The 86,287-nt window shown below is 74.5% G+C and carries 51 protein-coding genes and 1 pseudogene; 27 read left to right on the top strand and 25 right to left on the bottom strand.

All coding sequences use genetic code 11. The annotated features are described in order from the left end of the window. Nucleotides 1–170: 170 nt before the first annotated feature. Entirely contained in the window at nt 171–1,952 is a 1,782-nt protein-coding gene (locus ACH4SE_RS23060; RefSeq protein ID WP_398545318.1) for an FG-GAP repeat domain-containing protein, read from the bottom strand. A gap of 322 nt (nt 1,953–2,274) precedes the next feature. Here ACH4SE_RS23060 and ACH4SE_RS23055 point away from each other — a divergent pair, with 322 nt between their 5' ends. Beyond that, the gene (locus tag ACH4SE_RS23055) at nt 2,275–3,660 is read left to right on the top strand and encodes a histidine-type phosphatase (protein WP_398545317.1); all 1,386 of its coding nucleotides are present in this window, start codon (nt 2,275–2,277) and stop codon (nt 3,658–3,660) included. Between the two features lie 63 nt (nt 3,661–3,723). Here ACH4SE_RS23055 and ACH4SE_RS23050 read toward each other — a convergent pair whose 3' ends face one another. Continuing rightward, the gene (locus ACH4SE_RS23050) at nt 3,724–4,965 is read right to left on the bottom strand and encodes a hypothetical protein (RefSeq protein ID WP_398545316.1); all 1,242 of its coding nucleotides are present in this window, start codon (nt 4,963–4,965) and stop codon (nt 3,724–3,726) included. 87 nt (nt 4,966–5,052) lie between these two features. Further along, complete coding sequence (locus ACH4SE_RS23045; protein WP_398545315.1) at nt 5,053–5,823, bottom strand: MBL fold metallo-hydrolase; 771 nt, start codon at nt 5,821–5,823, stop codon at nt 5,053–5,055. Nucleotides 5,824–5,920: 97 nt separating this feature from the next. On the opposite strand from ACH4SE_RS23045, the gene ACH4SE_RS23040 reads away from it, so the two are divergent. The 4 genes from ACH4SE_RS23040 (at nt 5,921) to ACH4SE_RS23025 (ending at nt 9,757) form a co-directional block, all read left to right on the top strand. Further along, nucleotides 5,921–7,540, top strand: coding sequence for a CocE/NonD family hydrolase (locus ACH4SE_RS23040; protein WP_398545314.1), 1,620 nt, complete (start codon nt 5,921–5,923; stop codon nt 7,538–7,540). A gap of 9 nt (nt 7,541–7,549) precedes the next feature. Next, nucleotides 7,550–8,098, top strand: a complete 549-nt coding sequence (locus ACH4SE_RS23035; RefSeq protein ID WP_398545313.1) for a GNAT family N-acetyltransferase — start codon at nt 7,550–7,552, stop codon at nt 8,096–8,098. A 77-nt stretch (nt 8,099–8,175) separates the two neighbouring features. Continuing rightward, nucleotides 8,176–8,940, top strand: coding sequence for a GNAT family N-acetyltransferase (locus ACH4SE_RS23030; RefSeq protein WP_398545312.1), 765 nt, complete (start codon nt 8,176–8,178; stop codon nt 8,938–8,940). A gap of 172 nt (nt 8,941–9,112) precedes the next feature. Beyond that, nucleotides 9,113–9,757 carry an SAM-dependent methyltransferase gene (locus ACH4SE_RS23025; protein ID WP_398545311.1) on the top strand — a complete coding sequence of 215 codons (645 nt, stop codon included), beginning with the start codon at nt 9,113–9,115 and terminating at the stop codon, nt 9,755–9,757. A gap of 10 nt (nt 9,758–9,767) precedes the next feature. On the opposite strand, the gene ACH4SE_RS23020 is transcribed toward ACH4SE_RS23025, so the two are convergent. After that, nucleotides 9,768–10,544, bottom strand: a complete 777-nt coding sequence (locus tag ACH4SE_RS23020) for a hypothetical protein (RefSeq protein ID WP_398545310.1) — start codon at nt 10,542–10,544, stop codon at nt 9,768–9,770. Between the two features lie 115 nt (nt 10,545–10,659). Here ACH4SE_RS23020 and ACH4SE_RS23015 point away from each other — a divergent pair, with 115 nt between their 5' ends. Together ACH4SE_RS23015 and ACH4SE_RS23010 are read left to right on the top strand one after the other, a co-directional pair. After that, complete coding sequence (locus tag ACH4SE_RS23015) at nt 10,660–12,255, top strand: MFS transporter (RefSeq protein WP_398545309.1); 1,596 nt, start codon at nt 10,660–10,662, stop codon at nt 12,253–12,255. A gap of 131 nt (nt 12,256–12,386) precedes the next feature. Beyond that, a complete protein-coding gene (locus ACH4SE_RS23010; protein WP_398545308.1) occupies nt 12,387–12,956 on the top strand; it encodes a TetR/AcrR family transcriptional regulator in 570 nt (189 codons plus the stop codon). A gap of 42 nt (nt 12,957–12,998) precedes the next feature. Here the strand turns inward: ACH4SE_RS23010 and ACH4SE_RS23005 are convergent, their stop codons facing one another. From ACH4SE_RS23005 to ACH4SE_RS22970, 8 genes and pseudogenes are all read right to left on the bottom strand, one after another. Further along, a complete protein-coding gene (locus tag ACH4SE_RS23005; protein ID WP_398545307.1) occupies nt 12,999–14,132 on the bottom strand; it encodes an alpha/beta fold hydrolase in 1,134 nt (377 codons plus the stop codon). Further along, nucleotides 14,129–16,507: a thioester reductase domain-containing protein gene (locus tag ACH4SE_RS23000; protein ID WP_398545306.1), complete on the bottom strand. Its 2,379-nt coding sequence runs from the start codon at nt 16,505–16,507 to the stop codon at nt 14,129–14,131. Before ACH4SE_RS23000 ends, ACH4SE_RS23005 begins: the two co-directional genes overlap by 4 nt. Beyond that, nucleotides 16,500–24,662: pseudogene (locus tag ACH4SE_RS22995) on the bottom strand (HAD-IIIC family phosphatase); the annotation flags it as partial. The gene ACH4SE_RS23000 and the pseudogene ACH4SE_RS22995, both read right to left, overlap by 8 nt. A gap of 10 nt (nt 24,663–24,672) precedes the next feature. Continuing rightward, nucleotides 24,673–44,127 carry an SDR family NAD(P)-dependent oxidoreductase gene (locus ACH4SE_RS22990; protein WP_398545305.1) on the bottom strand — a complete coding sequence of 6,485 codons (19,455 nt, stop codon included), beginning with the start codon at nt 44,125–44,127 and terminating at the stop codon, nt 24,673–24,675. Nucleotides 44,128–44,318: 191 nt separating this feature from the next. Then, nucleotides 44,319–44,930 (bottom strand): LuxR C-terminal-related transcriptional regulator, encoded by a 612-nt coding sequence (locus ACH4SE_RS22985; RefSeq protein ID WP_398545304.1) that lies wholly within the window; start codon nt 44,928–44,930, stop codon nt 44,319–44,321. Nucleotides 44,931–45,230: 300 nt separating this feature from the next. Further along, nucleotides 45,231–45,443 (bottom strand): ferredoxin, encoded by a 213-nt coding sequence (locus ACH4SE_RS22980; protein WP_398545303.1) that lies wholly within the window; start codon nt 45,441–45,443, stop codon nt 45,231–45,233. Then, nucleotides 45,443–46,552: a cytochrome P450 gene (locus ACH4SE_RS22975; RefSeq protein WP_398545302.1), complete on the bottom strand. Its 1,110-nt coding sequence runs from the start codon at nt 46,550–46,552 to the stop codon at nt 45,443–45,445. Before ACH4SE_RS22975 ends, ACH4SE_RS22980 begins: the two co-directional genes overlap by 1 nt. A gap of 296 nt (nt 46,553–46,848) precedes the next feature. Then, a complete protein-coding gene (locus ACH4SE_RS22970; RefSeq protein WP_398545301.1) occupies nt 46,849–47,784 on the bottom strand; it encodes an oxidoreductase in 936 nt (311 codons plus the stop codon). 82 nt (nt 47,785–47,866) lie between these two features. On the opposite strand from ACH4SE_RS22970, the gene ACH4SE_RS22965 reads away from it, so the two are divergent. The 6 genes from ACH4SE_RS22965 (at nt 47,867) to ACH4SE_RS22940 (ending at nt 53,027) form a co-directional block, all read left to right on the top strand. Further along, the gene (locus ACH4SE_RS22965; protein WP_398545300.1) at nt 47,867–48,487 is read left to right on the top strand and encodes a TetR family transcriptional regulator; all 621 of its coding nucleotides are present in this window, start codon (nt 47,867–47,869) and stop codon (nt 48,485–48,487) included. 132 nt (nt 48,488–48,619) lie between these two features. After that, nucleotides 48,620–49,492: a 3-methyl-2-oxobutanoate hydroxymethyltransferase gene (gene panB, locus ACH4SE_RS22960; protein WP_398545299.1), complete on the top strand. Its 873-nt coding sequence runs from the start codon at nt 48,620–48,622 to the stop codon at nt 49,490–49,492. Between the two features lie 259 nt (nt 49,493–49,751). Continuing rightward, nucleotides 49,752–50,303 (top strand): sigma-70 family RNA polymerase sigma factor, encoded by a 552-nt coding sequence (locus ACH4SE_RS22955; RefSeq protein WP_398545298.1) that lies wholly within the window; start codon nt 49,752–49,754, stop codon nt 50,301–50,303. Beyond that, a complete protein-coding gene (locus ACH4SE_RS22950) occupies nt 50,300–50,980 on the top strand; it encodes an anti-sigma factor family protein (RefSeq protein WP_398545297.1) in 681 nt (226 codons plus the stop codon). The genes ACH4SE_RS22955 and ACH4SE_RS22950 overlap by 4 nt, the downstream gene beginning before the upstream one ends. A gap of 143 nt (nt 50,981–51,123) precedes the next feature. Then, nucleotides 51,124–52,194: an ATP-binding cassette domain-containing protein gene (locus ACH4SE_RS22945; RefSeq protein WP_398545296.1), complete on the top strand. Its 1,071-nt coding sequence runs from the start codon at nt 51,124–51,126 to the stop codon at nt 52,192–52,194. Further along, nucleotides 52,191–53,027 carry an ABC transporter permease gene (locus ACH4SE_RS22940; RefSeq protein ID WP_398545295.1) on the top strand — a complete coding sequence of 279 codons (837 nt, stop codon included), beginning with the start codon at nt 52,191–52,193 and terminating at the stop codon, nt 53,025–53,027. Before ACH4SE_RS22945 ends, ACH4SE_RS22940 begins: the two co-directional genes overlap by 4 nt. A 12-nt stretch (nt 53,028–53,039) precedes the next feature. Here the strand turns inward: ACH4SE_RS22940 and ACH4SE_RS22935 are convergent, their stop codons facing one another. Continuing rightward, nucleotides 53,040–56,429 (bottom strand): BTAD domain-containing putative transcriptional regulator, encoded by a 3,390-nt coding sequence (locus ACH4SE_RS22935; RefSeq protein ID WP_398545294.1) that lies wholly within the window; start codon nt 56,427–56,429, stop codon nt 53,040–53,042. Nucleotides 56,430–56,598: 169 nt separating this feature from the next. Between ACH4SE_RS22935 and ACH4SE_RS22930 the strand changes: the two genes are divergently transcribed. After that, on the top strand, nt 56,599–57,384 hold the full coding sequence (locus ACH4SE_RS22930) for a site-2 protease family protein (RefSeq protein WP_398545293.1): 786 nt from the start codon (nt 56,599–56,601) through the stop codon (nt 57,382–57,384). Nucleotides 57,385–57,408: 24 nt separating this feature from the next. Here the strand turns inward: ACH4SE_RS22930 and ACH4SE_RS22925 are convergent, their stop codons facing one another. Continuing rightward, complete coding sequence (locus tag ACH4SE_RS22925; protein ID WP_398545292.1) at nt 57,409–57,603, bottom strand: hypothetical protein; 195 nt, start codon at nt 57,601–57,603, stop codon at nt 57,409–57,411. 127 nt (nt 57,604–57,730) lie between these two features. Here ACH4SE_RS22925 and ACH4SE_RS22920 point away from each other — a divergent pair, with 127 nt between their 5' ends. Both ACH4SE_RS22920 and ACH4SE_RS22915 read left to right on the top strand, forming a co-directional pair. Next, on the top strand, nt 57,731–59,440 hold the full coding sequence (locus ACH4SE_RS22920; RefSeq protein ID WP_398545291.1) for an FUSC family protein: 1,710 nt from the start codon (nt 57,731–57,733) through the stop codon (nt 59,438–59,440). Further along, nucleotides 59,437–59,940 (top strand): MarR family winged helix-turn-helix transcriptional regulator, encoded by a 504-nt coding sequence (locus ACH4SE_RS22915; RefSeq protein WP_398545290.1) that lies wholly within the window; start codon nt 59,437–59,439, stop codon nt 59,938–59,940. Before ACH4SE_RS22920 ends, ACH4SE_RS22915 begins: the two co-directional genes overlap by 4 nt. Before the next feature lie 141 nt (nt 59,941–60,081). On the opposite strand, the gene npdG is transcribed toward ACH4SE_RS22915, so the two are convergent. Further along, nucleotides 60,082–60,804, bottom strand: coding sequence for an NADPH-dependent F420 reductase (npdG, locus tag ACH4SE_RS22910; protein WP_398545289.1), 723 nt, complete (start codon nt 60,802–60,804; stop codon nt 60,082–60,084). Nucleotides 60,805–60,884: 80 nt separating this feature from the next. Further along, a complete protein-coding gene (gene ddaH, locus ACH4SE_RS22905; protein WP_398545288.1) occupies nt 60,885–61,718 on the bottom strand; it encodes a dimethylargininase in 834 nt (277 codons plus the stop codon). Between the two features lie 423 nt (nt 61,719–62,141). On the opposite strand from ddaH, the gene ACH4SE_RS22900 reads away from it, so the two are divergent. Next, nucleotides 62,142–62,858 (top strand): bifunctional DNA primase/polymerase, encoded by a 717-nt coding sequence (locus tag ACH4SE_RS22900; protein WP_398545287.1) that lies wholly within the window; start codon nt 62,142–62,144, stop codon nt 62,856–62,858. Between the two features lie 21 nt (nt 62,859–62,879). Here the strand turns inward: ACH4SE_RS22900 and ACH4SE_RS22895 are convergent, their stop codons facing one another. Together ACH4SE_RS22895 and map are read right to left on the bottom strand one after the other, a co-directional pair. Next, nucleotides 62,880–63,848: a hypothetical protein gene (locus tag ACH4SE_RS22895; RefSeq protein WP_398545286.1), complete on the bottom strand. Its 969-nt coding sequence runs from the start codon at nt 63,846–63,848 to the stop codon at nt 62,880–62,882. A gap of 97 nt (nt 63,849–63,945) precedes the next feature. Then, on the bottom strand, nt 63,946–64,806 hold the full coding sequence (map, locus tag ACH4SE_RS22890; protein WP_398545285.1) for a type I methionyl aminopeptidase: 861 nt from the start codon (nt 64,804–64,806) through the stop codon (nt 63,946–63,948). Nucleotides 64,807–64,893: 87 nt separating this feature from the next. Here map and ACH4SE_RS22885 point away from each other — a divergent pair, with 87 nt between their 5' ends. From ACH4SE_RS22885 to ACH4SE_RS22875, 3 genes are all read left to right on the top strand, one after another. Further along, on the top strand, nt 64,894–65,106 hold the full coding sequence (locus ACH4SE_RS22885) for a hypothetical protein (RefSeq protein ID WP_398545284.1): 213 nt from the start codon (nt 64,894–64,896) through the stop codon (nt 65,104–65,106). A 108-nt stretch (nt 65,107–65,214) separates the two neighbouring features. Beyond that, a complete protein-coding gene (locus tag ACH4SE_RS22880) occupies nt 65,215–66,747 on the top strand; it encodes a phytoene desaturase family protein (protein ID WP_398545283.1) in 1,533 nt (510 codons plus the stop codon). Continuing rightward, on the top strand, nt 66,744–67,859 hold the full coding sequence (locus ACH4SE_RS22875) for a magnesium and cobalt transport protein CorA (RefSeq protein WP_398545282.1): 1,116 nt from the start codon (nt 66,744–66,746) through the stop codon (nt 67,857–67,859). The genes ACH4SE_RS22880 and ACH4SE_RS22875 overlap by 4 nt, the downstream gene beginning before the upstream one ends. A 228-nt stretch (nt 67,860–68,087) precedes the next feature. On the opposite strand, the gene ACH4SE_RS22870 is transcribed toward ACH4SE_RS22875, so the two are convergent. After that, entirely contained in the window at nt 68,088–69,080 is a 993-nt protein-coding gene (locus ACH4SE_RS22870; RefSeq protein WP_398545281.1) for a small ribosomal subunit Rsm22 family protein, read from the bottom strand. A 343-nt stretch (nt 69,081–69,423) separates the two neighbouring features. Here ACH4SE_RS22870 and ACH4SE_RS22865 point away from each other — a divergent pair, with 343 nt between their 5' ends. Further along, nucleotides 69,424–70,917 carry a sugar transferase gene (locus ACH4SE_RS22865; RefSeq protein ID WP_398545280.1) on the top strand — a complete coding sequence of 498 codons (1,494 nt, stop codon included), beginning with the start codon at nt 69,424–69,426 and terminating at the stop codon, nt 70,915–70,917. Here ACH4SE_RS22865 and ACH4SE_RS22860 read toward each other — a convergent pair. After that, nucleotides 70,914–71,981, bottom strand: coding sequence for a GDP-L-fucose synthase family protein (locus ACH4SE_RS22860; RefSeq protein WP_398545279.1), 1,068 nt, complete (start codon nt 71,979–71,981; stop codon nt 70,914–70,916). The genes ACH4SE_RS22865 and ACH4SE_RS22860 overlap by 4 nt on opposite strands. A 105-nt stretch (nt 71,982–72,086) precedes the next feature. On the opposite strand from ACH4SE_RS22860, the gene gmd reads away from it, so the two are divergent. The 4 genes from gmd (at nt 72,087) to ACH4SE_RS22840 (ending at nt 77,138) form a co-directional block, all read left to right on the top strand. Next, nucleotides 72,087–73,100 (top strand): GDP-mannose 4,6-dehydratase, encoded by a 1,014-nt coding sequence (gene gmd, locus ACH4SE_RS22855; protein WP_398545278.1) that lies wholly within the window; start codon nt 72,087–72,089, stop codon nt 73,098–73,100. A 197-nt stretch (nt 73,101–73,297) separates the two neighbouring features. Next, a complete protein-coding gene (locus ACH4SE_RS22850; protein WP_398545277.1) occupies nt 73,298–75,520 on the top strand; it encodes a LamG-like jellyroll fold domain-containing protein in 2,223 nt (740 codons plus the stop codon). After that, nucleotides 75,517–76,272, top strand: a complete 756-nt coding sequence (locus ACH4SE_RS22845) for a hypothetical protein (RefSeq protein ID WP_398545276.1) — start codon at nt 75,517–75,519, stop codon at nt 76,270–76,272. Before ACH4SE_RS22850 ends, ACH4SE_RS22845 begins: the two co-directional genes overlap by 4 nt. Nucleotides 76,273–76,289: 17 nt before the next feature. Further along, on the top strand, nt 76,290–77,138 hold the full coding sequence (locus ACH4SE_RS22840; protein WP_398545544.1) for a glycosyltransferase family 2 protein: 849 nt from the start codon (nt 76,290–76,292) through the stop codon (nt 77,136–77,138). Here ACH4SE_RS22840 and ACH4SE_RS22835 read toward each other — a convergent pair. Beyond that, nucleotides 77,086–78,270, bottom strand: a complete 1,185-nt coding sequence (locus ACH4SE_RS22835; RefSeq protein ID WP_398545275.1) for a glycosyltransferase — start codon at nt 78,268–78,270, stop codon at nt 77,086–77,088. The two genes, ACH4SE_RS22840 and ACH4SE_RS22835, sit on opposite strands and share 53 nt — an antisense overlap. 182 nt (nt 78,271–78,452) lie before the next feature. Between ACH4SE_RS22835 and ACH4SE_RS22830 the strand changes: the two genes are divergently transcribed. Further along, entirely contained in the window at nt 78,453–79,931 is a 1,479-nt protein-coding gene (locus ACH4SE_RS22830) for a hypothetical protein (protein ID WP_398545274.1), read from the top strand. Here ACH4SE_RS22830 and ACH4SE_RS22825 read toward each other — a convergent pair. From ACH4SE_RS22825 to ACH4SE_RS22815, 3 genes are all read right to left on the bottom strand, one after another. Continuing rightward, entirely contained in the window at nt 79,900–81,159 is a 1,260-nt protein-coding gene (locus ACH4SE_RS22825) for a hypothetical protein (RefSeq protein WP_398545543.1), read from the bottom strand. The two genes, ACH4SE_RS22830 and ACH4SE_RS22825, sit on opposite strands and share 32 nt — an antisense overlap. Before the next feature lie 293 nt (nt 81,160–81,452). Continuing rightward, nucleotides 81,453–83,126 carry a lipopolysaccharide biosynthesis protein gene (locus ACH4SE_RS22820; RefSeq protein WP_398545273.1) on the bottom strand — a complete coding sequence of 558 codons (1,674 nt, stop codon included), beginning with the start codon at nt 83,124–83,126 and terminating at the stop codon, nt 81,453–81,455. Then, nucleotides 83,123–84,478, bottom strand: a complete 1,356-nt coding sequence (locus ACH4SE_RS22815; protein WP_398545542.1) for a glycosyltransferase — start codon at nt 84,476–84,478, stop codon at nt 83,123–83,125. The genes ACH4SE_RS22820 and ACH4SE_RS22815 overlap by 4 nt, the downstream gene beginning before the upstream one ends. 251 nt (nt 84,479–84,729) lie before the next feature. Here ACH4SE_RS22815 and ACH4SE_RS22810 point away from each other — a divergent pair, with 251 nt between their 5' ends. Beyond that, nucleotides 84,730–85,173 (top strand): adenylyltransferase/cytidyltransferase family protein, encoded by a 444-nt coding sequence (locus ACH4SE_RS22810; protein ID WP_398545272.1) that lies wholly within the window; start codon nt 84,730–84,732, stop codon nt 85,171–85,173. On the opposite strand, the gene ACH4SE_RS22805 is transcribed toward ACH4SE_RS22810, so the two are convergent. After that, nucleotides 85,148–85,876 carry a CDP-alcohol phosphatidyltransferase family protein gene (locus ACH4SE_RS22805; RefSeq protein ID WP_398545271.1) on the bottom strand — a complete coding sequence of 243 codons (729 nt, stop codon included), beginning with the start codon at nt 85,874–85,876 and terminating at the stop codon, nt 85,148–85,150. The two genes, ACH4SE_RS22810 and ACH4SE_RS22805, sit on opposite strands and share 26 nt — an antisense overlap. Nucleotides 85,877–86,287: the final 411 nt, after the last annotated feature.

Here is an 86,287-nt window from a genome sequence, read left to right as displayed (position 1 = left end):
CCGGGCCAGGGGCGCTAACACCCTCACCCCCGTGGCCAACCGCCTTACGACGGCGGTCTGACCCGCGCCCGGCCCGCCGGGGGCCCCCCCCTTTCCGGGGGGGGCCCCCCGGCCGCGGCCGGGCGGTGACCCGCAGCGCACGCGCGCGGGTCACCGCCCGGCAACACCGGCTACTGCAGCCAGGTGTAGGCGTACCAGCCGCTGTTGCCGATCTTCACCCTGGCCCTGAAGGTGGCGGAGGCGCTGGGGCTGCCGGTGGCGCCGAAGAGGTAGAGCTCCCCGGCGGTGCTGACGCCGACGATGTCCGCCTTGCCGTCGCTGTCGAGGTCGCCGGGGGCGGCGAGCTTGGTGTAGGCGTTCCAGCCGGTGCTGATCGCCACCCGGGCCTGGAAGGGGGCGGAGGCGGTGCCCGTGCCCCGGTACAGGTAGAGGGTGCCGCCGCTGTCGCGGGCGGCGATGTCCGCGATGCCGTCGCCGGTGAGGTCGCCGTTGCCGGTGATCTGGTTGTACGCGCCCCAGCCGCTGCCGACCTTCACGCGGGCGCCGAACGTGCTGTCGCCCTTGCCCGGGTACAGCCACAGCACGCCGCTGCTGTCGCGGGCGAGCAGGTCGCTGCGCCCGTCGCCGCTCAGGTCGCCGGGGCCGAGTACCAGGTTGTAGTCGCCGAAGCCGGTGGCCAGCGCGTTGGCGCCGCCGGCGACGGTGTCGTCGTACAGCGTGCCGTTGTAGACCTCCATCAGCGCCACTTCGCCCTTGTCGGTGAGGGAGGCGGAACTGACGATCCTGGCGCCCTGCAGTCCGCTGCCGATCAGGGAGCGTGCGCTCAGCGTGCTGTCGCCGTTCGGCAGGTAGACGTACAGGTCGCCCGCGGACGTCATGGCCAGGAGGCTCGCCTTGTCCCAGGAGGGGTTGCCGCCCATGCCGGCCACGCGGACGTGGTCGGTCTCGTACCCCTGGGGCAGGTCCGTGCCGGTGGTGTCCTGACGGGCGGTGAGCTGGGTGAGCCCCGAGCCGCCGGGGTCGCCCTCGTAGGAGTAGACCTCGTCGGACGGGGTGCGGGCCAGGATGCCGCCGTGCGCGCCCGGGTGGGCGCCCGGGAAGCCGATGAGCTGGGTGTACGCGTTCCAGCCCTTGCCGATCTGGACCCGGGCGGCCATCGGCGTCGCGGCGTTGCCGTCGATCTCGTAGTACCAGAGGTCGCCGGCGAGGTCGCGGGCGACGAGCGAGCCGTGCCCGGAACCGGTGATGTCGCCGGCACCGACCATCTGGTCGTAGATGCCGAAGCCGTGGCCTATCTGGACGCGGGCGGTGAACGGGTCGGCCACGTTCCCGGTGCCCCGGTAGAAGTACAGGTCACCGGTGGGCGTGCGCGCGACCAGGTCGCCCAGGCCGTCCCCCGTGACGTCGCCGACGGCGACGACCTTGTTGTACGCCTGCCAGCCGGTGCCCGTCCACAGCGGGGTGCCCTGCGGGAAGGACGTGTGGTCCCAGAGCGACAGCCGGCCCGACGCGGTGAGCGACAGCGCCTCGGGGCCGGCGGCGGAGGAGATCTCCTCACCCGGCGTGAGGATGTCGAGGTATTCGGTGTCGCCGTTCCTCTCCACCGTGAGGCCGAAGCTGCGCCACTCCGAGACCGTCCCGGTCGACCAGCGCATGAGCAGGTCCGCGTAGCCGTCGCCGTTGACGTCGTAGAGCGGTGCGTCGGGACCGGACGCCGGGGCGGCCGCGGCCGTGCCGGGGAGCTTCCCGGCGGTGCGCGGCGCGGCGGCCGCGGACGGCTGCGCGGCTTCCATGCGCGGGACGGCGATGCCGCGGTGCGGTGCTCCGGCGTCGGCCTGAGCGGTGGCGGCCGGGCCGAGGACGAGCACGCTCGCGGCCAGGGCGGTGAAGGTGCTGATCACCGGCAGGCGGCCGCGGCGGCCGGTGGGCGGGCGCGTCGAGGTGATGGACAAGAAGGAACCCCCCATGAGTTCGGCCACCGCCGTGGGCGGTGGCGAGTTGCCGGGCGGCGTACGGGGGCGACCGCGGCAGACCGGGCCGGGCCCGATGCCGCTCATACGTCCGGCTCGAACCTCGTGAGTCTAACGAGTGTCACAGGCCAAGATCCTTCGTTTCGCCGTTCGGCGTTGCCCACGACCCCTGACCTGCGGGGAGTGTTCACGTGTGGATCACCTGGGTGACGTCGTGCGGTGGGCGGAGGTTCGGCCGCGGTTGTGAGGGTGCGGGCGTCGCGCCCACCGGGCGACGCTCCCATGCCCTCCCAAGGACCTGACCATGAAGCCCAGAGTCGTCTGCGGCGCCGCCCTGGCCGTGGCGGTGGTGATCGCCGCGGTCGCCCTGCCCGGCGCCACCGCCTCGGCGCAGGACAGCCCCGCCACCCCGCACTACTACACGACCAAGACGCCGTACGCCCCGCAGGAGGAACTCGGCGCCTACCAGTCCGCGCCGCGGGGCTTCACGCCGGTCTTCACCGAGAACGTCGCCCGGCACGGCTCGCGCGCCATGACGGACAGCGATGACGGCGACGCCGTGCTCGCGGTGCTGGGCAGGGCACAGGCGGCCGGTCAGCTGACCCCGCTCGGCGCCCGGCTGGCCCCGCAGGTGCAGGCGCTTCTCGCGGGCGCGTCCGCCATCGGCTACGGCAACCTCTCGGGCCGCGGGGCGCAGGAGCAGCGGCAGACCGCGGCGCGGCTGGAGAAGCGGCTGCCGTCGCTGTTCTCCGCCATCAAGGCCGGGCAGGAGCCGATCGAGGTCGAGACGTCCGGCGTCGCGCGCGCGGTGGCGAGCGCCGGCGCCTTCACCTCGGGCCTGACCGCCGGCGACCCGGGGCTGGCCCCGCTGGTCCAGGCGCCGGTCACGGACAAGGACCTGCTGTACTTCCACAAGCAGCCGCAGAACGCCGGCTACCAGGCGTACGTGGCCGGCGACCCGGACCTGGCCGCCGTGATCGCGACGATCGACGGCGGCCCGGACACGGCGAGGTCCGCCGATCACGTCGTGTCCCGCCTGGTCACCGCCCGGTTCGCCGGGTCGATGTCCGGTGACGACCGGATCGCCTTCGCCCGCTCGCTGTTCGAGCTCTACAGCGCCGCACCCGACCTGCGCGCCGAGGCGCCGGGGGTCGACCTCGACGTCTTCCTCCCGGCGAAGGACGCGCGGTGGTTCGCCTACCTCGACGACGCGGAGGAGTTCTACGAGAAGGGGCCCGCCTTCAGCGGCCGCACCATCACCTACGCCATGGCGGACGTCCTGCTGGACGACCTGTTCGCGCAGGCCGAGGCCAAGGCCGACGGCACCAGCGACAAGGGCGCCGTGCTGCGCTTCACCCACGCAGAGGAGATCGAGCCGCTCGCCGTGCTGTTGCAGCTGCCCGGCAGCACGCAGGCCGCGGACGCCGACCCGGCCCACCCGTACACGTACCGGAACAACACCTGGCGCGGTGCGGACGTCGCCCCGATGGCGGCGAACGTGCAGTGGGACCTCTACGCGGGAACTCCCGCCGGCGGCAAGGGCCACCAGGGCCGCGGGGGCACGGAGTACCTGGTGCGGATGCTCTACAACGAGAAGGAGACCGCCTTCAAGCCCTCCTGCGAGCCGGTCGCCAAGGGCAGTTACTTCTACGACCTGGACGAGTTGAAGCGCTGCTACGGCCAGGGCTGACGGCCTCCGGCCCGGCGCGCACCGCGAGCGCGGCGCCGGGGCCGGCGCCGGGGCGACGACGCTCTACTCGCCGCGCTCCTCGCCGCGCTCCTCGAACCACCGCCGCGCGTCCGGGTTCAGCCGGGCGCGCGGTCCGGGTTTCGGGTCGTGGTAGGCGGCGTAGGCCTCCGCGAACCACTCGTCCGGCGTGGAGAACTGGTAGTTGGACACGGCGTGCTGCTCCCGCTCGGCCCGCAGGTAGCTGACCCACTGGCCGTAGTGGTCCACGTGGTAGGTCCGGCCGGCGATCGTGAGGGTGTCGGCGCCGCCGTCGTTCAGTGTCCACGGCTGGGCGAGGGCGAGCCGGCCGAACCGCACCACGCGGGCGAGCCGGTCGTGGAAGTCCTGCTCCTGGCCGGGGAAGGTGTCGGCGATGTCCGTCAGCCGCTCCGGGCTGCTACGGGCGGTCTCCGGGTCCAGTGCGATCGCCACCGCGTCGCGCAGGCGCAGGCGGAAGCGGTCCCGGACGTCCAGCCGGTCGCCGAGTCCGGCCTCGGTCAGGATCGCGACCGCCACCGGCGCCGCGTCGTCGTAGGCCTCCCAGCCCCCGAACCGGGCCTCGCCCTTGAGCCGCACCGCCCAGCCGGCCTGCCGGTCCACGGAGTGGCCGATCTCGTGCCGCAGCGTCCACTTCACGAGGTTGCCGTTGGCCAGCACGTCCGACGTGCCGCCCATGACCTCGCGGCGCTCGCCGCCGAGGCCCAGGGCCCGGTCCTCGTCCTCGCTGATCCCGTCGTAGCCGGCCATCGCGCCCTTGTCCATCAGGGAGCGCTGCCAGCCGACACCGCGGTTCAGCTCCGTGTAGAGCCAGGAGGGCATGCCGAAGGGGCTGACCATGGTGATGCTCCGGTCGTCGGCGTCGTAGAGGCTGGCCGCGCCCGTCGTGTCGGCTCCGGCGGGCTGGATGGCCTGGAGTTCCGGGTTGTCCCGGACGTCCCGGGCCGGGAGGCTGCCGAGTACGCCGTCGATCCGGTTGAGCATGGAGTGGCTGAAGTGGTCGTCCGGCCGGTTTGCGGGCGGCCCGATGCGGACGCCGTACGTGAGGCTGAGCGCCGCCTCGCGCTGCGCGGCGCCCCGGTTCAGCAGCAGCCCGCCGATGCCGTGCCCGCCGGCGCCGCGCATCATCTGGACCACCACGGCGTTCCCCGCGCCGCGCTGCAGCGCCACGGGTGCGCTCTCGCGCCGCCCCGCCCGCCCGCGCGCGGCCGCCCCGGCGCCGTCCTGTTCCACTTCCCGCCGTCCGTGCATCGCCCTCCCGTCGCGCATCCCCCGAGCTTGCCGCTCCCCGGGCCCCCGGGGGAAGGGACGCGAGGGCAGACCGTCCGGCATCCGGGGGCAGCGGCCACTGCCGGCTCAGCCGACGGTGAAGGACCCACCCGGGGCCGCGTAGGCGACGGGGCCCGCGAAACGGGCGGCGGCGCGGGTGACCGCGGCCTGCGGGGTGAGGGTGTGGCCGACGTGGGTGACGAGCAGGCGGGCGGCGCCCGCGGCGGTGGCGGTCGCGGCGGCGTCCTCCGGGGTGTGGTGGACCTGCTCCTCGCCGGTGGGCGGGCGCGTGCTCTCCGCCTCGCACAGCAACGTGTCGCAGCCGGAGGCGAGTTGGACGAGGGCGGGGCAGGGGGCGGTGTCCCCGGAGTAGGCGAGCGCGCTGCCGCCGGCTTCGATCCGTACGCCGAAGGCCGGGACGCCGTGTCTCACCGCGCGGCTGGTCAGGGTGAGTCCGCCGACCTCCGCACGGTGGCCGTCCGCCAACTCGTGGACGGCGAAGGCGGATTCGACGGGGCTGCGGGCCGGGCCGTTGGTCAGGAAGCCGGCGAGCCGGTCGGCGGTGCCGGGCGGGGCGAAGAGCGGGACGGGCGCGGCGAGCCGGATGTCGGCGTGGAGCAGCGCGTAGTAGGCGGTGAGCAGGTCGGCGCTGTGGTCGGCGTGCAGGTGCGAGATCCAGACGGCGTCCAGATCCTCCAGCCTCGTGTGGCGCTGGAGCTGGGCCAGCGTGCCGCTGCCCGCGTCCATCCACACGCGGGCGCCGCCACCAGTCACGAGGTAGCCGGAGCAGGGGTTGTCCACGCTCGCGTAGGGCGTCGCGGATCCCAGGACGGTGAGCTGGAGGTGGTCGTCGGCCATCGGGCGAGTGTACGGGTGGGCGGGAATCCCGCCGTGGGGTGCGGTGTTGCCGCGTTCACGACCGGGGCCGGGGAGAGGACGGAGCAGGGTGCTGCACTTGACGATCGAGGTTCCCACGCGGGAGGGCGCGTTCCTGCGCGGGATGCGGTGGTCGCCCGAGGGGGCGGGCCGGGCGCCGGTGGTGCTCGTCCTCACGCCCTACGGCGCCGACGCGTACCACCCCGACGGCACCGCCTTCGCCGCCGCGGGCTTCCACTTCGTGAGCCTCGACGTACGCGGCCGCGGCGACTCGGACGGCACCTTCCGCCCCTTCGTCCACGACGGCGCGGACGGCCACGACGCGGTGCGCCGGCTCGCCGCGCAGGAGTGGTCCAGCGGGGACGTGCTCCTGTACGGCGGCTCGTACAGCGGCTTCGCGCAGTGGGCGGTGGCCGCGACCCGCCCGCCGGGGCTGCGGGCGATCGCGCCGGTCGCCTCGGTCTTCCCGGGCGTGGACTTCCCGATGGCGCACGGCATCCCGAAATCCTTCGCCGCACGGTGGCTGACGCTCGTCGACGGCCGCCGGATGAACAACGGCCCCTTCGCGGACGACGCCCTCTGGGCGGAAGCGGGCGAGCGGCTGATCGCCACCGGGCGGCCCTTCCGCGATCTGGACCTCGTGGCGGTCGGCAGGCGACTGCCCGCCTTCCAGGAGTGGCTCGACCACCCCACCCTCGACGCGTACTGGGACGCGCTCGTGCCCACGCCCGAGCAGTACGCGGGCATCAGCGTGCCCGTCCTGACGATCACCGGGCAGTACGACGACGACCAGCTCGGCGCGCTCACCCACCACGACCGGCACGTACGGGCGGTGCCCGGCGCCCGCCACGACGTGGTGATCGGCCCGTGGGACCACGCCGCCACCCGCTCCGGCGGCCGCCGCTTCGGCGGCCTCACCTTCGCCGAGGCCTCCTCGATCGACCTGCGGGAGCTGCACATCGGCTGGTACCGCTGGGTGCTGGGGCTCGGCGAGCGGCCCGCGTTCCTCGCGGACCGGGTGACGTACTTCCACGTCGGCGAGGACCGCTGGCGCGCGGCGCCGGACCTGCCCGGCGGTACGGGCCTGCGCCTCCACCCTGTGGCGGACCACGGCCTCACCCCGGAGGCCCCCACGGAGCACCGGCGGCTGACCCTCCTGCTCGACCCCGCGACCGCCGGGGCGCCCGAACGGGCCCAGCCGCCCGCGCACCGCGTCTTCACCGACGACCGCCCCTTCGCGCTTCCCGCGGGCCCGGGCACCGCCGTCCACGTCACCGCGCCCTTCACCTCACCGGTGGACGTGACCGGCCGCCCCGCCGCGAGCCTCACGCTCTCCAGCGCACTCCCCGACTTCGACCTCCTGGCAGGCATTCACGTCCTCCCCGCGGAGGGCTCCCCCCGCCTGCTGGCCGAAGCGGCCCTCCGCGCCCGCCACCACGCCGGCACCCCCTGGCCCGCGGACCACCCCGTACGGGTCGAGCTGCGCGACTTCCCGTTCGTCTCCCAGCGCCTGGAGCCCGGCGACCGTCTGGCCCTCGTCCTGCGCGCCCCGCACCGCCGCTGGCAACCCAACTTCCAGTCCGGCGCCCCCGTCTCGGCCGAGACCCTCGCGGACGCGACCGCGGGCGAGGTCCACATACTCCAGGGCCCGTCCCACACGTCGTACCTCACCCTGCCGGCCGCCGGCGGCATGCCCTAGCGTTGGATCATGCTCACGACACCGCCGCGGGTGGAACTCACCCCGCTCACCCTCGCCGACCAGGACGAATTCTGCACGCTCGTGGCGGCCAGCACCGAGCTGTACGGGCCGTACATGCAACTGCCCAGGACCGCGCGGGCCTTCGAGACCTGGATGCACCGCTTCGACGACGGCACCAACCGCGGCTTCCTCGTCCGCGTCCGCGAGACGGGCGTGGCCGCGGGCACCGTCAACATCAACTCGATCATCCGCGGGCGCTACCAGGGCGCGTCCCTCGGCTACGCGGCCTTCGGCCCCTCGGCGGGCCGCGGCTACATGACCGAGGGCCTGGCCCTCGTCCTGGAGCACGCCTTCACCGAACTGCGCCTGCACCGCCTGGAGGCGAACATCCAGCCCGCCAACAAGCCGTCGCTGGCGCTGGTCCAGCGCCTGGGCTTCCGCTTCGAGGGCATCTCCCCCGACTACCTCTACATCAACGGCGCCTGGCGCGACCACGAACGCTGGGCGATCACCGCCCCCGCCCCCTGGACCCCGGACGCGTCACTCCCGGCGGTCTGAGCGCGGACACGGCGCCGGGCCTCCCGCCTGTGGTCCCGGCCACGGCGGGGGCGGGAACGACCTGGTAGGACGGGGACATGGAAGAATTTGTATGTTACACGGATATTTCCCGGGCCGCCCCCGGACAGGCGCACCTGCTCTGGGCCGCCCAGGCACCGGCCACCGGCGGCCTCGGCCCGGGCGTACGGGCGTGGCGCCACGGCACGGCCGTCGCGGTGGCCAGCCCCGGTCTCTCCCGGCGCGACCGCCTGGCCGTCGCGGGAGGCGAGGCGGACGCGGCCCTTCTGGCCCGGCACGCCCTGGAGGAGGCCGGCCCTTCCTACCGGCTCTTCGGAGAGGCCGCCCTGGTCGAGTCGCTCACGGGCCGGGTGCCCGGCCTCGAGCCGGTCCACACGTACTTCTGGATGGACACGGCGGCCCCACCCCGCGGCGGCACCGCGGACGTGCGGTGGCTGGAGGCCCACGAGGAGAAGGAGGCAGCCGTCCTGTTCGACCGCTTCTTCCCCGACTCCTCCGCCCAGCCGGGCTTCGAGGGGGTCCACCGCTGGGCCGGCACCTCCGGGGAGGCGCCCGGCGACGCCGGCCCGCCGCCGCTGGCGGTCGCAGCCGACGCCTGGTCGGCGCCCGGATGCGGATTCATGGCCGGGGTCGTGACCCATCCCGCCGCCCGCGGACGCGGCCTGGCGACGTCCGTGTGCGCCTTCGTCCTGGACGGACTCATCCGGCGCCACGGCCGTGCGGCCCTCATGGTGCGCGGCCACAACGCGCCGGCCGTCACCACCTACGAACGCCTCGGCATGGCCAAGCGCCTGTTCGGATCGGCCCACCTCGTGTCCCGGTGACGGCCGGGACCCGCTTCCTCCCGTCGCCGGCCCGGTGGCCCGCGCGCGGCTGTGGGAGTCCCGCCGGGCCCCCGTCCCCGCCGCGGTGCGGCCCGGCCGGCGGGGCCCTCACGGCCGGCGGCCGCGGAAAATGGGGCGCGGCCCGGCTCGCGCGCTCCCTACAGTGCCGCCCATGGACTGGCACGCATGGCACGAGAACTACACCCGCACCGGCAGCACCTACCCCCTGCGGCTGGCGGCCGTGCAGGCCCGTATCCGCGAGGAGCTGGACCGGATGCCGCCCGGTCCGCTGAGCATCGTGAGCCTGTGCGGCGGGCAGGGCCACGACGTCGTCGGGGCCCTCGCCGGGCACCCGCGGGCCGCGGACACCCGGGTGCGGCTCGTCGAGCTGGACCCGCGCAACGTGGAGGCCGCCCGTGAGGCGGTGCGGGCCGCGGGGCTGGAGCACTTCGAGGCGATCGTCGGGGACGCCGCCGACACCGCGCACCACGCCGGTGCCGTACCGGCCGACATCGCCCTGGTCTGCGGGCTGTTCGGCAACATCTCGCACGGCGACATCGAGCGCACCGTCGACCACTGCACCGAGCTGGTACGCCAAGGCGGCACGGTCATCTGGACCCGGCACCGCGAGGACCCCGACGCCTTCCCCCTCATCTGCGCGTGGTTCGAGCAGCGCGGTTTCACCCGGCAGTGGGTGTCGGAGCCCGACGCGGGCTACGGCGTGGGCGTCCACCGCTCCACCACGGCGGCCCGCCCGCTGACACCGGGTGTGCGGCTCTTCACCTTCGTCGGCTACGACGTCCTGCGGGCGGGCTGACGCGGGCTCGTCAGGCGTTCCGGACGGAGAGGGAGCCGGAGGTCACGGCCAGGGACACCCGGTGCCCGGCGGCGGGGTTGCGGGGGACGGCGATCCGGACGTCGGCGGAGGTCTCGTCCGTCGTCACGGCGTAGCCGCCCTCCGTCCTCGGCAGGCGGACGGCGACGGAGGCGGAGGTCGCGTGCACCCCGAGATCGGCGGGCGCGGCGGTGAAGCCGAGGTCGGCGCTGCCCGACACCACCGTCACGTCGGCGTGCGCGGGGTGCAGGCGCCGGGTGGTGAGGCGGATCGAGGCGGCGTCGAGAGCGAGGTCGCCGCCGAGGCCGTCGAGGGTGGCCTCGCCCGACGTCTGGCGCAGCCGCAGGCCGGTGTGCGCGGGGAGTACGAGGGTCAGGTCGCCCGCGCAGGGCTGCGGGTGGCCGTGGCCGTCCGGGCAGGTGAGGGTCAGGACGTCGTCGCCGGACGTACTGCCGCGCAGGGCGGCCGGGTGGCCGTCGGGGCGGTGGAAGTCGCCGGTGACGGCGTGGGCGCCGGGGTCGGCGGTCACCCGGACGGTGCCCGAGACCCCGTCGAGCACGACGGTGTCGGCGTGCGCCGCCCGGAAGCCGGGGAAGGCACGGAGGGCGTGCCCGGAGGGGCCGTCGTCGCCGTCGCCGTTCAGGGTCACGGCGAGGACGACGCCGAGCACGGCGGCCGCCGCCACGGCGACGAGGGCGACGCGGCGCCCGCGGCGCGGGGGGATACGCGGTGGGTCCGCCGGTCGCGGCGGCACGCGGGCTGTGTCCATGACCGGCATCTTCCCCCGCCGCGCCGTCGCACGCCCACCGGATGGTGGCCGACGTTTTGCCGGGACTTTGCGATACGGGACGGGTCCGTATCGTAAAGCGACCTACGCTGGTCGTATGGCCGTCAACGCAACTCCCGGCGTCCCGGAGGCGGTTCACCGCCGCCGCTGGGCGATCCTCACCGTTCTCCTGTTCAGCCTGCTCGTCGTCGTGCTGGACAACTCGATCCTCAACGTGGCGATGAAGACCATCGCCCAGCCCCGGCCCACCGGCCTCGGCGCCAAGCAGAGCCAGCTCGAATGGGCCATCAACTCCTACACGCTGGTCTTCGCCGGGCTGCTGTTCACCGCGGGGCTGCTGGGCGACCGCATCGGGCGCAAGAAGGTGCTGCTCTTCGGCATGCTCGTCTTCGGGGCCGGGTCGGCGCTGTCGGCCACCGCCGGGTCCGCGGGTGAACTCATCGCCTACCGCGGGGTGATGGGCTTCGGCGGCGCCTTCATCATGCCCGCCACCCTCGCCATCATCATGAACGTCTTCGAGCGCGAGGAGCAGCCCAAGGCCATCGGCATATGGGCCGGTGTCGTGGGCCTGGCCATCGCGATAGGGCCGATCACCGGCGGCCTGCTGCTCCAGCACTTCTGGTGGGGCTCGGTCTTCCTGGTCAACGTGCCGATCGTCATCGCCGGGCTCGTCGCGATGTTCCTGCTCGTCCCGGATTCCAAGGACCCGCGGCCCGGCCGGCTCGACCCGGTCGGCGTCGTCCTCTCCATGGCCGGCCTCGTCCTGCTCATCTACGGCATCATCAAGGGCGGCCAGCTCGGCGACTTCACCGACCCCGAGGTGTGGCTCACCTCGCTCGGCGGCCTCGTCGTCCTCGTCGGCTTCGTCCTCTACGAGCGCCGTGTCGAGCACCCGGCCCTGGACGTCTCGTACTTCACCAAGCGGCAGTTCTCCGCGTCCGTGGCCGCCATCGGGCTCATCTTCTTCGCCCTCATGGGCGTGACCTTCTTCGTCGTCTTCTACACCCAGTCCGTCCGCGGCTACAGCGCCCTCCAGTCCGGCCTGCTGCTGCTCCCGCTCGCGGCCGCGCAGATGGTCTTCGCGCCCCGCGCCCGGCTGCTGGTCGACAAGTTCGGCCCGCGGGCCGTCTGCGCGGTCGGCATGGCCGTCACCGGCCTCGCCTTCATCGGCTTCCTGCTGCTCGACGCGGACAGCCCGATCTGGGTGCTCGAAGTGCTGTTCTTCGCGATGGGTACGGCGATGGCGCACGTGATGCCGCCCGCCACCGTCATGATCATGTCCTCGCTGCCGCGCGAGAAGGCGGGCTCCGGCTCCGCGGTCAACAACGTCTTCCGGCAGGTCGGCGGCGCGCTCGGGGTCGCCGTCCTCGGCTCGCTCATGTCCACCGTCTACCGGAACGGCATCGACAGCCACCTCGCGGGCCTGCCGCCCGCGCAGCGGCACGCCGCCGGCGAGTCCGTCGAGGCGACGCTCGGCGCCGCCGACCACATGGGCGCGAAGGGGGCCGGGCTCGTCCGGCCCGCCCACGACGCCTTCATCCACGCCATGCACGTCACCGCGGTGGCCTCCGGCCTCGTCGCCCTCTTCGGCGCACTCGTCGTCGTGGTGTTCCTGCCCGCGAAGCCGCCCGCCGCCCCCGCGGCGGCCGGCGGCGGGGCGGAGGAGCCGGCGAAGGCCGGGGCCGGACGGTGAGCGAGGGCGCGGGCCCAGGCCCCGCCGCCGCCCGGGCCACGCACCCCGCGGACGCGGCAGGCGCCGCGGGTCCGTGCGGCGGCGGTGCCGGTACGCGCACCGCGCCGCGCGGGCGGCCGCGGGACGCGGCGGTGGGGCGGAAGGTCGTCGAGACCGTGCTGCGGCTCATCGGCGACGGGGCCACCTTCGGCGACCTCTCCATCGAGGGCATCGCCCGCGAGGCGGGCGTCGGGAAGACCACGGTCTACCGGCGGTGGCCCGGCAAGGACGCGCTGCTCCTCGACGTCCTCGCCGAGATCGACGTCCCCGCCCACCGCGACACCCGCCCGCTGGGCTTCCGCGGCGCGAGCTTCCGCGACGACCTGTACGTGGCCGTCGAGGCCATGCGGCGGCGCGCGCTCGCCAAGCGCGACTCGGCGATGCTGCGGAACATGCTCGGGCAGATGCAGAACAACCCCGTGCTGTGGCGCAAGTACCACGACACGGTGATCGCCAAGCGGCGGGCGGCGCTGCGCCGCGTGCTGGAGCACGGCATCGCCGTCGGGGCGGTCAGGCCCGAGCTGGGCGAGGACCTGGACCTGCTCGTCGACTTCGTCGCCGGGACGATGATGACCCGCGGCGCCTTCCGGCAGGGCGCCGCGCTCGACGCGGACCTGTCCGAGCGGGTGGTCGACCTGATCCTGCACGGCATCGCCCCCTGAGCCCCGCAGGCGCCGCCCGGTGGCACCGGGCGGCGCCGGGGCTCACCGGACCGCGGCGCCGGGACGGGTGGCCGGGGTGCGGCCGGCGGGCGGCCGGTGCTCGTCGAGGAAGTCCACGATGTGCCCGAACACGTCGAGGGCGGCGCTGCGGCCGATGAACGTGTCGAGGTGGCCGTAGCCGGGGACCTCCACGTAGCGGACGTCCAGCTGGGGGTGCCTGCTGGTGAGGATCTCGTGGCACACCTTGTTGGAGTCGTACCAGAAGCGGTTGTCGTCCCCGGAGAGCAGCATCAGCGGGGCCTCGATGCGGCCGGCGTCGTCCAGCGCGTTCTTCGGCAGCACCGCGTAGCGGTCGTCGCTGTCGTTGTGGCGCATCATGGTGTGCGCCAGCTCCACGCTGCGCAGGTGCGGCAGGACCCACATCGGCACGGTGCCGTACAGGTCGGCCAGCCGGTCGTGGGTGCGCGGGTCGAGGTTGTCGTGCACGAACAGCGAGCCGCCGACCCCCCAGGAGTCGTTGTGCAGGATCTGGCAGTTGGGGTCCTTGCACTCGGCGCCGAGCGAGACCTCGGCGAACAGCAGGGCGTACTTGGAGCGCAGCCCCACCTTCCTGATGTCCGTCGGGATGTGGGCGAAGCGCGAGCGCAGGAGCTCACCGCCGAAGTGCAGGCGCGCCCGCGTCTTCCAGGACATCTTCGGGGTGAGGAAGACGCCCTGGGCGACCACGCCGGCCAGGCCCGGTACCAGGCCCGCGGCCATGCTCAGCGACAGGCACAGCGCGCCGATGCAGTGCGCGACGACCAGCAGGGGGCGGCCGTCGGTGTGCTGCCGGACCAGGGAGACGGCCTCGGGGATGTCGTAGAGCGCGACGTCGTCGAAGGTGTAGCGGGTGCGGCCCTCGTTGTAGGGGAGCCGGCAGCTGCCGCGCCAGTCCAGCAGCCAGGGCTCGTACCCGGCGTCCAGCAGCACCTCGACGAGGTTGCGGGTCTCCGGCAGCACGAACATGTCGGCCGAGGCGGTCAGGCCGTGCAGGACGAGCACCGCCGGACGTTCGGCGGTGTCACCGGCGGTGTCGGCGACGACCCGGGTCAGCCCCAGGCGGGTGCCGTCGGAGGCGGTGAACGGGATGTCCTCGACCCGCGCGGACAGGGCGTGGTGCAGGGGCCTCGGCGTCATCGGATCTGCTCCTTCTCGATCATCAGCTTCCGCAGCTTGCGCCGCAGCTTGTCGCGGTCCCGGTCGATGGCGTCCCGCCGCAGGTCCAGCAGTTCGGCGGCGGCGCGCATCGACGGTTCCGCCAGCCCCATGCCGACCTGGAGGAAGAACCACGACAGCCAGGTGAGCTTGGCCAGCCGCTGCTCCTGGGAGGACAGCCGCGGGTCGACGCGGATGCCGTCGATCTGGTCGGGTACGTAGCTCTTCCCGGGCACCTGCACGACACCGGCGAAGCTCGCGGGCTCGCCCTCGCGCCCGATGGTGATCTCCACCGTGCGCGTCTGCTTCCAGAAGTCGTGCCGGGCGCGGGCGGTCTTCCAGCCCTCCAGCCACCAGCGGCCGCCGTCCTCGTCCTGGAGGGTCAGCCGGTAGCGCAGCAGCGGGTGGTCGTTGCCGTGCCGGTGCGGGATGCCCTCGTCGGGGCGGACCAGGATCTCGCCCTCCAGCACGGTCAGCGGCCGGGGGTGCAGCCGCGCGCAGGCGACCTCGCCCCGTACGTCGATCCTGCGGTGCCGCACCACCTGGTACATGCTGGCGACGGACAGCGTGAAGGCGGTCCGGCACGCGGTGTCGGGCTCCTGGCCGACCGGTCCGACGCGGCCCCGGGTCCGCTCCCGGAAGGACAGGTAGGGCGGGTCCTCGCGGCTGGGCAGCCGGGCCACGCCGTCCTCGGCCATCCGCTCGAAGGCCTTCAGCTGGGCCTCGGAGCCGTAGCGTTCGGGCAGCGGCAGCCGGTGCCGGGCCAGGAACTCCTCGGTGCGGTCCATACCGGCCGCCGGGCCGAACATCAGGGCCTCGAAGAGCTTGACGGCGGTGGGGCTGCTCAGGATCCGTACGAGGAAGTCCAGTTCGGGGACCGGCTCCTTCTCGTGCCGGCGCATCAGGTCCTCGCGCCATTCCCGCCAGCCGGTCGGGCGGACGTTCATCCCGGCCAGCTTCATGTCCTTGACGAGTTCCGGCAGGGTCTCGGCGCGGCCTGTCAGGTTGTAGTTGCGGCCCCACGCCTGCGGGTCGAAGACGATCGCGGCGGCGACCCTGCTGATCCAGTCGACCGGCGCCAGGTTCATGTAGCGGAAGGCCGGGACGGTGCGGAACCGCGAGATGGCGCCGATCAGGCCGGTGCTCAGGTCCCGCGGGTTGTACACCCCGGTACGGGTGTGGCCGCCGATGGCGCCCGGCCGCATGAACGTGGCGGTCAGCCCGTGCTCCCGGGCCCGCCGCAGCACCGCCTCGGCGGCCCACTTGGACTTGTCGTAGCCCGCGAACAGCCGGTCGACGTGCGCCACCGGGTCGTCCTCGCCCATGGTGGCGATGCCGACCTCGTTGAAGACGGCCACCGAGGAGATGTGGTGCAGCGGCTTGGGCCGTACCGCCATCGCCAGCTCGGCCAGGTTCAGCGGGCCGACGACGTTGGTCTGCCGCAGGGAGGGGTAGCCGCGCAGGAAGTCCACGGCGGCGGCCACGTTGACGATCGAGTCGACCTCGTGGGCCAGCCGGTCCCAGCGCTCCTGGGACAGGCCGAGCCGGGGCCGGCGCAGATCCGCGGCGAGCGCCCGGACGCGGCGCCGGACCTCGGCGGACCACGGCTGGCCGAAGCTCACCAGTGCCTCGCCCAGCCGCCGTTCGGCGGACGCGTCGTCCTCGGCCCGGACCAGGCACACCACGTCGGCGTCGCCCCGCCGCAGGAGGTCCAGCAGCAGGTGGCTGCCGAGGAAGCCGGTGGCGCCCGTGAGCAGGATCAGCCGCGGCGCGATCCGCTCGGCCTGGCGGCTGAAGGGCAGCCGGTCGGCGAGGGCGAGGTCGGCGAGGATCATCTCCAGGTCCTCGCTGCCGGCTCCCGCGCCCGGTGACGTGTCCGGGCCCTCGGGCAGGACCGCCGCCCGCACGGCGGGCAGGGTGTCCGCGGCGCCCGTCCCGTCCGTCTCCGGCGCAGGGCCCGGGGCGTGCCTGCGGGCCAGGCGCGCGGGCCGGGCGTCGGCGAAGACGTCGTCCAGGCTCATCCTGACGTCCAGCTCGCGCGCCATCAGGGAGACGAGTTCGACCGCGTCCACGGAGGACAGGCCGGCGTCGAACAGGTCCGTGTCGACGTCGGCGGTGTCGCCGGGCAGGAAACGGGCGGCCAGGCCCGCGATGGAGGCCGCGAGCTGGTCGGCGCCGCCCGGCCGGGCGCCGCCGGGGGCCTGCCGCGGTGCGGGCGGCGCCGCGGCCTTGCGGAAGCGGGCCAGCAGATCGGCCGCCTGCGTGCGGCGCGTCCCGCCCCGTTCCAGCGCCTCGGCCTCCGCCTCCCGCTGGGTGTCGCTGCTCTCGCGGCTCGCGCCGCCGTCCGCCTCATGCATTGCCGACCTCCGCTGCCGATTCCGATCCGAGGCCCCAGGAACGGAACTCCCGGAGTTGCGCCGGTGCCATCTCCGTCTCCAGCCGCTGCGCCTCGACCTCGCCGCCGCCCAGGCGGGAGACCAGGCGCCGGGCCGGGATGTTGCGCGGTGTGTGCTCGGCGACCAGGCGCACCGCCGTGCAGCCCAGCGCCTCGGCCCGGTCGGCCAGCCAGGCCAGCAGCCGGTCCTCCACACCCCGGCCCAGCACGCGGCAGCTCATCATCCAGGCGGTCACCTCCAGCACCTCGCCGTCCCTGCGGAGGGCGAGCACGCCGATCTGCCCGTAGGCGCCGAACCGGTCGCGCGCGGTGGCCGTCCACACCTCGCCGTCCCGCAGGAGCCGTTCCAGCCCGGCGTCGTCCAGCGGCTGCGGCCGGAGGTTGAACTGGTTGGTGCGGCGGCTGAGCTGGACGGTGCGTTCGGCCGTCTCGGCGGACACCGGCTCGATGTCCAGCTCCAGCCGCAGGTTCTCCAGGAACTCCGCGAAGCCCAGCTCCGCCCGGGCGGCGTCGCGTACCCGCTCCTGCTGGTAGAACTCGGCGCGGGCGGCGTCCTCGGTGGTCGCCGCGCGGGGCACCATCGGCCACAGCCGGGTGACGAAGCCGGCGAGCCGGTCGGCGGGCGGGCAGGTGAGGCAGAGCACCCCGGGGAGCTGGGCGCGCACGGCGGCGATCTCCACCGGGTTGTCGTCCAGGAAGAGGAAGCTGTCCACGCCCAGGTTGAGCTGGTCGGCGATCCGCGCGATCCGGGTCCACTTGGGCTCCCATGCGGCGGAGACCGCCGCGAAGTGCTCGCGGCGCAGGAGGCTGTCGGGCCGGTCGAGGACGGCGTGCACGGTCTCCTCGTCGTTGTTCGAGACGAGCGCGAGCAGCACCCCGGCGGCGCGCCACTGGAGCAGCCGCCGCGCGAGCAGTTCCCGGGGGCCGGTCAGGTCGACGTTCTCCGGGCCGGCCTCGCCCGCGACGCCGCTCCACAGCGTCTCGTCGCCGTCGACCACGATGACCTTCGGCGCCCTGCGGCGCACCTGCGCCAGCACGTCGGCCAGGCGCAGCGCGACGACGGCCTGGAACTCCTCCTGGAAGGGCAGATGGGCCATCTCGTCGGTGTGCTCGTCGAAGATCTGGTCGAGCCCGCCGTCGGGGTACTCGTCCGCCCAGCACCCGGACGGCAGCACGGCGACACCCGGCTGCTCGGCGAGCCGGCGCGTCACCTGCTCCTCCCAGTCGCGCAGCCGCCCGTCGGGCGCCCGCTCGGGGAGGAACGCCACCACGACCGGGGTGCGGGTGCGCTCGGCCAGGGCACGCAGCGCGTCCGGGTACTCCGTGGCCAGCTGGGCGGGCAGGTCGTCGTCGCCGGGGGCGAAGCGGACGAGGTCGCCGGGGCGGAGCAGGACCAGCGCGGCGGCGGTGCCCGGTGCGGCCAGGACGCTGCCCGGGTCGTGCAGGCTCGCGAGGACCTGGTGGTAGGGGGCCTCGGCGACCTCGAAGGCGCCGCCGACGGCGTCCTCCAGCGCGACGCCGACCAGGGCGGGGAGGTTGCCGAGGGCGAAGGTGGCCGCGACCGCGACCCGGGCAGGGGGCCCGGCGGCGGGGCCGTCCTCCCGCGCCGGCGCCTCCTGCACGGCTGCGGGCGCCGGCAGGGACGCGGGGGCGGCGGGGTCGTCGGCGATCTCCGCGGCGACGGCCAGAACGCCCTCGGCGAGGGCGGCGCACGCTTCCTCGTCGAGGATGTCGGTGTTGTACTCCAGCACCATCGTGTCCAGGCCCGGCATCACCGTGATCATCAGGTCCAGGTCGGAGTAGCCGGTGCCGGCCGGCAGGACGGACAGCGCCCCGGCCGCCCCGGCCTGCGGCGGCATGTAGTTGAAGTACACCTCGACCAGGGGGGCGTTCCTGCGGTACAGCCCCTCCTCGACCAGGGCCGGCATGGCGTCGAAGAAGCTGATGCCCCGTTCCAGCAGGCGGCTCAGCCCCTGGTCGGTGCGCCGCAGCACGTCGGCGCCGGTGTCGCCTGCCGCGAGCCGGGCGGCGAACGGGATGGGCAGGCCGAAGTAGCCGATCGCGTCCAGCGCGCCCACGTGCATGCGGGTGTCCACGGGTACCGCCAGCACGAAGCGGTCGCGGCGGCGCAGCCGGGCCAGGTGCACGGTGAGCGCGCCGAGCCAGAAGGCGGCGGGTGTCACGCTCAGGCGGGTGGCGGCGTCCGCGACCCGCCGGGCCAGTTCGGGCGGCAGCTCCGTCAGGTGCGTCGCGGACCGGAAGCTCCGCTCGGCGGGGCGGGGCCGGGCCAGTTCCAGGTCGAGCCGGTGGGCGCCCGCGAAGTCCGCCCGCGCGTCGGCCGCGGCCTGCTGCCCCGCGGCCGGGGAGTCGGCCGCGGACGGCTGGGAGCGCAGCAGCAGCTCGACGTCGCGGTTGGTCACGGTCGCGGGCGGTGCCTGACCGGCGAGCTCGGCGTCGAGTTCGTGCGCGACGAGCATCAGCGACGCCAGGTCGGAGACGGCGTGGTGCGCCCCGAACACGAGCACCTGGTCGCCCGCCGGGCCGGCGACCAGCTCGAACCGCCACAGCGGGGGGCGGGTGATGTCGAACGGCGGCTCCATCAGCGCGCACAGCCGCTCGGCCGGGTCGACGGCGCCGGCCGTCTCCGACCACCGCAGCAGGTCGCCGGCCGCGGCCCGGTGCACCTCCAGCCGCCGGCCGCCGTCGTCGTCCGGGACGACGGCGGTGCGCAGCGCCGCGTGCCGCCCGGCCAGCCGGTCGAGCGCCCCGGCCAGCAGTTCGCGTGTGGTCGGCTCGGCGAGGCGTACGGCCAGTCCGACGTGATGGGTCGCGCCGGGGGTGTCGCTCCGCTCGGTCCGCAGCAGCCGCACGACGTCCCGCGTGGCGGGGTAGTGCTCGATCTCCGCGACGGCGGTGGCCGGTCCGGCGCCGTCGCCGGGGGCGGAGCTGCCGCCGGCGGCGCCGTCCGCTGCGGCGAGGACGGCGTCGGCGACGCTCTCGACGGTGGCCGCGTTGAACATCGTCGCGATCGGCAGGCTCCGGCCGAAGTCGGTCTCGACGAGGCTGCGGATCTGCATCGCCATCACCGAGTCCAGGCCCTGCCCCACCAGTGGTGCGGAGACGTCGAGTTCGTCGGTCCCGAAGCCCATCGTGGCGGCGAACCGGTAGCGCAGGCGGGCGACGACCTCCTCGCGTGAGGCCGGTACCGCCGGTCCACCGGCGCGTGCGGCCGGACGGCGGGCGGCGCGCAGGCGCGGCGGGTACAGCCCGGTCAGGAGCGGCGGCAGCATGCCAGGGTCGGTCGCGCGCAGGACGGGCTGGTTGAGCGCCGCGGCCACCAGCACGGCCTGGTCGGCTCCCTCCGCCGCGGGGTCGGCGGCCAGTGCCGCGTCCAGCAGGGCGAGTCCCTGCTCGGTGCCGAGCGCGGCGATCCCGCCGCGGTTGATCCGTTCGATGTCCGCCTCGGCGAGGTGCCCGGTCATCCCGGTGGCCTCGGACCACAGGCCCCAGGCCAGGGAGAGCGCGGCGGCGCCGGTGCGCCGGCGGTCCTGCGCCAGTGCGTCGAGGAAGGCGTTGGCGGCCGCGTAGCCGGCCTGCCCGGCCGCGCCGAGGACCCCGGCGGCGGAGGAGAAGACGACGAAGGCGGACAGCGGCGCACCGGCCGTCAGCTCGTGCAGGTTCCAGGCGGCGTCCACCTTGGGCCGCAGCACGGCGTCCAGGGCGTCGGCGTCGATGGAGTCGACGATGCCGTCGCGCAGCACTCCGGCGGAGTGGATGACGGCGGTCAGCGGACGGTCCTCCGGTATCGCGCGCAGCACCTGCTCCAGCCGGCCGCGGTCGGCCGCGTCACAGGCCAGGACCGTCACCTCCGCACCGGCCGCGGCGAGTTCCTCGCGCAGGGCGGGCACTCCCTCGGCGTCGGGCCCGCGCCGGGACAGCAGCAGCAGGTGGCGGACACCGAGCCGGGCGGCGTGGCGGGCCGCCTGCGCGCCGATCCCGCTCGTTCCCCCGGTGATCAGCACGGTTCCGGTGCCGAGGGCGTCGAGCGGCGTGCGGGACGGCCGCGGGGACCGGCGGCGCAGCAGCGGGACGTGGGCACGGCCCGCCCGGAGCGCCAGTTCGGGGGCGCCGGAGCGCGCGGCGGCCAGCAGCGCGTCCTCGCCGGTGCCGCCGGTGTCCTCCGCGCCCTCGGTGTCGATCAGGACGATCCGGCCCGGGTTCTCCGCGCGGGCCGCGCGTACCAGGCCCCACACGGCGGCGTGGGCGAGGTCCACCGGTACGCCGTCCCGCTCCGCTCCGGTCAGCACGGCCCGGCTGGTCACGACGGCCAGCCGGGCGCCGGCGGGCCGCGGCTGCGCCAGCCACTCCCGCAGCCCGCCGAGCGTCTCCCGGAGGACGCGGCGGACGCGCTCCGGGGGGCTGCCCGCGTCCGCGCCGGGCCCGGGGACCTGCAGCAGCACCGGCTCGGGTGCCTGCGGACCGTCCCCGGCGTCCGCGGGCGGCAGGTCGGCCGCGGTCCACTCCAGGGAGAGCAGCGTCCGTTCACCGCTCTCCGGCACGGCGAGGTCCGCGGCCGTCACGGAACGGACGAGCAGGTCGTCGATGCGTACGACCGGCGCTCCGGCGGCGTCCGTGGCCTCCACCGTGTAGGTGTCGGGCCCGGTCGCGGTGACGCGGACCCGGATACCGCCCGAGCCGCGGCCGTGCAGGGTGACGGCGCCGAAGGAGAAGGGCAGCGGCGTCCGGCCGTCCGCGCGGCCGGCGGCGTCCGCGGCGGCCGCCTGGAGCGCGGTGTCGAGCAGCGCGGGGTGCACGCCGAACGCGGTCGCCTCCTCGGCCTGCCGCCCGGGGAGGGCGGCCTGGGCGAGAACGGCGCCGTCCGAGCGCCACAGGTCGGACAGCCCCTGGAAGGCGGGGCCGTACTCCAGTCCGGCCGCGGCCAGGGCCTCGTAGTGCGCGTCCACGTCGAGCGGACGCGCCCCGGCGGGCGGCCAGTCGGCGCCGAGCAGCCTCCCGGTGTCCTCGGACAGCGCGGTGGACCGCTCGACGACGAACCCGCCGGCGTGCTGGGTCCACTCCCCCGTGCCGTGGCGCCGGGAGTGGATCTCCACCGTCCGTCCCGTGCCGTCCGGGGGGCCCACCTGCACCTGGAGATCGACGTCCCCGCGTTCGGGCAGGGACAGCGGCGCGTTCAGGGTCAGGTCGCGCAGACCGGGGCAGCCCGCCAGTTCACCGGCGTGCAGGGCGAGTTCGACGAAGGCGGTGCCGGGCAGGATGACGGTGCCGTGGACGGCGTGGTCGGCCAGCCACGGGTGGGTGGCCCGGGAGACCCGGCCGGTCAGGACGACCTCGCCCGTGCCCGCGAGGTCCACGGCGGCACTGAGCAGGGGATGACGCACGGGGTCGAGCCCGTTGGAGCGGACGTCGGTGCCCGTGACGGGCGCCTGCCAGTAGCGCCGACGCTGGAAGGGGTACGTCGGCAGGTCGACGAGGTGTCCGCCGGAGAGCCACGACGACCAGTCGACGTCCACACCGGCCGTGAACAACTCGGCCGCATTGCGCAGGAGCTGGTCGCGGCCGCCCTCGTCCCGCCGCAGGGTGCCGACCGCGGTGAGACCGGTGATCCCGGCCCCCGTGGCGCCCTGGGCGACCGCGCCGAGGAGGACGGGGTGCGGGCTGACCTCCACGAACGCACGATGCCCACCCGCCAGAAGAGCCGACAGGGCCTTGTCGAAACGCACCGGCCGACGCAGGTTCTCGAACCAGTACCCCGCATCCATCACCGCGGTGTCGATCACCTCACCGGTCACCGTCGACACCAGCGGAACATCCGAACTGCGAGGCTCGATCCCGCCCAGGACATCGAGGAGTTCGGCACGCAACTCCTCGACCTGCGGCGAGTGCGAGGCATAGTCCACCGCGATCCGCCGCGCCTGCACCCCCTCCCGCTCACACCGCTCCACAAAAACATCCAGCTCATCCACCACCCCCGACACCACCACCTGTTCGGGCCCGTTGACCACCCCCACCGCAAGCCCACCGGTCAACCACTCCCCCACCCGCTCCGCAGGAGCAAGAACCGACACCATCCCCCCACGACCGGCCAGCACCCCGATCGCCCGCGACCGCAACACCACCACCCGCGCCGCATCCTCCAACGACAACCCACCCGCCACACACACAGCCGCGATCTCACCCTGCGAATGACCCACCACCGCAGCAGGCCGCACCCCCAACGAACCCCACACCGCCGCCAACGACACCATCACCGCGAACAACACCGGCTGCACCACATCCACCCGATCCAGCCCCACACCCTCCCCCCGCACCACATCCAGCAACGACCACCCCGTCAACCCGTCCATGACCGCCGCACACTCACCCAACCGCGCAGCAAACACCCCCGACGACTCCAACAACTCACGAGCCATCCCCACCCACTGCGACCCCTGACCCGGAAACACCCACACCAACCCACCCACACCCACCCCACCCACCACAACACCCGCACAGTCCTCACCAGCAGCCAAAGCCGCCAGCCCCGAGCACAGCGCCCCACCATCCGCACCCAGCACAACAGCCCGGTGATCCAGCAGAGCCCGCCCCGACGCCAGCGTCAGCCCCACATCCCGCAACCCCAGCCCCGGAGCATCATCAAGACGCGCCAAAAGCCGCGCCGCCTGCCGCCGCACACCCTCCACGGACCGCGCCGACAACACCCACGGCAGGAGAGCCCCGGTGGGTTCGTCCGCCGGCGTCTCCGGCCGGGGGGCGGGGGCCGCCTCCAGGATGACGTGGGCGTTGGTGCCGCTGTAGCCGAAGGAGGACACCGCGGAGCGACGCGGCCGGTCCACCTCGGGCCACGACCGGTTCTCGGTCAGCAACCGGACCTGACCCTGCTCCCAGTCCACATGGTGCGACGGCTCCTCCACGTGCAAGGTGCGCGGCAAAACCCCGTGCCGCATCGCCTCGACCATCTTGATGACACCCGCCACGCCCGCCGCGGCCTGGGTGTGACCGATGTTCGACTTCAGCGACCCCAGCCACAACGGGCGGTCCTCGGGCCGCTCCTGGCCGTACGTCGCCAGCAACGCCTGCGCCTCAATCGGGTCGCCCAGCGCCGTACCCGTACCGTGCGCCTCCACCACATCCACATCCGCAACACCGAGCCCCGCACCCGCCAGCGCGTCACGGATCACCCGCTGCTGCGACGGACCGTTCGGCGCCGTCAACCCGTTCGACGCACCGTCCTGGTTCACCGCCGAACCCCGCACCACCGCCAGCACCCGGTGACCGTTGCGCTCCGCGTCCGACAACCGCTCCACCACCAGCACACCGACACCCTCGGCCCACCCCGTACCGTCCGCGGCATCCGAGAACGCCTTGCACCGCCCGTCAGGCGCCAGCCCCCGCTGCCGCGAGAACTCCACGAACGTCACCGGGGACGACATCACCGTCACCCCGCCCGCCAGCGCCAGCGAGCACTCCCCGCTGCGCAGCGCCCGGGCCGCCATGTGCAGGGCGACCAGCGACGACGAGCAGGCCGTGTCCACCGTGACGGCGGGGCCCTGGAGGCCCAGGGTGTAGGCGACGCGGCCGGACACGAGGCTGCCGACGCTGCCGCCGCCCGGGTCGTAGTCGTGGTGGAAGGATCCGGCGAAGACCCCGGCGCGGGTGCCCTTGAGGGTCTGCGGGTTGATCCCGGCGTTCTCCAGCGCCTCCCAGGACGCCTCCAGCATGAGGCGCTGCTGCGGGTCCATGGACAGCGCCTCGCGGGGGGCTATCCCGAAGAACGCCGGGTCGAAGTCCGCCGCGTCGCGCAGGAAACCGCCGGAGCGGGTGTAGGTCGCGCCCGCTCGGCCCGGTTCCGGGTCGTAGAGCGCCTCGACGTCCCAGTCGCGGTCGTCGGGGAAGTCGCCGACGGCGTCCTCTCCCTTGACGACGAGGTCCCACAGCTGTTCCGGGGAGGACACGCCGCCGGGCAGCCGGCAGGCCATGCCGACGATCGCCACGGGCTCGTCACGGCGGCTCTCCAGCTCCTGCAACCGGCCGCGGGTGGCGTGCAGTTCCTCGGAGACCGCCTTGAGGTACTTCAGCAGCTCTTCTTCGGTGGCCATGAGCTCACTCTCAACTCGGGTCGGTGGGCGGTTCGTCGCCGGAGACGGAGATGCCGAGGCTGTTCGTGACGAAGGCGAGGACCTCCGCCGCGCTCGCGGATCCGAGGTCGGCGGGCGGGTTCTCCTCGGCCTGCGCCGGGGAGGCCGGTGCCGTCCACGGCACCGACATGCTGCGGACGGTCTCGGCCAGTGCGGTGCGCTGGGCGCCGGTCAGGTTCAGTGCCGACATGTGGCCGCGCAGCCGGGTGAGGTCGGCCATGACCTGCTCGTAGGTGGGTTCGCCGCCGCCCTTTTCGGCGGGGCGGGGGGCGATCCCTTCGAGCAGGTGGTCGACGAGGGCGCCGGGGCTGGGGTGGTCGAACACCGCGGTGGAGCTGAGCCGGAGGCCGGTCCGGGCGCTGACCCGGTTGCGGAGTTCGACGGCGGTGAGGGAGTCGAAGCCGAGGTCGCGGAAGGCGCCGTCCTCGGGGATGCGGCGCGGGTCGCCGTAGCCGAGCACCTCGGCCGCCTCGGCGCGCAGGATGTCGAGCAGCGCCTCGCGCCGCCGCTCGGCGGGCAGTTCGAGCAGCCGGTCGCGCAGCGGCTCGGACGCGGCCGGGGCGGCCCCGGCGGCGGCACGCCGCGAGGGGGCGGGTGCCAGGTCGCGCAGGAGCACCGGTGCGTCCGGCGTGCGCAGGGCCGCGGTGTCGACCCGCGCCGGGACGAGGAACGGCACGGCCGACGTCAGCGCCCGGTCGAAGGCGGCGAGCCCCTCCTCGGTGCCGGTCGGCAGCAGTCCGCTGCGGGCGATCCGGCCGCGGTCGGCGTCGCCGAGGCCGGACGTCATGCCACTGGCCTCGCTCCACATGCCCCAGGCGAGGGAGACGGCGGGCCGCCCCTCCCCGTGCCTGCGGGTGGCAAAGGCGTCCAGGTAGGCGTTGGCGGCGGCGTAGTTGGCCTGGCCGGGCGAGCCGAGCACGCCGGCCGCGGAGGAGAAGACCACGAAGGCCGCCAGGTCGGCGTCGGCGGTCAGCTCGTCCAGGTGCCGGATCGCGTCCGCCTTCGGCCGCAGCACGGTGCCGAGCCGCTCGGGGGTGAGGGCTTCCAGGACTCCGTCGTCGAGGACGCCCGCGGTGTGCACCACGGCGGTCGGCGGGTGCCCGGCGGGGACGCGGGCCAGGGCGCGGGCGAGCGCGTCGCGGTCGCCGACGTCGCAGGCGACCGCCAGCGCGGTCACCCGCCCGTCGCGCAGGTCCTCGGGCAGCCCGGCGCCGCTGCGGCTGAGCAGCAGCAGGTGCCGGACGCCGTGTTCGCCGACCAGCCGGCGTACGACGTGCTGCGCCAGGGTGCCGCTCGCGCCGGTCACGACGACCGTGCCGTCCGGGTCGAGGGGGCGGGGGAAGGTCAGGACCTCCGCGGCCTCAAGGCCGGGCGCGGTGCCGGACGGCTCGGCCGGGAGGCCGCCGCCCGCGGCGGCCCGCACGTCGAGGGCGCGCACCGGCGGCGGTAGGGCCCCGGCCGGCAGCAGCGCCGCCAGGCCCGCCAGGATCTCCCGCTGTCGGGCGGGTCCGGCGTCCGCCACGCCGACGGGGGCCGAGTCCGGGCAGGCGGCACCGCCTGGGGCCTCGTACCGCCCGGCGACGGCCAGGTAGCGGCCCCCGGTGGCGAGGAGCGCGGCCGACGCCTCGGCGGTGTCCGCGCCCACCGGGTCGAGGATCACGTCGATGCCGGCCGGGAGCGTCTTGGGGAAGGCGTCGGCCTCCGGCTCGGCCAGATGCGCCGCGTCCAGCCCGAGGCTTTCCAGGACGTCGCGGGCACCGGACGGGGCGGTGGCGTACACCTCCGCGCCGAGGTGCGAGGCGACCTGCACGGCGGCCAGGCCGACCGCGGTTCCGGCGCCGTGGACGAGCACCTGGTCCCCGGGTCCGGTACGGGCCAGGTCGGCCAGGGCGTGCCAGGCGGTCAGGAACGCCGGCGCGGCCGCGGCGGCCTGCGCGAAGCTCCAGCCGTCGGGGACCGGCGCCAGGTCGCGGTGATCGGTCACCGCGAACCGCCCCGGGGACCCGCCTTCCGGCAGCATGCCGAACACGCGGTCCCCGACGGCGGGAGAGGTGACGGCCGCTCCGGTCTCCACGACCACCCCGGCGGCGGCCCAGGCCGTCCCGGCACCGGCCGGGTGTCCGGGGCCGGCCGCGGCGGCCCGCAGCGAGACGCGGACCTCCCCTGCGCCCAGCGGTCCGTCCGGATCCGGGACGGCGACGGGCTCCGGCGCGCCGGGCCCCTCGGTGCGCAGCCGCCAGCCGGGGGCGTCCGGCAGCGGCAGCACGGCCGGGGCGGTGCGCGTGAGCCGGGGGGCGAACGCACGGCCGCCGCGCACGGCGACCTGCGGTTCGGCGGTGGCCGCGGCCGTCGCCAGGGCCTCGTCCGACCGGCTGTCCACGTCGACCAGCAGGAGCCGTCCGGGATGCTCGGCCTGGGCGGAGCGCAGCATGCCCCACACCGCGGCGCTGACCGGGTCGGGCCGGTCCATGAGCGTGCCCCGGGTGACGACGGCGAGCCGCGCGCCGTCGGGTGCCGGGCCGGCGAGGAAGCGCTGGACCGACTCCAGCACCTCGGCCAGCCGGGTCCGCGGGTCGCCGCCCGGTTCGACGGGGAGGACCGCGAGATCCGCCGGGGGCGTCGCGCCGCCCGCGGCGGGCAGCGGCCGCCAGCGCAGATGCAGGCCCGCGTCCCGCTCGGCGGCCGTTCCCGCCGCCATCGGCCGCAGCGCGAGGGCGTCGACGGTGACGACGGGCCGGCCGGCGGTGTCGGCGGCGCTCAGGGAGACGGCCCCGTCACCGGTCGCCGCGAGCCGCACCCGCAGCACGGAGGCCCGGGTGGCCTCCAGGGTCACGCCGGACCAGGAGAACGGCAGCAGGGGCCGGTCGGCGCCGCTCCCGGCCAGCTCCGGGAGGCCGAGCGTGACGGTGTGCAGGGCGGCGTCCAGGAGTGCGGGGTGCAGGCCGAACCCGCCGGGCTCCACGGGGAGTTCGACCTCCGCGTAGAGCTCGTCCGCGGTACGCCAGGCCGCGCGCAGCCCGCGGAAGGCCGGACCGTAGTCGTAGCCGCGGCCGGCCAGCCCGGCGTAGAAGCCGTCCAGGGGCACGGGTGTCGCCCCGACCGGCGGCCAGGTCCACTCCGCGGGCGGCTGCGGGGCGGCGGGGCTGAGCACGCCCGTCGCGTGGCGGACGGAGGCCCCGGCGTCGGCCGGTGCCGACGGCGAGTCCGTGGAATACAGGGCGACCGTCCGGCGGCCCTCCTCGTCCGCGGCGCCCACGACCGCCCGGAAGTACACCGCTGCGCCGGAGGGCAGGGCGAGGGGCGTGTGCAGGGTCAGCTCCTCGACGACCGGGCAGCCGGTCTCGGCCCCGGCGTGCAGGGCCAGTTCGAGGAAGGCGGTGCCCGGCAGCAGCGGCGTGCCGTCCACGGCGTGGTCGGCGAGCCAGGGCTGCGCCCCCGGCAGCAGCCGTCCGGTGAGCACGGTCTGCCCGTCGGGCAGGTGCACGGCGGCGCCGAGCAGCGGGTGCCGGGAGGCGCTGAGGCCGGCGGCGCGCAGCCCGGTGACCGTCTCGTCGGCCGCCTGCCAGTAGCGCTGCCGCGCGAACGGGTAGCCGGGCAGCTCCACCCGGCGGCCGCCCGGCAGCGTCCGCTCCCACGCCACGGGCAGGCCGCTCGTGAACGGCAGGGCCAGCGCACCGGCCAGCGCCTGCGCCTCGGGCCGCCCGGGGGTGAGCGTGGCCACGGCGGCGTAACGGCCGTCCGGCAGCACGGAGTCGAGGGTGGCGTGCGCCATCGGGGTGAGCACGGCCGCCGGGCCGACCTCCAGGAAGGTGGTGACCCCCCGGCCGGCCAGGCAGCGCACCCCGTCGGCGAACCGCACGGCCCGGCGGACGTGCTCGACCCAGTACGCGGGCGTGCACAGCTGCGCGGGATCGGCGACCTCGCCGGTGAGGTTGGAGACGACGGGGATGTGCGGCGGCTCGAAGGCCAGGCCGGACAGCACCTCGGCGAATTCCGCGAGCATCGGCTCGGTGCGGTACGAGTGGAAGGCGTGGGAGACCGGCAGCCGGCGCACCCGCCGCCCGGCGGACCGGAAGTGGCCGGCGACGGCGGTCACGGCGGAGTCGTCCCCCGAGACCACCACCGCCCGCGGCCCGTTGACGGCCGCGATGCCCGCCGCCTCCGTCAGTCCGGCCGCCTCCAGGTGGGAGCCGACCTCCTGCTCGTCCGCCTCCACCGCGACCATCCCGCCGCCCTCCGGCAGCGCCTGCATCAGCCGCCCGCGGGCCGCGACCAGGGCGCACGCGTCGGGCAGGGACAGCACGCCCGCCGCGCAGGCCGCGGTGATCTCGCCCAGCGAGTGCCCCATCACGTAGTCGGGCGCGACGCCCCAGGACCGCAGCAGCTCCCACAGCGCCGTCTCCAGCGCGAACAGCGCGGTCTGCGTGTACACGCTCTGATCGAGCAGCGCCGCCAGGGGCGACCCCGCCGGCGCGAACGCGACGTCGCGGAGGGGGTGTTCGACGTACCCGTCGAGATGCGCGTCGACGGCCGCGCACACGGCGTCGAACGTCCCGGCGAAGACCGGGTACCGCTCGTACAGCTCCCTGCCCGCCCCGGCACGCTGCGCCCCCTGGCCGGAGAACACCAGCGCCGAGCCGCCGGTTCCCGCGGCACCCACCGCGCCGAGCACGGCGTCCGGCGTGTCCTCACCGGCGGCCACCGCGGCCAGCGCCGAGACCGTGGCGTCGCGGTCGGCGCCGAGGACGACGGCCCGGTGGTCGAGCAGTGCGCGCCCGGACGCGAGGGTGAGCCCGATGTCGGCCGCGTCGAGCCCGGGGTGGGCGTCGAGGTGGGCGAGCAGCCGGACGGCCTGCCGCCGTACACCGTCCCGGGTCCGTGCCGACAGGACCCAGGGGGTGAGGGGTGCCGGCCGGTCCGGCGCGGGCGGTTCGGCGGCAGGCTCCTCCGTGACCTCGGCGGGCGGGGCTTCGAGGATGACGTGGGCGTTGGTGCCGCTGATCCCGAAGGAGGACACCGCGGAGCGACGGGGCCGGTCCACGTCGGGCCAGGGCCGGTTCTCGGTCAGCAGCCGGACCTGGCCCTGCTCCCAGTCGACGTGGTGGGTCGGCTCGTCCGCGTGCAGGGTGCGCGGGAGGACGCCGTGCCGCATCGCCTCGATCATCTTGATGATGCCCGCGACGCCCGCCGCGGCCTGCGTGTGACCGATGTTCGACTTGACCGAGCCCAGCCACAACGGCCGGTCCTCGGGCCGCTGCCGGCCGTAGGTCGCCAGCAGCGCCTGTGCCTCGATCGGGTCGCCCAGTGCGGTGCCGGTGCCGTGCGCCTCCACCGCGTCCACGTCGGCGCCGTTCAGGCCCGCGCCGGCGAGGGCGTCACGGATCACCCGCTGCTGGGAGGGGCCGTTCGGCGCCGTCAACCCGTTCGAGGCACCGTCCTGGTTCACCGCCGAGCCCCGCACGACGGCCAGCACCTGGTGGCCGTTGCGCCGGGCGTCCGACAGCCGCTCCACCACCAGCAGACCGACGCCCTCGGCCCACCCGGCACCGTCCGCGGCATCCGAGAACGCCTTGCACCGCCCGTCGGGGGACATCGCCCGCTGCCGCGAGAACTCCACGAACGTCGTCGGCGTCGACATCACCGTCACCCCGCCCGCCAGCGCCAGCGAGCACTCCCCGTTCCGCAGGGCCTGGGCAGCGAGGTGCAGGGCGACGAGCGACGACGAGCACGCCGTGTCCACCGTCATCGCCGGACCCTCAAGACCCAGCAGATACGAGATCCGGCCCGACGCCACGCTCGACGCGTTGCCGAGCATGCGGAACCCCTCCATACCGTCGACGGGTTCGTGCAGGGGCGGCCCGTACTCGCCGGCCATCAGGCCGGTGAAGACGCCGGTGCGGGTGCCGCGCAGGGAGGTCGGGTCGATCGCCGAGCGTTCCAGGGCCTCCCAGGCCGTCTCCAGCAGCAGCCGCTGCTGCGGATCCATCGCGGCCGCCTCACGCGGGCTGATCCCGAAGAAATCGGCGTCGAAGTCACCCGCCCCCGTCAGGAAACCACCGTGCCGCGCATAACTCGTCCCCGGATGATCCGGATCGGGGTCGTACAGCCCCGCCAGATCCCACCCCCGGTCGGCCGGGAACTCCGACACCGCGTCCAGGCCGTCCACCACCGCCTGCCACAGCTCCCCGGGCGAATCGATCCCGCCCGGCAGACGGCACGCCATCCCCACGATCACCACCGGATCGGCGTCCACGCCGGCACCGGTGGGCGGCTGCGGCACGGCCGGGACCGCGGAGGTGCCGCGGATCTGCTCGTCGAGGAAACCGCTCAGCGCGGTGAGCGTCGGGTAGTCGAAGACCAGTGTGGACGGCAGCCGCAGCCCTGTGACGGCCTGGAGCCGCTGGCGCAGTTCGAGGCCGGTGAGGGAGTCGAAGCCCATCTCCCGGAAGGCCCGTTGCGGGTCCACCGACGCGCCCGATCCGTGCCCCAGGACGAGCGAGACCTGCGCCCCGACCAGATCGGCCAGCGCCGCCGAACGCTCCGCCTCCCCCAACGCCGCCATGTCCGCGAGCCACGACGGCGCCCCCGCGCCTCCGGCTTCGGCGACAGGACGCCGGACCGGCGTGCGGACGAGGGAGGAGAACAGCGGCGGCAGGCTGTCCTGGGCCGCGCGGTTGCGGAGGGCGGGCAGGTCGAGCAGGGCGGTGACGAGGGCCGCGCGGTCGGAGGTCAGGGCGGCGTCGAAGAGGGCGAGCCCGTCCTCGGTGGAGATCGGCGCCAGACCCGTACGCGCCAGCCGCGCCAGATCCGCACCACCCAGATGACCGGTCATGGCACTGGTCTCGGCCCACAACCCCCACGCCATCGAGGTCCCGGCAAGACCATCCGCACGACGCACCCGCACCAACGCGTCCAGATACGCGTTCGCCGCAGCATAGTTACCCTGCCCCGCCGTACCCACCACACCAGCAGCCGACGAGAACACCACGAACGCCGACAACCGCATCCCCCGCGCCCGCGTCAACTCGTCCAGCCAGCGCGCACCATCCACCTTCGGCGCCACCACCGCATCCACCCGCTCCGGCGTCAACGCCGTGACCACACCGTCGTCCAGCACCCCCGCCGTGTGCACCACACCCGTCAGCGGACGCCCGGCCCCCACACCGTCCAGCACACCCGCGACCGCATCACGATCAGCGACATCACACACCACGAACCGCGCCGACACACCCGCCGCCGACACCTCCGCCACCAACCGCTCGACCCGCTCACCCCCACGACGCCCCACCAGCAGCAGATGCCGCACCCCATGACGCGCCACCAGATGCCGCACCACATGCCCCGCCAGCACACCACCCGCCCCCGTCACCAGCACCGTCCCCTCAGAAGCAAAGGAAACGGCCCGGCCCTCGTCCTCCACGGGGGACACGGCCAGCCGGGGGACGAGGAACTGCCCGTCGTGCAGGACGACCTGGGGCTCGTTCGTCGCGAGGGCGGCCGTCACCGCGCTCGGGACGTCCGCGTCCGCGGGTGTGTCGAGCACGACGACACGACCGGGGTGCTCCGCCTGCGCCGACCGCAGCAGGCCCCACACCGCAGCCGTCACCGGATCGGCGACGCCCGCCATCCCCCCGTGCGTCACCACCACCAGCCGGCCGTCCTCCGGCGCCCCGCCCAGGAAGTCCTGCACCACCGCCAGCACTTCACCCAGCCGCCCACGTACGTCACCACCCGGCGCGACCTCCTCCACACGCACCCCGGACATGTCCCGCCCCGGCATCGCTTCCGGAACCGGCGCGGCAGTCCAGCGCAGCTCGTACAGGCCGTTCGTCCGGCCCGCGGCGACCTGGCGGAGCTGGTCCTGCGACATCGGGTGGATGCGCAGCTCGTCCACCGTCACGACGGGTCGGCCCGCACCGTCGAACGCCGCCACCCGCACCACACCGTCGGCCCCGGGCGTCAACCGCACCCGCAGCACCGTGGCCCCCACCGCGTGCAGCCTGACCCCGCTCCATGAGAAGGGCACCCGCAAGTCGTCCGTCGGCAGGGGGTGCAGGGCGGCGTCCAGCAGGGCGGGATGCACCCCGAACCCCCCGGGCTCGACGGGCAGCCGCACCTCCGCGAACAGCTCCTCACCGACCCGCCACATCTCCCGCAGCCCCCGGAACACCGGCCCGTATCCGTAACCGAGCCCGGCCAGACGCTCATAGACCTCCGCGCCCGGCACGGGCTGCGCACCGGACGGCGGCCAGGCGATGTCCAGCCGCTCCTGCGGCAGGGACGTACCGGGTGCCACCACACCGGCGGCGTGCCGTACCCAGTCGGACCCCGCGTCGTGGGGGCGGGAGTGCACGGTGAGCGAGCGGCGGCCGGACGCGTCCGGAGCACCCACCGACACCTGCACCACCACCGCCGCACCCTCCGCCAGCAGCAGCGGACGCTCCAGCGTCAGCTCCTCCACCACCTCGCACCCCGCCTGCCCACCCGCGTGCAGCGCGAGCTCGACGAAGGCCGTTCCCGGGAGCAGCGCCGCGCCGAAGACGGCGTGGTCGGCCAGCCAGGGCTGGGTGTCGAGGGATATCCGTCCCGTGAGCACGATGTCGCCGCGGTCCGCCAGGGGGACGGCGGCGTGGAGGAGGGGGTGATCGGCCGGGTCCAGACCCAGCCCCGCCGCATCCACCGGCGACCGCCCCGCCGACAACCAGAACCGCCGACGCTCGAAAGCGAAGGTCGGCAGATCGACGAGACGTCCCCCGGACACCCACGACGACCAGTCGACATCCACACCGGCCGTGAACAACTCCGCCGCATTGCGCAGGAGCTGATCACGCCCGCCCTCGTCCCGCCGCAGCGTGCCGACCGCGGTCACACCCTCCACCCCTGCCGCCTCAGCCGCCTGCACCACCGCACCCAGCAGCACCGGATGCGGGCTGACCTCCACGAACGCGCGGTGCCCGCCCGCCAGAAGAGCCGACAGGGCCTTGTCGAAACGCACCGGCCGGCGCAGGTTCTCGAACCAGTACCCCGCATCCATCACCGCGGTGTCGATCACCTCACCGGTCACCGTCGACACCAGCGGAACATCCGAACTGCGAGGCTCGATCCCGCCCAGGACATCGAGGAGTTCGGCACGCAACTCCTCGACCTGCGGCGAGTGCGAGGCGTAGTCCACCGCGATCCGCCGCGCCTGCACCCCCTCCCGCTCACACCGCTCCACGAAAACATCCAGCTCGTCCACCACCCCCGACACCACCACCTGCCCGGGCCCGTTGACCACCCCCACCGCAAGCCCACCGGTCAACCACTCCCCCACCCGCTCCGCAGGAGCAAGAACCGACACCATCCCCCCACGACCGGCCAGCACCCCGATCGCACGCGACCGCAACACCACCACCCGCGCCGCATCCTCCAACGACAACCCACCCGCCACACACACAGCCGCGATCTCACCCTGCGAATGACCCACCACCGCAGCAGGCCGCACCCCCAACGAACCCCACACCGCCGCCAACGACACCATCACCGCAAACAACACCGGCTGCACCACATCCACCCGATCCAGCCCCACACCCTCCCCCCGCACCACATCCAGCAACGACCACCCCGTCAACCCGTCCATGACCGCCGCACACTCACCCAACCGCGCAGCAAACACCCCCGACGACTCCAGCAACTCACGAGCCATCCCCACCCACTGCGACCCCTGACCCGGAAACACCCACACCACCCCACCCGCACCCACCCCACCCACCACAACACCCGCACAGTCCTCACCAGCAGCCAGAGCCGCCAGCCCCGAGCACAGCGCCCCACCATCCGCACCCAGCACAACAGCCCGGTGATCCAGCAGAGCCCGCCCCGACGCCAGCGTCAGCCCCACATCCCGCAACCCGAGCCCCGGAGCATCATCCAGACGCGCCAAAAGCCGCGCCGCCTGCCGCCGCACACCCTCCACGGACCGCGCCGACAACACCCACGGGACCAGAGCCGGGTCGGCGGCCGGCGCGCTCTCCGGGGTGGCGGAGTCGGCGGGCGGCTCGGCGGCGGGCTCCGCCGTCACCTCGGCGGGCGGGGCTTCGAGGATGACGTGGGCGTTCGTACCGCCGATCCCGAAGGAGGACACCGCGGAGCGACGGGGCCGGTCCACCTCGGGCCAGAGCCGGTTCTCGGTCAGCAACCGGACCTGACCCTGCTCCCAGTCCACATGGTGCGACGGCTCCTCCACGTGCAAGGTGCGCGGGAGAACCCCGTGCCGCATCGCCTCGACCATCTTGATGACACCCGCGACGCCCGCCGCGGCCTGCGTGTGACCGATGTTCGACTTGACCGAGCCCAGCCACAACGGCTCGCTGCCGGAACGCTCCTGGCCGTAGGTCGCCAGCAGTGCCTGCGCCTCGATCGGGTCGCCCAGTGCGGTGCCGGTGCCGTGCGCCTCCACCGCGTCCACATCCGCAGCACCCAGCCCCGCGCCGGCGAGGGCGTCACGGATCACCCGCTGCTGGGAGGGGCCGTTCGGCGCCGTCAACCCGTTCGAGGCACCGTCCTGGTTCACCGCCGAGCCCCGCACGACGGCGAGGACCTGGTGGCCGTTGCGCTGCGCGTCCGACAGCCGCTCCACCACCAGGAGACCGACGCCCTCGGCCCACCCGGCACCGTCGGCGGCGTCCGAGAACGCCTTGCACCGCCCGTCGGGGGACATCGCCCGCTGCCGCGAGAACTCCACGAATGTCGTCGGTGTCGACATCACCGTCACCCCGCCCGCCAGCGCCAGCGAGCACTCCCCGCTGCGCAGGGCCTGGGCAGCGAGGTGCAGGGCGACCAGGGAGGACGAGCACGCCGTGTCCACCGTCATCGCCGGACCCTCAAGACCCAGCAGATACGAGATCCGGCCCGAGGCGACACCGCCGCTGTTGCCGGTGATCAGCATTCCCTCGACGTCCTCGGCGGTCCCGCCCTGCGTGAAGCCGTAGTCGTGGTACATGAGGCCGGTGAAGACGCCGGTGCGGGTGCCGCGCAGGGAGGTCGGGTCGATCGCCGAGCGTTCCAGGGCCTCCCAGGCCGTCTCCAGCAGCAGCCGCTGCTGCGGATCCATCGCGGCCGCCTCACGCGGGCTGATCCCGAAGAAGTCGGCGTCGAAGTCACCCGCCCCGGTCAGGAAGCCGCCGTGCCGCGCATAACTCGTCCCCGGATGGTCCGGGTCGGGGTCGTACAGCCCCGCCAGATCCCACCCCCGGTCGGCCGGGAACTCCGACACCGCGTCCAGGCCGTCCACCACCGCCTGCCACAGCTCCCCGGGCGAATCGATCCCGCCCGGCAGACGGCACGCCATCCCCACGATCACCACCGGATCGGAGGCCGTCTCCGTGAACGAGACGGCTGAGGGAGGCGAGACGGCCGAGGTCGCGGACGTACCCCGGACCTGCTCGTCCAGGTAGGCGGCCAGCGCTGTGAGCGTCGGGTAGTCGAAGACCAGTGTGGACGGCAGCCGCAGTCCTGTGACGGCCTGGAGCCGCTGGCGCAGTTCGAGGCCGGTGAGGGAGTCGAAGCCCATCTCCCGGAAGGCCCGTTGCGGGTCCACCGACGCGCCCGATCCGTGCCCCAGGACGAGCGAGACCTGCGCCCCGACCAGATCGGCCAGCGCCGCCGAACGCTCCGCCTCCCCCAACGCCGCCATCCCGGCGGTCCAGGACCGGGACTCCCCGGCAACGGGCGCTGCCGCCTGCCGCAGCGGAAGCCGCACCAGGGAACCGAAGACGGCGGGCAGGCTGCCCTGGGCCGCACGGTTGCGGAGGGCGGGCAGGTCGAGACGCACGGGTACGACCGTCGCGCGGTCGGAGGTCAGGGCGGCGTCGAAGAGGGCGAGCCCGTCCTCGGTGGAGATCGGCGCCAGACCCGTACGCGCCAGCCGCGCCAGATCCGCACCACCCAGATGACCGGTCATGGCACTGGTCTCGGCCCACAACCCCCATGCCATCGAGGTCCCGGCAAGACCGTCCTCACGACGCACCCGCACCAACGCGTCCAGATACGCGTTCGCCGCAGCATAGTTACCCTGCCCCGCCGTACCCACCACACCGGCAGCCGACGAGAACACCACGAACGCCGACAACCGCATCCCCCGCGCCCGCGTCAACTCGTCCAGCCAGCGCGCACCATCCACCTTCGGCGCCACCACCGCATCCACCCGCTCCGGCGTCAACGCCGTGACCACACCGTCGTCCAGCACCCCCGCCGTGTGCACCACACCCGTCAGCGGACGCCCGGCCCCCACACCGTCCAGCACACCCGCGACCGCATCACGATCAGCGACATCACACACCACGAACCGCGCCGACACACCCGCCGCCGACACCTCCGCCACCAACCGCTCGACCCGCTCACCCCCACGACGCCCCACCAACAGCAGATGCCGCACCCCATGACGCGCCACCAGATGCCGCACCACATGCCCCGCCAGCACACCACCCGCCCCCGTCACCAGCACCGTCCCCTCAGAAGCAAAGGAAACGGCCCGGTCTTCCCCGGCGGTCAGCGCCGCAAGGCGAGGCACGAGGAAACGGCCCTCCTCAAGAACGATTTGGGGCTCGTTCGTCGCGAGGGCGGCCGTCACCGCGCTCGCGGTGTCGGCATCCGCGGGTGTGTCGAGCACGACGACACGACCGGGGTGCTCCGCCTGCGCCGACCGCAGCAGGCCCCACACCGCAGCCGTCACCGGATCGGCGACGCCCGCCATCCCCCCGTGCGTCACCACCACCAGCCGGCCGTCCTCCGGCGCCCCGCCCAGGAAGTCCTGCACCACCGCCAGCACTTCACCCAGCCGCCCACGTACGTCACCACCCGGCGCGACCTCCTCCACACGCACCCCGGACGGCTCCCCCACTTCCGTCTCCGGCACCGGGACAGCCGTCCACCGGAGTTCGAAGAGGCCACCGGCGCCCTGCCCCGCCACTTCCCGGAGCTGGTCCTGCGACATCGGGTGGAGTCGCAGTCCGTCCACCGTCACGACCGGCAGCCCCGCACCGTCGAACGCCGCCACCCGCACCACACCGTCGGCCACCGGCGTCAACCGCACCCGCAGCACCGAGGCGCCCACCGAGGCCAGACGGACCGTGCTCCAGGCGAACGGCACGCGGAGTTCGTCGCCGAGCAGGGGGTGCAGGGCGGCGTCCAGCAGGGCGGGATGCACCCCGAACCCCCCGGGCTCGACGGGCAGCCGCACCTCCGCGAACAGCTCCTCACCGACCCGCCACACCTCGCGCAGCCCCCGGAACACCGGCCCGTATCCGTAACCGAGCCCGGCCAGACGCTCGTAGGTCCCGGAGATGCTGTCGGGACCGTCGACCCGCCGGGCGCCCGGGGGCGGCCATGCGGCACCCAGGCGCTCCTGCGGCGCCAGGTGTCCCGGCGTGAGGGTCCCCGTGGCGTGCCGGGCCCATTCCTCGCTGCTGCCGTGGGGGCGGGAGTGCACGGTGAGCGAACGGCGGCCGGACCCGTCCGGAGCACCCACCGACACCTGCACCACCACCGCCGCACCCTCCGCCAGCAGCAGCGGACGCTCCAGCGTCAGCTCCTCCACCACCTCGCACCCCGCCTGCCCACCCGCGTGCAGCGCGAGCTCGACGAAGGCGGTGCCGGGCAGGATGACGGTGCCGTGGACGGCGTGGTCGCTCAGCCACGGGTGGTCCTGCAGGGACAGCTGCCCGGTCAGTACCCACCCGTCCTGTGAGGCCAGGGGGACGGCGGCGTGGAGGAGGGGGTGATCGGCCGGGTCCAGACCCAGCCCCGCCGCATCCACCGGCGACCGCCCCGCCGGCAACCAGAACCGCCGACGCTCGAAAGCGTACGTCGGCAGATCGACGAGACGTCCCCCGGACACCCACGACGACCAGTCGACATCCACACCGGCCGTGAACAACTCCGCCGCATTGCGCAGGAGCTGATCACGCCCGCCCTCGTCCCGCCGCAGCGTGCCGACCGCGGTCACACCCTCCACCCCTGCCGCCTCAGCCGCCTGCACCACCGCACCGAGGAGCACGGGGTGCGGGCTGACCTCCACGAACGCGCGGTGCCCGCCCGCCAGAAGAGCCGACAGGGCCTTGTCGAAACGCACCGGCCGGCGCAGATTCTCGAACCAGTACCCCGCATCCATCACCGCGGTGTCGATCACCTCACCCGTCACCGTCGACACCAGCGGAACATCCGAACCGCGAGGCTCGATCCCGCCCAGAACCTCCAGCAACTCCGCCTTCAGCTCCTCGACCTGCGGCGAGTGCGAGGCGTAGTCCACCGCGATCCGCCGCGCCTGCACCCCCTCCCGCTCACACCGCTCCACAAAAACATCCAGCTCATCCACCACCCCCGACACCACCACCTGCCCGGGCCCGTTGACCACCCCCACCGCAAGCCCACCGGTCAACCACTCACCCACCCGCTCCGCAGGAGCAAGAACCGACACCATCCCCCCACGACCGGCCAGCACCCCGATCGCCCGCGACCGCAACACCACCACCCGCGCCGCATCCTCCAACGACAACCCACCCGCCACACACACAGCCGCGATCTCACCCTGCGAATGACCCACCACCGCAGCAGGCCGCACCCCCAACGAACCCCACACCGCCGCCAACGACACCATCACCGCAAACAACACCGGCTGCACCACATCCACCCGATCCAGCCCCACACCCTCCCCCCGCACCACATCCAGCAACGACCACCCCGTCAACCCGTCCATGACCGCCGCACACTCACCCAACCGCGCAGCAAACACCCCCGACGACTCCAGCAACTCACGAGCCATCCCCACCCACTGCGACCCCTGACCCGGAAACACCCACACCAACCCACCCACACCCACCCCACCCACCACAACACCCGGCGACTCGACCCCCGCCGCCAGATCACGCAGCCCCGAGCACAGCGCCCCACCATCCGCACCCCACGCCACCGCACGGCACTCCAGCCGTGCGCGTCCCGTCACCAGGCTCAACGCCACGTCGTGCGGGTCGAGTTCGGGACGCTCGTCGAGGTGCGCGAGCAGCCGTGCGGCCTGCCGGCGTATGCCGTCGCCGGACCGCGCCGACAGCACCCACGGGACCAGGGCCGCGGGCCGGTCCTGCGCGGGCGGCTCGGCGGCGGGCTCCTCCGTGACACCGGCGGGCGGGGCTTCGAGGATGACGTGGGCGTTGGTGCCGCTGATGCCGAAGGAGGACACCGCGGAGCGGCGCGGCCGGTCCACCTCGGGCCACGACCGGTTCTCGGTCAGCAGCCGGACCTGACCCTGCTCCCAGTCCACATGGCGCGACGGCTCCTCCACGTGCAAGGTGCGGGGGAGAACTCCGTGCCGCATCGCCTCGACCATCTTGATGACACCCGCCACCCCCGCCGCGGCCTGCGTGTGACCGATGTTCGACTTCAGCGACCCCAGCCACAACGGACGGTCCTCGGGCCGCTCCTGGCCGTACGTCGCCAGCAGCGCCTGCGCCTCAATCGGATCACCCAGCGCCGTACCCGTACCGTGCGCCTCCACCACATCCACATCCGCAGCACCCAGACCCGCACCCGCCAGCGCATCACGGATCACCCGCTGCTGCGACGGACCGTTCGGCGCCGTCAACCCGTTCGACGCACCGTCCTGGTTCACCGCCGAACCCCGCACCACCGCCAGCACCCGATGGCCGTTGCGCTCCGCGTCCGACAACCGCTCCACCACCAGCACACCGACACCCTCGGCCCACCCCGTACCGTCCGCGGCATCCGAGAACGCCTTGCACCGCCCGTCAGGCGCCAGCCCCCGCTGCCGCGAGAACTCCACGAACATCCCGGGCGTGGACAGCACGGTCACGCCGCCCGCCAGCGCCAGCGAGCACTCCCCGCTGCGTACGGCCTGCGCGGCCAGGTGCAGGGCGACGAGCGACGACGAGCACGCCGTGTCCACCGTCATCGCCGGACCCTCAAGACCCAGCAGATACGAGATCCGGCCCGACGCCACGCTCGTGGTGTTGCCGGTGAGGCGGAAGCCCTCGGTGCCGTCGACCGGCGCGTGCAGGTGCGGGCCGTACTCCATGTTCATGGCGCCGACGAAGACGCCGGTGCGGCTGCCGCGCAGCGAGGTCGGGTCGATGACCGAGCGTTCCAGGGCCTCCCAGGCCGTCTCCAGCAGCAACCGCTGCTGCGGATCCATCGCGGCCGCCTCACGCGGGCTGATCCCGAAGAAATCGGCGTCGAAGTCACCCGCCCCCGTCAGGAAACCACCGTGCCGCGCATAACTCGTCCCCGGATGATCCGGATCGGGGTCGTACAGCCCCGCCAGATCCCACCCCCGGTCGGCCGGGAACTCCGACACCGCGTCCACGCCCTGCGACACCGCCCGCCACAACCCGTCGGGCGAATCGATCCCGCCCGGCAGACGGCACGCCATCCCCACGATCACCACCGGATCGGCGTCCACGCCGGCCCCGGTGGGGACGGCGGGCGTGCGGGGGCCGTCCGCCGTGCCGGGGGTGTCCAGGGCGCCGGTGATCCGGTCGTGCAGGTGGGCGGCGAGCGCCTGGGGGGTGGGGTGGTCGAAGAGCACGCTGGTGGGCAGGCGCAGCCCGGTGGCGGAGACGAGCCGGTTGCGCAGCTGCACCGAGAGCGCGGAGTCGAAGCCGAGGTCGCGGAAGGCGGTGTCGGGGTCCGCCGGGTGGTCGCCGACGAGTTCGGCGACGTGCCCGGCCAGCCAGCGCTGGAGGAAGCCGTCGGGGGAGGTGCGGATCGTGTCGCGCAGGGCGAGCGTGGTGGAGCTGATGTGCTGCTCGGCGGCGGGCGCGGCGGGGAGTTCGTCGAGCCAGTAGCGCTCCCGCTGGAAGGCGTAGGTCGGCAGGGCGACGAGCCGGGCGTCGCCGACGGCCTCGGCCCAGTCGACGGACAGGCCGGAGACCCAGGCCGCGCCGAGTCCGGCGAGCAGGGCCTCGGGTTCGGGGACGTCCCGGTGCTGCAGGGCCACCGCGACCTCGGTCTCGGCGGGGTGGACCAGCGGGGTGAGGACGGAGTCCGGGGCGAGTTCGACGAACCGGGTGACGCCCAGTTCGCGGCAGGCGGTGACGGCGTCGTGGAAGCGCACGGTGGCGCCGACGTGGGCGGTCCAGTAGGACTCCGTCATCGGGGTGCCGGCGCGCCCGGTGACGGTGGAGACGATCGGGATGCGCGGTTCGGCGGCGGTGAGCCCGCTGATCCTGCGGGCGAATTCGCCGAGCATGGGCTCGGTGAGGGGTGAGTGGGCGGCGTTCTGCACCCGCAGGCGGGTGGTGCGGCGGCCGCGGGCGTGGAACGCGGCGGCGATGCGGGTGACGGAGGCGTCCGCGCCGGAGAGCACGACGGACCGCGGCCCGTTGATGACGCCGATGGACACGTCGCCGGTGTCCCGGAGCGCTTCGGCCGCCTCCTCCTCGGTGGCCTCGACGGCGATCATGGCGCCGCCGGGCGGCAGGGCCTCCATGAGTTCACCGCGGGCCGCGGCGAGGGCCGCGGCGTCGGCCAGGGAGAGGGAGCCGGAGACGTGGGCGGCGACGATCTCGCCGAAGGAGTGGCCCACGAGCAGGTCGGGTTCGACGCCCCACGAGGTGACCAGGCGGTACATGGCGACCTGGAAGGCGAACAGGGCGGGCTGCATGAGGCGCATGCCGTCGAGCGCGGCCGCCGCGTCCGCGCCGTCGTCGACGAGGAGCACCTCGCGCAGGCCGAGCGCGGGGTCGAAGTGGGCGAGCACCTCGTCGAGGGCCCGGGCGAAGACGGGGTGTGCCGCGTACAGTTCGCGCCCCATGCCGAGGCGGTGCGCGCCGCCGCCCGCGAACAGGAAGGCGGTACGGCCGCCCGCCGCGCAGACACCGGTGACGGCCGCGGTGTGCAGGTCGCCGAGCCGGGCGGTGAGTTCGGCCCGGTCGGTGCCGATGACGACGGCGCGGTGGTCGAGGGCGGAGCGGGTCACGGCCAGCGAGCGGGCGATGTCGGCCGCGCCGTCGCCGCTGTCCCGGAGGTGGTCGAGCAGCCGTGCGGCCTGGGCGTCCAGGGCGCGTCCGGTGCGGGCGGAGATGACCCAGGGCAGGGGGCGGGGGGTGGCGGGCCGGGCAGCCGGGCGGTCCGGGCGTCCGGTGTAGGGGCCTTCGGCGAGCACGACGTGGCAGTTGGTGCCGCCGATGCCGAACGAGCTGACGCCCGCGACGAGCGGCGCGTCGGGCTGCGGCCAGACGTCGAGCGCGGTCTGGACGCGCAGGTTGAGCGCGTCCAGCGGGATCGCCGGGTGCGGGGTGCGGAAGTGCAGGGTGGGCGGCAGTTGCCGGTGCCGCACGCTGAGCGCGGCTTTGAGCAGCCCGGCGATGCCGGCGGCGGCCTCCAGGTGGCCGATGTTGGTCTTGACGGAACCGACGCGCAGCGGCGGTCGGTCGGCGCCGCGCCCGACGACGGCGGACAGGGCGGCCGCCTCGACGGGGTCGCCGACCGGTGTGCCGGTGCCGTGGAGCTCCACGTACTGGACGGCTTCGGGGCTGGTGCGCGCGTCGGCGTAGGCGCGGGCCAGGACGTCCCGCTGGCCTTCCGTGTCCGGGTCGGTGAGCCGTTCGCCGCCGCCGTCGTTGTTGACGGCGCTGCCCCGGATGACGCAGTAGAGGGGGTCCCCGTCGGCGACGGCGCGGGCGAGCGGCTTGAGCAGGACCATGCCGCCGCCCTCGCCGCGCACGAACCCGTCGGCGCTCTCGTCGAAGACGGCGCTGCGGCCGCGTACGGACAGGGCGCCCAGGCCGGCGGTGGCCGTCATGCTCTCCGGCGAGAGGATCAGGCTGACACCGCCGGCGAGGGCGAGGTCGCACTCGCCGCGGCGGATGCTCTCGCAGGCCAGGTGGACGGCCACCAGCGACGACGCCTGGGCCGCGTCGACGGCCAGGCTGGGGCCGCGCAGGCCGAGCGTCCAGGAGATCCGGTTGGCGACGACGGCGCGGTGCCGGCCCACGAAGTCGTCGAGGTCGCCGCCGCCGGGCCGGCCGGCGCGGGTGGCGAGGGTGGTGTAGTCGTCGGAGGCGACGCCGACGAACATCCCGGTGCGCGAGCCGCGGAGCCGGTCGGCGGGCACCCCGGCGTCCTCCGTCGCCTCCCAGGCGAGCTCCAGCGCGAGGCGCTGCTGGGGGTCCATGGCGGCGGCCTCCTCGGGCCGCACGCCGAAGAAGGCGGCGTCGAAGGAGCCGACGTCGGCGAGGAAGCCGCCGCGCCAGGACGGGGAGCCGGGCCCCCTGTCCTGCGGCCACGGGGAGACCGCGTCGGTTCCTTCGGACAGCAGACGCCACAGCTCGGCCGGGTTCGACGCCGACGGGACGCGGCAGGAGAGGCCGATCACTGCGACGGCGTCGTCGTGGGAGCCGTCGGTCACCTGGTCACCGGGCATGGAGGGCTTCATACTCGGAGTATCCGTAGCGACCCCAAGATCGGCTTCCGTCCGAGGAACGGCCAGGGCCTGGGGCTTCGGTAGGGGATTTCCGGACGCGCGCTGGACTTTCGTCCAGGTTGTCGGGCGGCCGGGCCTGTGCTGCAATCAGCTGGGCCGGCGCCGTCGGTGCCGCCCGGGGCGGGGCGGTCGGGCGTCCGCGCTCACATGGTTCTGGCGGACGCGATGAGCTGGGCCCGGGAGGCCATGTGCGCCTTGGCGAGCACGTTGGACACGTGGAACTTGACGGTCTTCTCGCTCAGTCCGAGCCGGCGGGCGATCTCCTTGTTCGCCATGCCACGCCGTACGAGCTCCAGCACTTCGGACTCGCGCGAGGTCAGGGGCGCGTGGGTGGGGACGACGGACAGGCGCCGCGGCAGCGAGGCGCGTACGTACCCGAGCAGTGGGCCGCTGAGGCCGGGTGAGACGTATCCGGAGCCGTCGGCCGTTCTGCGGACCGCGGTGACCAGTTCTTCCTCGGGGTCGTCGGAGTGGACGAGGGCCTTGATCTCGGCCCGGGTGCAGGCGACCCAGCCGAGGGCCGCGTCGGCGTCGGTCACGACGACCACCAGGTCGGCGTCGACACCGACCATCGCGTCCGTGTCGGCGTACGACGCGGAGGGCGGGTCGACCAGCACCACGACGTCGGGGCGGCAGAGGTCGACGACCGGGACCAGCTCGTCGAGACCGGGCGCCTCCCCGACCACGCACAGCGCGGGGTCCCGGCCTAATGCCTCGCGCATACCGAGACGCCCGTACGGATGCTGGTCGCACACGACAATTCGTATTCTCGGGTCATTATTCATCATCATCGCTCCCCTGCCGGGCGTGAAATGCACGCAGTGAGGACGCGCAGCGACACACCGTTTCCGGACCCGGACACACACGGGTTCTGCCCGTGCACCAGAGAGGCGGGCACGCCGAAGAAGCACCGGAGGGCGACGACGATCCGTCCGGTGCTCGCGACAGAGTTCACCACGGTCCCGGAACCTGGTCCGGCGGGCCGGTGAAATTCATCGGAACCCCGCCGGACGGCCCACGGGCAACGGCGCACTCACCCCCGCGTCATGACGTCGTCAATTCGTCGGAGCAGCCTGCGGACTGACACTTATCGCGCCCACCGGACACATGTGCGCGGCTCTTTCCACCTGCGCCCGGAGACTTTCGGGCGCTTCTTCCACCAGCAGTTCCACGAGTCCTTCGGTGTCGTCCTGGTCGAACGCCTCCGGGGCGTTCGCGACGCAGTTGCCGGACCCGCAGCAGAGTTCCCTGTCGACCGTGATCCGCATTACCACGTCACCGGAAGCTCGCCGATCCCGAACGTCACGGCCATGTGGCGTTTGGGGACGTCCGCGAGGGTGGTGAGGGAGCGCAGGCCGGGGAAGCGGCGGGCCAGTTCCACCAGCGCGATGCGCAGCTCGGCGCGGGCCAGCGGCTGCCCGACGCACTGGTGCAGGCCGAAGCCGAACGCCATGTGGCGGTGCGCCTCCTGCCGCGCGGGGTCGAAGACCTCGGGGTCGGGGAAGGTCAGGGCGTCCCGGTTGGCCAGGGACAGCATGGCGACGACGCCCTCGCCGGCCCGGATGAGGTGGCCGTCGATCTCCACGTCCTCCATGGCGAGCCGGGGCAGTCCGGTCCGGACGACCGTGAGGTACCGCAGGAGTTCCTCGACCACGTTGGGGGCGAGGGCGGGGTCCTTGCGCAGGGCGTCCAGGGTCTCCGGGTGCTCCAGGAGCGCCAGGGCGGACAGCCCGATCATGTTGGCGGTGGTCTCGTGGCCGGCGACGAGCAGCAGCTGCGCCATGCTCAGCAGCTCGTCCTCGCGCAGCTCGCCGGGAACGACGCGGTCGGCGACGAGCCTGCTCAGCAGGTCGTCACCGGGCGAGGTGCGCTTGTGCCTGATCAGCTCGCCGAGGAGCTGGCTCAGGGCGCCGAGCGCGGCCTGGACCTCGGCGGGACCGGAGTTGCGGTCCATGATCGCGCGGCTGTGCTCCTGGAAGAACTCGTGGTCCGAGTAGGGCACACCCAGCAGGTGGCTGATCGTCATGGACGGCACGGGGAGGGCGAAATCGCTCATCAGGTCCGCGGGCGGCCCACCGGCGCGCATGCGCTCCAGGGTGTCGACGACGGTCTCCTCGATCAGCGGCTCGATCCGCCGGATGTTCTTGATCATGAACTCGGCGGTGAGCATGCGCCGCAGGCGGCTGTGCGCCTCGCCGTCCATGAAGATGAAGAGCCCGGTGGCGTCCTCCTGCTGGGGCGGCAGCGGATTCAGCACCGGAAATCCCGGGCGGTACTGGTCGGAGCTGAATCCCGGGTGCCGCAGCAGTTGCTTGACCTGAGCGTGCCGGGTCGCCAGCCAGGCCCATCCCCCGAACGGGAGCCGGACCTTGCCCATCGGCCCGTCTAACCGCGCCAGATCGTCATCGCGGACCGGAATGAATGGATTGCTTTCCGGGCCTATGAATGGGAAAGCGGGGAGATTTACGACATCAACGTCCGGAACCTTATTTGTCACAGTGGACCCCCGAACAACTTGCCGTCAATAAGGGGTCATCATCGTAACAGCCCCCGCACCAAAGGACCGCCAAAGAGTGATCTGACTCACACCCGGCCCGCAGGCAACGGAATACATTGTTCCGGCGTTTGGGCGGCTTATATGGCGCGAACGCCCGAAAATTCTCGACCGGTGCGTCAGGCCGCGGCGGGGAGGGCGAAACTCACGCCCGTCATCTGCTCGGACAGCTGCCACAGCCGCCCGGCGGCCTCCGGGTCGGTGGCACGCGGGGCCAGCTCCACCCGCTTGGGCGCGCCGCGCAACTCGCCCATGCCGTCGGGCCCGTAGAGCTCGCCGCCGCGGGCCTGCGGGTCGGTGGCCGCGTAGAGCTGCGGCAGCGCTCCCTGGTCTGGCGCCTGCGCGAGCGGCAGCAGCAGCCGGCCGAAGACGAACTTCACCCGGCCCACGGGGGCGCTCGTCTGGAGGCCGGTGGAGGTGTAGCCGGGGTGCGCGAGCACGCTGCGGACCCGGCTGCCCGCCGCGCTCAGCCTCCGGTGCAGCTCCCAGCCGAACAGCGCGTTGGCGAGCTTGGACTGGTTGTAGTACCCCATCGGCGAGTACTTCCGCTCACCCGTCAGATCGTCGAAGAAGATCCGCGCCTGGCGGTGGTTGGCGGACGTCACGGTGACCACGCGGGGGTCGTCGCTGCCGGCCATGAGGTCGAGCAGCAGCGCGGTGAGCGCGAAGTGCCCGAGGTGGTTGGCGGCGAACTGCACCTCCTGACCCCCCGCGGTGAGCGTGCGGGGCGGTGCCATGAGGCCCGCGTTGTTGACGAGGACGTCGGGGTGCACCCCGTCGGACTTCAGCCCGTCGGCGAAAGCGTGCACCGACGCCATGTCCGACAGGTCGAGCGGGCGCACCTCCAGGCGGGCCCGGGCCTGCTCGGACGTCAGCTGCGCGACGGCCCGGCGGCCCTTCTCCTCGTCACGGACGGCGAGGACCACCCGCGCGCCCCTGCGGGCGAGCGCCCTGGTGGTCGCCAGGCCGAGGCCGCTGTTGGCCCCCGTGACGACGAACACCCGTCCGTCCTGGTCCGGCATCTGGTCGGCTCGCCAACGGCTCTCACGCGTCATGCGCCTCATCGTGCCCTCCGTGGCATTGAGTGTCAAGCATGACATCTAGAGGCGGAACTGACGCGGCACCTACGATGGGTGGATGACTTCCCGACCCGCTGGCACCCTGGCCGAGCGCAAGCGCGCGCTCGTCGCGGACGCGCTGACCCAGGCCGCGCTGAACCTGCTCGTGCGCCAGGGGTTCGACGCGGTGACGGTGGACGAGATCACCGCGGCGGCGGGCGTGTCCAAGCGGACCTTCTTCCGCTACTTCTCCTCGAAGGAGGACGTGGTCGTCCGGTTCCTGGCGGAGATGGGCGCCGGCATGCGGGACGAGCTGGCCGCCCGGCCGCCGCAGGAACCGCCGTCCGTCGCCCTGCGGCGCGCGGTGCAGTCCTCCGTCGACGCCTGCGCGGGGCACGCGGACCGGGCGCTCAGCGTGGTGCGGCTGATCCTGCGCACGCCGCCGCTGCTCGCCCGCTTCCTGGAGCGCCAGGCGCAGTGGCGCGGCGAGCTCGCGGCGGAACTGGCCCGCCGGCTGGACATGGACCCGGTGGCGGAGCTGTATCCGGAGCTGGCCGCCGGGATGGCGCTCACGGCCTTCCACACCATCCTCCAGCGGTGGAGCGACGACGGCACCGCCGACCCCGCGGAGCTGACCGGCCGCGCCTTCGCCGTCCTCGCCCCCGCGCTGGACTCCGTCGTGGACCGGGCCGGGGCCTGAGCGGCGCCCGTCCGGGCGGGAGGAGCCCGGGCGGGGAGCCCCCTTTGCCGCGGGCGCGCCGCGTGTCAGCATGGGAGGTGGTCCGGGGACACCGTCAGGGTGCCTCGAGATGACGTGAAGGAGCCGTCGGGAATGACGTCACTTTCTGCTGCCCGGGAACAGGGCAAGGGGCTCGACAATCCCAAGGCGCTGTACGGCGGGAGCCGCAACCGCCGGGTCAGCGTGCGCGACCTGGCGCTCGCCAAGGAGCGCGGGGAGCGGTGGCCGATGCTCACCGCCTACGACGCGATGACCGCGTCCGTCTTCGACGAGGCCGGGATCCCGGTGCTGCTGGTCGGGGACTCGATGGGGAACTGCCACCTCGGCTACGAGAGCACCGTGCCGGTCACGCTGGACGAGATGGCGGTGCTGGCCGCGGCCGTCGTGCGCGGTACGAGCCGTGCGCTGGTCGTCGCGGACCTGACGTTCGGGTCCTACCAGGAGGGCCCGGTGCAGGCGCTGCGGAGCGCGACGCGGCTGGTCAAGGAGGCCGGGGTCGGGGCGGTCAAGCTGGAGGGCGGGGAGCGCTCGCTCGCGGCCACCCGGACGATCGTCGAGGCGGGCATCCCCGTCATGGCGCACCTGGGGCTGACCCCGCAGTCGGTCAACACGCTCGGGCACCGGGTGCAGGGCCGCGGCGAGGAGGCGGCGCAGCAGCTCGTCCGGGACGCGAAGGCCGCGCAGGACGCCGGCGCCTTCGCCGTCGTACTGGAGCTGGTGCCCGCCGAGCTCGCCGCGGAGGTCACCCGCTCGCTGCACATCCCGGTCGTCGGGATCGGCGCCGGGGCGGACACGGACGCGCAGGTGCTGGTGTGGACGGACATGGCCGGCCTCACCGGCGGCAAGGTGCCGCGCTTCACCAAGCAGTACCTGGACCTGCGGCAGTCCCTGGGCGACGCGGCCAGGGCCTACGCCGAGGAGGTCGTCGGCGGGGTCTTCCCGGCCGAGGAGCACACCTTCCACTGATTCCACTGATTCCGCTGGTCCGCTGACTCCGCGGGATCGCCCGGGACGTCCGAAAAGGCCCTCCGCGCGAAATCCGCACGGGCTCTTTTGAGACATTCCGGCCCCGCGCCCGTATGTGCCGGTGAGCGCTCCACCAGGGGCGCCCACCGGCACCGACGGGACGGACGGGACCTGCTCGATGAACCTCACTCCGCGCCGCGGTGCACTCACCGTGGGAGGCGACCTCGACCGCGCGGGCCGGGTAGGGCAGGATGCGCCCGTGGAAGGACCACCCCACGGGCCCCCGGAACCGGCCGGCGCCACTCCGGAGGAGGAGCTGATACGGGCCCTGTACCGCGAGCACGCCGGGGCGCTGTACGCGTACGTCCTGCGGCTCGTGGCCGGTGACCGCTTCCTGGCCGAGGACATCGTGCAGGAGACCCTGCTGCGGGCCTGGAAGAGCGCCTCGAAGCTGGACCCCGCGGCCCGCTCGCTGCGGCCGTGGCTGGTGACCGTCGCCCGCCGGCTGGTCATCGACGGGCACCGGAGCCGTCAGGCGCGCCCGCCGGAGATCTCCCCCGCCGCCCTGGAGCAGCTGCCCGCGAGCGACGAGCTGGAACGCTCGCTGCGCCTGATGACCATTTCCGACGCCTTGCAGGACCTGTCCGAGGCACATCGCGAAGCGCTCGTCGAAACGTACTTCCGGGGCCGTACCGTCAATGAGGCCGCCACGGAGCTGGGGCTGCCCCCGGGCACCGTACGCTCGCGGGTGTTCTACGCGCTGCGCGCGCTGCGCAACGCGCTCGAGGAGAGGGGGGTGACGACCTCGTGAACCCGCACCTGGACGTGGGTGCCTACCTGCTCGGCGCCCTCGACGACGACGAGATGGCCCGCTTCGAGGAGCACCTGGCGGAGTGCGAGCTGTGCGGTGCCGAGCTGGACCAGCTCGGCGGGGTCGTGCCGGTGCTCGCCGAGCTGCGCGCGGACGGGGTCGGCCTCTCCGGGCCGCCGAGCGGCGACGGGCTGCTGGACCGGCTGCTCGCGCAGGTCGCGGGGGCGCGCAGGTCGCGCCGGCGGCGGCTGGCGGTCGCGGTCGCCGCCGCGGCGGCGCTGGTCGTGGGCGGCCCGGTGATCGCCGTGGTGGCCGTGCAGCACCGTGGCGACTCGTCCGCGGCGGCGGAGGCCCCCGGCGCCCAGCAGCACACCGGCACGGACCCGGCGACGGGCGTCTCGGCGGTCGTCGCCGTGACGGACAAGGGCTGGGGCAGCATGATCGACCTGCGGCTGACGGGCATCCGCGGTCCGCTGACGTGCCGGCTGCTGGTCTACGCGATGGACGGCGACCAGCAGACCGTGGCCACCTGGTCCGTCCCCGTGGACGGCTACGGCACCGACACGCAGCCCGCCCCGCTCACCGTGCACGGCGCCGCCGGGCTGCACCCGGGCGACATCACCCACTTCGAGATCCGCAACGAGCGCGGCGACCTGCTCGTCAGCGTCCCCGCCTGACACCGCCGCGGCGACCGTTCCCGCAGGTCAGCGGCGTACCGACGGCCTGCCGGCCTGCCGTGTCGGCAGGCCGTCGGTACGCCGGCGCCGCGTGTCGGCGCCGTGTCGGTGCCGTGTCGGGGGCGCCCGGCACAGTGGTGGACATGACGACGCGACCGAGCAGGAGCAACGAGTCCGCCGTCGAGGTGCGGGGGCTGGTCAAACACTTCGGCCAGACCAAGGCACTCGACGGCGTTGACCTTGACGTGAAGCAGGGCACCGTCCTCGGGGTCCTCGGGCCGAACGGGGCGGGCAAGACCACGCTGGTGCGGGTGCTGTCCACGCTGCTGCGGCAGGACGCCGGCACGGCCAGGGTGGCCGGCTACGACGTGCTGCGGCAGCCCCGGCAGCTGCGCCGGGTCATCGGCCTCACGGGGCAGTACGCCTCGGTGGACGAGAAGCTGTCCGGCCGGGAGAACCTCTACATGATCGGGCGGCTGCTCGACCTGTCGAGCCGGCAGGCCAAGGCGCGGGCCGACGAGCTGCTGGAGCGGTTCTCGCTGACCGAGGCCGCCAGGCGCCCCGCGATGCACTACTCCGGCGGCATGCGCCGCCGCCTGGACCTGGCGGCGAGCATGACGGGCCGCCCCGCGGTGCTCTACCTGGACGAGCCGACGACCGGTCTCGACCCGCGCACCCGCAACGAGGTCTGGGAAGAGGTCCAGCGCATGGTCGCCGAGGGCGCGACGGTGCTGCTGACCACGCAGTACATGGAGGAGGCCGAGCAGCTCGCGAACGAGCTGACGGTCATCGACCGCGGCCGGGTGATCGCCAGCGGCCGGGTGGCGGAGCTGAAGGCGAAGGTCGGCGGCCGCACGCTGGTGATCCGCCCGTCCGACCCGGCGCAGCTGCACGCGGTGGCCGGAGCCGTCCGCGACGCGGGCCTGGCCGGGCTCGGCGAGGTGCAGACCTCGGCGGCCAAGGGCGAGGTGTCGGTGCCGATCCTCACCGACGAGCAGCTCACGGCCGTGGTCGGCCTGCTGGCCGCACGCGGCTTCGGCCTCGCGCACATCGGCACGCACCTGCCCAGCCTGGACGAGGTCTTCCTCGCCGTCACCGGCAAGAAGGCCGACGACGGCACGCACGACACGCACGACCACTCCGCGGCGCCCACCGGCACCGCGGCCGCCGCCACCGCGGCGGACCACGGGGAGAAGAAGAAGGTGACGGTATGACCACGGCCACGGCCACCCTCGACCGGCCGGCCACGACCGCCGCGGTCCCCCACGAGGGGCGGATAGGCCTGCGGGCCAACCTGCGGCACATCGGGGCGCTCTCGCGCCGCAACCTGCTCCAGATCAAGCAGGACCCGGAGTCGATGTTCGACGCCGTCCTGATGCCGGTCATCTTCACGCTGCTGTTCGTGTACGTCTTCGGCGGCGCGGTCTCCGGCAAGGGGCACCAGCACGAGTACGTCGACTACGTGGTGCCCGGCCTGATGGCGATGATGGGCATGAACATCGCGCAGGCCGTCGGCACCGGTATCAACGACGACTTCAAGAAGGGGGTCATGGACCGCTTCCGCACGATGCCGATCGCGCGGTCCTCGGTCCTGATCGCCAAGATCGTCGTCGAGCTCGGCCGCATGATGATCGCGACGCTCATCCTCCTCGGCATGGGCTTCGCGCTGGGGATGAGCATCGGCACGGACGTGCTGCACCTGCTCGCCGCGATCGCGCTGTCCGCGGTGTTCGGGGCGTCGCTGATGTGGATCTTCATCCTGCTGGGCCTGACCATGAAGACGCCGCAGGCCGTTCAGGGGGTCGCCATGCTCGTGCTGATGCCGCTCCAGTTCGGCAGTTCGATCTTCGCCAAGCCGACCACGATGCCCGGCTGGCTGGAGGGCTTCACCGAGGTCAACCCGCTGTCCACGCTCGCCGACGCCTCCCGCAACCTGATCAACGGCGGGGCCGTCGCCCACTCGGTGTGGATCACGCTCGCCTGGACCGCGGGCATCACCCTGGTGACCGCGCCGCTCGCGGTGGCCCGCTTCCGCAAGAAGACCTGACGGCACGCCGGTTCAGCCGGCCGGCTCCGCCACGTCGCTCATCAGGGCGACGGCCTCGTCCACCCCGAGGCCGTCGCCCTCGGCGTACGCGGCGGCGTACCGCTGCGGGCCGAGCAGCACGAGCAGCCGTTCGGTGGTGGCGGTCACGCGCAGGGCCTCGGCGGGCGGCAGCACGGTGGGGCGCAGCCGGCGGTGGGCGTTGAGCAGGGCCGCTGCGCGGGTGGCGCGGCGGTCGGCGAGGCCGCCGGCCGGCACGCGGGCCGGCCCCGGCTCCGGCTCGGCGAGCACCGAGAGGAGCTCGGCCGCGCCGGGGGCGAGGATCATGCCGATCCGCGGGGTGATGACATGGGCGATCGGATGGTCGGAGAGCACCTTGAGGCCGTCGCGGATGAGGCCGAGGCCTTCGCGCGGGTCACCGAGCAGGCCGACGAGGTAGCCCTTCATCGCCACCAGCATGCCGACGATGAAGCCGGGCTGGCCGGTGGTGTGCCGGCTGTCGTGCCGCGTCTCCTCGATGAGCTCCAGCGCCTCCGCGGGCCTGCCGATGTGCGTGAGGGCGCCCGCGAGCAGCACCCGGCCGTAGAAGCGGGCGCCGTCCTGTTCGGCGCCGTACTCGGAGGCCTCCTCGACGCCGCGCCGCAGGATCTCCATGCCCTCGTCGATCCGGCCCGTGTTGACCAGGGCGTCGCCCAGCCGGACGGTGAGGACGGGAACGTGCTGCTCGGAGCCGATCTTGTGGGCGAGCGCGATGCCCTTGCGGCAGCACTCGGCGGCGTGCGCCCATTCCCCGGCGTTGCCGGCCGCCTCCGCCTCGGCCGACAGCGTCTCGGCCATGCCCCACTCGTCGCCGAGCCGCTCGAAGATCCGCCGGCTCTCGGCGATGTCGCGGATCGAACCCTCGACGTACTCGCTGACGTCGTTGTTGACCTTGGCGCGCAGCTGGAGCGAGAAGGCCAGCTCCCAGTCCCGGTGGTGGCGGCGGCAGGACTCCACCGTCTCGTCCATCAGGACGCGCAGCCGGTCGAAGTCGCCGGTGAAGAAGGCCGCGTAGGGGCGCAGCAGGCCCGGGAAGCGGGCGGACTGCGGCAGGTGGGGCGGGTACTCGGCGATCATCCGCTCGCCGAGCCGGGCGACGTCCGGCATCGTCCACCACTCCGTGTCGCCCTCGGAGGCGGCCATCTGCACCACCCGCACCCAGCGCCGGGCCTCGACGCGCTGCTGCTCGCCGAGCGGCGGCGGGTCGTCCAGCGGGCCGCGCTCGACCGGCTCCAGGTACGGCCGCGCGTCGAACGGGTCCGGGCCCATCGCGGCGACCAGGCCGGGCCAGTGGCGGCGCTCGGACGTGTAGTTGCGCACCTCCCAGAACCAGGAGCAGGCCAGGACGAGGACGAGCGCCTCGTCCTCGTCGCCGGTGTCGACGGCGCGGCGCAGTGCCGCCCGCAGGTTCTCGTGCTCGCGCTCCAGCCGCTCGAACCAGACCAGCTGGCCGGCCCCGCGCATCTTCGGGTAGGCGGTACGGGCCAGCTCCCGGAAGTGGGTGAGGTGCCGGCCGGCGACGGCCTCCCGCTCGCCGGACTCGTCCAGCCGCTCGCCGGCGTATTCGGCGATCGTCTCCAGCATGCGGTAGCGCTCGCTGCCGCCGGTGAACTCGGCGAGGACGAGGGACTTGTCGACGAGGGAGGCGAGGAGGGGCGCCGCGTCGCCGGCGTCGATGCGCGTCCCCCCGGGGGCGGGGGTGCCGGGCGGCGGGTCGGCGCAGACGGCCTCGGCCGCCTCCAGCGTCCAGCCGCCGCGGAAGACGGCGAGGCGGCGCAGGAGGGTGCGCTCGGCCGGGTCGAGCAGGTCCCAGGACCAGTCGACGACCGCGCGCAGCGTCTGCTGGCGCGGCAGCAGCGTACGGCTGCCGCCGGTGAGCAGCCGGAAGCGGTCGTCCAGCCGGTCGGCGAGGCCGCGCGGCGACATGCCGCGCAGCCGGGCCGCGGCCAGCTCGATCGCCAGCGGCAGCCCGTCCAGCCGGCGGCACAGCTCCGCGCACGCGAGCGGGTCGTCGTCGACGGAGAAGCCGGGGCGGGCCGCGGCGCCGCGGTCGGCGAGCAGCCGCAGTGCGGTCGGGTCCGGCAGCGGGTCCAGCGGGCGGACGAGCTCTCCCGGCACGCCGAGCGGTTCGCGGCTCGTCGCGAGCACGGCCAGGCCCGGGCACTCCGCGAGCAGCCGCTCGGTGAGGGTGGCGGCCGCGTCGATGACGTGCTCGCAGTTGTCGAGCACGAGGAGCAGCTCGCGGCCCGCGAGGAGGTCGGTGAGGCGGCGCACCGGATCCTTCGTCTTGTTCTCGACCGCCGCCATCGCCTCGCTGGTCAGGCCGTGCAGCTGGGTGTCGCGCAGCCCGAGCGAGCTGATCACGGCCTCGGGGAGGCTGCGCGGGTCGCTGACGGGGGCGAGCTCGGCGTACCAGACGCCGTCCGGCCAGCGGTCGGCGACGAGGTCGCCGGCCTCCTGCGACAGCCGGGTCTTGCCGGTGCCGCCGGGGCCGGTCAGCGTCACGAGCCGGGCGCGGGCCAGGTCGTCGGCGACGGCGCCGAGTTCCGCCTCGCGGCCGACGAAGCTCGTGAGCCGCGCGCGGGAGTTGCCCTGGCGGGCGGGCCGCCGCCGCTCGGCCGCGGGCCGCGGTGCCGGTACGGCCCCGGGGCTCAGCAGCTCCGCGTGCAGGGCCCGCAGCTCGGGACTGGGGTCGGCGCCGAGCTGGTCGGCGAGGGCGCGCCGCACTCCCTCGTACGCCGCGAGCGCGTCCGCGGTGCGGCCCGCGGCGCGCAGGGCGCGGATGTGCAGGGCGTGCAGCGGCTCGTCCAGCGGGTGGTCGGCGGCCAGCCCCGCGAGTTCCGGCAGCACGCCCGCCGCCCGGCCCAGCTGGACCTCCGCCGCGAGCCGCAGCCGCCGGGCGTCCAGCCGCAGCGCCTCGGCCCGCACCGCCGCGCTGCCCCGGTCGGGCAGGTCGGCGAGGGCGGGGCCGCGCCACAGGGCGAGGGCGTCCGCGAGCAGGCCCGCGGCCTTGACGGCGTCGCCGTCCGCCAGGGCGCGGGACCCCTCGTCCGCGAGCCGCTCGAAGCGGAAGAGGTCGACGTCGTCCTTGTCCGCGACGAGGCGGTAGCCGCCCTCGGCGGAGTCGACGGCGTCGTGCCCGATCGCCCTGCGCAGCCGCCCCACGAGGGCCTGGAGCGCGCCGTTCGCCGCGGCGGGCGGCTCGCCGTCCCAGACGTCCTCGATCAGCGCGTCCGTCCCCACGACGCGGCCGGGCCGCAGCGCCAGCGCCGTCAGCAGTGCCCGGAGCCGCCCCCCGGCGAGCGGGCCCACTGCCTCGCCGCCGTCCCCCCACGCCTCGGCGCCCCCGAGAATCCCGTATCGCACTCCCCCATTCTTGCGGACGCCCCGCGGGGGCCGGCCCCGCAGGCCGCGCCTCCGTGCCGGGCGGGGCGCCCCGGTGGGGGCGGGCGCGGTGCTCCCGGCGGGCTCCGGCATGCGATGATGCACGCCACGCCGGGGCGGCCTGAGCCCCGGGAAGGGGAAAGGCCCGATCATGAGCGTCACACCCATTCGTCAGGCCCGCGGGAGCGGGGACCGGTGGGTGAGCCCGGTGTTCCTGGGGATCGCCGCCGTCATGGGGGTGTCCGGCTGGGCCCTGTGGACGGACTTCGCCTCGGACCCGGGCTTCGCCGTCTTCCTCTTCGTCGTGTCCGGCTGGGTGGTCTCGCTGTGCCTGCACGAGTACGCCCACGCCCGCACCGCCCTGCACAGCGGTGACATCAGCATCGGGGCGAAGGGCTATCTGACCCTCAACCCGCTGAAGTACGTGAACGCCGGGCTGTCGATCGTCCTGCCGGTGATCTTCGTGATCCTGGGCGGCATCGGCCTGCCGGGCGGCGCGGTCTTCATCGAGCGGGGCCGGATCCGGGGCCGCTGGAAGCACACCGCGATCTCGGCGGCGGGCCCGCTCGCGAACATCCTCTTCGCCCTCGTGCTCATGCTGCCGTTCACCACGGGGCTGGCCGACGGCTGGCCGCTGGTCTTCTGCTACGCGCTCGGCTTCCTGGCGTTCTTGCAGGTCAGCGCGGCTTTTCTGAACCTGCTGCCGGTGCCGGGACTGGACGGCTACGGCATCTGGGAGCCCTGGCTGTCGTACAACGTCCGCCGCCAGGCGGAGGCCTTCGCGCCCTTCGGCCTGCTCGCGACCTTCGGCGTGCTCTACATCCCGGCGGTCAACGACAAGTTCTTCGAGGGCGTCTACCACGTCCTGGAGTGGTTCGACGTGCCGCCGCTGCTGGCCGCGTACGGCCACTACTACTTCCAGTTCTGGAAGCACTGAGCCCGGCGGCCCCGGGCGGCGGGCTCAGCCCTCGTCGGGGCCGGCGGCTCCGGCCGCGGTGAGCCGCGCCTTGCGGTGGTAGTACCACCACATGTTGCTGGAGACCCCGGCGACGAGCACCCACGCGATGCCGATCCAGTTGCCCTTCACGAAGGACACGACGGCGGCGGCTACGGCGAGCACGCACACCACGAGGGCGTAGACGGCGAGGCGGGGCATGGGCGTACGGCTCCTGTCCTGAGCGGCGCGGGGTGGCGTCGCGCCCATTGTCCCCCACCGCGGGCGGCGGGCCGTCCGTGCCCGGCGCTCATCTTTTACGAGTAAAACACCTGTTAAGCTTGTGGGCATGCCCCGCACGTCCGCCTCCCCCGCGCGTCCCCGTCTCCCCCGCCTCCCGCTGTCCGGCCTGCTGCGGCTCGGCGTGCCGTCCGAGACGTGGTTCAAGCCCGCGCTGAGCGTCGTCGTGTCCGTCGCGCCGCCCAATCTGCTGCTGCTCGCGCTCGGGCGGCTCGACCTGGCCCTTTACACCATGGCCGGGTCGCTGTGCGCCCTCTACGCGCACAACCGGCCGTACGCCGCCCGCGCCCGCGTGCTCGGCTGGGTCGTGCTCGGGATGCTCACGGGCCTCGCGGCCGCGCTCGTGACGGCGTCGCTGACCGGCAGCGCGGTGGTGCTGGTGACGGTCGGCGCGCTGCTGGCCGCCGGCCAGAAGGCGGTGTGCGACGCGACCCGGATCGGGCCCCCGGGCCACGTGATCTTCACCTTCATCAGCTCGGCGGCGCTCTTCGCGCCGCAGCAGCCGGGGCAGGTCCCGGCGCACGTGGGGCTGGCGGCGCTCGCGGGCCTGTGGTCGTGGGCCGTCGGCATGGCGCCCGGCCTCGTCCGGCCGTACGGCCCGGAGCGCCGGGCCACCGCCCACGCGCTGCGCGCCACCGCCGGGCACGCGCAGTCCCGCGACGCCGCCGCCCGTACGGCCGCGGCCGCAGCCCTGCACGCCGCCTGGCAGACCCTCGCCGCCTCCGGCCGCCGCTCCACCGCGCGCGCCCCCCTCGCCCGGCTGCTGAGCCACGCGGAGGCCGCCCTCGCCTCCCCCGCCGACGCGGACCCCGCCCGCCTGCGGACGTGGGCGGCGGCGCTGCGCGGCAACGGCGCCCTCCCGGCGCCGGGGGGCGCGGCCCCCGCACGGGCGGGGCGGCGGCTGCCGCGGACGCACACGGCCGAAGGCCGCGTACGGCGCGCGGTGCGGGCACCCGGAAACGCCCCGGGCCGCGCCGGCCGGGCCCGGGCCCTCGGCGCGCTCGTACGGGAACGGCTCGCCGGGGTCGCACCCCTCGCCGTGCGGACGGCGGTCGGGTGCGCGCTCGCCGGGTACGCGTCACTCGCGCTCGGGGTCGGACGGCCGTACTGGGCGCTCGTCACCGCCGCCTCGCTCTACCAGGCGAACGTGACGCTCACCTGGAACCGCGGGGTCCAGCGCGTGGTGGGCAACCTGCTCGGCGTCCTCTTCTTCGCCGCACTGGCACCGCTCAGCCGTGTCAGCCAGCTGGCGCTCGTGCTGTGCTGCGTCGCCCTCAACTTCGGCGCCGAGGCCCTCATCACCCGCAACTACTGGCTCGGCAGCGTGTGCGTCACGCCCATGGCGCTGCTCGTCACCGACTTCGCCCGCTACCAGGAGCCCGGCGCGCTCATGGCCGACCGCGTGCTCGACACCGTCGTCGGGGCGCTCGTCGGCTTCGCCGCGGCCGTGGCCGTCACCAACCGGCGGGCCGGCGAGCGTATCGAGCACGCGCTCGCCGCCGTCCACCGCGCCCGGGAGCACTCCGCCGGGCTGCTCGCCGCGCCCGAGCCCGACCCGCACGCCCTCACCGCCGCGCACCGCGACCTCACCGGCGCGCTCGTCGCCCTGCGCACCGCGGCCGACACCGCCGCCGGCGAGTGGTGGCAGCGCGACCTCCCGCAGGAGCGGGTGCTGCACGCCGAGCAGGCCGGGCACCGTACCCTCGCGGTGGCGATACGGCGGCAGGCGCCGCGGCCCGCGGAGGACGTACACGTATGACGGCAGACGACACGGTGGCCGGGGTCGTACGGCAGTGGTACGCCGTACGGCCCGACCTCGACACCGCGCCCATGGAGATCATCGGGCGCGTCAACCGCTGCGCCGCCCTGCTCCAGCAGGCGGAGGACGCGCCGCTGCGGCGCGCCGGGCTCACCCGGCCCGAGTTCGACGTCCTCGGCACGCTGCGCCGCACCGGCCACGAGCTCACACCGGGCGAGCTGGCCCGGGAGACCTTCTCCTCCGGGGCGGCCGTCACCAAGCGCCTCAAGTCCCTCACCGAGCGCGGCCTCGTCGAGCGCCGCCCCGACACCCGCGACCGCCGGGTGGCCCTCGTCCGCCTCACCGGCGCCGGGCGCGACCTCGTGGACGGGCTGCTGCCGGAACAGCTGTCGTACGAGGCCGCGGTGCTGGCCGGTGTCGCCGGGGACGCGCGGGAGGAGCTGGCGGCACGGCTGAGCGAACTGCTCGTCCAGCTGGAGGGGCGGCTCGGCCGGCCGTAGGGCCTGCCCTGCGCGGTGAGCCGTCCACCGGCCGGCGGTGCCACCGGGCCTGGGGCGGACTGTCGTCCTGGGCGGAGCACCGGGCGCGCGCGGGCGGGCCGTTCGGGGCCGGGCACCCGCCGCGCCCCCCGGTGCCGCCGGTCAGACGTCCGTCAGGCGCAGGCCCGCGTGCGCCTTGTAGCGGCGGTTGGTGGAGATGAGGTTGGCCACCAGGGACTCGACCTGGTGGGCGTTGCGGAGGCGGCCCGCGAAGACGCCGCGCATACCGGGGATGCGGGCGGCGAGGGCCTGGACCGTGTCCGTGTCGGCGCGGGAGTCGCCGAGGACCATGACGTCGGTGTCGATGGACTCGACCTCCGGGTTCTGGAGCAGCACCGCGGACAGGTGGTGGAAGGCCGCGGTGACGCGGGAGTCCGGGAGCAGGGCCGCGGCCTGCTGGGCCGCGCTGCCCTCCTCGGGGACGAGCGCGTACGCGCCCTGCTTGTCGAAGCCCAGCGGGTTGACGCAGTCGACCACGAGCTTGCCGGCGAGTTCGTCGCGCAGGGCCTCCAGGGTCTTGGCGTGGCCCTCCCACGGCACCGCCACGATCACGATGTCGCTGCGCCGCGCGCACTCCGCGTTCTCCGCGCCCGCGACGCCGTAGCCGAGTTCGTCGGCGGCGACCGTCGCGCGGTCCGCGCTGCGCGAGCCGATGATCACCCGCTGGCCGGACCTGGCGAGCCGGTACGCGAGGCCGCGGCCCTGGTCCCCGGTGCCGCCGAGCACTCCGACGACCAGGCCCGAGACGTCGGGCAGCGCCCAGGGGTCCTTCGCGGGGGCCTTGGGACGGGCGGCGGCGGTGTTGCTGTCGTCAGCGTTAGTCATGACGGCGATCCTGCCAGGTGGCCCCCGGCGCGGGGTGCTCCGGGGGCCAGCGTGCCGCCCGGACGGCGGCCGGTGGCGGGTCAGGCCGCCGCCGGGGCCGGGCGCAGCTCCATCGTGCAGCACTTCACGCTGCCGCCGGCCTTGCGGAGCTCGCTCATGTCGACGCCCACCGGGGCGAAGCCGCGGCGGCGCAGGGCCGCGGCGAGCCCGCCCGCCTCGCGCGGGAGGAGGACGTTGCGGCCGTCGCTCACCGCGTTGAGGCCGAGGACGGCGGCGTCCTCGGCGGTGGCGAGGAGGGCGTCCGGGAAGAGGCGGGCGAGGACGGCCCGCGAGCCGGGCGAGAAGGCGCCGGGGTAGTACATGATCTCGTCGGCGGTGTCGTCGAGGACGGCGAGCGCGGTGTCGAGGTGGTAGTAGCGCGGGTCGGTCAGCTCCAGGCTGATCACCGGGCGGCCGAAGAACTCCTGCGCTTCGTCGTGCGCGAGCGGGCTGCTGCGGAAGCCCTGGCCGGCGAGCAGCCAGCCGGAGGTGACGGCGAAGTCGCCCTCCGCCTCGTTGACGTGCTCGGGCTCGCGTATGCCGGCGAAGCCCGCGGCGCGCTCGCGGAACCACGCGAGGTGCGCGGGCGCCTCGCCCGCGCGCTCGGGGTTGGCGAAGCGCGCGCCGAGCACACGCCCGTCGACGACGGTCGCGCCGTTCGCGGCGAACACCATGTCCGGCAGGCCCGGTACCGGTTCGAGTGTCTCCACGGTGTGGCCGAGGCCGCGGTAGCGGTCGCGCAGGTCCTCCCACTGGAAGAGGGCGAGCGCGGGGTCGACGGGCTTGCGGGGGTCCATCCACGGGTTGATGGAGTACGCGACCCTGAAGTGCACGGGTGGGCACATCAGGTAGCGGCGGGGCGTGGGTGTGCGCAATGCGGGCTCCTCGGGGTGTGAGTTCCCTGTAGGGGCCGGGCCGGTGGGCCCGCGCCCCTGGCAGGATTGTGCGCCCGATCCGGACGGCGGGAGCCATGTCGTCCGCACGCGGCGGCAGTTGGCGCGGGGGCCCGCTCACCCCTCACCGGGCGGACGCCTCCGGGCGCCGCTTCCGCGCCCCGCCGGGGGCGCGGCCGGCCCGCCGCCGGGGAGCCTGGGGGCGGGCGGACCGGGAGGCGGGCCGGTACCGCCGGGGCGGCCCCCGGCCGCCGGTTTGCCGACGTCGTGTCGGAAAAAATCGCCGGTGGAAGTGGCGGGAACACGATGACCCCGGGTGGGTGTTCAATCCCGGCAAGAGGGAGGATGTCCTCCACCAGCCGCGTACCGTGGACACTGCGGGACGGGGGCGAGGGAAGGAGCTCGATGGCAGGCAAAGGCAGGTTGTCCGGGTGGGTGCGCCGCCGCGCGGAGGGCGCCTCGGGCGCCGCCGGGGCCGATGTGCCCGACCTCCGCCGCGACCAGCTGGTCAGGGCCGCCACCGCCGCCGGATTCCCCGTCGTGCCCGCCGCCCACCCCGCGAACTACGGATGTTCGTGCGAGCGCATCGGCTGTCCCATCCCCGGCGTCCACCCGGTCTCCCCCGCCTGGCAGACCCAGGCCAGCACCGATCCGGACACCCTGGAGCGCTGGCTCAACCGCGACCCGCAGGCCAATTTCGTCACCGCCACCGGGGTCGGCCACGACGTCCTGGACGTACCCGCCGAGGCGGGCCGGCTCGCCATCGAGCGGCTGATCGCGGACGGCGCCACGCTCGGTCCCGCCGCCCTCGCCGGCGACCGGCTGCTGTTCTTCACCGCGACCCGCGGCAACCCCGCCGACGAGGACGAGTGGTGGCCCTGCGAGCTGGACTGCCATCCCGAGACCCGCGACGAGCACCCCGGCATCCGCTGGCACTCGCGCGGCAGCTACGTCCTGCTGCCGCCCTCCCGGCTGCCCTCCGGCGAGACCGTCGAATGGCTCCCCGGACACGGCCTGGACCTGCCGCTGCCCGACCCGCTGCCCGTCCTCGACGTCCTCGCGGACGCGTGCGCGCAGTTCTCGTACGAGCCGGAGCGCGAGCCCGCGACCTGGCTGCGCTGAGCGCCCCGCCGGGGGCCCGGGCTACTCGCCCTTCGCGGAGACCAGGCCCACCACGCGGCTGAGGAAGGTCACCTTGCCGCCGCCGCCCGCCTTCGGCACCGCGACCAGCTCGTCGGCGAGCGTCGACCGGGTGATCGACGTGCGCGGGGTGCCGGTCGTCAGCGCCCTGGTGTTCTCGTCGAGCGAGAGCTTGAAGCCCGCCCGGAAGGTCGAGCGCGACTGGTGGCGGTTGGCGAAGAAGACCACCGCGCCGCCGTCCGCCGTCCGCAGCGCGACGGGGGCGAAGTCGCCGCCGCCGGCCGGCTGGTCGGCGTACTGGGCCACGGAGTTGGCCGTCCTGCTCTGCGCGGCCCGGCCGGAGCGCAGCTGCGAGGTGGAGGGGCCGTCGGCGAAGACGCCGCCCTCGCCGCTGCCGAGGTAGGTGGCGTACGCCTGGCTCACCTGCCCCGGCTGGACCAGCAGGTCCGTCCCGCCCAGGCCCAGGTCGACGGCGTGGCCGTCCTTGTCCTTCGCGAAGTGCGGCATCCGCGCGGTGGCGACGCCCGCGACGTAGACCGCCTTCCACGGCTGCTCCGGGCCCGCGTGCCGGAAGACCAGCAGCCAGCGGTTGCCGCTGCCGCGGTTGGTGGCCACGTCGGCGACGAAGAACTTGGGCCAGCCCACCTGCTTCGGTATGAGGTAGTGGGCGTCGGAGAACACCAGCGGCGTGAAGTCCGGGTTGCCCCCGGGGTGGTTGGTGTGCCGGGCGCGCAGCCCCGCCTCGTCCGTCGCCCCGAGCGCCCCGGCCTCCACGGTGAGGATGTCCTCGGGCGAATACGCCTTGTTCGCGCTGTTGTTGACCGTCAGGAAGTGCGCCACCACGGCGGCGGCCTTCTTCTCCTGCACCGACGGTATGTTCTCGCGCTCGCCGTGCACCGTCATGCACCCGGCCAGCGGCAGCAGGGCGAGCGCGGTGACGGCGGCCCCGGGGCCCACCCTGCGGCGGTTCATGGCGCGTGGCTCCTCGACTCGTGCCCTCGGGCTCCGGCTGAACATGTGCGCGAACGGGCGCGCGACCGCCGCCACATTACCGGCCGCAGGCCCGCGGTCACGGCAGGGTCAGGATCTCCGCGCCCTCCGCCGTGACGACCAGCGTGTGCTCGAACTGCGCCGTGCGCCTGCGGTCCTTGGTCACGACCGTCCAGCCGTCGTCCCAGATCTCGTACTCGTGCGTGCCGAGCGTCAGCATCGGCTCGATCGTGAAGGTCATGCCCGGCTTGATCACCGTCGTCGCCCGCGGGTCGTCGTAGTGCGGGATGATCAGCCCGGAGTGGAAGGACGTGTTGATGCCGTGGCCGGTGAAGTCCCGCACCACCCCGTAGCCGAAGCGCTTGGCGTAGGACTCGATGACGCGCCCGATCACGTTGATCTGCCGGCCGGGCCGCACCGCCCTGATCGCCCGCGCGAGCGACTCGTGCGTGCGCTCGACGAGCAGCCGGGACTCCTCGTCGACCTCGCCGACCAGGTAGGTGGCGTTGCAGTCGCCGTGCACCCCGTGGACGAACGCCGTCACGTCGATGTTCACGATGTCGCCGTCGCGCAGCACGGTGGAGTCCGGGATGCCGTGGCAGATCACCTCGTTGACCGAGGTGCACACGGACTTGGGGAAACCGCGGTAGCCGAGGTCGGACGGGTACGCGCCCTGCCCGACCATGTACTCGTGCGCGATCGCGTCCAGCTCGTCCGTGGTCACCCCGGGGGCCACCGCCGCGGCCGCGGCCGCCATCGCCTGGGCGGCGATGCGCGAGGCGATCCGCATCCGGCCGACCGTCTCCTCGTCCTGCACCTCCGGCCCGGTGTACGGCGCCGGCGCCGGCTTGCCCACGTACTCCGGACGCGGGATCGACGCGGGTACCTGCCGGGTGGGCGAGAGCTTGCCGGGAACGAGCGGCGACGACTGACCAGACATGCTGGGGAGTGTATCGGCGCGCATGATGGGGCTGTGCGCCGCAGGGCTGGGTAGGTGGTCCCCGGTGGGTCGAGCGAGGAGGAGCTGATGGCGGTCTTCCGGACGAAGAAGCCGGCCGGCAAGCCGGGCGAGTGGTTCTACTGCCTGGACCACAAACAGGCGGAGGAGGGGCCGCAGTGCCCGTCGAAGAACCGCTTCGGCCCGTATCCCTCGCGGGAGGCGGCGGAGCACGCGATGCAGCAGGCCGCGGAGCGGAATCTGGAGTGGGACACCGATCCGCGGTGGTCGGACAAGTCCTGACCGCCGCGGGGGCCCGCGCTCCCGGGTGCCCGCCGCGCCGCCCCGCGGGAGGCCGACACGTGCGGCCGCGGGGGGCCACGGGCCCCGCGGCGAGCCTATGGTGCCGTGATGGAGTATGACGTCGTCGTGGTCGGCGGTGGGCACAACGGCCTCACCGCCGCAGCGTATCTCGCCCGCGCAGGGCGCACCGTGCTGGTGGTGGAGCGGCTGGAGCACGTGGGGGGCGCGGCGGTGTCGAGCCGCGTCTTCGCCGGGGTCGACGCGCGGCTCTCGCGCTACTCGTACCTCGTGAGCCTGCTGCCGCGGAAGATCGTCAGGGATCTGGGGCTGGACTTCCGCGTCCGGCGCCGCCGGATCTCCTCGTACACGCCGTACGGCAGCGGTGGGCTGCTGGTGGACGCGGAGGACCCGGCGCGGACGCGGGAGGGGTTCGCGCGGCTCACGGGGTCGGACCGGGAGTACGCGGCGTGGGAGGCGTTCTACGGGATGACGCGGAAGGTCGCGGAGGCGGTCTTCCCGACCCTGACGGAACCGCTGCCGGCGCGGGAGGAGCTGGAGCGGCGGGTGGGCGACACGGCGGCGTGGGGCGCGCTGTTCGAGCGGCCGCTCGGGGAGGTCGTCGAGGAGGCGTTCGCGGACGACACCGTGCGGGGTGTGGTGCTGACCGACGCGCTGATCGGGACGTTCAGCCATGCGCACGACCCGTCGCTGAAGCAGAACCGCTGCTTCCTCTACCACGTCATCGGCGGCGGCACCGGCGACTGGGACGTGCCGGTGGGCGGCATGGGCGCCTTCACGGACGCGCTCGCGGCCGCGGCCCGGGCGGCGGGCGCGCGGCTGCTCACGCGCACGGAGGTGACGCGTATCGAGAGCGACGGGGCCAGGGCGGAGGTGACCTTCGCCGACGGCGGCACCGTCCAGGCCCGTGACGTGCTGGTCAACGCCTCCCCCCACGCGCTCGCGGCCCTGCTCGGGCAGGAGCCCGCGGCGCCGGCCCCGGAGGGGGCGCAGCTCAAGGTCAACATGCTGCTGCGCCGCCTGCCGCGGCTGCGGGACACCGCGGTGGACCCGCGGGACGCGTTCGCCGGGACCTTCCACGTCGCGGAGGGCTACCGCGCGCTCCAGGCCGCGTACGAGCAGGCGGCCGGCGGGCGGGTGCCGGACGCGCCGCCGTCCGAGATCTACTGCCACAGCCTGACCGACCCGTCGGTCCTCGCCCCCGGGCTGGCCGGGCAGGGCGTGCACACCCTGACCCTCTTCGGCCTGCACGCCCCCGCGCGGCTCTTCGCCGGGGACCCGGAAGGCACGAAGGCGGAGCTGGTGCGGGCGACGCTGGCGCAGCTCGACGCCGTCCTCGGGGAGCCGCTCGCGGACTGCCTCGCGCAGGACGCGGACGGCCGCCCCTGCGTCGAGGCGAAGACGCCCCTGGACCTGGAGCGCGAGGTGGGCCTGCCCGGCGGGCACATCTTCCACCGCGACCTGTCCTGGCCGTACGCCGTGACGGAGACCACAGGGCGGTGGGGCGTGGGCACCCCGTGTGCCAACCTCTACCTTTGCGGCGCGGGCGCGGTCCGCGGCGGCGGGGTCAGCGGGGTCCCCGGGCACAACGCGGCGATGGCGGTACTGGAGAAGGCACGATGAAGCAGCACAGGTCCGAGGCGGCGCCGGCCGCGCGCAAGACCGGCCGGCAGTGGCGGCACGGCGGGCACTGGCACAGCCTGGAGGGCGCCGAGGCCGTGCCCGAGCAGCGCCGCTGCACCGCGGACGTCGTGGTGGACTGCGCCGTCTACGAGGACGGCTGCCGGGCCGCCTCCCTGCCGCCGCAGCAGGCGCTGGAGGAGGCCCGCAAGCGCGGCGGCTTCGCCTGGATAGGGCTGCACGAGCCGGAGGCCGAGCACATCGCGGAGATCGCCGAGGTCTTCGGGCTGCACCCGCTGGCGGTCGAGGACGCGGTGAAGGCCCACCAGCGGCCCAAGCTGGAGCGCTACGGCGACACGCTCTTCCTGGTCCTCAAGACCATCGTCTTCGTCGAGCACGAGAAGCTGACCGCCACCAGCGAGGTCGTCGACACCGGCGAGGTGATGGTGTTCATGGGCCAGGACTTCGTGGTGGTCGTCCGGCACGGCAGCGCCCCCGGCCTCTCCCGTGTCCGCCGCGCCCTGGAGGCCCGCCCGGACATGCTCGCGCACGGCCCCGCGGCCGTCCTGCACGCCATCACCGACCAGGTCACCGACGACTACCTCGACGTCGCCGACGCGGTCGAACTGGACGTCGAGACCCTGGAGACGGACGTCTTCTCGTCCGTCCGCGTCGACGACGCCGAGCGCATCTACCAGCTCAAGCGCGAGATGATCGAGTTCAAGCACGCCGTCCTGCCGCTCGCCCGCCCGCTGGAACGCCTCACCGAGGGCGCGGACGGCCTCCTGGACACGGAGATGCGCCGCTACTTCCGCGACGTCTCCGACCACCTCTCCCACGTCCGCGAGCGCCTCGTCGCCAACAGCGAACTCCTCGACGGCCTCCTGTCCGCCAACCTCAGCCAGCTCGCCGTCCAGCAGAACGTCGACATGCGCCGCATCTCCGCGGGAGCCGCCATCCTGGCCATCCCGACGATGATCGCCGGCTTCTACGGCATGAACTTCGAGCACATGCCCGAGCTGCGGTGGACCTTCGGCTACCCCCTGATGCTCGGGGTGACCCTGGTCCTTTCCGCCGTCGTCTTCCGCGTCTTCCGCCGCATCGGCTGGCTCTGAGCCGGCGGCCGCGCGATTCCCGCCGGGCAGACGGGATGTGTCAGAGACGCCCTAGGGCGTGTCCGCAAAGTCCCGTCGTCCGCCCGGAGGGCGGGGCAGACGGTGTCTGGTGCGTGCGACCGCAAGGCGGAGGGTCGTCCTCGTAGTGGGCCTACTCGGACGAGCCCGACAACGTAGCGAGCGTGCGTGCCAGGCGCCGTCTGCCAGGCGGGACTTTGCGGACACGCCCTAGGCGGGAGGGGGCCACGCGTCGCCCCACTCCGTGTCGCGGGCCGCGCGGTAGAGGGGGCCGTGGCGCTTGCTCACCGTGGCCTTCTCCAGTCCCGGAGGGGTGACGCAGAGGTCCAGGAGGACGAGCCCCTTGCGGATCTGCGGGTGGCGCACCACCCGTGCCTCCGCCGGGGCGGCGGGGAAACGCGCGGCGGCGACGTAGCTGAACTTCTCGTCCTCGTAGGGCAGTGTCGCGCCCTTGACCTGCCGGTGCAGCGCGGTGCGCTGCACGCGCGCCGCGAAGTGGCACCAGTCCGTGCCGGTGACGGGGCAGGGCCCGTCGTGCGGGCAGGGCGCGAGGACGTGCAGCCCGGCCGCGATCAGCCGGTCGCGGGCGGCGAGCACGCGCGCGTACCCGTCGGGGGTGCCGGGTTCGACGACGACGACGGCCGACTGCGCGGCGGCGAGGGCGGCGTCGACGAGGGACGCGCGGTCGGCGGGGGTGAGCTCGCCCAGGACGTAGGAGACGGTCACGAGGTCGGTGGCCGGGAGGCCGGACGCGCCGCCGAGGGGGCGGCGCTGCCACACGGCGGTGCGGACGGCGGGGGTGCGGGCGGCGCGGGCGAGGTCGGCGCCGAGGTCGAGGGCGGGCTGCGACCAGTCGAGGACGGTGCTGGTGTGGCCGGCCCCCGGCCAGGCGTCGGCCACCGCCCAGGTGGCCGCGCCGGTGCCGCCGCCGAGGTCGAGGTGGGTGCGCGGGGCCCAGTCGCCGGACCGCAAGCGGAACGCGTCGAGGGCGGTGCGGACGGCGGCGTAGGTGGCCGGCATCCGGTACGCGGCGTAGGCGGCGACGTCGGCCGCGTCCCTCAGCACGGGCGCGGCGGTGGGCGTGGGGCCGCGGTAGCTGTCCATCAGCCGCTCGACCTGGGCGGACGCGCTGGTCGGGGCGGTGGACCGCAACCGGTCGGCGAGGGCCGCACGCAGGTCGTCGGGGAGGGGCACGGTAGGCACAAGCCCCAACTGTAAGGGGCGTACACCCTTGTCACGTGCCCCTTACACCAGGTGACCGCCCGGGCGCCACGGGTACGCCAACACTCAGGGAACATCAGCTCGAATATGTGTAAACCACGGCGGAAGGGCCGCTCGTTGGCCTAGCGTTCCTGGGAGCACGGCGGGACACCACATGGGGAAGTGGAAGACGTCGAGTCGCGAGGTGCCTGGGGGGTACATGCGGCGTGTCGAGTCACAGTCGGCCATATCCGAGCCCGTTGCACGTGAGCGAGGAACGGGGCGGAAGGACACTCCGCCCACCTGGGGAGCGCGGCCCGCGCTCCCCGGTGCGTTGGCCCCGCCGGTGCCGCCGTACGCACGGCGGCCCGGTGGCGCTGCCGCGCGCGCTGCTGCGGCCGGACGTACGGCGGCAGCGGCGGCGGCACGGCACGGCGGCGGCAAGGCCGCGTGGTGCACGGCGAACCTGGCCGTGGACGCGGCCGGCGCCGGCGTGCCCGCGGCGCTGGCCCTGCACGCCTCCGGGGCGCCGCACGCCCTCGCGTGGGGTCTCGCGGCGGCGCTGGCGTGGCCCGCGGTGCGGGCGTCCCGGCGGCGATACGCCCCGGACACGTTCGGCGAGACCCGGGGCGGGGCGCAGACGGTCGCGGACTGGCTGCTGCTGCTCGGGGTGCTGACGGTGCTGCGGGCGGTGTCCGGCGCCGCGGCCGGGCCGTCGGCGGCGTTCTCCGGCCTCGTGTGGACGCCGGTGCTCACGGCGCTGTGCCGCCGGCTGACGTACCACCGGCTGCGCGCCGCGCGGCGCAGGGCGCACGCGGTGCGCCCGGTGCTGGTGGTGGGCGAGCCGGGCGCCGTGGATCACGCGGTGGCGCATCTGGGGGCCCGGACGGGGCACCCGTACGCCGTCGTGGGCGTGCTGCCGGTGGGCGGCAGGCGGCTGGCGTGCGGCGCGCCGGTCGCGGGGCGGCTCGGCCTGCCGGAGGCGGGCGGGCCGGAGCAGGACGCGCGGGCGGTGCTGCGGGCGGCCCGCGAGACGCGCGCGCAGCTGGTGCTGGTGGCGCCGGGGCCGCGGATGCCGGCGGAGCGATTACGCCGCCTGTCGTGGTGCCTGCACGACGCGGGGCTGCCGGTGGCGCTGGCGCCGGGGCTGGTGGACGTGCAGGTGCGCCGGGTGCGGCTGGACGACCCGGCGGGCCTGGTGCTGCTGCACATCGCGCCGCCGGTGCGGGACGGGGTGCAGCTGCGGCTGAAGTCGGCGCTGGACCGCGCCGGGGCCGCGCTCGGGCTGCTGGTCCTGGCACCGCTGTTCTGCGCGCTGGCGGCGCTGGTCAAGGTCACGTCGCGCGGCCCGGCCTTCCACCGGCAGGTGCGCTGCGGACGGCACCGGACGCCGTTCCTGATGTGGAAGTTCCGCACGATGGTGGTCGACGCCGAGGACCGCCGGGCGGAGCTGGAGCGCAGTGGCGCCAACGAGCACGACGGCCCGATGTTCAAGATGCGCCGCGACCCGCGGGTCACGCCCGTGGGCCGCTTCCTGCGGCGCTCCTCGCTGGACGAGCTGCCGCAGCTGCTCAACGTGCTGCGTGGGGAGATGTCGCTCGTCGGGCCGCGCCCGCCGCTGCCCGAGGAGGTGGACCGCTACGACGAGATCGCGCTGCGGCGGCTCGCGGTCAAGCCGGGCATCACCGGGCTGTGGCAGGTCAGCGGGCGCTCGGACCTGTCGTGGGACGAGACGCTCGCGCTGGACCTGCGGTACGTGGACAACTGGTCGCTGGCGGGCGATCTGGAGGTCATGACCCGCACGCTGCGGGCCGTGGTCGACGGGCGCGGGGCGTACTAGTGGGCCGCCGCCACCTCACCGGCCCCCGGGTCCGGCCCGGGACCGGGGGCCCGGGCCGCCTCCGCCCCCGCGCGCCACTGCTCGTAGACGGCCGCGATCCCCTCGCGCAGCCCGATCCGCGGGCGCCAGCCGAGGGCGAACAGCCGGGAGACGTCGAGGAGTTTGCGCGGTGTGCCGTCCGGTCTCGCGGTGTCCCAGCCGATCCGCCCGCGGTAGCCGACCACATCCCGTACGGTCTCGGCGAGTTCGCGTACGGCGAGGTCGCTGCCGCAGCCGACGTTGACCGGCTCGTCGGCGTCGTACGTGCGCAGCAGCAGGGTGCAGGCGGCGGCGAGGTCGTCGACGTGCAGGAACTCGCGGCGCGGGGTGCCGCTGCCCCACAGCGTCACCTCGGGGGCGCCGTCGCGGGCGGCCTCGTGGAAGCGGCGGATCAGCGCGGGCAGGACGTGCGAGGTCTCCAGGTCGAAGTTGTCGCCGGGCCCGTAGAGGTTGGTGGGCATCGCGGAGATGTAGGCGGCGCCGTACTGCCGCCGGTAGGACTGGATCTGGACGATGCCGGCGATCTTCGCGAGGGCGTAGGCCTCGTTGGTGGGCTCCAGCGGGCCGGTGAGCAGCGCGTCCTCGCGGATGGGCTGCGGGGCCAGCCGCGGGTAGATGCAGGAGGAGCCGAGGAAGAGCAGCCGCGGCACTCCGGCGGCGTGCGCGCCCGCGACGACGCTGAGCTGGATGCGCAGGTTGTCCTCGAGGAACTGCACGGGGTAGGTCGCGTTGGCCATGATCCCCCCGACCCGGGCGGCGGCCAGCACGACCGCGTCGGGGCGGACCGCGCGCAGCCACGCGGCGGTGGCGGCGGCGTCCCGCAGGTCCAGTGCGGATCGGTCGCGGGCCAGGACCTCGTGGCCCTCGGCGGCCAGCCGGCGGGCGACCGCCGAGCCGACGAGGCCGCGGTGGCCCGCGACGAAGACCCTGGCCCGGACCGGGAGCAGTGACCGCGCTCCCGCCGGGGCGGCCCGGACCGCCGAACCCGCCGCCGTATCCGCCGCTTTGTCCGCCCGTGCCGTCATGAACCGCAGTGTGACAGCGCACTTCACCCTTCCGGGTGCCGTTTCCGTATGCCGCGCGGGAGACCGCGCTTTTCCGGCCGACCACGACCACCACTGGGGGACCGCGTGGGCAAGACCGCGCTCATCACCGGCGTGACCGGGCAGGACGGCTCCTACCTGGCCGAACTGCTGCTCGCCAAGGGCTACACGGTGCACGGCATCGTGCGCCGCTCGTCGACGTTCAACACCGAGCGCATCGACCACATCTACCAGGACCCGCAGGTCCCGCGCCGCACGTTCGTGCTGCACCACGCGGACCTCACCGACGGGGTGGCGCTCGTCAACCTGCTGCGGGAGGTGCGGCCGGACGAGATCTACAACCTGGGTGCGCAGTCGCACGTGCGGGTGTCCTTCGACGCCCCGCTGTACACCGGCGACGTGACGGGCCTGTCGGCGCTGCGGCTGCTGGAGGCGGTGCGCGCCAGCGGCAGCGGGGCGCGGGTCTACCAGGCCTCGTCGTCGGAGATGTTCGGCGCCGCTCCCCCGCCGCAGAACGAGCGCACACCCTTCCACCCGCGCAGCCCGTACGGCTGCGCGAAGGTCTTCGGCTACTGGTCGACGGTCAACTACCGCGAGGCGTACGGGATGTACGCGGTCAACGGGATCCTCTTCAACCACGAGTCGCCGCGCCGCGGGGAGACCTTCGTGACCCGCAAGATCACCCGGGCGGTCGCCCGGATCAAGGCGGGGCTCCAGGACCGGCTGTACCTCGGCAACCTGGACGCGGTGCGCGACTGGGGCTACGCCCCGGAGTACGTCGAGGCGATGTGGCGGATGCTGCAGCGCGACGAGCCCGACGACTACGTGGTGGCGACCGGTGAGGCCGCGTCCGTGCGGCAGTTCGTGGAGACGGCGTTCGCGCACGCCGGCCTCGACTGGTCGCGGTACGTGCGCTACGACCCGAAGTACGAACGCCCCAGCGAGGTCGACGCGCTGATCGGCGACGCGAGCAAGGCCCGCGAGCTGCTGGGCTGGCAGCCGCGGGTGGGTGTCGCGGAGCTCGCCGAGATCATGGTCGAGGCGGACATCCGCCAGGTGGCCGACCAGCTCGCGGGCGCGACGGTACGGATCGACCGGTGAGCGGCTCGGCGGCGCACCGCAACGGGCGTAGGCCGTACGGCCGCCCGGGGGCGACACATGCGCCGATGTCGGACATCGTCTCGTTACGTCCGCCGGTTTCGGCAAAAAGCAGGAACGGGGAGGGCGGAGCGCCCTACTCTGCCCAGGACCGCGACGGCCGGCCGCGGCCGCCGCACCTTCAGGGGACCGGGGGACACATGCGTAAACGGTCGGCACTGACCGGCGTGCTGGCGCTGGCGGCGGCGGCGCTGGGGGCGATCCCGGGGGCACCGCCCGCGGCCGCGCTCCAGGCGCCCGTCGCGCTCACGGCGGACAGCCTCGCCACCTACCAGACCAACGGCGTCGTGTGGGCCATGGCCCAGGCGAACGGCATCGTCTACACCGCGGGCACCTTCTCCGCGATCCGCCCGTCCGGCGCGGCGGCGGGCACCGGCGAGACGGCGGTGGCGAACTTCGCCGCCTTCGACGCCGCGACCGGACTGCCCACGGGCTGCCGGCTGAACTTCACCGTCGGCTCCGGCAACGCCACCGTGCGCGCCCTCGCGGTGTCGCCGGACGGCCGCACCCTCTACGCGGGCGGCTTCTTCGGGCAGGTCAACGGGGTCGGCGTGAGCAGCCTCGCCGCGATCGACCTCACCACCTGCGAGGTCGGCAGCACCTTCCACCCGGCCGTCGCGGGCACCGTACGCACCATCCAGGCCACGGCCGACACCGTCTACTTCGGCGGCGACGTCACCTCGGTGGGCGGCCAGCACCGCGGCCGCTACGCGGCCGTCAGCACGGCGGGCGCGCTGCTGCCCTGGGCCCCCGACGCCGACAACCCCGCCCGCGCGCTCGCCCTCACCCCGGACGGCCAGGACGCCGTCCTGGGCGGCGACTTCAACACCGTGGACGGGGTGAACTCGCACTCGCTGGCCGTCGTCGACACCGCGACCGGGGCACTGGTGAAGGCGTATCCGACCGGCTTCATCGACGCGACCTCGGTGACCAAGGACATCGTGATGGACGCCGCGAGCAACAGCTTCTACACCGCCAACGAGGGCACCGGCGGCGGGGTGTTCGACGGCCGGATCCGCTTCAGCCTCACCGACTTCTCGCAGGTCTGGCGGGACAACTGCCTGGGCGCCACGCAGTCGCTGGCCGTCCACCGGACCGTCCTCTACAGCGGCAGCCACGCACACGACTGCTCCAGCATGGGCGAGTACCCCGACTCGGTGCGCAAGCACCTGCTCGCCGAATCCGTGGACGACCCGCACCTGCTGTCGTGGTTCCCCGACACCAACGACGGCATCGGCGAGAAGATCGGCCCGCGGGTCATGGCGCTCGCCCCGGCCGGGGGCACCGACTACCTGTGGGTGGGCGGTGAGTTCACGACCGTCAACGGCGTGGCGCAGCAGGGCCTCACGCGCTTCGCGAGCGGCCCCGACACCGGCGCCCCGACGCTGCCGCAGACGTCCGTGACGAGCATCGCGCCCGGCGCGGTGAAGGTCAGCTGGCAGTCCAGCACCGACAACGACGACGGGCTGCTCACCTACCGCGTCTACCGCAACGGCGCCGCCACGCCCGTCTACACCGTGACCGGCTCCTCGCTGCCGTGGGTGCGCCCGCAGCTCACGTACACCGACACCGACGTCACCCCGGGCGTGAAGTACACCTACCGGGTCTCGGCGAGCGACGGCGTCAACACCAGCGCCCTGTCCCCCAACGCATCGGCCACCGTGCCCGCCACGGCGGAGGCGTACCCCTCGCAGGTCCTCGCCGACGGGGCCACCCTGTACTGGCGTGACGACGCCGCCTCCGGCTCCTACAACGCCGACTCCTCGGACGGCGACGACAGCGGCATCAGCGTCGGCGGCCCGGTGCACGGCGTGACGCCGGGCGCGGTGCCGGGCTCCAGGGCCTACACCTTCAACGGCTCCTCGCAGTGGACCTACAGCGACCGGCTGCACCCGACCCCGGCGCAGTACAGCATCGAGACGTGGTTCCGGACGACGACCACCAGCGGCGGGAAGATCATGGGCTTCGGCTCCAATTCCACCCACCCGAGCGGCAATTACGACAAGCATGTCTACATGACCGACAACGGCACGCTGATCTTCGGCGCCTACACCGGCACGACCCGCACCGTCACCACCCCGGCGGCCTACAACGACGGCGCCTGGCACCACATGGTGGCCACGCAGGGCGCGGACGGGATGAAGCTGTACGTCGACGGCGTGCTGCGGGCCGCCGACCCCTCCGTCACCACCAGCCAGGACTACCCCGGCTACTGGCACGTCGGCTACGACAGCCTCGGCGGCTGGCCCTCCGCGCCGGCCAGCTCCTACTTCGCGGGCTCCATCGACGAGACCGCCGTCTACCCGGCGGTGCTCACGCCCGCGCAGATCGCCCGGCACTACGCCCTCGGGACCGCCGGGTGACCCGCGGCCACGGCCACCGCGCTGCCGCCGCCGCCGCCCTGGCGGCGGCGGCAGCGCTGCTGCTCGGCGGCTGCGGCTCGGGCGGGGCCGGGCCGGACGGCACGAAGGACGGCGCGAGGCCCGCCGGGCCCGACACCGCGGGCACCGCCCGTACGTCCCCGGGCGGCACCGCGACCCCGCCGGGCGCCTCCGGCACCACGCGGCCGGACCCGTCCGCCGGCCCGCCGAAGGTGCCCGACGCCCAGCTCACGCCGCCGGGCGGCGGCAGCTTCACGGCGCAGCAGAGGAAGTACCTGTCCGGGCGGGTGCCGCGCGGCACGGACCCGGTCGCGGTGCTGGAGGGCGGCCAGGAGATCTGCGAGCGGCTGACGCGCACGTCGGCGATCGACGAGGACGCTTCCGCGAGCGCGATCCTCTCCGGCGACATCTCGCTGGACGGCGCCACCGCGGCCGTCACGGGCCTGTGCCCGGAGCAGCGCGGCGTCCTCGACGCGGCCCGCCGCGGCTTCGGCGACGGCACCTTCACGGTCGGCCCGAAGGCCGTCCCCGGCGCGGTCGTCGTGCCCGGCGGCTACCGGGCGCCGCACCCCTCGGCGTCCTGCACGTGGCGGGCCACCGGGGCGAACGGCGCCGTGCTCGCCTCGGGCCGCGGCACCGGAGCCGACCGCCCCGCCGCTCTCACCGTCCCGGCCGCCGCGCGCGGCATCACCTCCAGCGGGTGCTACGCCTGGCTGGCCACCGCAGGGAGCTGACGTCACCGTTGGACGCACTGGACACGCTGCCGCTCGTCGTCGTCATACCGACGAAGAACGAGGCGGAGAACATCGCCCGTACGGTCTCCTCGGTCGTCGGCCACGTGCGGGCCGTCGTGGTCGTCGACTCGCACAGCACCGACGGCACGTGCGCGATCGCCGCCGGGCTCGGTGCCGAGACCGTGCTCTACACGTGGGACGGGCGCTACCCGAAGAAGAAGCAGTGGTGCCTGGACCATGTGCGCCCGGACATCCCGTGGGTGCTCTTCCTGGACGGCGACGAGACACCGAGCCCCGAACTCCTCGGTGAGCTGCGGTCGGTGTTCGCCGCGGGCCCGCCGTCCGTGGCCGCCTTCGACATCCCGCTCGGCTACTGGTTCGCCGGGCGGCGGCTGCGGCACGGCCACACCATCGTCAAGCGCGCCCTCATGGACCGCACCCGCTGCCGCTTCCCCGAGGTCGGCGACCTCGGCGCGCCCGGTATGGGCGAGCAGGAGGGCCACTACCAGCCCGTCGCGCAGTCGGCGGCCCGGCTGCGCTCCCCCATCGAGCACGAGGACCTGGACCCCGTCCGCACCTGGTTCGAGCGGCACAACCGCTACTCGGACTGGGAGGCGTGGCTCGAACTCCACCCGGAGGTCAAGGAGCGCATCCGCCGGGTCAAGACGCGGCAGGGGCAGCTCTTCCACAGGGTGCCGCTGAAACCGCTGGTGTCCTTCGGCTACGCCTACGTCTGCCGGCGGGGTTTCCTGGACGGCCGGGCGGGCCTGGACTACGCGCTCGCCATGAGCTTCTACCGCTGGCAGATCGGCCTCAAGGCGCGTGAACTGCGCGCCGCCGGGCGGCAGCCGGGCGACCGGACGTGACGTCGCCGTAGACGCCGAGCAGGGTGTCCACGACCGCGTCGAGGGAGAAGCGGTCGTGGACCAGCCGCCACGCGGCCTGCGACGCCCGCTCGTTGGCCTCGGGCTCCAGCAGTTCCAGCACCGCCCGGCCGACCGGCTCGCCGTTGTCGGCGTCCGGCCGGCTGTCGGTGACCCGGCCCGCACCCGCGGCCGCCACGTCCGGCGACAGCCCGCCGGTGCGGGCGACCACGACCGGCAGCCCCACCGACATCGCCTCCAGCACCGACACGGCGAACGGCTCGACGACGGAGGGCAGTACGTACACGTCCGCCGCCCGCAGCGCCGCAAGCACCGCGTCGTGCCCGAGCGGCCCCGGGCACTCCAGCGCGTGCCCCACGCCCAGCCCGTCCGCCAGCGCCCGCAGGGGCGCGGTGAGCCGGCCGGTGTCCGGCCCGGCCAGCACGAAGCGGGCGTCCGGGTGCCGGGCGAGCACGTAGGGCATGGCGCGGACGAAGTCCTCGGGCCGTTTACGCTCCTGCACGCGCGCGCAGTAGAGCACCGTGGGCGGCCGGTCGCCGCGCGGCGGGCGCATCTCCTGCGGCACGACGCCGTTGACCAGCCGCCGGAAGGTCCGCAGCGGGGTCGACGGCACCACCGCCTGGACGCCGTCGCGCTCGGTGTCCGTCAGGTGCAGGATCGCGTCCGCGCGGCGCAGCACCCGCTTCGTGCCGAGCGCGTCCACCGCCTTCGCGAACAGCTTGTCCGTGGGGTCGATCATGCCGTGCGTCTGCACCACCAGCGGGGTGCCCGTCTCCAGCGCGACGAGCGCGAAGGGCAGCGTGAGCAGGTCCCGCATGAGGTGCACGTGGACGACGTCGGCGCCCTTCACCATCCGGCGCGCCCGCGCGAGCAGCGCCCCCGAGGTGATCCCGCTGACCTCGAACGCGGGCAGCACGTGCCGGGCCTGCCGCACGAACGAGGGCACGCCCTCCACCTCTCCGGGCAGCGGGCCGGTGAACCCGTCCCCCAGCGTCGCGATCCGCGCGTCGACCCCCTTGCCGCGCAGGCCCCTGCTGAGGTTGAGGGCGACGCGGGTGGGCCCGCCGAAGTCGTTCGTCGGCGTGTGCAGTGTCACCACGTGTAAGACCCGCACGTCCCCGTCCCCCCTCCGCCGGGCACGCCCGGCGCCCCTCCCGGCGATGACGGCAGCCTACCCGCGGCCCGGCGCGTACCGCCCCGTTATGGGCGGATTGGCGCCCACCCGGCCCGCCGCCCTCCGCAACGGCCCGCGACGGAGGGGCTCCGGGCCGTAAACTCGCCCCAGGGGGTGGGCGGATGGCCGTGGACGCGCGGGCGGGGCACGGGATCCCGCCGTCGGCGTCCGTGCCGCGGGCCGCGCTGTCGCGGGCGCTCGCGGTGCCGCTGGTCGTCGCGCTCGCCGGCTTCCTGCCGGGGTACGTCACCGCGCAGCCGGGCGCCGGCGGGCCGCGGGACGGGGCGTACTGGCTGCAGCTGACGCTCACCGTGTACGCGGGCGGGCGGCTCGCCGCGATGGTGCTGGCACGGCGAAGGCGGCTCGTGCAGGGGGCTTTCTGGCTGTTCGTGTACGTCGCGATGGGCGTCGCGCCGCTCACGCAGGAGGTCGTCGGGCAGGTCCCGACGCCGGTCGTCGGGCCGCGCGGGGACACCACGGCCGCGCTCGCGCTGGTCATCGCAGGCTGCGCCGCCTTCGACGTCGGGGCGCTGCTGGCGCGGCACCGCCCGGCGGCGCGGGCGGCCGGGCGGCGGGCGGTCGCCCAGGTGTCCCGGCGGCGGCTGTGGGTGCTGGTCGCGGTCGCGTACGCCGGCGGGGTGTACTCGATCGTCAGACTCGGCGGCCCCGCCGTCTTCTTCGACAGCAGGCAGGCGATCAGCGAGTCCGTGCAGGCGGGCGGCCTCGGGGGCGACGGCGGGCAGAGCCACGTCGGTTCGGCCTTCGTCCGCGGCTTCGGCACCGTGCCCGCGCTGCTCGCGCTGCTCTTCCTCACCCGGTGGCTCATCACCTCGCGCGCGGCCCGCCGCAGCCTGCCCGCGATCACCGCGACGGCCGGCCTGGTGGTGCTCAACGCGATCGTCAACAACCCTTTCTCCAACCCGCGTTACTGGTTCCTGACAGTCGCCTTCGCGCTGCTGTTCACCGCCTTCCCGCGCAGCCCGGTGATGTACCGGACGGCCCTGGTCACCGGCGTGGTCGCCGCGCTGCTGCTCTTCCCCTTCCTCGACCGCTTCCGCTACGACTCCGGCGGCTACCACCCGGTCGAGTCCACGTCGGTGCTGGAGCCGCTCACGGTCAAGGACTACGACCAGGTCGGGATGTTCGCCAACACCCTGACCTACGTGCACTCCGGCGCCGGGCACACCGACGGCCGCCAGCTCGCCGCCGACGTCTTCTTCTTCGTGCCGCGCTCGGTGTGGCACGGCAAGCCGGTCGACTCCGGGGTGCGCGTCGGGCAGTGGATGGGCATGACCAACACCAACCTGTCCTCCCCGCTGTGGGCCGAACTGTGGCTGGACTTCGGCCCGGTGGGCATGACCGCGGGCTTCCTCGCGATCGGCTACGCGGCCGCGCGCGCCGACCGCCGCTACGCGCAGCGCACCCAGGAGGACGGCAGGCCCGGCACGGTCGCGGCCGTCGTGATCCCGCTGGTGTGCGGCTACTCCTTCATCCTGCTGCGCGGGCCGCTGCTCCAGGCGGCGGGCCGGATCGCGATCGGCGCGCTGTGCCTGGCGCTGGTGACGACCTTCAGCCAGGACCGCCGGAGGATCCTGCGGTGAGGACACCGTCCCCCGCGTCCCCCGCCCCGTCCGCGTCGTCCCGCGCGGGACCCGGGCCGCGGCGCAGCACCGCGATCCGCCGCCACAGGGCCGCCGCCTTGAGCACCGAGCCCACGCACAGCCCCCACGCCGCCCCGTACACCCCGTCGAGCCGGTAACCGGCGAGCATGCAGGCGACGGAGGCGAGCGAGAAGACCACCTGGATCGGCAGCGTCGCCTTCGGCTGGAGCACCCGCAGGGTGAGCAGCGCGCTCGTGCCGAGGGCGATGGCCGCGTACTGACTGCCGGAGGCTGCCAGCAGCGCCGACGCCGGCTCCCACGTCGCGCCGAGGAGCTGGTGCCCGGCGCGGGCGGGCAGCACCGTCAGCACGAGCGTCCACAGCCCCGCCACGGCGGCGAGCGCGCACGCCAGCACGGCGGTCACACGCACCTTGGCCGCCGCGCCGCGCACCCGGTTCAGCAGCGGCGGGCCGAAGGCGGTCGCGGAGTTGAACAGCACGTTCATCGGCCCGAAGAGCGTCGTCGCCCCGCGCAGCGCCCCCACCGCGAGCGGCGCCGCGAACAGCCCCAGCCCGACGACGGCGAGCTGGCTGGTGGCGTTGCCGACACCGAACTCGACGACGAAGCGCCGCCCGAGGTGCCCGCGCCGCAGGTACCGCCCGACGTCCAGGGCCGCGCCCCGCACCCGCGGCCGCAGCAGCGCCCAGGCCACCAGCAGCGCCGGCAGCGCCGACAGCCCCCAGACGGCGACGAGCCGTTCGGGCCCGGCACCGTCCGGCTGCACGGCGAGCGCGGGGACGGCGGCGAGCAGCCGCACGGTGTCCCCCGCCAGGGCGAAGTGCGGCAGCCGCAGCGCGGAGAAGCAGTAGCGCAGCCCGTCCTGTGTCAGCACGACGGGCAGTACGAGCCCGAGCACGGCCAGCCCCCGGGCCGTACCGCCGTGCCCCACGAGGCCGAAGACCGCGGCCATGACGAGGCCGGTCACGGTCGAGGCGAGCGCCGTGAAGGCCGCCGCGGAGCGGCACGCGGCCCGCACCCGGTCGGTGCCGCGCTCCAGCACCAGCGCCTGGCCGACGTAGCTGACGCCGACGCCCAGCAGGACGGTGAAGACCATGTAGACCATCGAGAAGACCGCGAAGCCCGCGGCACTCGACAGCCGGGCGGCGACGACGAGCACCACGATGTTGGTGAACGCGGCGACACCCTGGTCGGCGACGGAGGCGGCGATCGCGGCCCTGGCCCCGGGGCCCGGGGCGGCGGCCGCCGGGGGGCCGCCGGGGGCGTCCTGGGGTGCGGGGGCGGGGAGGCCGTAGGGGTCGCCGTACAGGTCGCCGGGAGGCGGTTCGTACGGGCCTGCGGGCTCCCCGCCCGGCGGCGGGACGTCCGTCCCGTACGGGTCGCCGTACGCGTCCCGCGGCGCGGCGGGGCCGCGGCCGCCGTCCGGTCCGGACGCGCCGGCGTGCGGCGCAGGCTGGGGGACGGCCCCGGGGGGCGCGGGGGTGAGCCGCGGGTCGGGGCCGCTCAAGGGACCGGGTGGCGCTCCGCGGTGGGGGCCGTCCCCGGGCGGTCGGGGTCGCGGCGGGCGGCGGGCACGTCGGCGCGGGGCGTGCGGCGCAGGCTCAGGCGGCGGCGGGTGCCGGGCTCGGCGGAGTGCAGGACGACACCGAGGACGTGCGCGCCGGCCGCGTCGATCAGCTCGTGGACGCGCTCCAGGTCCGCCCGGTGCACCGCGCGCGGGTCGCACACCACGACGACGCCCTCCACACGCCCGGCGAGCGCGACGGCGTCGGCGTACGTGAGCACGGGCGGCGCGAGGACGACGACCGCCGAACCGGGCTCGTCCGCCTCGGCGAAGAGCCGCCCGGCGGGCGAGGAGGTCAGCGCGCGGGCGACGTTGCGCACCCGGCGGCCGGGCACGAGGTCGAAGGAGCCCGACTCCCCGGCGTCGATGGGCACCTGGAGCCCCGCGGGCCAGCCACCCTCGCCCGGTGCGGGCGTCCGGGCCCAGCCGGGCCGGACACCGTCGACCGTGCGCAGCCGCGCCGCGAGGGAGGGCGCGCGCAGATCGGCCTCGACGAGCAGCACCTCCATGCCCATCTCCGCGAAGGACGCGGAGAGGTTGGCGGCCACCGCGGCCGGGGTGTCGCCGCTGCCGCGCGGGGCGACGACGAGCAGCCTGCGGCGGTCGGCGAAGCGCCTGTCGTGGGTGAGCCGGAAGGCCACCGCCCGGTACTCCTCGGCGAGCCGCATGTCGCCGCGGCCGCCGGCCAGCAGGCCGGGCGCGCCGTCCTCGGCCGCCGCGCGGGCGGCGTCCCGGCGCCGCCGCCGCGGCAGCGTGCCGAGCACGGGGGCGCCGAGCGCACGCGTGACCTCGGCGTCGCTGCGCACGGTCGGGTCGAAGACCAGCCGCACCCAGGCGCCGAGCAGGCCCAGCGCGACACCGACCGCGCCGCCCAGGCCGAGCATCGTCGGCAGCCCGGGCCCGGAGGGCGCGCCCGGCGCGACGCCCGGCTTGATGACGACGCCGGGCGTGGTGTCGAGGGCGCGCAACCCGCTGATGTCGGCGTTGAGTTCGGTGATCCGGCCGAGCAGGCTGGTCTGCGCGGAGACGAGGGTGCCGGCGATCTGGCTGCTCTTGGCCTGCGCGATCTGGTCCAGCAGGCCGTTGCGCTGGACGACGATCGGGTCGAGCTGCGCCTGGTAACTGTCCACCATGCGCGCGATGGTGGCCTTCGTCTGCGCCTGCCGGTCGTCGAGATAGGCCTTGGTGAAGGCGTTCACCCAGTCCGCTGCGCGCTGCGCGGAGGTGGTCGTGCACGTGAAGCGCAGGACGAGGGTGTTGGGCGGGTTGGTCACCTGGAGGCAGTGCGCCATCGCGGCGACGGGGGCGCCCGCGGTCCGCGCGGCGGCGTCCGCGACGGTGCTGCTGAGGGCGGTCTGCCGCTCGGTGCCGATGTTGATGTTCTTGTCGGCCGTCGCGCCGCTCGCGAAGGGGTCCTCGGTCGCGGCCCGGACCATCACCTCGCTGGTGGCGGTGTACGAATCCGCGCCGCTGTAGGCGAGGAAGGCGCCGCCCAGCAGCCCGGCGAGCACGCCCGCGACGAGCAGCGTCCGGTAGCGGAGTAACTGGCGGAACTGGTCGCGCAGCAGGTCGCCTTCGTCGGGCTGCGCCTCGGTGCGCGTCACGTCGGTCACTGCCCCCGCGTCCCTTCGCCGTCCGCCTCGCCGCTGCCGGGACGGTACGTCCCGCCCGCCGCCGGGCCGCCGGCGGCGCGGTCCGCGCCCCGGCCGTACGCCCCGGCCACCGGGGCCGCTCCGTGCGTCACGCCGGTCACCGGCTCCTCCGCCCCTCCGCCGTCCAGCGCCTCAGCGAGCAGCGCGTCCATCCGGGCCAGGCCCGCGGCGCGGCTGAGGCGCTCGCGGACGTACACCGGGCCCTGCGCGCCCAGCGCGTCGGCCCTGCCAGGATCATCGGCCAGCGCGCGCACCGCGTCCAGCAGGCCGCGCGGATCCTCCGGCGGCACGAGGACCCCGGCGCCGGACCGCTCGACCTCCCGGGCCGTGCCGCCCCCCGCGGCGACCGAGGCGACGACCGGGCGGCCCGCAGCGAAGTACGAGGTCAGTTTGGACGGCACGCTCATGTCCAGCACCGAGGCCCGCTGCGTGACGGCCAGCACGTCGGCGGCGGCCAGCACGTCGGGGAAGTCCGCCTCCGCGGCGGGCGGTTCGAAAAGCAGGTTGGGCAGCGCGCCCGCCAGCTCCCGTAACCGCTCGCGCTGGCTGCCGTCGCCCATGAGGACGACCAGCAGCGCCGGATCCAGCCGGGCGGCCTCGACCAGCACCTCAAGACCCTGCTTGAGGCCCATGTTGCCGCAGTGCAGCAGCACCGTCCGCCCCGGCGGCCAGCCCAGCCGCTCCCGCGACCGCGCGCGCGGCAGCGAAGGGGCGGGCACGTGCGACCAGTTGGGCACCACCCTGATCCGCCCCTCCGGCACCCCCAGCGCCACGACCTTCGGCACGAAGCTCTCGTGGATGACGCCCACGAGCGCCGCCCGCCGCAGCGCGAACGCCTCCGCGGCGCCGGCCAGCGAGGCCACCCTCCGCCCGCCCCTGATCCCGCTCTGCGCCGCCGCCGCGCCCATCAGGTCCTGCACGACCGGGACGTACGGCACCCCGTACCGCCGGGCCAGCCGCGCCCCCAGCACCCCGCCCGCGAGACTCGGCAGCTGGGCCACCACCGCATCGGGCCGCCCCATCGACGGCGGCGCCGCCAGCCCGTGCCCGAGCACGGAGGCCTCGAACACCGCCCGGCGCAAAGCGCTCTGCCGCGCCGGCACCGTGTGCCGCCGCCGGTGCACCCGCACGCCGCCGCGCTCCTCCTGCCTGCGCCACACCCCGGCGTACTCCGGATCGACCCGCCACGCGGGGTAGTGCGGCATCCCCGCCAGCACGTGCACCTCCGCGCCGCCCGCCGCCCAGTGCTCGGCGAGCTGGGTGGCGTAGGGCCCGATCCCGGCGTGCTCCGGCGCGTAGTTGGTGGAGACCAGCAGCAGGCGCCGTACCCCCTCGGCGGCGGAATGCCCCACGCGGTGCCCCTTCCCCGGTCCCGCACGGCTGCCGGAACCCCCCGATCCCGCTGATTCCGCCACACTAACCGTTCACCGGGCATCCCGCCGCGACTTGCGCCGCCCCGCACTTTCACCATTCCCCGCCGGGTCCCGCGGCGCCGCGGCTATCGTCGGAAACCCCGTACCAACGGGGAGTGTTGCACCTGTTCCGTGACGCCGGGGGGCATGTCATGACACATCGGGTCGGCTACGCACCGGGGGTCTACGACCTCTTCCACGTCGGGCACCTCAACATCCTGCGGCACGCCCGCAGCCAGTGCGACTACCTCGTCGCCGGGGTCGTCTCCGACGAGATGGCCCGGCTCGCCAAAGGCCGCGACCCGGTGGTGCCCCTCGTCGAGCGGCTGGAGATCGTCCGCAGCGTGCGCTTCGTGGACGCGGCCTTCGTCGAGACCGTGCCCGACAAGGTCGAGACATGGCGCCAGGTCCGCTTCGACGTGATCTTCAAGGGCGACGACTGGCGCGGCACCGACAGGGGCCGCGCGCTCGAACGGGACTTCGCCGCCGTCGGCGTCGAGGTCGTGTACTTCCCGTACACCGTGCACACGTCGAGCACGCAGTTACGCCGCGCGCTCGACGTCCTGGCGGTCACCGCACCGCCCGAAGCTCTCTGAACCACTTGCCCAGGAAACCGGCGAGGAACAGCGCGTGCACACAGAACAGCGCCGCATACCCCCACCGGAACGCGCACTGGCTCCCCAGCAGCAGGAACACCCCGCAGAACACCCCGTAGTCGACCGGCAGCAGCGCGACCGCGCGCCACCGCGACGCTGCCGCCGCCGGCCCCGCCGCGCCCCCGGGCGTCAGCTTGTCCTTGAGCAGACCGCCGAAGAAGATCATCACCGCCGCGAACTGGAAGCCCAGCGGCAACAACAACCACCCCTCGCCCGGCAGGGCGAAATGCCGGTAGAACATGACGGCCACGGCCGCGTGCACCGCGGTGATCTTCCCGGCGTCCACCACGTGGTCCAGCCACTCCCCCGCGGGCCCTCCCTTCCCCAGCAACCGGGCCAGCTGCCCGTCCGCCGAATCGAGGGCGAACCCGACCGCCAGCGCCGCGTACACCCCCACCGCCAGCCCCCACGACGGCACCCCCACGGCGAGCACCACGATGCCGCCACCACTGAACGCCGCACTCACCAGCGTGACCTGATCGGGCGTCATCCCCACCCGGTACGCCCCCGCCGCCAGCACCCTGCCCACCGGCCGGTTCACGTACCGCGAATACAGCGACACCCCCTTCGCGGACTTCTGCGCCGCCCGCAACCGCCGTAACGCCACCCCGAACCCCGGCGCCCCACCCTCCGTGCCCGCCATGAGCCCCCCTCTCCCGGGGGAGGCTACGCGCCCCGGGGCCCGGTACGGAACGGGCTCAGTCACCCCACCTGACGACGGCGAGCCGGTCCGCCTCCGCGGGGGATCCCGCAGGTGCCGGGTGCTCGCCCGGGCGAGCTGCTGCGTGACGCGGTGTCCCCCACCCACCCGCGGTGGGGCCCGCGACCGCCCCGCCGCCCGCGCCACTCCGGGCGGTGCCCGGTTGCCGGTGCGCCCGCGGCTGACCCGCCGCGGGGGTGCCCGCGCCTGGCGGCGCCGCGCCCGGGCGGTGGCCGGTTGCCGGTGCGTTGGCGGCTGCCCCGCCGCCGGGGTTTCCCGCGCCTGGCGGCGCGGGGTGTTCCCACCCCCACCACCCGTGCAGATACGACGTCGGCTGACGGTCCACCTGTGGGG

The organism is Streptomyces sp. NPDC020983, from assembly GCF_044333485.1.
Lineage (GTDB): Bacteria > Actinomycetota > Actinomycetes > Streptomycetales > Streptomycetaceae > Actinacidiphila.
This window is presented reverse-complemented; position numbering and strand designations above follow the sequence as displayed.

What these genes read in the sequence shown, in the direction of transcription:
- ACH4SE_RS23005 (WP_398545307.1), bottom strand. Translation starts at nt 14,132, where the DNA reads ATGACGCCGAGGCCCCTGCACCACGCCCTGTCCGCGCGGGTCGAGGAC.
- ACH4SE_RS22830 (WP_398545274.1), top strand. Translation starts at nt 78,453, where the DNA reads ATGGCCGTGGACGCGCGGGCGGGGCACGGGATCCCGCCGTCGGCGTCC.
- ACH4SE_RS22980 (WP_398545303.1), bottom strand. Translation starts at nt 45,443, where the DNA reads ATGCGGATCACGGTCGACAGGGAACTCTGCTGCGGGTCCGGCAACTGC.
- ACH4SE_RS23025 (WP_398545311.1), top strand. Translation starts at nt 9,113, where the DNA reads ATGGACTGGCACGCATGGCACGAGAACTACACCCGCACCGGCAGCACC.
- ACH4SE_RS22925 (WP_398545292.1), bottom strand. Translation starts at nt 57,603, where the DNA reads ATGCCCCGCCTCGCCGTCTACGCCCTCGTGGTGTGCGTGCTCGCCGTA.
- ACH4SE_RS23030 (WP_398545312.1), top strand. Translation starts at nt 8,176, where the DNA reads ATGGAAGAATTTGTATGTTACACGGATATTTCCCGGGCCGCCCCCGGA.
- ACH4SE_RS22860 (WP_398545279.1), bottom strand. Translation starts at nt 71,981, where the DNA reads ATGACGGCACGGGCGGACAAAGCGGCGGATACGGCGGCGGGTTCGGCG.
- ACH4SE_RS23000 (WP_398545306.1), bottom strand. Translation starts at nt 16,507, where the DNA reads ATGCATGAGGCGGACGGCGGCGCGAGCCGCGAGAGCAGCGACACCCAG.
- map (WP_398545285.1), bottom strand. Translation starts at nt 64,806, where the DNA reads ATGTCTGGTCAGTCGTCGCCGCTCGTTCCCGGCAAGCTCTCGCCCACC.
- ACH4SE_RS22895 (WP_398545286.1), bottom strand. Translation starts at nt 63,848, where the DNA reads ATGAACCGCCGCAGGGTGGGCCCCGGGGCCGCCGTCACCGCGCTCGCC.
- ACH4SE_RS23035 (WP_398545313.1), top strand. Translation starts at nt 7,550, where the DNA reads ATGCTCACGACACCGCCGCGGGTGGAACTCACCCCGCTCACCCTCGCC.
- ACH4SE_RS22940 (WP_398545295.1), top strand. Translation starts at nt 52,191, where the DNA reads ATGACCACGGCCACGGCCACCCTCGACCGGCCGGCCACGACCGCCGCG.
- ACH4SE_RS22915 (WP_398545290.1), top strand. Translation starts at nt 59,437, where the DNA reads ATGACGGCAGACGACACGGTGGCCGGGGTCGTACGGCAGTGGTACGCC.
- ACH4SE_RS22885 (WP_398545284.1), top strand. Translation starts at nt 64,894, where the DNA reads ATGGCGGTCTTCCGGACGAAGAAGCCGGCCGGCAAGCCGGGCGAGTGG.
- ACH4SE_RS22990 (WP_398545305.1), bottom strand. Translation starts at nt 44,127, where the DNA reads ATGAAGCCCTCCATGCCCGGTGACCAGGTGACCGACGGCTCCCACGAC.
- ACH4SE_RS22900 (WP_398545287.1), top strand. Translation starts at nt 62,142, where the DNA reads ATGGCAGGCAAAGGCAGGTTGTCCGGGTGGGTGCGCCGCCGCGCGGAG.
- ACH4SE_RS23050 (WP_398545316.1), bottom strand. Translation starts at nt 4,965, where the DNA reads ATGCGCGACGGGAGGGCGATGCACGGACGGCGGGAAGTGGAACAGGAC.
- ACH4SE_RS23015 (WP_398545309.1), top strand. Translation starts at nt 10,660, where the DNA reads ATGGCCGTCAACGCAACTCCCGGCGTCCCGGAGGCGGTTCACCGCCGC.
- ACH4SE_RS22810 (WP_398545272.1), top strand. Translation starts at nt 84,730, where the DNA reads ATGACACATCGGGTCGGCTACGCACCGGGGGTCTACGACCTCTTCCAC.
- ACH4SE_RS22920 (WP_398545291.1), top strand. Translation starts at nt 57,731, where the DNA reads ATGCCCCGCACGTCCGCCTCCCCCGCGCGTCCCCGTCTCCCCCGCCTC.
- ACH4SE_RS22805 (WP_398545271.1), bottom strand. Translation starts at nt 85,876, where the DNA reads ATGGCGGGCACGGAGGGTGGGGCGCCGGGGTTCGGGGTGGCGTTACGG.
- ACH4SE_RS22970 (WP_398545301.1), bottom strand. Translation starts at nt 47,784, where the DNA reads ATGACGCGTGAGAGCCGTTGGCGAGCCGACCAGATGCCGGACCAGGAC.
- ACH4SE_RS22880 (WP_398545283.1), top strand. Translation starts at nt 65,215, where the DNA reads ATGGAGTATGACGTCGTCGTGGTCGGCGGTGGGCACAACGGCCTCACC.
- ACH4SE_RS23045 (WP_398545315.1), bottom strand. Translation starts at nt 5,823, where the DNA reads ATGGCCGACGACCACCTCCAGCTCACCGTCCTGGGATCCGCGACGCCC.
- ACH4SE_RS22875 (WP_398545282.1), top strand. Translation starts at nt 66,744, where the DNA reads ATGAAGCAGCACAGGTCCGAGGCGGCGCCGGCCGCGCGCAAGACCGGC.
- ACH4SE_RS23020 (WP_398545310.1), bottom strand. Translation starts at nt 10,544, where the DNA reads ATGGACACAGCCCGCGTGCCGCCGCGACCGGCGGACCCACCGCGTATC.
- ACH4SE_RS23055 (WP_398545317.1), top strand. Translation starts at nt 2,275, where the DNA reads ATGAAGCCCAGAGTCGTCTGCGGCGCCGCCCTGGCCGTGGCGGTGGTG.
- ACH4SE_RS22945 (WP_398545296.1), top strand. Translation starts at nt 51,124, where the DNA reads ATGACGACGCGACCGAGCAGGAGCAACGAGTCCGCCGTCGAGGTGCGG.
- panB (WP_398545299.1), top strand. Translation starts at nt 48,620, where the DNA reads ATGACGTCACTTTCTGCTGCCCGGGAACAGGGCAAGGGGCTCGACAAT.
- ACH4SE_RS22850 (WP_398545277.1), top strand. Translation starts at nt 73,298, where the DNA reads ATGCGTAAACGGTCGGCACTGACCGGCGTGCTGGCGCTGGCGGCGGCG.
- ACH4SE_RS22975 (WP_398545302.1), bottom strand. Translation starts at nt 46,552, where the DNA reads ATGGGCAAGGTCCGGCTCCCGTTCGGGGGATGGGCCTGGCTGGCGACC.
- ACH4SE_RS22965 (WP_398545300.1), top strand. Translation starts at nt 47,867, where the DNA reads ATGACTTCCCGACCCGCTGGCACCCTGGCCGAGCGCAAGCGCGCGCTC.
- ACH4SE_RS22930 (WP_398545293.1), top strand. Translation starts at nt 56,599, where the DNA reads ATGAGCGTCACACCCATTCGTCAGGCCCGCGGGAGCGGGGACCGGTGG.
- npdG (WP_398545289.1), bottom strand. Translation starts at nt 60,804, where the DNA reads ATGACTAACGCTGACGACAGCAACACCGCCGCCGCCCGTCCCAAGGCC.